At 63.0% G+C, this 81,438-nt stretch carries 80 protein-coding genes and 2 pseudogenes (1 of these 82 running past the window's edge); 52 read left to right on the top strand and 30 right to left on the bottom strand.

Annotated elements, in window-relative coordinates; all coding sequences use genetic code 11:
• Positions 1-175: 175 nt before the first annotated feature.
• A pseudogene (locus tag J2X15_RS13250) lies at positions 176-433 on the top strand (IS21 family transposase); the annotation flags it as partial.
• A gap of 436 nt (positions 434-869) precedes the next feature.
• Here J2X15_RS13250 and gyrB read toward each other — a convergent pair.
• The 3 genes from gyrB to dnaA all read right to left on the bottom strand — a co-directional run bounded on the left by gyrB (position 870) and on the right by dnaA (position 6,200).
• Positions 870-3,473, bottom strand: a complete 2,604-nt coding sequence (gene gyrB, locus J2X15_RS13245; protein ID WP_310343591.1) for a DNA topoisomerase (ATP-hydrolyzing) subunit B — start codon at positions 3,471-3,473, stop codon at positions 870-872.
• An 84-nt stretch (positions 3,474-3,557) separates the two neighbouring features.
• Positions 3,558-4,664 carry a DNA polymerase III subunit beta gene (gene dnaN / locus J2X15_RS13240; protein WP_310343590.1) on the bottom strand — a complete coding sequence of 369 codons (1,107 nt, stop codon included), beginning with the start codon at positions 4,662-4,664 and terminating at the stop codon, positions 3,558-3,560.
• Positions 4,665-4,787: 123 nt separating this feature from the next.
• Positions 4,788-6,200, bottom strand: coding sequence for a chromosomal replication initiator protein DnaA (dnaA, locus tag J2X15_RS13235; protein WP_310343588.1), 1,413 nt, complete (start codon positions 6,198-6,200; stop codon positions 4,788-4,790).
• Positions 6,201-6,462: 262 nt separating this feature from the next.
• Between dnaA and rpmH the strand changes: the two genes are divergently transcribed.
• From rpmH to J2X15_RS13205, 6 genes are all read left to right on the top strand, one after another.
• A complete protein-coding gene (gene rpmH / locus J2X15_RS13230; RefSeq protein WP_006299042.1) occupies positions 6,463-6,597 on the top strand; it encodes a 50S ribosomal protein L34 in 135 nt (44 codons plus the stop codon).
• Between the two features lie 75 nt (positions 6,598-6,672).
• The gene (locus J2X15_RS13225; protein ID WP_310343610.1) at positions 6,673-7,110 is read left to right on the top strand and encodes a ribonuclease P protein component; all 438 of its coding nucleotides are present in this window, start codon (positions 6,673-6,675) and stop codon (positions 7,108-7,110) included.
• Positions 7,107-7,379, top strand: a complete 273-nt coding sequence (yidD, locus tag J2X15_RS13220; RefSeq protein WP_310343586.1) for a membrane protein insertion efficiency factor YidD — start codon at positions 7,107-7,109, stop codon at positions 7,377-7,379. Before J2X15_RS13225 ends, yidD begins: the two co-directional genes overlap by 4 nt.
• A complete protein-coding gene (gene yidC, locus J2X15_RS13215; protein WP_310343585.1) occupies positions 7,376-9,070 on the top strand; it encodes a membrane protein insertase YidC in 1,695 nt (564 codons plus the stop codon). The genes yidD and yidC overlap by 4 nt, the downstream gene beginning before the upstream one ends.
• A gap of 45 nt (positions 9,071-9,115) precedes the next feature.
• Complete coding sequence (mnmE, locus tag J2X15_RS13210) at positions 9,116-10,498, top strand: tRNA uridine-5-carboxymethylaminomethyl(34) synthesis GTPase MnmE (RefSeq protein ID WP_310343583.1); 1,383 nt, start codon at positions 9,116-9,118, stop codon at positions 10,496-10,498.
• A gap of 43 nt (positions 10,499-10,541) precedes the next feature.
• A complete protein-coding gene (locus J2X15_RS13205; RefSeq protein ID WP_310343582.1) occupies positions 10,542-11,258 on the top strand; it encodes a hypothetical protein in 717 nt (238 codons plus the stop codon).
• A gap of 20 nt (positions 11,259-11,278) precedes the next feature.
• Here the strand turns inward: J2X15_RS13205 and J2X15_RS13200 are convergent, their stop codons facing one another.
• The gene (locus J2X15_RS13200; protein WP_310343581.1) at positions 11,279-11,833 is read right to left on the bottom strand and encodes an adenine phosphoribosyltransferase; all 555 of its coding nucleotides are present in this window, start codon (positions 11,831-11,833) and stop codon (positions 11,279-11,281) included.
• 72 nt (positions 11,834-11,905) lie between these two features.
• Entirely contained in the window at positions 11,906-13,891 is a 1,986-nt protein-coding gene (locus J2X15_RS13195) for a monovalent cation:proton antiporter-2 (CPA2) family protein (RefSeq protein ID WP_310343579.1), read from the bottom strand.
• A 44-nt stretch (positions 13,892-13,935) separates the two neighbouring features.
• Here J2X15_RS13195 and J2X15_RS13190 point away from each other — a divergent pair, with 44 nt between their 5' ends.
• Genes J2X15_RS13190 through J2X15_RS13175 form a run of 4 tightly spaced genes read left to right on the top strand, consistent with a single transcriptional unit; the run spans position 13,936 to position 16,888 of the window.
• Positions 13,936-14,937, top strand: a complete 1,002-nt coding sequence (locus J2X15_RS13190) for a KpsF/GutQ family sugar-phosphate isomerase (RefSeq protein WP_310343577.1) — start codon at positions 13,936-13,938, stop codon at positions 14,935-14,937.
• Entirely contained in the window at positions 14,937-15,482 is a 546-nt protein-coding gene (locus J2X15_RS13185; RefSeq protein WP_310343574.1) for a KdsC family phosphatase, read from the top strand. Before J2X15_RS13190 ends, J2X15_RS13185 begins: the two co-directional genes overlap by 1 nt.
• Entirely contained in the window at positions 15,479-16,090 is a 612-nt protein-coding gene (gene lptC, locus J2X15_RS13180; RefSeq protein ID WP_310343572.1) for an LPS export ABC transporter periplasmic protein LptC, read from the top strand. Before J2X15_RS13185 ends, lptC begins: the two co-directional genes overlap by 4 nt.
• Positions 16,091-16,111: 21 nt before the next feature.
• Positions 16,112-16,888, top strand: a complete 777-nt coding sequence (locus J2X15_RS13175; protein ID WP_310343571.1) for an SDR family oxidoreductase — start codon at positions 16,112-16,114, stop codon at positions 16,886-16,888.
• Between the two features lie 68 nt (positions 16,889-16,956).
• On the opposite strand, the gene J2X15_RS13170 is transcribed toward J2X15_RS13175, so the two are convergent.
• The 3 genes from J2X15_RS13170 to J2X15_RS13160 form a co-directional block, all read right to left on the bottom strand.
• Positions 16,957-17,409, bottom strand: coding sequence for an RNA recognition motif domain-containing protein (locus J2X15_RS13170; protein ID WP_310343569.1), 453 nt, complete (start codon positions 17,407-17,409; stop codon positions 16,957-16,959).
• A 165-nt stretch (positions 17,410-17,574) separates the two neighbouring features.
• The gene (locus tag J2X15_RS13165) at positions 17,575-17,808 is read right to left on the bottom strand and encodes a zf-HC2 domain-containing protein (RefSeq protein ID WP_310343566.1); all 234 of its coding nucleotides are present in this window, start codon (positions 17,806-17,808) and stop codon (positions 17,575-17,577) included.
• Entirely contained in the window at positions 17,805-18,374 is a 570-nt protein-coding gene (locus J2X15_RS13160) for a sigma-70 family RNA polymerase sigma factor (protein ID WP_310343565.1), read from the bottom strand. Before J2X15_RS13160 ends, J2X15_RS13165 begins: the two co-directional genes overlap by 4 nt.
• A gap of 224 nt (positions 18,375-18,598) precedes the next feature.
• On the opposite strand from J2X15_RS13160, the gene J2X15_RS13155 reads away from it, so the two are divergent.
• The 12 genes from J2X15_RS13155 (at position 18,599) to J2X15_RS13100 (ending at position 31,575) form a co-directional block, all read left to right on the top strand.
• Entirely contained in the window at positions 18,599-18,868 is a 270-nt protein-coding gene (locus J2X15_RS13155; protein ID WP_310343563.1) for a BufA1 family periplasmic bufferin-type metallophore, read from the top strand.
• A 29-nt stretch (positions 18,869-18,897) separates the two neighbouring features.
• Entirely contained in the window at positions 18,898-19,815 is a 918-nt protein-coding gene (gene bufB / locus J2X15_RS13150) for an MNIO family bufferin maturase (RefSeq protein WP_310343561.1), read from the top strand.
• Complete coding sequence (locus tag J2X15_RS13145; protein WP_310343559.1) at positions 19,812-20,609, top strand: HvfC/BufC family peptide modification chaperone; 798 nt, start codon at positions 19,812-19,814, stop codon at positions 20,607-20,609. The genes bufB and J2X15_RS13145 overlap by 4 nt, the downstream gene beginning before the upstream one ends.
• Positions 20,606-21,100, top strand: coding sequence for a DoxX family membrane protein (locus J2X15_RS13140; RefSeq protein WP_310343558.1), 495 nt, complete (start codon positions 20,606-20,608; stop codon positions 21,098-21,100). Before J2X15_RS13145 ends, J2X15_RS13140 begins: the two co-directional genes overlap by 4 nt.
• A 9-nt stretch (positions 21,101-21,109) precedes the next feature.
• Positions 21,110-23,269, top strand: a complete 2,160-nt coding sequence (locus J2X15_RS13135; protein ID WP_310343557.1) for a putative bifunctional diguanylate cyclase/phosphodiesterase — start codon at positions 21,110-21,112, stop codon at positions 23,267-23,269.
• Between the two features lie 535 nt (positions 23,270-23,804).
• The gene (gene metX, locus J2X15_RS13130; RefSeq protein ID WP_310343556.1) at positions 23,805-25,037 is read left to right on the top strand and encodes a homoserine O-succinyltransferase MetX; all 1,233 of its coding nucleotides are present in this window, start codon (positions 23,805-23,807) and stop codon (positions 25,035-25,037) included.
• Positions 25,034-25,615 carry a methionine biosynthesis protein MetW gene (gene metW, locus J2X15_RS13125; RefSeq protein ID WP_310343555.1) on the top strand — a complete coding sequence of 194 codons (582 nt, stop codon included), beginning with the start codon at positions 25,034-25,036 and terminating at the stop codon, positions 25,613-25,615. The genes metX and metW overlap by 4 nt, the downstream gene beginning before the upstream one ends.
• A 20-nt stretch (positions 25,616-25,635) precedes the next feature.
• Entirely contained in the window at positions 25,636-26,463 is an 828-nt protein-coding gene (otnI, locus tag J2X15_RS13120; RefSeq protein WP_310343554.1) for a 2-oxo-tetronate isomerase, read from the top strand.
• Positions 26,464-26,540: 77 nt separating this feature from the next.
• Complete coding sequence (locus J2X15_RS13115) at positions 26,541-28,001, top strand: M20/M25/M40 family metallo-hydrolase (RefSeq protein ID WP_310343552.1); 1,461 nt, start codon at positions 26,541-26,543, stop codon at positions 27,999-28,001.
• 16 nt (positions 28,002-28,017) lie between these two features.
• On the top strand, positions 28,018-28,860 hold the full coding sequence (locus J2X15_RS13110; protein WP_310343550.1) for an alpha/beta hydrolase: 843 nt from the start codon (positions 28,018-28,020) through the stop codon (positions 28,858-28,860).
• 31 nt (positions 28,861-28,891) lie between these two features.
• A complete protein-coding gene (locus tag J2X15_RS13105) occupies positions 28,892-30,985 on the top strand; it encodes a putative bifunctional diguanylate cyclase/phosphodiesterase (protein ID WP_310343548.1) in 2,094 nt (697 codons plus the stop codon).
• Entirely contained in the window at positions 30,982-31,575 is a 594-nt protein-coding gene (locus tag J2X15_RS13100) for a chalcone isomerase family protein (RefSeq protein ID WP_310343546.1), read from the top strand. The genes J2X15_RS13105 and J2X15_RS13100 overlap by 4 nt, the downstream gene beginning before the upstream one ends.
• Before the next feature lie 2 nt (positions 31,576-31,577).
• Here J2X15_RS13100 and J2X15_RS13095 read toward each other — a convergent pair whose 3' ends face one another.
• The 3 genes from J2X15_RS13095 to J2X15_RS13085 form a co-directional block, all read right to left on the bottom strand.
• Positions 31,578-32,750: an MFS transporter gene (locus J2X15_RS13095; RefSeq protein WP_310343545.1), complete on the bottom strand. Its 1,173-nt coding sequence runs from the start codon at positions 32,748-32,750 to the stop codon at positions 31,578-31,580.
• A gap of 25 nt (positions 32,751-32,775) precedes the next feature.
• Positions 32,776-33,501 carry a 16S rRNA (uracil(1498)-N(3))-methyltransferase gene (locus tag J2X15_RS13090; RefSeq protein ID WP_310343543.1) on the bottom strand — a complete coding sequence of 242 codons (726 nt, stop codon included), beginning with the start codon at positions 33,499-33,501 and terminating at the stop codon, positions 32,776-32,778.
• 81 nt (positions 33,502-33,582) lie between these two features.
• On the bottom strand, positions 33,583-34,740 hold the full coding sequence (locus J2X15_RS13085) for an aminoglycoside phosphotransferase family protein (RefSeq protein WP_310343541.1): 1,158 nt from the start codon (positions 34,738-34,740) through the stop codon (positions 33,583-33,585).
• A 100-nt stretch (positions 34,741-34,840) separates the two neighbouring features.
• On the opposite strand from J2X15_RS13085, the gene J2X15_RS13080 reads away from it, so the two are divergent.
• The 3 genes from J2X15_RS13080 (at position 34,841) to rsmA (ending at position 39,460) form a co-directional block, all read left to right on the top strand.
• Positions 34,841-37,246 (top strand): LPS-assembly protein LptD, encoded by a 2,406-nt coding sequence (locus J2X15_RS13080; protein WP_310343540.1) that lies wholly within the window; start codon positions 34,841-34,843, stop codon positions 37,244-37,246.
• Positions 37,247-37,251: 5 nt separating this feature from the next.
• Entirely contained in the window at positions 37,252-38,559 is a 1,308-nt protein-coding gene (locus J2X15_RS13075; RefSeq protein ID WP_310343539.1) for a peptidylprolyl isomerase, read from the top strand.
• 94 nt (positions 38,560-38,653) lie between these two features.
• Positions 38,654-39,460, top strand: coding sequence for a 16S rRNA (adenine(1518)-N(6)/adenine(1519)-N(6))-dimethyltransferase RsmA (gene rsmA, locus J2X15_RS13070; RefSeq protein ID WP_310343538.1), 807 nt, complete (start codon positions 38,654-38,656; stop codon positions 39,458-39,460).
• Here rsmA and J2X15_RS13065 read toward each other — a convergent pair.
• The 8 genes from J2X15_RS13065 to J2X15_RS13030 form a co-directional block, all read right to left on the bottom strand.
• Entirely contained in the window at positions 39,457-41,529 is a 2,073-nt protein-coding gene (locus tag J2X15_RS13065) for a PAS domain-containing sensor histidine kinase (protein WP_310343537.1), read from the bottom strand. The two genes, rsmA and J2X15_RS13065, sit on opposite strands and share 4 nt — an antisense overlap.
• Positions 41,530-41,643: 114 nt before the next feature.
• A complete protein-coding gene (locus J2X15_RS13060; RefSeq protein WP_310343535.1) occupies positions 41,644-41,784 on the bottom strand; it encodes a hypothetical protein in 141 nt (46 codons plus the stop codon).
• Positions 41,785-41,840: 56 nt separating this feature from the next.
• Positions 41,841-42,242: a barstar family protein gene (locus J2X15_RS13055; protein WP_310343533.1), complete on the bottom strand. Its 402-nt coding sequence runs from the start codon at positions 42,240-42,242 to the stop codon at positions 41,841-41,843.
• 34 nt (positions 42,243-42,276) lie between these two features.
• Positions 42,277-42,555: a guanyl-specific ribonuclease gene (locus J2X15_RS13050; protein ID WP_409034284.1), complete on the bottom strand. Its 279-nt coding sequence runs from the start codon at positions 42,553-42,555 to the stop codon at positions 42,277-42,279.
• Between the two features lie 264 nt (positions 42,556-42,819).
• Positions 42,820-45,180 (bottom strand): NADP-dependent malic enzyme, encoded by a 2,361-nt coding sequence (locus tag J2X15_RS13045; protein ID WP_310343529.1) that lies wholly within the window; start codon positions 45,178-45,180, stop codon positions 42,820-42,822.
• A gap of 148 nt (positions 45,181-45,328) precedes the next feature.
• A complete protein-coding gene (locus J2X15_RS13040; RefSeq protein ID WP_310343526.1) occupies positions 45,329-46,540 on the bottom strand; it encodes an FAD-dependent oxidoreductase in 1,212 nt (403 codons plus the stop codon).
• A gap of 47 nt (positions 46,541-46,587) precedes the next feature.
• Entirely contained in the window at positions 46,588-46,752 is a 165-nt protein-coding gene (locus tag J2X15_RS13035; RefSeq protein WP_310343524.1) for a rubredoxin, read from the bottom strand.
• Positions 46,753-46,846: 94 nt separating this feature from the next.
• Entirely contained in the window at positions 46,847-47,329 is a 483-nt protein-coding gene (locus J2X15_RS13030) for a rubrerythrin family protein (RefSeq protein ID WP_310343522.1), read from the bottom strand.
• A 199-nt stretch (positions 47,330-47,528) separates the two neighbouring features.
• On the opposite strand from J2X15_RS13030, the gene J2X15_RS13025 reads away from it, so the two are divergent.
• The gene (locus J2X15_RS13025; protein ID WP_310343520.1) at positions 47,529-48,734 is read left to right on the top strand and encodes a multidrug effflux MFS transporter; all 1,206 of its coding nucleotides are present in this window, start codon (positions 47,529-47,531) and stop codon (positions 48,732-48,734) included.
• The gene (gene ypfH / locus J2X15_RS13020; protein ID WP_310343518.1) at positions 48,727-49,395 is read left to right on the top strand and encodes an esterase; all 669 of its coding nucleotides are present in this window, start codon (positions 48,727-48,729) and stop codon (positions 49,393-49,395) included. Before J2X15_RS13025 ends, ypfH begins: the two co-directional genes overlap by 8 nt.
• Here the strand turns inward: ypfH and J2X15_RS13015 are convergent.
• Both J2X15_RS13015 and J2X15_RS13010 read right to left on the bottom strand, forming a co-directional pair.
• A complete protein-coding gene (locus J2X15_RS13015; RefSeq protein ID WP_310343517.1) occupies positions 49,392-49,775 on the bottom strand; it encodes a hypothetical protein in 384 nt (127 codons plus the stop codon). The two genes, ypfH and J2X15_RS13015, sit on opposite strands and share 4 nt — an antisense overlap.
• Position 49,776: 1 nt before the next feature.
• The gene (locus tag J2X15_RS13010) at positions 49,777-51,168 is read right to left on the bottom strand and encodes an aminopeptidase P N-terminal domain-containing protein (protein WP_310343515.1); all 1,392 of its coding nucleotides are present in this window, start codon (positions 51,166-51,168) and stop codon (positions 49,777-49,779) included.
• A gap of 190 nt (positions 51,169-51,358) precedes the next feature.
• Here J2X15_RS13010 and J2X15_RS13005 point away from each other — a divergent pair, with 190 nt between their 5' ends.
• Positions 51,359-51,820, top strand: coding sequence for a hypothetical protein (locus J2X15_RS13005; RefSeq protein ID WP_310343513.1), 462 nt, complete (start codon positions 51,359-51,361; stop codon positions 51,818-51,820).
• 9 nt (positions 51,821-51,829) lie between these two features.
• On the opposite strand, the gene J2X15_RS13000 is transcribed toward J2X15_RS13005, so the two are convergent.
• Positions 51,830-52,624, bottom strand: coding sequence for a nucleotidyltransferase family protein (locus J2X15_RS13000; RefSeq protein ID WP_310343511.1), 795 nt, complete (start codon positions 52,622-52,624; stop codon positions 51,830-51,832).
• A gap of 105 nt (positions 52,625-52,729) precedes the next feature.
• On the opposite strand from J2X15_RS13000, the gene J2X15_RS12995 reads away from it, so the two are divergent.
• The 11 genes from J2X15_RS12995 (at position 52,730) to J2X15_RS12945 (ending at position 65,251) form a co-directional block, all read left to right on the top strand.
• Entirely contained in the window at positions 52,730-52,933 is a 204-nt protein-coding gene (locus J2X15_RS12995; RefSeq protein ID WP_310343509.1) for a hypothetical protein, read from the top strand.
• Positions 52,934-53,001: 68 nt separating this feature from the next.
• The gene (locus tag J2X15_RS12990) at positions 53,002-54,039 is read left to right on the top strand and encodes an SPFH domain-containing protein (RefSeq protein WP_310343507.1); all 1,038 of its coding nucleotides are present in this window, start codon (positions 53,002-53,004) and stop codon (positions 54,037-54,039) included.
• Between the two features lie 110 nt (positions 54,040-54,149).
• Positions 54,150-55,679: a DUF4178 domain-containing protein gene (locus J2X15_RS12985; RefSeq protein ID WP_310343505.1), complete on the top strand. Its 1,530-nt coding sequence runs from the start codon at positions 54,150-54,152 to the stop codon at positions 55,677-55,679.
• 20 nt (positions 55,680-55,699) lie between these two features.
• Positions 55,700-55,918 carry a DUF350 domain-containing protein gene (locus tag J2X15_RS12980; protein WP_310343503.1) on the top strand — a complete coding sequence of 73 codons (219 nt, stop codon included), beginning with the start codon at positions 55,700-55,702 and terminating at the stop codon, positions 55,916-55,918.
• A complete protein-coding gene (locus J2X15_RS12975; protein ID WP_310343501.1) occupies positions 55,915-57,489 on the top strand; it encodes a polyamine aminopropyltransferase in 1,575 nt (524 codons plus the stop codon). Before J2X15_RS12980 ends, J2X15_RS12975 begins: the two co-directional genes overlap by 4 nt.
• Entirely contained in the window at positions 57,486-58,298 is an 813-nt protein-coding gene (locus J2X15_RS12970) for a CPBP family intramembrane glutamic endopeptidase (RefSeq protein ID WP_310343499.1), read from the top strand. Before J2X15_RS12975 ends, J2X15_RS12970 begins: the two co-directional genes overlap by 4 nt.
• On the top strand, positions 58,295-58,759 hold the full coding sequence (locus tag J2X15_RS12965; protein WP_310343497.1) for a thiol-disulfide oxidoreductase DCC family protein: 465 nt from the start codon (positions 58,295-58,297) through the stop codon (positions 58,757-58,759). Before J2X15_RS12970 ends, J2X15_RS12965 begins: the two co-directional genes overlap by 4 nt.
• On the top strand, positions 58,756-59,319 hold the full coding sequence (locus J2X15_RS12960; protein ID WP_310343495.1) for a DUF4166 domain-containing protein: 564 nt from the start codon (positions 58,756-58,758) through the stop codon (positions 59,317-59,319). Before J2X15_RS12965 ends, J2X15_RS12960 begins: the two co-directional genes overlap by 4 nt.
• Positions 59,316-60,941 (top strand): FAD-dependent oxidoreductase, encoded by a 1,626-nt coding sequence (locus J2X15_RS12955; RefSeq protein WP_310343493.1) that lies wholly within the window; start codon positions 59,316-59,318, stop codon positions 60,939-60,941. Before J2X15_RS12960 ends, J2X15_RS12955 begins: the two co-directional genes overlap by 4 nt.
• 71 nt (positions 60,942-61,012) lie before the next feature.
• Positions 61,013-63,286: a penicillin-binding protein 1A gene (locus tag J2X15_RS12950; protein WP_310343490.1), complete on the top strand. Its 2,274-nt coding sequence runs from the start codon at positions 61,013-61,015 to the stop codon at positions 63,284-63,286.
• Between the two features lie 132 nt (positions 63,287-63,418).
• The gene (locus J2X15_RS12945; RefSeq protein ID WP_310343488.1) at positions 63,419-65,251 is read left to right on the top strand and encodes a M48 family metallopeptidase; all 1,833 of its coding nucleotides are present in this window, start codon (positions 63,419-63,421) and stop codon (positions 65,249-65,251) included.
• Here J2X15_RS12945 and speD read toward each other — a convergent pair.
• Both speD and J2X15_RS12935 read right to left on the bottom strand, forming a co-directional pair.
• The gene (gene speD, locus J2X15_RS12940) at positions 65,235-65,639 is read right to left on the bottom strand and encodes an adenosylmethionine decarboxylase (RefSeq protein ID WP_310343486.1); all 405 of its coding nucleotides are present in this window, start codon (positions 65,637-65,639) and stop codon (positions 65,235-65,237) included. The genes J2X15_RS12945 and speD overlap by 17 nt on opposite strands.
• Positions 65,640-65,652: 13 nt before the next feature.
• Positions 65,653-66,774, bottom strand: a complete 1,122-nt coding sequence (locus J2X15_RS12935) for an NADH:flavin oxidoreductase/NADH oxidase (RefSeq protein ID WP_310343485.1) — start codon at positions 66,772-66,774, stop codon at positions 65,653-65,655.
• A gap of 133 nt (positions 66,775-66,907) precedes the next feature.
• Between J2X15_RS12935 and tkt the strand changes: the two genes are divergently transcribed.
• Positions 66,908-68,986, top strand: a complete 2,079-nt coding sequence (tkt, locus tag J2X15_RS12930; RefSeq protein ID WP_310343483.1) for a transketolase — start codon at positions 66,908-66,910, stop codon at positions 68,984-68,986.
• A gap of 47 nt (positions 68,987-69,033) precedes the next feature.
• On the top strand, positions 69,034-70,032 hold the full coding sequence (gene gap, locus J2X15_RS12925; RefSeq protein WP_310343481.1) for a type I glyceraldehyde-3-phosphate dehydrogenase: 999 nt from the start codon (positions 69,034-69,036) through the stop codon (positions 70,030-70,032).
• Positions 70,033-70,098: 66 nt separating this feature from the next.
• Here the strand turns inward: gap and J2X15_RS12920 are convergent, their stop codons facing one another.
• Positions 70,099-71,028 carry a LysR family transcriptional regulator gene (locus tag J2X15_RS12920; RefSeq protein WP_310343479.1) on the bottom strand — a complete coding sequence of 310 codons (930 nt, stop codon included), beginning with the start codon at positions 71,026-71,028 and terminating at the stop codon, positions 70,099-70,101.
• A gap of 126 nt (positions 71,029-71,154) precedes the next feature.
• Here J2X15_RS12920 and J2X15_RS12915 point away from each other — a divergent pair, with 126 nt between their 5' ends.
• Together J2X15_RS12915 and J2X15_RS12910 are read left to right on the top strand one after the other, a co-directional pair.
• Positions 71,155-71,907 (top strand): SDR family oxidoreductase, encoded by a 753-nt coding sequence (locus tag J2X15_RS12915; RefSeq protein ID WP_310343477.1) that lies wholly within the window; start codon positions 71,155-71,157, stop codon positions 71,905-71,907.
• A gap of 133 nt (positions 71,908-72,040) precedes the next feature.
• On the top strand, positions 72,041-72,715 hold the full coding sequence (locus J2X15_RS12910; protein WP_310343475.1) for a glutathione S-transferase family protein: 675 nt from the start codon (positions 72,041-72,043) through the stop codon (positions 72,713-72,715).
• Positions 72,716-72,807: 92 nt separating this feature from the next.
• Here J2X15_RS12910 and J2X15_RS12905 read toward each other — a convergent pair whose 3' ends face one another.
• Positions 72,808-73,173: a winged helix-turn-helix transcriptional regulator gene (locus tag J2X15_RS12905; protein WP_310343473.1), complete on the bottom strand. Its 366-nt coding sequence runs from the start codon at positions 73,171-73,173 to the stop codon at positions 72,808-72,810.
• Positions 73,174-73,329: 156 nt separating this feature from the next.
• Between J2X15_RS12905 and J2X15_RS12900 the strand changes: the two genes are divergently transcribed.
• A complete protein-coding gene (locus tag J2X15_RS12900; protein WP_116606677.1) occupies positions 73,330-73,839 on the top strand; it encodes a nuclear transport factor 2 family protein in 510 nt (169 codons plus the stop codon).
• A 153-nt stretch (positions 73,840-73,992) separates the two neighbouring features.
• On the opposite strand, the pseudogene J2X15_RS12895 reads toward J2X15_RS12900, so the two are convergent.
• Together J2X15_RS12895 and J2X15_RS12890 are read right to left on the bottom strand one after the other, a co-directional pair.
• A pseudogene (locus tag J2X15_RS12895) lies at positions 73,993-74,109 on the bottom strand (hypothetical protein); the annotation flags it as partial.
• Between the two features lie 141 nt (positions 74,110-74,250).
• Positions 74,251-74,955: a Crp/Fnr family transcriptional regulator gene (locus J2X15_RS12890; protein WP_310343608.1), complete on the bottom strand. Its 705-nt coding sequence runs from the start codon at positions 74,953-74,955 to the stop codon at positions 74,251-74,253.
• 115 nt (positions 74,956-75,070) lie between these two features.
• Here J2X15_RS12890 and J2X15_RS12885 point away from each other — a divergent pair, with 115 nt between their 5' ends.
• From J2X15_RS12885 to J2X15_RS12860, 6 genes are all read left to right on the top strand, one after another.
• On the top strand, positions 75,071-75,595 hold the full coding sequence (locus J2X15_RS12885; RefSeq protein ID WP_310343472.1) for an Mpo1 family 2-hydroxy fatty acid dioxygenase: 525 nt from the start codon (positions 75,071-75,073) through the stop codon (positions 75,593-75,595).
• Positions 75,592-76,446 carry a bile acid:sodium symporter family protein gene (locus tag J2X15_RS12880; RefSeq protein ID WP_310343470.1) on the top strand — a complete coding sequence of 285 codons (855 nt, stop codon included), beginning with the start codon at positions 75,592-75,594 and terminating at the stop codon, positions 76,444-76,446. Before J2X15_RS12885 ends, J2X15_RS12880 begins: the two co-directional genes overlap by 4 nt.
• Before the next feature lie 15 nt (positions 76,447-76,461).
• A complete protein-coding gene (locus tag J2X15_RS12875; RefSeq protein ID WP_310343469.1) occupies positions 76,462-77,088 on the top strand; it encodes a chalcone isomerase family protein in 627 nt (208 codons plus the stop codon).
• 65 nt (positions 77,089-77,153) lie between these two features.
• Positions 77,154-78,026 carry an EamA family transporter RarD gene (gene rarD / locus J2X15_RS12870; protein WP_310343468.1) on the top strand — a complete coding sequence of 291 codons (873 nt, stop codon included), beginning with the start codon at positions 77,154-77,156 and terminating at the stop codon, positions 78,024-78,026.
• 84 nt (positions 78,027-78,110) lie between these two features.
• Positions 78,111-78,317 carry a YgaP-like transmembrane domain gene (locus J2X15_RS12865; RefSeq protein WP_310343467.1) on the top strand — a complete coding sequence of 69 codons (207 nt, stop codon included), beginning with the start codon at positions 78,111-78,113 and terminating at the stop codon, positions 78,315-78,317.
• A gap of 24 nt (positions 78,318-78,341) precedes the next feature.
• Positions 78,342-78,860: an RNA polymerase sigma factor gene (locus J2X15_RS12860; protein ID WP_310343465.1), complete on the top strand. Its 519-nt coding sequence runs from the start codon at positions 78,342-78,344 to the stop codon at positions 78,858-78,860.
• Between the two features lie 74 nt (positions 78,861-78,934).
• Here the strand turns inward: J2X15_RS12860 and J2X15_RS12855 are convergent, their stop codons facing one another.
• Positions 78,935-80,425 (bottom strand): PglL family O-oligosaccharyltransferase, encoded by a 1,491-nt coding sequence (locus J2X15_RS12855; protein WP_310343463.1) that lies wholly within the window; start codon positions 80,423-80,425, stop codon positions 78,935-78,937.
• Between the two features lie 40 nt (positions 80,426-80,465).
• Here J2X15_RS12855 and J2X15_RS12850 point away from each other — a divergent pair, with 40 nt between their 5' ends.
• Positions 80,466-80,960 (top strand): MepB family protein, encoded by a 495-nt coding sequence (locus J2X15_RS12850; protein ID WP_310343462.1) that lies wholly within the window; start codon positions 80,466-80,468, stop codon positions 80,958-80,960.
• A 9-nt stretch (positions 80,961-80,969) separates the two neighbouring features.
• Here J2X15_RS12850 and pdxR read toward each other — a convergent pair whose 3' ends face one another.
• Positions 80,970-81,438: the end of a MocR-like pyridoxine biosynthesis transcription factor PdxR gene (gene pdxR, locus J2X15_RS12845; RefSeq protein WP_310343460.1), read on the bottom strand. Its footprint extends 983 nt past the window's final position; the window shows 469 of its 1,452 coding nt (coding positions 984-1,452); its start codon lies off the right edge, out of view; its stop codon occupies positions 80,970-80,972.

Genomic DNA, 81,438 nt, shown 5'->3' with positions numbered 1-81,438 from the left:
CATCAAGATATCCCTTGGCTCACGCAGTCCCATTGAATACCGGGAGAGCCTTGGATTTACAACATAAACCAGTCCAAGTTTTACGCTGCATCCCCACTTCGAGCAGATATTTCCAGCCAAATTTGATCCACGTTGGCCCTACCCTGCTAGTTTTTAAAGCAGGGGGAAATTAGGAGTGATAGACGTGGCGACATTGAATGTCATCAGGCGTTGGGCACTACGGGAACAAATGTCCATCCGCGAGATTTCCAGGCGTACAGGTCTGGCTCGCAACACCGTAAAGAAGTACCTCAGCTCAGAGGAAATTGAACCTGCCTACCCAAGGCGGGTTAGCTCAAAGAAGCTGGATTCCTATGCCGAAAAGCTGACTGGTTGGCTGGAACTAGAGGCAACAAAATCTCGGAAACAGCGGCGCAATTTGAAGCAGATCTACACACTTAAACGATCAAAAGACGGTCAATGTATCGCGTAAACGTCGACGAACACTTGTTGGGCTCACGCTGTCAAATGAAGGTGGCGTGTCGATTGGGCGAGAAGAAAAGCGAAGATTGCGCGCCACTTTCCACGCTTTCAGCGAAGGACGCCTTTCCATGGAAGAGGTTGGCCGGATGCGAGGTAAATTGGCCTATGCGTATGGTGTTGATCCTCAATTCGTACTAGATCTTTGCAAAAAGTACGGATTTACGCGCATCGGTGATATTGGAATTACTTGATGTAATTTCGTTCTGTCACGATAGATGCACGCGAAACAGGAGCAAAACTGAAAGCTCAAAAAGGTGTCAGCAATGCGGACGCCTTTTTTCACTAACTGTGTCAGCAGTTTTTCACTAACCTGGCACAGTTTTCACTAATCATGTCATCCGACAACGCTAAACGTCAATATTCCCCGCGCGCAGCGCGTTGGTTTCAATGAATTCCCGGCGCGGTTCCACTTCGTCGCCCATCAGCATGGTGAACACGCGGTCGGCTTCGATCGCGTCGTCGATCTGCACCTTGAGCAGGCGGCGCACCGTGGGGTCCATGGTGGTTTCCCACAGCTGTGCGGGGTTCATTTCGCCCAAGCCCTTGTAGCGCTGGCGGCTGGTGCCGTTCTCGGCCTGTGTGATCAGCCAAGCCATGGCTTCGCGGAAGTCGGAGACTTTCTCTTCCTTCTGGCGCTCACCCTCGCCGCGCATGACGCGTGCACCTTCACTCAATAAACCCTTGAAGGTGTTGGCGGCTTCGGCCAGCGCGGCGTAGTCGGCACCATGCACAAAGTCTTGTGTCAATACGCTGCTCTTCACGTTGCCGTGGTGGCGGCGGCTGATACGCAGGATGGGCTTGTCGGTGCGGGCGTCAAATTCGCCAGCCACTTCGGCATCGGGCAGCTTGGCTTGCAGCGCGGCGGCAGAGACTTCGGCATCGGCCACCGTGTCCAGGTTTAGCGCCACACCATCGGCCACCGAGCGCAGGGCTTCGGCGTCCATGAAGTTTTTCAGGCGTGCAATGACAGCCTGAGCCACTTGGTGTTTTCGCGCCAATTCAGACAGCGTGTCGCCGTTGATGGTGGTGCCGTTGGGGCCGCCGGTAAACACGGAAGCGTTGACCAATGCAATGCGCAGCAGGAAGCTGTCCAGGTCGGTGGGGCCTTGCAGGTACAGCTCTTCCTTGCCAGCCTTGACCTTGTACAGCGGTGGCTGCGCAATGTAGATGTGGCCGCGCTCGACCAACTCGGGCATCTGGCGGTAGAAGAAGGTCAGCAGCAGCGTGCGGATGTGGGCACCGTCAACGTCGGCATCGGTCATGATGATGATGCGGTGGTAGCGCAGCTTGGCGACGTTGAAGTCGTCATTGCCAGTGGAGCCACCGGCCTTGCCGATGCCGGTGCCCAGCGCGGTGATTAGCGTCAAAATTTCGTTGCTGGTCAGCAGCTTTTCGTAGCGCGCTTTTTCGACGTTCAAGATCTTGCCGCGCAGCGGCAGGATCGCCTGGAATTTGCGGTCGCGGCCCTGCTTGGCAGAGCCACCTGCGGAGTCGCCCTCCACGATGTAGATCTCACACATCGCCGGGTCTTTTTCCTGGCAGTCGGCCAGCTTGCCGGGCAGGCCCATGCCGTCCAGCACACCCTTGCGGCGTGTCATGTCGCGGGCCTTGCGCGCGGCTTCGCGGGCGCGGGCGGCTTCGATAATTTTGCCGACGATGATCTTGGCGTCGTTGGGGCGTTCTTGCAGGTAGTCGGCCAGCAGTTTGCTGACGATGTCTTCCACCGGGCCGCGCACTTCGCTCGATACGAGTTTGTCCTTGGTCTGGCTGGAGAACTTGGGTTCGGGCACCTTGACCGACAGCACGCAGCACAGGCCTTCGCGCATGTCGTCGCCCGTCACTTCAACCTTGGCCTTTTTGGCCAGCTCGGTGTCGTCGATGTACTTGTTGATCACACGGGTCATCGCGGCGCGCAGGCCGGTCAGGTGGGTGCCACCGTCACGTTGCGGGATGTTGTTGGTGAAGCACAGCACCTGCTCATTGAAGCCGCTGTTCCACTGCATGGCCACTTCCACACCGATGTTGGTGCCCTGGTCACTCTGGCGGTCACCCATGGCGTGGAAGATGTTGGGGTTCAACACCGACTTGCCCTTGTTGATGAAGTTCACAAAGCCCTGCACGCCACCGGCGCCGGAGAAGTCGTCTTCTTTGCCGCTGCGCTCGTCTTTCAAGCGAATCTTCACACCGTTGTTCAAGAAGCTGAGTTCGCGCAGGCGCTTGCTCAGAATTTCGTAGTGGAAATCGTTGTTCTCTTTGAAGATGTCGGTGTCGGGCAAAAAGTGCACCTCGGTGCCACGTTTTTCGGTGTCACCAATCACCTTCATGGGCGAGACTTCAATGCCGTTTTGTGTCTCGACGATGCGGTTTTGCACAAAACCTTTGCTGAATTCCATCACATGTACTTTGCCGTCGCGGCGAATCGTCAGGCGCAGCATTTTGGAGAGTGCATTCACACAAGACACACCCACGCCGTGCAGACCACCGGACACTTTGTAGCTGTTCTGGTTGAACTTGCCGCCCGCATGCAATTCGGTCAGCGCGATTTCTGCAGCTGAGCGCTTGGGTTCGTGTTTGTCGTCGAGTTTGATGCCGGTGGGAATGCCGCGGCCGTTGTCCACCACGCTGATGGAGTTGTCGGAGTGGATGGTGACCAGGATGTCATCGCAATGGCCGGCCAGCGATTCGTCGATGGAGTTGTCTACGACTTCGAACACCAGGTGGTGCAGACCGGTGCCGTCCGAAGTGTCACCGATGTACATGCCGGGGCGCTTGCGCACGGCTTCCAGGCCTTCCAGGATCTGGATGGAACCTTCGCCATAGGCCTCAGTCGCACCGGCCTGGTTGGTGTCAATGGTGGGCTGGAAGTTGGAACTGTCTGTGCCGGCATCGCCCGTATGGACGAGGCCATCGTTGTTTTCGGGGCTGGGAACAGACTTGTTTTCTTCGGTCATGGCTAACTTTCTCACGATTCTTTAATGACCAAACCCCCGAAGGCCGGGGGTTTGATTGTGCGGGCAGCTACTATTTTTGTAGCATCAAATTCTCATGGGCATCACGACGTACTTGAAGGTCGCGTTGTCGGGAATGGTGATCAGCGCCGAGCTGTTGCCGTCCGATAGCTCCACTTTCACCATGTCCTGGCTCATGTTGCTCAGGGCGTCGATCAGGTAGGTGACGTTGAAACCAATCTCGATGCTGTCGCCGCCGTAGTCGATGTCCAGCTCGTCCACGGCTTCTTCCTGCTCCGCGTTGTTGGACGCCACACGCAGGCTGCCAGGGTCGATGTTCAGGCGCACGCCCTTGAACTTGTCGCTGGTCAAAATCGCGGTGCGTTGCAATGTGGCCAACAGGGCAGTGCGGCCCAGCGTGATGCCGTTCTTGTGGTTCTTGGGGATGACGCGGTTGTAGTCAGGGAACTTGCCTTCGACCAGCTTGGTCACGAATTCCATGCCATCAAAAGTGAATTTGGCCTGGTTGTTGGCAAATTGCATCTCGATCGCGCCTTCGGCGTCGGAGAGCAGGCGTTGCAGCTCGATCACGGTCTTGCGCGGCAAGATCACTTCCTGCTTGGGCACTTCCACGTCCAGCGTGGCGGAGGCAAATGCCAGGCGGTGGCCGTCGGTCGCCACCAGGCTGAGCTGCTTGCCTTCTGCGACAAACAAAATGCCGTTCAGGTAGTAGCGAATGTCGTGGACCGCCATGGCGAAGGACACCTGGCTCAGCAGGTCCTTCAGGGTCTTTTGGGGCACGCTGAAGACGGGGCCAAAGCTGGCGCTTTCTTGCACCAGCGGGAAGTCTTCGGCTTGCATGGTCTGCAGCGTGAACTTGCTCTTGCCGCCCTTGAGGATGATCTTGCTCTGGCTGGACTCCAGCGACACGGTCTGGTCACCAGGCATGGTGCGCAAGATGTCAATGAGCTTGCGTGCACCGATGGTGGTGGTGAAGTTACCGGTGTCGCCACCCAATTCGGCCGTGGTGCGGATCTGGATTTCCAGATCACTGGTGGTCAGCTGGATGGACGTGCCCGTTTTGCGGAGCAACACATTGGCCAGGATAGGCAGCGTATGGCGGCGCTCGACAATACCGGCCACGGACTGGAGAACCGATAGAACCTTGTCTTGCGTTGCCTTCAATACGATCATGTCAACCTCTTTTTGAAACTCAGCCATGGATGCCATGCCAAAAAAGCACGGCATTTACGAACAATCCCACCATTTTCACCTTTTTTCACAGTGACTCGCCGTGGGCAGGCACATGTTTTTGTATCAACCCTTCAGGGTTTGCTCCAGTACGTGGAGCTGCTGGTTCAGCTCCGTCAGCTGCTGGCGCTCTCCCCCAATTTTCCGAACCGCATGCAGTACGGTGGTGTGGTCGCGCCCGCCAAACAGCTCGCCAATCTCGGGCAGGCTCTTTTGGGTCAGTTCCTTGGCCAGGTACATGGCAATCTGGCGCGGCCGGGCAATGCTGGCGGGCCGCTTCTTGGAATACATGTCCGCGACCTTGATCTTGTAATAGTCGGCCACGGTCTTCTGGATGTTTTCCACAGAAATCTGCCGGTTCTGGATGGACAGCAGATCGCGCAGCGCTTCGCGGGCCAGCTGGATGGAGATTTCCTTCTGGTTGAAGCGCGAATAGGCCAGGATCTTGCGCAACGCGCCCTCAAGCTCGCGCACGTTGGAGCGCACGTTCTTGGCAACAAAAAACGCCACTTCTTCTGGCATTTCCGAGCCCTCGGCGCGCGCCTTGTTGATCAGAATTGCCACCCGCATTTCCAGCTCGGGCGGCTCAATGGCCACCGTCAGGCCCGAGTCAAATCGAGAGACCAAGCGCTCATGGATGTCAGTCAGGCCCTTGGGGTAGGTGTCGCTGGTCATCACAATGTGCGACTTTTTGGCCAGCAAGGCTTCAAAGGCGTTGAAGAACTCTTCTTGGGTGCGGTCTTTGTTGGCAAAGAACTGCACATCGTCAATCAGCAACAAATCCAGGGAGTGGTAACGCTCCTTGAATTCGTCAAAAGTTTTGCGCTGGTAGGCCTTAACCACATCCGAGACAAACTGTTCTGCATGGATGTAGAGAACTTTGGCCCCCTGCTTGTCTGCCAGCAGCCGGTTGCCCACCGCGTGCATCAGGTGGGTCTTACCCAAACCCACGCCGCCATAAATGAAAAGCGGGTTGTACAAATGCCCCGGCATGGTGGCCACATGCATGGCCGCAGCGCGTGCCATACGGTTGGCCGTGCCCTCCACGAGGCTCTCAAAAGTCAGCAAACTGTTGAGCCGATTTTTGGGCCCACCCGCCATGCGGTCTTCACCCACATAGGCTTCCTCGACCACCACCGCTGGCTCCGCTGTGCGAGGAGTGAAGGTTGATTTAACAGGGGCTTCTCGCGGAGTAATCGCTAACTCAACCTGAACCGATTGACCGTATAGCTTCTCCAGCAAGCCCGCGATGCGGTTGCTGTATTGCGCGCGCACCCAGTCCAGTTTGAAGCGGTTGGCGACAAAGATGGTGACCTTGGAAATGTCGTCCTGCACCTGTGCGGTGAGAGGCTTGATCCAGGTGTTGAACTGCTGCTCGGGCAACTCCTGCGCGAGCTGATCGACGCAGCTCTGCCACAGGCTCTGGCCTAGTTCGAGGCCGCTGGAGTCGGAAGAAGAGTGGGAGTGTCCCTGGGTCATTAGGTAGTCAGCTTCTGTGGATAGTTATTGTTTGCTGCGGGCTGGATTGTAATTTATCAAACCTTTATCCACATTTTTTGTGGACAAGTGAAAAGTTCCAGCGTTGCACACTGTATGCGGCCTAAGGTGTTGCCGGGATTCAGAAAATTTGCCATAATCGCGGGTTCCCCTGATTGTGTTCGGGGCGATTAGACCGACATCCGGGCCTTGCTCTCCTTGTGGAGTGGGTACGGATACCCACTGAGCCTGTTAGGAATTTCACATGAAACGCACGTACCAACCCTCCAAAATCCGCCGCGCACGTACCCACGGTTTTCTGGTTCGCATGAAGACACGCGGTGGCCGCGCCGTGATCAACGCACGTCGCGCCAAGGGCCGCAAGCGTCTGGCTGTCTAATCTGCGCGAATTCTGCAATCCAGGGCTGAACAGCTTTTGGACATTGCACATTCGCAAGGTGCTGGCAAGGCCGCAGTGCGACGTCTTCAGACGCGCGCGCAGTTCCAGGCAGCGTTGGGTGGGACTACTGTTTCCAAAACAGCCCATTTCGCGCTCCATTGCTGCCCAGTGACGCCCCCTTCTTCCGCCGTATCCCCGGATTCGGTATTCCCGGTTGCCTCCGTGTGGCTGGGGGGAATGGTGCCCAAGCGCTGGGCTAAACGTGCTGTGACCCGTAACGCCATCAAACGTCAAATCTACAGTGTTGGCGCCGAGTTCGCTCCGGCGCTGCAGGCGCGTGCGCATCTGGTGCGCCTTCGCGCTGGATTCGACCGTGCGGAGTACGTCAGCGCCACGTCGACCGCTCTCAAAAAAGCCGTTCGCCTTGAACTGCTGCAGCTGTTTACACGCATTGCTCCCCCAGTCTCGGTTCTGGTCCCATCTGCTGTTGGGTCTGCAGAGGTGTTGCCGTGATGCGGGCGCTGCTGGTGGGCGTCGTCAAGGCTTACCGCTTGCTGCTGAGCCCCTGGCTGGGTTCGGCCTGCCGGTTTGAGCCCACTTGCTCGGCCTATGCCCTGGCGTCGTTGCAGACCCATGGTGCGGCCGCGGGCTCCTATCTCACGGTGGCGCGTCTGGCGCGCTGCCACCCCTGGTGCGAGGGTGGTCATGACCCTGTGCCCGTGCAACGTCCCCGGCTTTTTGGCCGTCTGATTCCTCCTTCTTCTGAAAAGAAACCTTCATGAACGATATTCGCCGCACCATTTTGTGGGTGATCTTTGGTTTTTCCATGGTGTTGCTCTGGGACCAATGGCAAGTGCATAACGGCAAGAAGGCAACCTTCTTCCCCAGCCCGGTGCAGCAAAAGGCGGCAGTAGCGGATGGCGCCAAGCCAGTCGTACCGGTGGCTGCTGCCTCTGCAGGTACCGCCGCACCCGTGGCACCTGCAGCAGAGCCCGGGACACCCAAGGAGCGGTTTGAGGTGAGCACCGATGTGCTCAAGCTGACCCTGGATACCGAAGGTGGCACGTTGGTGCGTTCCGAGTTGCTGAAGTACGCGGAAACGGGTGACAAGTCCAAAAACATCGTGTTGCTGGATGACAGCAAGGACCGTGTGTACCGCGCCCAGACCGGCGTGGTGGCAAGTGAAGCTGGCGGTGCATTCCCCACGCACAAAACGGTGATGTCGGTGTCCGGTCCGCGCGTGCTGGCCGAAGGCGAAAACGAAATCTCGATCAAGTTCACTTCGCCCGATGTGGGTGGCATCAAGCTGGTTAAGACCTACACCCTGCGCCGCGGTGCCTATGACATTGCTGTGAAGCATGAGTTGGTGAATACTTCCAGCGTGGCCATTTCGCCCCAGCTCTACCTGCAGCTGGAGCGCGACGGCACCAGCCCTCCCGGCGGTTCATCGTTCTATTCCACCTTCACCGGTCCCGCGGTCTATACCGAAGCCAAGAAATTTCAGAAGGTGGATTTCTCGGACATCAAAAAGGACAAGGCCGACTTTGAAAAGACCAGCAGCAATGGCTATATCGCCATGGTGCAGCATTACTTTGCCAGCGCCTGGCTGTTGCCCGATGGTGTGAAGCGCAATCTGTCCATGACGCCCGTGACGTTGGACTCTCCCGTGGCCGACTGCTGCTACCGTGTGGTGATGGTTTCTCCGGTTGAGTCGATTGCGCCCGGCGCCAGCAAGACCGTGGACGCGAAGCTCTTCGTGGGCCCGCTGGAAGAAAAAATGCTGGAGTCGCTGGCTCCCGGCATGGAGTTGCTCAAGGACTATGGCCGTCTGACCATTCTGGCCAAGCCGCTGTACTGGTTGCTGGACAAGCTGCACAGCTTCATCCAGAACTGGGGCTGGTCCATCGTGGCGCTGGTGCTGTTGCTCAAGATCGCGTTTTACTGGCTCAACGCCAAGGCCTACTCCAGCATGGCCAAGATGAAGGCGATCAACCCCAAGATCATGGAAATGCGCGAGCGTCTGAAGGACAGCCCGCAGCAAATGCAGCAGGAAATGATGAAGATTTACCGGGAAGAAAAGGTCAACCCGCTGGGTGGTTGCTTCCCCATCGTGGTCCAGATCCCGGTGTTCATTGCGCTCTACACCGTGTTGCTGTCCACCATCGAAATGCGCGACGCACCCTGGATTTTCTGGATCCATGACCTGTCGTCCAAAGACCCGATGTACATCCTGCCGGTCCTGATGACCATGACCACCTTGCTGCAGACTGCGCTGAACCCCGCGCCACCAGACCCCATGCAAGCCAAGATGATGTGGATCATGCCGCTGGCCTTCAGCGTGATGTTCTTTGCCTTCCCGGCTGGGTTGGTGCTGTACTGGATCACCAACAACATCTTGTCTATCGCGCAGCAGTGGATCATCAACACCCGCATGGGTGTGCCGCCACAGTTCAACCTGCCCAAGTTCAAGTAACCCCGCAAGGGCCGCACTCAGCGGCCCTTCTTCATGGAGCCTGCGATGCTTCCCCGTCACAACGATCCGATACTGGCCATTGCCACCGCCCCAGGGCGTGGCTCGGTCGGGATCGTGCGTGTCAGCGGTAAGAATCTCGTAGCATTCATCGCGGCCTTGTTGGGGCGTGATCTCAAGCCGCGTGAAGCGACCTACCTGCCTTTTAACGACGCCGAAGGCCAGCCAATTGACCAAGGTCTGGCGCTGTTCTTCCCCAACCCGCACTCGTTCACCGGCGAAGACGTGCTGGAACTGCAAGCCCACGGAGGTCCAGTGGTGTTGCAGCTGCTGCTGGCACGTTGCCTCGAAGTCGCCGCACAGGTTTTGCCTGGCTTGCGTTTGGCAGAGCCCGGTGAGTTTTCGGAGCGGGCGTTCCTGAACAACAAGCTTGATCTGGCGCAGGCCGAGGCGATTGCTGACCTGATCGACGCCAGCACCGAGGCCGCGGCGCGCAGTGCCACCCAGTCGTTGTCGGGGGCTTTTTCCAAAGAAGTCGCCACGCTGCGCGATGCGCTGATCCACCTGCGCATGCTGGTCGAGGCGACGCTGGATTTTCCCGAAGAAGAGATCGACTTCCTGCAAAAGGCCGATGCCCTGGGGCAACTGCAGCGTTTGCAGGCAGCCTTGCAGCAGGTGCTGCAACGGGCCTCGCAGGGTGCACTGCTGCGCGAGGGCATCCAGGTGGTGATTGCCGGGCAGCCCAATGCGGGCAAGTCGTCGCTGCTCAATGCGCTGGCGGGGGCGGAGCTGGCCATCGTCACCCCGATAGCCGGGACCACCCGAGACAAGGTACAAGAAACTATCCAGATCGAGGGCGTGCCCATCCACATCGTGGACACCGCCGGTTTGCGCGCCAGTGACGACACGGTGGAGAAAATGGGCATTGAACGCGCCTGGCAGGCCATAGAGGGTGCCGATGCGGTGTTGTTCTTACACGATCTCACGCGCAGTAGCGCTATCGAATATATAGCTGCTGACGCAGAGATTGCGGGGGCTTTGGCCCAAAAACTTGCCAAAAATATTCCCGTCATCGATATCTGGAACAAGGCGGACGCGGTGACCACAGGCGAATTGCAGGACGGTGTGGTGCTGTCGGCCAAAACCGGACAGGGTTTGGAGGCCTTGCGCCGCCGCCTGCTAGACGCCGCAGGCTGGCAGCCGCCTGCCGGCGGCATGTTCATCGCGCGACAACGCCACCTGCATGCCTTGCAGCAGGTAGACCTGCATTTGGTGGAGGCATGGACCCACCTGAGCGCAGGTGCCGGGACGCTGGACTTGCTGGCCGAAGAGCTGCGCTTGGGCCAAAACGCCTTGAATACCATCACTGGCGAATTCAGTTCTGACGACTTGCTGGGCGTGATCTTTTCCAAGTTTTGTATTGGCAAATAGCTGCACTACACTCGGCAAGTCGTCGAATCCGAAAGCAATAAGAATGTCCCTGTTTGGCTGGTTCTCCAGAAAACCGCATGAGCAAGCGCCCGCGCCCGAAAGCTCCGGTCTCGGCCATGTAGATGCGACCGTGCCTTACCTACCGGGCGGCAAAGGCCGTATAAAAGCGCCCGTGTCCGTGCCAGGGAGTGCGGTCAACCGAAAGAGCGAGCGTCTGGAGCGCCGCGAGTTGCTGTACACCGTGGTGCGTGAGTCCATGACCCGCGCAGGACTGCTTTCCACCAGCTACAAGTTCAAGGTGCTCTCGCTGGATTCACGCGGGCGCCAGTACCTGATCATGATGGACATGGCGCGCCAGAATGTGGGCGACGCGGCTCGCTTGGCCGAAATGGAAAGCCACATCGCAAAAATTGCCAAAACCCGCCACGACATTCTGGTCACTGCGGTGTACTGGCGCGTCAATGAGCATGTGACGGCCGGTCTGGCACGCAGTGCCCCCGCACCAGCGCCAGTTCCTAGGGGCGCCGTCGTGGGAGCGCCATTAGCGCCAATGGCACCGCGCTTTGAACCCTTGCAGGCCGACGAAGTGGCCGCATTCAAGCAGGCTTTGGCATCGATTCCCGCGCCTGCCGCCTTGTCGGCTCCGGGAGAAATTGTGCGTTCGGGCCGCCGCAATCCTGCGCCGCCCAGCTTTCAGGACACTGAGCTGGACGACCGCCAGTCGCCTCTGAGCGGTACCCAATACGGCGACCTGAACTAAGCCCCGCGTGGGGCCGCAGGTCAGTGGCCTGCGAAGTCCAGCAGGGTGAACAGTGCCAGGCCTGATTCCTTCAGGCGGGCGGAGCCACCCAGTTCGGGCAAGTCCACAATCGCCGCGCCCTCCATGACGTGGGCGCCCAAGCGTTCCAACAGCTTCTTGCCGGCCATCATGGTGCCACCAGTGGCAATCAGATCGTCAATCAGCAACACACGGTCGCCCGCCTTCACCGCATCGGTGTGCAGCTCCACCGTGGCACTGCCGTATTCCAGTTCGTAGGTTTCTTCCACCGTGGTGAAGGGCAGTTTGCCCTTTTTGCGGATCGGCACAAAACCAATATTGAGTTCGTAGGCCACCACCGCACCCAGAATAAAGCCGCGCGCATCCAGCCCCGCCACCACGTCCGGGCGCATGCTGGGGTCCATGTAGCGGTGCACAAACGCATCGATAAGCACACGGAACACCTTGGCGTCCTGCAGCAAGGGCGTGATGTCGCGGAACTGCACGCCGGGCGCTGGCCAATCGGGCACGGTGCGGATGTGGTCGCGGAGGTATTGGTTGACGCTGAGGTGTTGCATGGAGGCGAGGCGGTAGGGCACACGTGGGTGCGGGGCAGGCGCTATTGTGCCTGCAGAGTGTGCCGATGGGGCTTATCCTTTGAGTAGCTTTTGCTCTGCCACGGCCAGCGCCCCGGCTTTGCCGGACAGCACCAGGGTGTCGCCGCCTTCCAGCAGCATGCCCTCATCGGTCGCCGCCGGTTTGCCATCAGCACGGCGTAGGCTTACCAGACGAATTCCCAGTGCCAGCAAATCAAAGTCTGCCAGGGCCTTACCGCTGGCCTTGGAGCCCAGTGGCAGGTTCAGAGTCACCAGGCGTTCGTGCTGCAACTCGTCCACCGAATCGTCATCGGCCCCGTGAAAGAAGCCACGCAAGAGGTTGTAGCGCGCGTCGCGCTGGTCCTGCACGATTCGGATCACGCGCCGCATGGGGACGCCCACCAGCGCCAGCGCGTGGCTGGCCAGCATCAGTGAGCCCTCAATGGCTTCGGGCACCACTTCCGTCGCGCCCGCGGCCTGCAGCTTTTCCAGGCTATGGTCATCTTGGGTGCGCACAATCACCGGTACTTGTGGCGCATGCGCGCGGGTGTTGCCCAGCACCTTGAGGGCGCCGCCCTCGTCCAGGTAGGTGATAACCACCGCACTGGCGCGCGCCAAGCCGGCAGCCATCAGGGCTTGCAGCCGAGCAGCGTCGCCAAACACCACGGAGTGGCCGGCTGCGGCGGCTTGCCGCACGCGGTCCGGGTCCAGGTCCAGCGCCATGTAGGGGATGCCTTCGGCTTCCAGCATGCGCCCCAGGTTTTGCCCACAACGTCCATAGCCGCAAATGATGACGTGGCGGTTGGCATTGATGGACTTGCGCGCAATGGTGGTCATCTGCAAAGACTGTTGCAGCCACTCGCTGCTCACCAGTTTCAGCACGATGCGGTTGGTGTACATCAGGATGAAGGGCGTGGCCAACATCGACAGCACCATGCTGGCCAGGATAGGGTTCAGCAGGCTGGGGGGTATCAGCGAGTTTTCCTGCGCCAGTGTCAGCAGCACAAAGCCAAACTCACCGGCCTGCGCCAGGTACAGGCCGGTGCGCAGGGCCACGCCCGAGGTGGCCCCCAACGCTTTGGCGAGACCAGCCACCAGTGCCGCCTTGAACACGGTGGGAACGACCACCAGCAGCAACACCAGCGGCCAGCGCTCCAGCACCAGCCGCCAGTCCAGCAGCATGCCGATGCTGATGAAAAACAACCCCAGAAGCACGTCGTGAAAGGGCCGTATGTCGGTTTCCACCTGGTGCTTGTATTCGGTCTCGGAAATCAGCATGCCAGCGATGAAGGCGCCCAGCGCCAAGCTCAGCCCTGCCAGTTCCGTGAGCCAGGCCAGCCCCAGGGCAATGAACAGCAGGTTCAGCATGAACAGCTCATCGCTTTTGCGGCGGGCCACCAAAGTGAGCCAACGCCGCATCACATGCTGTCCGCCCACAAGCAATACAGTAACTAACACCACGGCCTTGAAACCTGCCACGATCAGTGATTCAAACAGGCGCTCTCCCGATGCTCCCAGCGCCGGAATCAACACCAGCAAGGGCACCACCGCCAAATCCTGGAACAGCAGCACGCCCATCACGCGCTTGCCATGCTCAGACTCCAGCTCCAACCGCTCCACCATGAGCTTGACCACAATCGCCGTGCTGCTCATGGCCAGCGCGCTGGAGAGCGCCAGCGCGGTTTGCCACTCCATGGCCCAGAACTGAGGTAGCACTAGGGCTAGGCTCAGCGTGGCTCCGGTGGTCAGCACGATGGTCACTGCTACTTGCAGCAGGCCTAATCCAAACACATGCTGGCGCATGGCCCGCAGGCGCGGCAGGTTGAATTCCAGTCCGATCACAAACATCAGAAACACCACGCCGAACTCGCCCAGATGCCGCACGGCTTCGGAGTTCTTGGACAGGGCCAGCGCGTTGGGGCCAATCACCACGCCCACTACCAGATACCCCAACATGGGAGGGAGTTTCAGCGAGCGGCAAGCCACCACCCCCAGCACGGCGGCCAGCAAGTAGATGAGCGTGATTTCCAATGCGGTCATGGTGCCATACTAGCAAGAGAAGTGTCGGTCTATAAAATGCGCGCATGACAGCACACGCACACCCTGGCGACGCCTCGCGCGCCGACCGCGCATTGGCACTGGCCAGAGAAACATTTGACATTGAATCGGCCGCTGTGCTGGGTCTCAAAGACCGTGTTGGCGAGGCCTTTGCGCGTACCGTTGAATTGGTACTGGGCCTGCAAGGCCGCGTGGTGGTGATGGGCATGGGCAAGAGTGGCCATGTGGGGCGAAAGATTGCTGCCACTTTGGCGTCTACCGGAACCCCCGCCATGTTTGTGCACCCCGGCGAGGCCAGCCACGGTGACTTGGGTATGGTGACGCAGACGGACCTGGTGCTCATGATCTCTAACAGTGGTGAATCGCAAGAAATGGCCGCCATCCTGCCCGTACTCAAGCGTCTGGGCGTGCCCTTGGTGGCCATGACGGGCAACGGCAGCAGCACCATGGCACAGCACGCAGACCTGTGGATTGACTCTGCGGTGGCCAAAGAAGCCTGCCCCCTGAACCTGGCCCCCACGGCCAGTACCACGGCACAACTGGCCATGGGCGACGCCCTGGCTGTAGCTCTGCTGGATGCCCGGGGGTTTCGCGCCGAGGACTTCGCCCGTTCCCACCCCGGTGGCGCGCTGGGCCGCAAACTGCTGACGCTGGTGAGCGATGTGATGCGCATCGGTGATGCGGTGCCCAAGGTGGCGCCGACTGCCACGTTCAGCGAGTTGATGCGGGAGATGAGCGCCAAGGGGCTGGGTGCCACCTCGGTGGTGGACGTGCAAGGCCAGGTGCTGGGCATCTTCACCGATGGCGACTTGCGCCGCTGGGTGGAGCAGGGTGTAGACCTGCGCGCCAAGACCGCCCAAGAGGTGATGCATGCGTCGCCATGCACCATCAGCATCCATGCCCTGGCGGTGGATGCGGCTGACCTCATGGAGGCGCGGCGCATCACCAGTGTGTTGGTGCTGGACGATACGGGCACGCTGTGCGGCGCACTCAATAGCAACGACCTGATGCGGGCCAAGGTGATCTGATGCAACCGCATATTCAATTCCCACCTCCGTTGCTGCTGCAAGCCCAAGGCATCAAAGTAGTGTTTCTGGACGTGGACGGTGTGTTGACCGACGGTGGCTTGTACTTCTCGGATGCCGGGGAGACGATCAAGCGCTTCAACACCCTGGATGGTCACGGCCTGAAGCTGTTGCAAAAGGCAGGCATCACGCCTGCGGTCATTACGGGCCGTGACTCCCAACCGCTGCGCGTGCGTCTGAAGGCCCTGGGCGTTGAGCACGCGCATTTCGGCACCGAGGACAAACGCCCTGCGGCCGAACAAACCCTGCAGGCACTGGGCCTGGATTGGACACAGGCGGCGGCTATGGGCGACGACTGGCCCGACCTGCCCATGATGCGTCGCGCTGCATTTGCCTGCGCGCCAGCCAACGCCCATATCGAGATAACGGCCATGGCCCACTACGTCACCCGGGCCGAGGGTGGCCACGGTGCAGTGCGTGAGCTGTGTGATTTGCTGATGGTGGCCAGCGGCCGCTACGCCAGCCTGTTGGAAGCCTACACCCAGTGAACCGTTTTCTCTACGATGCCTGGGACCGGGCGCTCCTGTACCTGCCCATTGCCATCATGGGCGTGTTGGCGTTGGGAACCTACTGGTTGGTGCGCAGCACGCCGGTGCAAGACGTGGCCCAGGCTGAGCGCGTGCGTGGCCATGAGCCCGACTACTTCATGCATGGCTTCTCCATCAAGACCTTTGACACCGCCGGCCACATGCGCTCCGAAGTGCAGGGCGATGTGGCACGCCACTACCCGGACACCCAGTGGTTGGAGATCGATGGGATTCGCATACGCTCCTTTGATGCCCAGGGTCGCCTGACCACGGCCACGGCATTGCGCGGGCTGACCAATGAGGGTGGCTCCGAGGTGCAATTGATTGGCAATGCGGTCGTGGTGCGCGAGGCGGATGCGACGGCCGCAAAAACTACGCCCCGCATGGAATACCGCGGCGAATTTCTGCACGCCTTTATGGACACCGAGCAGGTCAAATCCCACAAGCCGGTGGAGTTGCTGCGTGGCAAAGACCGCTTCACGGCCGACGCCATGGAGTTTGACAATGTGGACCAGGTCATGCAGCTGCGTGGCCGCGTGCGCGGCACGCTGGTGCCAGAAAACAAATAGTCCCTGCACCGAAAGGCGTCCATGTCCAAACTGATTTTCATCACGGGCGCTTCAAGCGGCATCGGACAGGCCCTGGCCTGGCGGTTCTACCAGTCAGGCTATGCACTGGCCCTGGTAGCCCGGCGCACGCAGGACATGCAGGCCTGGGCCGAGGCCCAGCGGTTGGAGCCTGCGCGGTTCCGCATCTACGGTGCGGATGTGGCGGATGCGGACAGCATCGTGGCAGCAGGCCAGAGCTGCTTGCGTGAGCAGGGCGTGCCCGATGTGGTGATTGCCAATGCGGGCATCAGCATTGGCATGGACACCGCGGTGCGTGGGGACCTGGAGGTGATGGCGCGCACGTTTGCCACCAACAACCTGGGGTTGGCTGCCACGTTCCACCCGTTTGTGCGGGCGATGGAGCAACGCGGCAGCGGCGCGCTGGTGGGCATTGGCAGTGTGGCCGGTATCCGCGGGCTGCCAGGCCATGGTGCGTATTGCGCAAGCAAGGCTGCTGTTATCAGCTACTGCGAGTCGCTGCGCGGGGAGTTGCGCACCAGCGGCGTGAAGGTGGTGACGATCTGTCCGGGTTATATCGATACGCCGTTGACCCAGGCCAATCGGTATTCGATGCCGTTCTTGATGAAACCGGAAGTATTTGCCGACAAGGCCTTTGCCACCATTGTGGCGGGTGCATCCTACCGGGTGATTCCCTGGCAAATGGGTTGGGTGGCCAAGCTCATGCGCTGCCTGCCGAATGCGTTGTATGACAAAGCGCTTGCCGGGCGCCCGCGCAAGCGCCGCGTGGACGAAGCCTGACCCAGTGAGCAGGCAATAAAAAAGGGACCTGAAGGTCCCTTTTGTTTGAGCTGCAAGCAGTTCAGTGCTTAGTAGCTGCTACGGCCACCGCCGTAACCACCACCGCCGCCACCGCCGGAACGGCCACCGCCACCACCGTAGCCGCCGCCACCGGAGCGGTCACCGCCGCCACCGTAGCCGCCACCACCGGAACGGCCGCCACCAGCGCCGCCGCCGTAGCCGCCGCCACCGCCAGCACCACCGCCGAAGCCGCCGGAGCGGGGAGGACGGGGTTCCATAGGACGGGCTTCGTTCACCACGAGGCCACGGCCACCGAATTGTTGACCGTTCATGGCGTTGATAGCGGCTTGCGCTTCAGCGTCGCTGCCCATTTCCACAAAGCCGAAACCCTTGGAGCGACCGGTGTCGCGTTCCATCATGACTTTGGCGCTGGAAACGGAACCGTGTGCTGCAAAAGCTTGTTGCAGGTCTTCGTCACGGAAAGAATAAGGCAGGTTGCCTACGTAAAGTTTGTTGCCCATGAAAGGACTCCTCTAAATAACTCAAAACGCGATGGAGTCCTTAACCGCAATCAACAAACCAATGAAGACTTAAAGCAGACGCGAAACTGACTAATCACCGCAAACTTGCACCGTCGTATTTACGGCAATGCAAGACCATTATGCGCCTGTTTTCAAAAAAGCAAGCTAATTTTTGAACTTTTCTGGGGAAACCCCGTTGGAATCGTCGTTTTCGGCGTAATTGCGCCATTGGCGCAGACCATTGCGCATGGCCAGCATCTGCCGCTCGAACTTGGGGCAGGCGCCACAGGCCATCAAATGCAGGCGCAGTGCGAGCCTGTCGGCCAGGCCCAGGGCGCGGTCTTCCCGGCCCACCATCAGGGCGGCTGCTTCGCGGCATGTTCTTCTGAGCGGCATCATGGGGTGAGGGCCTTCGCAAACCAGTTCATTTCAAGGCATTCGCGCAAACGCAGGCGGGCGCGGTGCAGTTGGACGTAGAGGTTGGTCGGCGTGAGCTGGAGTTCCTTACAAATTTCCTCGCTGGACAGCTCCAACCATTCGCGCATCAGAAACAACCGGCCTTGGCCCGCGGGCAGCTTGGTGGTGCAGGCTTCCAGCACTTCAAAGAACTGGCGGCTGGTCAGCTGCTGCTCGGGATTGCCCCATTCGGCCGGTGCTTGGGCGAAATGGCCGTCGGCCTGGAAGGCGATGTAGTCCATCGGGTCGCTCTCACCATCTTCCCCGGTGTCCAGCCCTCCCACTTCGCGGCTGTGGTGGCGCAGCGCGTCGATGACCTTGTGCTTGAGGATGCCTACCAGCCAGGTCTTGAGTTGCGAGCGGTTGCCAAAAGCCTGGGGCTTGGCCAGGGCGGCCAGCACGGTCTCCGAGACCGCATCCTCGGCCCAGGCGTCGTTGCGCAGCTGCAGCCGCGCGAACTTGAGCAGGTAGTCGCGCAGTTCGACGATTTGGTGTTCAAAGCTTGGCATGGTGGATGGCGATGTGGGGCTGCGCGCAGTGTACGTTTTCGCCATGGGACGCAGCGTGCAAAAACGCGGGAAAACCCTTGCGCTGCAAATTTTTTGCGGCCGTAATGTAAGAAACACACCCGGCCACAGACTAAACGTCAACCAGTGCAATGGTGCCGATGTGCACAGGCAAGTCCTGGTTGATGTGTCACCTGTTTCTACTTTATTCACTTAGGAGTTTCCAAATGAACCAACGCGCAATGCTCGCTGCCACTGCAGCCACCCTGATGACTCTGGCTTTGGCCTCTGCCCCCGTGGCTGCCCAGGAAAAAGAAAAATGCTTTGGCATCGCCAAGGCTGGCCAAAACGACTGCGCGAACCTGTCGGGTAGCCATTCCTGCGCAGGTCAGGCCAAGGTCGACATGAGCAAGGACGACTGGAAGTACGTGGCCAAGGGCACGTGCAAGGACATGAAGGGCCTGTCCATGGACGACGCCAAGAAGATGAAGAGCTAATTCGTAATAGCGTTTCTGTGCTCGCCACCATGCTGTCCTCCGCGGCGCCCATGCCTCTAGCCACCGATGCGGTGGTGGGCCTGGGGTGGCGGCACCCTCATTACGCGGAGCTGCTACAGCGGCAGCCCGCATTGGATTTCCTTGAAGTCCATTCCGAGAATTTCTTTGGCCAGGGCGGTGCCGCGCTGGCCGTGCTGGAGCAGGGCCGCGCGCTCTACCCCATCAGCCTGCATGGCGTGGGCCTGTCATTGGGTTCGGCCGTGGGGCTGGACCCCTGGCACCTGGATCAGTTGGCCGCACTCGTGCAGCGCATAGACCCGGCGCGCGTCAGCGACCATGCGAGCTTTGCCCGCGGGGTGTTCAACGGCCACACGGTGCATGCGTCCGACCTGCTGCCCATTCCCTTCACCACCGAAGCGCTAGACCTGCTGTGCGGCCATGTGCACCAAGTGCAAGACCGCTTGCAGCGCCGCTTCATGGTGGAAAACCTCTCGGCTTACTTGCGCTGGAATACGCCCGCCGATGCGGCCTGGAGCGAAACCGAATTTCTGGTCACGCTGGCCCGTCGTACAGGCTGTCTGCTGCTGGTGGATGTGAACAACATTTATGTGAATGCCCTGAACGCACAGCGCGAGGGGCTGGTGACCGACCCGATGCAGGCCTGCCGTGACTGGCTGGATGCGATACCTGCCGAGGTGGTGGGCGAGCTGCATTTGGCCGGGCACTGCCATGTGTCGGATGCGCATGGGGAGATCGTCATCGACGACCATGGCAGCCGCGTCTGCCCCGAGGTCTGGGCGCTGTACGCCCATGCCGTGGCGCGTTTTGGCTGCGTGCCCACGCTCATCGAGTGGGACACCGATGTGCCCGCGCTGGACGTGCTGTTGGACGAGGCCCAGCACGCTCGCGCCGTCTGCGCCAGTGTCTTTGAGTCGGTGGCCGCATGAGCACGCTGGCCGCACAACAGCAGGCGCTGGTGGAGGCCTTGTTTGCTTGGCCTGCCGAAGATGCTATGAAAAAAGTAGCTGCTCGCGCAATAGATACGGGGGCTAGAGGCCAAAAAGCTTATCAATCCAACGGCCACCAGCTGGCAGGCCGGGCTTTGCAAGGCGCCTACCCGTTGCTGGCCCAACTGCTGGGTGACGACAGTTTTGGTGACCTGGCCCGTGCGCTGTGGCACGCCCAGCCGCCACAGTGTGGAGACTTGGCCCAGTGGGGTGATGCACTGCCCGACTTCGTGCAGGCCAGTGGGCAACTGGCCGATGAGCCGTATTTAGCCGATGTGGCCCGCGTGGAATGGGCATTGCACGTGGCCGCCACGGCGTCCGACCAGACACCGGACTTGTCTACCTTGGCACTGCTGACATCTGAAGACCCTGCCACCCTGCAGCTGACCCTGGCCCCGGGCTGCCGCGTGCTGCGCAGCCCCTGGCCCGTGGCCAGCATTGTGGGTGCCCATCTGGAGCACAGCCCCAGCCTGGCCGAGGCCGGTGCGCAAATCCGCGACCGTGTGGCCCAAGACACCGTGGTGTGGCGCCAGGGCCTGCGCTCGTGTGCTCGTGCCGCGCTGGCGGGTGAAGCCGATGCGCTGGCGGTGTTGCTGGCCGCTGGCACGCTGGGACAGGCGTTGGATGCCGCGCCCACGTTAGATGTGGGCGCCTGGCTGCCGCTGGCGGTGCAAACCGGTTTGTTGCTCTCGGTGGTGCAGATACCGCCTTCTTCTCTTTCGCTCGACCCATGAAACCTACGCCCATGCCGCAGCCCCTGTTGCACTCGCCCTCCCTCATCACCCGTGGTCTGTTGGCCTGGGGCTGGCTGGAACGCGGCCTAGTGGCGCTGCAGCCGTTGGCCGCCTTGCTGGCCCGCCTGTATGTAGCCCAGGTGTTTTTTGCCTCGGGCCTGACCAAGCTGCGCGATTGGGACATCACGCTAGCGTTGTTCATGGACGAGTACAAGGTGCCGCTGTTGCCACCCGCGCTGGCCGCCGCCATGGGTACTACCGGCGAGCTGGCCCTGCCAGTGCTGCTGGTGCTGGGCTTGGGTGGGCGCTTCGCCGCGCTGGGTCTGAGTGTGGTGAACGCTGTGGCCGTGGTGTCGCTGGCCGAGGTGGCGCCGGCGGCGCTGCAGCAGCACATCACCTGGGGCGTGCTGCTGGCCGCACTGGCGCTGTTTGGCCCGGGCAACTGGGCACTGGGCCCCTGGCTGCGCGACTGGTGGCTGCGCAGGGGTTAACCTTCTGCCATGGCGCCTGACCCTCTCTCCTCCGCAATCCCCACGGGTCTGGCCCGGCTCTGGCCCAAGCGCATCGCCTGGCGTCTGACCCTGGGGCTGGGGGCGCTGGTGCTCATGGTGTTGCTGGCGCTGGTGCAAACCGCATGGCAGTTGCGCCTGGTGTCTGACGTGACGCAACGCTTTGCGACCGGCGACATGCAGCGGTTGCTGCGCGTGCAGGCGCTCTCACTACAGACGGAAGGCGTGGGAAGCGCCTTGGTGCGGCTGGTGCACGCGCCGCGCGCCGACCGCGTGAAGGAATACGCCGATGTGGATGCGCGCAACCGCAGCATTGACGGCATCATCGAATCGCTGTCGGACGAGCTCAAAGACCCCGAACAAGAAGCCACCTTGCGCCGCTTGGTAGCCTGCCGTGCGATGTATGCGCAGGCCTTCATTGCCACGGTGGATGAGATCGAGGGCGACAACATGCAGGCCGCGGCCCGGGCCTTGAACGACCAGGTGAACCCCGCACTCACCGCCATGTTGCGTGAATCCGGCACGCTGCTGCAACGCGAGCGCCAGCGTGTGGAGGCGCAGCTCAGTGATGCGCGCGTGCTGTTCGGGCGCGTGGCCATGTGGGTGGGCCTGTTGTCGCTGCTGGCCATCGCACTGGCCACCTATCTGGCTTGGCGCACCACGCGCAGCGTGGTAGCACCGCTGGCCCGGCTGGAGCGGGCCGCGCACCACATTGCCCAGGGCGACTACGCCCACCAGGTGCAAACCACCGGCACTGAAGAAATTGACCGTGTGGGCCAGGCGCTGAACACCATGTCCGACGCGGTGTCCCAGCGGGAGCAGCAAATCGTGCGCCTTGCCTACCAGGACAGCCTGACCGGCCTGCCCAACCGCACGGCCCTGCTTAACCCCCAGCATCCAGGGCCCGAGGGCGCCAATACCTTGGTGCTGGTGGACCTGGCGCGTTTGAAAATCATCAACGAAACCCTGGGCTACACCACGGGCGACACGCTGATCAAAGAGCTGGGCGTGCGCGCCAGCCTGGTGCTGGGCGCTGCGGCCCGGCGCGGGCTGATCGGGCCTCAGTGGGTGGTGGCGCGGCTGTCGGGTGGCACGTTTGCCGCGGCCTTTCAGGCGGACCAGCGCAGTGCCGTCGAGCAATTGCACGCAGATTTGGATGAGGCCACCACCGCGTCTGTGGCCTGCAGCGGCCACAGCGTGGACCTGAGCCTGAGCTGCGGCTTTGCCGATACCACCGACACCGGCAACGGGACTGTGGGCGCGCTGCTACGCAACGCCGAGGTGGCCTTGCACAGTGCCAAGCGCGCAGCCCTCAGCCACGCCTGGTACAGCGCCGCGCAAGAGGCTGCACGGTTGGACCACCTGGGGCTGGTGTCCGACCTGCGCGCGGCGGTGGCGCAGTCGCAGCTGCAAATGTGGCTGCAACCCAAGTTTTCTTTGGCGGGCACGGGCCAGCCCGTGGGCGCCGAAGCACTGGTGCGCTGGATACACCCGCAGCGCGGTTTTGTGTCACCGGCGGAATTTGTGCCGTTTGCCGAGCAGACCGGCTACATCACCATGGTGACCGACTGGATGCTGGACCAAGCCTTGCAGACGCTGCAGGCCTGGCAGACCACGCACCCGGCGCTCAGCATTGCCGTCAACGTGAGTACGCGGGATTTGCAGGATGCCGGTTTTGCCCAACGCGTGGGCCAGAAGGTGGCGCGCAGCGGCATCAACCCACAGCGCCTGCGGCTGGAGATTACTGAGAGTGGCTTGATGGAAGACGCGCAGAAGAGCGTGGAGCTGCTGCACGCGCTGCGTGCCGTGGGCATTCCACTGTCGATTGACGACTTTGGCACCGGCTACTCCTCACTGGCGTATTTGCAAAAGCTGCCGGTCAGCGAGCTGAAGATCGACCGCAGCTTTATCGACGGCATCGACAAGGCACCCCGCACGCAAAAGCTGGTCAAGGCCATGATCGAAATGGGCCATGGCATGGACCTGTTTGTCACCGCCGAAGGCGTGGAGACCGAGGCCGAACGCAGCACCATCGCCCAACTGGGTTGCGATGTGATGCAGGGCTACCTGGGTAGCCGGCCTCTGTACGGGGCGCAGCTGCAGGCCTGGCTGGACAGTGTGACTGAGGCACCCGCGTTGAGTGCAAAATAGACCTCTAGCCCCCGTATTCATTGCGCAACGTGCTCTCAAATAGAGAGCAATCGCGATGACTTTGATGGAAGGAAATTGAGTCAGTCGGAAGTACGGTTCCAAGTCGTTGATTTGTGTGATTTTTTTGCGTCTTATCTTCACCGAAGCCCAGATTGGGCGGGCGTTGTTTGCAGCATGTGTGGTTGCACGATGTGCAGCCCAAAGTCTTGGTGCAGGACTGGTACAAAACAGACCAGACCCGTCGCATTGTCCGTTCCGCGGTTGCCGAAGTGTTAGACCGCGAGCTTCCCGTAGAAAGCTACGACCGAGGACTATTCCAGTCAACGTGCGACAACGTGTTTCACCTGGTGTTGGACTACGCAGCGCAGGGTAAAAAATGGGCGGTGTAGCGTCACAAAGAGGAGGCTTGCTATACTTTGGGCTCACAGCGCCAATTTGCTCCAGCTTGCGGGCGCTTAATAAATTCAGCTAAACACGGACCCGCCATTAGGCATTGCAACCCGGCCCGCGTTTAGCGTTGCCGGGTTTTGTTTTTATGCTGATCGCCACGCCCCAGTCCATGCGCTTCGATGCCCCTTTGCCTATGCAAAGCGGTGCGTTGCTGCATGGCTATTCCCTGAGTTACGAGACCTACGGCACGCTGAACGCCGACAAGTCCAACGCGGTGCTGGTGTGCCATGCGCTCAATGCCTCGCACCATGTGGCGGGCGTGTATGCGGGCCAGGACAAAAGCGAGGGCTGGTGGGACAACATGATCGGCCCCGGCAAGTCGGTGGACACCAACCGCTTCTTTGTCATTGGCGTGAACAACCTGGGCTCCTGCTTTGGCTCCACTGGCCCCATGCACACCGACCCCCATACGGGCAAGGTGTATGGCGCGGATTTTCCGGTGGTGACGGTGGAAGACTGGGTTACCGCGCAGGCCCGATTGCTGGACGCACTCGGCATTCGAACGCTGGCCGCGGTGCTGGGTGGCAGCCTGGGTGGCATGCAGGCCCTGAGCTGGACGCTGCAGTACCCCGATCGCGTGCAGCACGCCGTGGTGGTGGCCAGTGCGCCAAACCTGACGGCCGAAAACATCGCCTTCAACGAGGTGGCGCGCCGCGCCATCGTGACTGACCCCGACTTCCATGGGGGGCACTTCTATGAGCACGGCGTGATCCCCAAACGCGGCTTGCGCATTGCCCGCATGATCGGCCACATCACGTATTTGAGCGACGACGTGATGAACGAAAAGTTTGGCCGCCAGCTCAAGGAAACCTTGCTGGACCACGCATCGGGCTACAAGTATTCGACGCAGGACGTGGAGTTCCAGATCGAGAGCTACCTGCGCTACCAGGGCGACAAGTTTGCCGAGTACTTTGACGCCAATACCTACCTGCTGATCACCCGCGCGCTGGACTACTTTGACCCGGCCCGCGCCTTTGGCGGCGACCTGAGCCAGGCGCTGGCGCGCGCTACTTGTAAGTTCCTGCTGGTGAGCTTCACCACCGACTGGCGTTTCAGCCCCAAGCGCAGCCGGGAGATCGTCAAGGCGCTGCTCGACAACAAGCGGGATGTCAGCTATGCCGAGATCGACGCGCCGCATGGTCATGATGCCTTTTTGCTCGATGACCCCCGCTATACGGGCGTGGTCAGCTCCTATTTCAATAGCATCGCACGTGCACTGGAGGTGTTTCCGCCGCCGGGCCGCCCCAAGGCGGAAAGCACCCCCTCGGGGGGCAGCGCAGTACGCGTAGCGACCAGCCTGGGGGCTCTATCAGCATGACCGACCTGAACACCCTGCACGCGATTGCCAGCCTGGTGCCCCAGGGTGCCCGTGTGCTGGACCTGGGCTGTGGCGACGGCGCCTTGCTCGACCACCTGCAGCGCCACCGTGCCTGCACCGGCTACGGCGTGGAGCTGGACGACGCGAATGTGCTGGCTTGCGTGCAGCGCGGCGTGAACGTGCTGCAGCTGAACCTGGACCAGGGCCTGACCATGTTCGAAGACGCGAGCTTTGACGTGGTGCTGCAGATCGACACGCTGCAGCACCTGCGCAACGCTGAGACCATGCTCAAGGAAACGGCCCGCGTGGGCCGCGTGGGCATCGTGGCCTTCCCCAACTTTGCGCACTGGCCCAACCGCCTGAGCATTCTGCAAGGCCGCATGCCGGTGACCCGGCGCCTGCCCTACCAGTGGTACGACACGCCCAACATCCGCGTGGGCACCCACGCGGACTTGGCCGAGCTGGCCCAGCGCAATGGCCTGCGCGTGCTCGACAGCTTTGGCCTGCAGGATGGCCGCACCGTGCGCTTTGCGCCCAACCTGCGCGCCGGTACCTCGGTCTACAAGCTGGCCCGCTAACGCTTCCGGCCCTACCGCCCATGCCCCGCTTCGCCGCCAACCTGAGTTTTCTGTACACCGAGCATCCATTTCTGGAGCGCTTTGCAGCGGCCGCGGCGGATGGTTTTGCAGGCGTGGAGTTTTTGTTTCCCTATGCCTGGGCGCCCGAGGCGCTGGCGGCCCCGCTGCAGGCGGCAGGCTTGCAGCAGGTGCTGTTCAACGCGCCGCCTGCGGGCAGCGACGCCGCGTCCATGGCCAGCGCCTGGGACCGGGGCGAGCGCGGCACCGCTTGCCTGCCGGGGCGCGAGGCTGAATTCCAAGCGGGTATCACCACCGCGCTGCGCTATGCCGCCGTGCTGCAGTGCCCGCGCATCCATGTGATGGCGGGGCTGGTGCCGCAGGCTGCGGACCGGGCTGTCCTGCACGCCACCTATGTGCGCAATTTGCGCTGGGCAGCCGAGCAGGCGCAGCAGCAGGGATGCACGCTGCTGATTGAACCCATCAACCCGCGCGACATGCCGGGTTATTTTTTGGTCCACCAGGCCCAGGCCCATGCCGTGGTGGCCGAGGTAGGCTCGCCCCACCTGCAGGTGCAGATGGACCTGTACCACTGCCAGGTGACTGAGGGTGATGTGGCCAGCAAGCTGCGCCAGTACTTGCCCACGGGCGCGGTAGGCCATATCCAGATTGCCGGTGTGCCCGAGCGCCAGGAGCCCTCGCAAGGCGAGCTGCACTACCCCTACCTGTTGGCCTTGGTGGACGAACTGGGCTTCGACGGTTGGGTGGGTTGCGAATACCGCCCCCGGTTGGGCGCGCAGCCGGGTGGCACCCAGGCCGGGTTGGGCTGGCGCGACACGCCCCTGCGCTGAGGGTTTGCCACAGCCAGATTGGGGTTGGCGCATGGCATGATGGCGAACCACCCACTCTGTTGTTTCAGGAGTTCACCATGAACGCCCGCGTACCGTCTGCTGCCCTGAATGCACCCCAAGCCCTGGAGCATGTCAGCCAAGCCTGGGACCGTGACATCGTTCACCGTCTGGAAGACTACATCCGCATCCCCGCCAAATCGCCCATGTTTGATGCCGACTGGGCCAGCGGCGGCCATATCGAAACCGTGGTGCGCACCACCGCCCAGTGGATTGAGGCGCAGAAGGTACCCGGCCTGACCCTTGAAGTGGTGCGGCTGGAAGGCCGCACCCCCGTGTTGTTTTTTGAAGTGGCGGCCAGCGCCAGTACCTCCACCCAGACCGTGCTGATGTACGGCCACCTGGACAAGCAACCCGAGTTTTCCGGCTGGCGCAATGACTTGGGCCCCTGGACCCCCAAATACGAAGACGGGAAGCTCTATGGCCGGGGTGGTGCCGACGATGGCTATGCCGCCTACGCCGCCATTGCCGCGCTGCAGGCCCTCAAAAGCCAGAACATGCCCCACCCGCGCGTGGTCGGTCTGATCGAGACCTGCGAGGAAAGCGGCTCCTACGACCTGCTGCCCTATATCGACATCCTGAAAGCACGGCTGGGCGATGTGGGGCTGGTGGTGTGCCTGGATTCGGGTGCCGGCAACTACGACCAGCTGTGGTTGACCAACAGCCTGCGCGGCATGGCCAGCGGTGTGCTCAAGGTGGAAATCCTCACTGAAGGTATCCACTCGGGTGATGCCAGCGGCCTGGTGCCATCGAGCTTTCGCATCATGCGCCAGGTGCTTGACCGGCTGGAAGACAGCAAGACCGGCCGCCTGCTGCCCGCCAGCTTCCACTGCGAAGTGCCTGCCGCCCGCTTGCAGCAGGCCCAGGCCACCGCGGCCATCTTGGGTGACGAGCTGTTCAAGCGCTTTCCCTGGGCCCACTACGACTGCGGTGGTGCCACCACCTTTGCGCTGCCCACCACCACCGACCCGCTGGAGGCGTTGCTCAAGCGCACCTGGCAGCCCACGCTCAGCGTGACCGGGGCGGACGGTCTGCCCGAATTGAAGAATGCCGGCAATGTGCTGCGCCCCTACACCGCCTTCAAGCTCAGCCTGCGCCTGCCGCCCTTGGTGGAGGCCGACTCCGCCGTGCAGGAACTCAAGGCCTTGCTGGAAGACAACGCGCCCTACCAGGCCCGGGTCACCTTTGAAGGCGCCGCTAGCGCCACCGGCTGGAATGCACCCGACACCGCACCCTGGTTGGATGCGGCGTTGGACGAGGCGTCGCAGGCCCATTTTGGTGCGCCCTGTGGCCACATCGGGCAGGGCGGAACCATCCCGCTGATGAACATGCTGTCCAAGGGTTTCCCCAAGGCGCAGATGATGGTCTGCGGTGTGCTGGGCCCGAAGAGCAATGCCCACGGCCCCAATGAATTCCTGCATGTGCCCTATGCCAAGAAGCTCACCGCCGCCGTGGCCCAGGTGATTTCCCGTTTTCCCTGACCCTCTCCATCTCCCCATGAGTTCTGAAACCACCCTCACCACCTTTGTGGCCAGCGATGGCGATAACGTGGTCATTCAAGACTGGCCGCTGGAGCCCGGCGTGGCCGCGCGTGGCACGGTCGTCATCGTGCATGGCCTGGGCGAACATGCGGGCCGCTACGACCATGTGGCGCGCCAGCTCAACGCCTGGGGCTTTGCCGCCCGTGGCTACGACCAGTGTGGCCATGGCGAGTCAGGGGGTCTTCCCGGCAGCCTGCCCAATGACACCCGCCTGCTGGACGACCTGGCCGACATCGTCGACAGCACCCGCGCTCGCATGGTGCCCGGCACACCGTTGATTCTGCTGGGCCACAGCATGGGGGGGCTGGTGGCGGGGCGCTTTGTGTCGCTGGGCATACGCCCGGTGGACGCCTTGGTCATGTCATCGCCCGCGCTGAACCCTGGTCTGAATGCCTTCCAGAAGCTGCTGGTGGCGGTGTTGCCCCAGCTGGTGCCCAACCTGCGCGTGGGCAATGGCCTGAACGCCAGCTACATCTCGCACGACCCGGCCGTGGTGGCCGCGTACAAGACCGACAAGCTGGTGCACGACCGCATTTCCGCGCGCCTGGCCCGCTTCATTGCCACGGCGGGTCCTGCCACCGTGGCCCTGGCTCCGAAATGGACAGTGCCCACACTGCTGATGTATGCGGGGTCCGACCGCCTGGTCAACCCCCAGGGCAGCCGCGACTTTGCCGCCGCTGCACCCGCAGCGCTGGTCACCACCAAGGGCTTTGATGGTCTGTACCACGAAATATTCAACGAGCTGGATGCCACTGAGGTGTTTGACACCCTGCACCAGTGGCTGGTGCAGCGGTTTTGAGCCCGGCATCAGCCTTGCTTAACGTGTTTCTTTGAAAGCCCTTTTACCGCCTATGCAGCGCTTCCCCCTGAGCTTCGCCAATTTGCGTGCCCGCTGGCGCGCCGGCTTGCCGCTGCGGTACACCATGATGCTGGTGGTTGTGCTTGGCGTGAGCCTGCCAGCCGTGCTGCTGCTGACGCTGGAGCAGGAGCTGGCCGAGAAATCCCAAAAAGCCCTGTTGGCGCAGAGCGAGTCTGCGCTCATGAAGATCGGCAGTGTGTCGATTGCCGAGCCCATGTGGGTGGTGGACCGCGTGGCGCTGGATGCCGCCGCCGTGCGCCTGCTGGAGAGCCCGCAGGTGGTGGCGGTGCGCATTGAAGACGGTTTGGCCAACACGCCTGAGCTGGAGCGGGTGCGGCCCGAGTTTGCGCGTTCCCTGCACGACGATGCCCAAGCGGGCCGCCTGACACGGCGTGTGCAGAAGGTGATGCGATCCGGTGAAGAGCTGGGCACACTGGTGGTGTGGTTTGACGCGTCCTATGGTCAGGGCCTGTTGCAGGCCCGGCGCAGCCAGATGCTGTCGCTGGTGGCTCTGCAGGTGCTGGCGATTTTGGCGGTGCTGATGCCGGTGCTGGTGTCGCGCGTGCTCAAACCGATTGAACGCCTGAAAGAGCAGGCTACGGCCTTGCTGGACCACGACCACACCGATGCCCATGGCAACCGCTTTGTCTGGCGCCGCCAGGACGAGCTGGGTCTCTTGGGCCGCCACCTGAGCCTGGTGCAGAGTGAGTTGCGCGAGCTGTTCGGCCAGTTGGGTGCCAAAAACGCCCAGCTGCAGCAGATGGCGTTTTACGACCAGCTCACCGGCCTGCCCAACCGCGCGCTGTTCATTGACCTGGTGCAGCGCGAGATGTTGCAGGCCCACCGCAGCCAACAGCAGTTCGGCATTTTCTTCATCGACCTGGACCGCTTCAAGGCGGTCAACGATTCCATGGGCCACGCGGCCGGCGACGAGCTGCTGATCGAGGTGGCGCGCCGCCTGCGCGATACGCTGCGCGAGGTGGACGTGGTATGCCGCCAAAGCGGCGACGAATTCTTGGTGATGGTGCGCGACATCGACCACTGGGAATCCCTGGGTGAGATGGCCGAGCGCATCCTGCGTGTGGTGGAGGAGCCGGTGCAACTGGCCAACACCACGGTGCGCGTGTCAGCCAGCATCGGTATTGCGCTGTTCCCCGAAGATGCCCAGGACTTTGAAACCCTGGTCAAACATGCCGACGTGGCGGTCTACCAGGCCAAGACCCTGGGCCGCGCGCGCTACAGTTTCTTCCACTCCGAACTCAACTTCCGTCTGCAGGCCAGCCTGGAGTTGGAGCAACAGCTGGCCCACGCCATTGCGCACGGCGAACTGGTGCTGCATTACCAGCCGCAGGTGGACGCGATGAGCGGGGCCGTGGTGGCGGTGGAAGCACTGGTGCGCTGGCAGCACCCCACGCGTGGCCTGCTGTTTCCGGGTCAGTTCATCGGTTTGGCCGAAGAGTCCGGCAAGATCGCCGAGATGGGCGTGTGGACGCTGCGCGAGGCCTGCCGCCAGTTGGCGGACTGGAAGGCGCGCGGCATTCGGGTTGGCAATATGGCGGTCAATGTGTCGGCACTGGAATTTCGCGACCACCGCCTGCTCGACAGCCTGCAGGCTGCACTGGCCGCCAGCGGCATTGCGCCCAGCGAGCTGGAGATCGAGATCACCGAGAGCGTGCTGATGGCCGAGACCGAGACCAGCCAGCGCATCATCGAGCGGCTGCGTCAGCTTGGTGTCGGGATTGCCATTGATGATTTCGGTACCGGCTATTCCTCGCTGGCCTACCTCAAGCGGCTGCGGCCCAACCAGCTCAAGATCGACCAGTCCTTCGTCAACGACGCGGACACCGACAGCGACTCGCGCGCCATTGTGCGCGGCGTGGTCGGCCTGGCCAATGCGCTGGGCCTGAGCGTGGTGGCCGAGGGCGTGGAGACCATAGAGCAGCAGGCCTTTCTGCAAGAAAGCGGCTGCCACACGCTGCAGGGCTACTACATCGCGCGACCCCTGGCGGTGGAGGCCCTGGAGGCCTGGATGGCTGAACGACACAACAAGGAGACAGCGGTATGAACTCCCTTCAATGGCGGATGCGGCGCGCGGTGATGGCGCTGGCGATCGTGGGGGCCTTCAGTGGCCTGCACGGCGCGTGGGCCAACACGGTGTCCAGTGTGTTCCCGCCCACGCAGGTGGTACAGGGCAGCACGCTGGCCATCAACGGCATGGGCACGCGCTACAAAGCCATCTTCCGCGTCTACGACATGGCGATGTACACGCCCAGCAAGGTCACCACGCCCGAGGCGCTGCTGGCCCTGCCCGGCCCCAAGCGCCTGAGCTTTGTGGCGCTGCGTGAGGTGCCGGGCACCGATCTGGGCCTGGCCTTCATCAAGGGGCTGACCAGCAATTCATCGCCGGAGCTAGTGCAAAAGCACACGGCGTCCAGCACCCGTTTGATCGAGATTTTCTCGGGCAAGGCCAAGCTGGTGGCTGGCGACACGTTTGCCATGGAATATGTGCCGGGCAAGGGCACCACCTTCTACATCCAGGGCCAGGCTCAAGGTGCGCCTGTGGGGGATACCGAGTTTTTCAACATGGTGCTGCGCATCTGGGTGGGCCCGGTGCCCGCCGACTTCAAACTGAAGGACGCTCTGCTGGCCCAGTAAACCTAGCCGGCGCGGGCGCTGCGCTGGCGTGCCGCCAGCCACAGCAGTGCTGCGGCGGTGAGCAGCACGGGCGGTAGCGAGCCCAGGTTCAGCCAAGTCCAGCCTCCGGTAACGACCAGGGCGCCTGACGCCAGCGAGGTCAGTGCCATGACCGCAAACACACCGAAGTTGATGGCCGCCTGGGCCCGGTCTTTTTCCTCGGGTCGGTAGGCTGCCAGCGACAGCGTGGTGCTGCCTGTGAACAGGAAGTTCCAACCCACGCCCAGCGTAAACAGCGCGAGGGTGAACTGGTGGAGTTCTACCCCGCTGAGCGCGATGGCGATGCACAGCAGGTTCAGCAACACACCCAGGCCCATGATGGGCAGTGTGCCAAAGCGTTTGATCAGATGGCCGGTGAAGAAGCCCGGTGCGAACATGCCGATCACATGCCACTCCAGCACAAACGCTGCGTCGTCAAAGCCCAGGCCACACTGTTGCATGGCCAGTGGGGTGGCGGCCATCAGCAGGTTCATCACACCGAAGCCCAAGGCCGCACTCATGCAGCTCACCAGAAACACCGGCTGGCTCAGGATCTCCCCCAGCGGCCTTCCCTGTGCGGTGTGCGCGGTAGGCGGCTGGTGTGGTGGGAATCGCACCCAGGCCATGAGCAGCATGGCCAGCAGTGCCACACCGGCCAGCACCACATAGGCGCCAGCAAACGGCACCTCCAGGAGTGTGCGGGTGCGCGCTGCAAGGTTGGGGCCAGCTACGGCGCCTATCAGGCCCCCGGCCAGCACCAGCGACACGGCTTTTTCGCGGAACGCGGGCAGCGCCAGTTCGGCCGCCGCAAAGCGGTAGAGCTGGCCGTTGGCGCTGTAGTAGCCTGCCACCACGGTGGCCGCCACCAGCCACCAGAACTGCTTTTCGACCACCGCCCAGGCGCCCAACAGCGCGGAGACCACGGCCACCGCCAGCCCAATCTGGAACGAGATGTGCCGACCGTAACGCGACTGTGTGCGCGCCACCAGCGGCGTGGCCAGCGCGCCGCCCACGACATAGCCCATCACCGGCAGCGTGGCCATCCAGCCATAGGGCGCCAGCGCCAGGCCGACCAACCCGTTGATGGCGATAAAGGTCACGTTGTTGGTCAGGAACAGTCCCTGGCACAGGGCCAGCAGCCAGAGGTTGCGGTTCATGGGGGGCGCCCGCAGGCGTGGTGGGTTAAGGCAGAAGTGCCAGGGTGGTGAGCGCGGCCAGCGCCGCCGTTTCCGCGCGCAGCACGCGCGGGCCCAGCGACACCGGGGCGAAGCCTTGGGCCAGTGCCAGGTCTTCTTCGGCGGGGCCCAAGCCCCCTTCGGGACCAGAGAGGAACACGGCCTCTTGCGTGGGCGTCTTGGCGTGCAGGGCAACGCTGCCTTCGCGCAGCGACAGCAGCAGGCGCTGGCCATCTCCCGCAACCGCAGGCAAGGTTTTGAGCCACTGGGCCAGGGTGAGCATGGGGTGCACCGTGGGCACGCGGTTGCCGCCGCACTGCTCGCAGGCCGAGACGGCCACGCTTTGCCAGTGCGCCACTTTCTTCTCGGCGCGCTCGCCGGCCAAGCGCAGCACGCTGCGCTCGGTCATCAGGGGCTGGATGCTGGTCACGCCGAGTTCGGTGGCTTTTTCCACCAGCCAGTCCATGCGGTCGTTGGCGGGCATGCCCACGGCCAGGTGCACACGGCGGGCCGGCTCACGTGCGGTGGCGTGCGGGGCACCCACCTGCACCTGCACGTCGCTGCGGCCCATGCGGGTGACGGTGGCGTCAAACTCTGCGGTGCTCTCGCCGTTGAACAGCGTGATCGGGTCACCCGGTTGCAGGCGCAGCACCTGCACGTGCCGTGCCGCGCCGGCGGGCAGTTCCAGCAGTGCGTCGGTCACCAGGGGCGTGGGGCAGTAAAAGCGGGGCATGGCGGCAGGTAATTTGCTATTGAATCAGGAGCTGCTCGCGCAATATCGACGGGGGCTAGAGGTCAATTTGATTTAAGAACTCTAGGAGCGACCGAAAGCAAAGACATTCGGTGCCTCAATGCCCTCAATGTTCTCCACCAGACGCAGCAGCGGCTTGAGTTGCATGTAGCGGTTGCAGGTGCTGCGGATGTAATGGATGAAACGGGGTGTGTCGGCCAGGTACTTGGGCTTGCCGTCGCGCAGGGTCAGGCGGGCAAAGATGCCGGCAATTTTCAGATGGCGCTGCAGGCCCATCCACTCCACGCCACGGTAAAACTCGCCAAAGTCGTCGCCCACGGGCAAGCCGGCTTTGCGCGCTTTCTCCCAGTAGCGGATGGTCACGTCCAGGCAGAAGTTTTCTTCCCAGGTGAGAAACGCGTCGCGCATCAGGCTGGCGATGTCGTAGGTGATGGGGCCGTAGACCGCGTCCTGGAAATCGAGCACGCCCAGCGTGGTGGCGTCCAGCTTGGGTGGCAGACCGGTGGTGGGGACCATCAGGTTGCGTGGCATGAAGTCGCGGTGCACGTAGACGCTGGGCCAGGAGAGGTTGTTCTGGATCAGCAGCGCAAAGCTGTCGTCCAGCACTTTGCGCTGGGCCGCGTCCAGCGTCACCTGGCGGTGTGCGGCTATGTACCACTGCGGGAACAGCTCCAGTTCGCGCAGCAGCAGCGCGTGGTCGTAGGGCGGTAGCACGTTGGGTTGGGAGGCCAGTTGCCACTGCACGAGCGTGTCTACCGCGCCGAGGTACAGGTCCAGCGGAGGTTCGCTCAGGGCCTGGCCGGTGGTGCTGTAGGTGGGGTTCAGGTCACCGCGTGCGTCCATCAGCTGCATCATGGTCAGCGCACCCAGGTCGGTCAGCAGCATGAAGCCGTGCGGCGCATCCCAAGCCAACACCTCGGGGGCGCGCAGGCCGGCGTCCCGCAGCAGCCGCGCAATGTCCACAAAGGGCTGGCTGTTTTCCTTGTCGGGTGGCGCGTCCATGATGACCAGGGTGCCGCTGGGGCCCTGCACGCGGAAGTAGCGGCGAAAGCTGGCATCGGCCGAGGCCAGACCCAGGGTGCTGGTGTCCAGCCCGTGCGAGGCCTGCACGCTGGCAAACCAGGCATTGAACTGCGCCAGGCGCGCCGGGTCGGTCCAGTGGATGTCGGTAGGGGCGGGCACGGCGGGGGAATGCGGGGAAAGGGAGGGGCTTGGGCTCATGGATAATCCATTCTACAAAGCCCCATGGTCGCGCCCCTGTGCGCACGGTCCTGGTTGGCTGCCTTGTTCGACCTGATTTGCTGACCCTGCACCCCGCCCCATGCGTTTTCCCCCGCGCGACCTGACTCGCAGGCCGCCCCACTGCCCGCCACCCCTGACCCGCCTCGTGGCTTTGGTGGCGTTGGCGTGCGTGCAGATGGCGGTGCAGGCGCAAGAGGCTGCTCCCGCGGGCGAGTCGGTCGAGAACGCACCTGCGACCCTGTTGCCCACCCAGCGCTTGCAGGAGTCGTTGTCACCCGCCCAGCGCGAATCTGCCCCCATGTTTTTGCTGGGTGAACGCATTTCTGGCCGCCCGGACCTGGAAACCGTGGTCGAAGGCCAGGCCGAGCTGCGCAAGCCTGGCACGGTGATCAAGGCCGACCGGCTGGAGTACAACGCCCCCGACGACCAGGCCAAAGCCACAGGCAATGTGCGCATCAACCGCGGTGGCAATGTGTTTGAAGGGCCGCAGCTGGAGCTCAAGCTCGAAGCCTTTGAAGGCTTTTTCCTGCAGCCGCGCTACCAGTTTTTGCAGGGCGACGCCCACGGCGACGCCAGCCGCGCCGATTTTGTGGACGCCAGTACCACCGTGGTGCACGACGCCACCTACACCACCTGCCGGCGCAAGCCTGGCCCAGGTTGGATGCCCGACTGGGTGCTGAAGGCGGCCAACATCACGTTTGATAGCGACGAAGACGTGGGCATCGCGCACGGTGCCTACCTGAACTTCAAAGGCGTGCCCATCCTGCCCGTGCCGGCCATCAGCTTTCCGTTGAGTGACAAGCGCAAGTCCGGCCTGTTGCCGCCCACGGTTGGGTTTGACAACGTCAATGGCGCCGAGCTCAGCGTGCCCTATTACTGGAACATTGCGCCCAACCGCGATGCCACCCTGACCCCTACGGTGATGGCCGCGCGTGGCGCCGACCTGGGTGCCGAGTTCCGCTACCTGGAGCCCACCTACGCGGGCGTGCTGCGCGCGAACTACATGCCCAGCGACAAACTGCGCAGCGCGGACCGCTGGGGTGCCACCGTGAACCAGACCGGCACGTACGACACGGGCCTGCAAGGTATTGGCAATGTGTCTTACCTACTGAACCTGAACCGCGTCAGCGATGACAACTACTGGCGCGACTTCACGCGCTCCAGCGGTTCGCTGACCCAGCGCCTGCTGCCCAATAACGCGTCGGTCGGCTGGACCGAGGGCCCCGTGGCGCTGACCGCCAGCGTGCTGCAGTGGCAAACCCTGCAGGACCCCACGGCGCCGATTGTTCCACCCTATGACCGAGTGCCCCAGCTCACAGCGCGCTATACGCAAACCAACCAAGGTGGTTTTGACTGGTCGCTAGAGGGGGATTTCACCCAGTTCCAGGCCGACCGCAGCCTGACCCTGCAGCCCAACGCGCAGCGTGTCTATGGCCTGGCCCAGGTGAGCCGGCCCTGGGTGGGTGCAGCAGGCTTCGTGGTGCCCAAGCTGCAGCTGCACACCGCGGCCTACCAGTTTGACAACCCGATTGCCAATGGCAACCGGTCCGCCGACAGCACGGTGCCCACCTTCAGCCTGGACGCGGGCCTGGTGTTTGAGCGCGACGCCAGCTACTTCGGCCGTGCGCTGGTGCAAACCCTGGAGCCGCGCGCGTTCTATGTGCGCACGCCGTACCACAACCAAAGCCTGCTGCCCAACTACGACACGGCGGCCAACGATTTCAACTTCGCCAGCATCTACACCGAGAACGCCTTTGGTGGCCACGACAAGATCTCCGACAACAACCTGCTGACCCTGGGCGTGACCACCCGCCTGCTGGATGCGGATACCGGCGTGCAGCTGGCACGTTTTGGTGTGGCCCAGCGTTTCCGGTTTGAAGAACAGCAGGTCACACTGACGCCGTCCACGGCCACCGCCCAACCGGGTTTCAGCGATGTGCTGTTCGGCGCCGCCGTGAATGTGAACGAACGCTGGGCGCTGGACTCCACGGTGCAGTACAACCCGCGCACCGACAAGTCGGAGCGTTCCACCATCGGCACCCGCTACAGCCCGAGCAACTACCGCGTGGTCAACCTGGCGTATCGCTTTCAGCGTGATGTGAGTGAACAGGTGGATGTGAGCTGGCAGTGGCCGCTCAACGACCTGTGGGGCGACCGTGGCCAGGACTTGGGCGCCGGGCGTGGCATGGGCGAGGGCCGCTACTACGCCGTGGGCCGCATGAACTACAGCATGGACGAGCGCCGCTTGGTCGACACCCTGTTGGGCGTCGAGTACGATGCGGGCTGCTGGCTGGCGCGGGTGGTGGTGGGCCGGGTGCAGACCAGCACATCCTCGGCCACCGAGAGCATCAAATTCGAGCTGGAGTTTGTCGGCTTTACCCGACTGGGCGTAAGCCCATTGCAAACCCTGAAATCCAATATTTCACGCTACCAGAACTTGCGAGAAGTGGGCGGCACCAACAGCCGCTTCAGTAACTACGATTGAACACCATGAAATTTCGCGTCTGGGCCTGGGCCCTGGTCTGTCTGTGCAGCATGGCGGTGTCGCCATTGCAGGCACAAACCCCGCAACCGCTGGACTACATCGTGGCGGTGGTCAACTCTGACCCCATCACCAACCAAGAGGTGCAGCTGGAGGTCAAGCGCGTGGCGCTGCAGCTGGCCCAACAGGGCAAGCCCGCACCAGTGCCCGCCGAATTGCGCCGACTGGTGCTGGAGCGCATGATCAACGACCGCGCCCAGCTGCAGCTCGCGCGCGAAACCGGCATCCGCATCGACACCCCTGCGATTGACCGCGCCGAGCAAGCCGTGGCCAGCCAGAACCAGGTGGACGTGGCTGGCTTGTACGAGCGCTTGGCCAAGGACGGCGTGTCGGTGGCCACCTTCCGCGATGGCCTGCGTGACCAGCTCATGCTTAACCGCCTGCATGAACGCGATGTGGAGGCCACCATCAAGGTGTCCGACGTGGACGTGGACCGTGCCATGCTGGAGCAACAGGCCGCCAATACCGACCCCTTTACCTTTGACATCAACCTGGCGCAGATTTTGGTGGCGGTGCCCGAAAAGGCCTCGCCCGAACAAGCGGCAGCCCTTTTTGTGCAGGCGCAGAAGCTGCTGGAGCGCATTCGCGGTGGTGAAGACTTCGATCGCCTGGTGAAAGAGGTGTCGGCAGCCGATCGCAGCAATGGCGGCCAGTTGGGCCTGCGCCGTGCCGATCGCTATCCGCCCTCTTTCGTGCTGGCCACGCAAAAGCTCAAGGTCGGTGAGGTGTCTGACATCGTGCGCTCCGGTGCGGGTTTCCACATCCTCAAGGTGGTGGAGAAGCGCCCCCCTAGCCGCCTGGTGCAAACCATCACCCAGAGCCGGGCTCGCCACATTTTGCTGCGGGTCACCCCCCAGCTGCCACCGGCCAAGGCCGTGGCGCAGCTGGCTGAGGTGCGCGCGCGTATCGTCGCTGGCAAGACAGATTTCGCTACTGAGGCGCGCAAGCTGTCCCAAGACTCGACCGCGGAGCAGGGCGGTGACCTGGGCTGGGCCTCGCCCGGCATGTTTGTGCCCGAGTTTGAGGAGGCCATGGACCGCCTGACCGAGAGCCAGATAAGCCCTCCGCTGATTTCGCGTTTCGGTGTTCACCTGATCCAGCTCATGGAGCGTCGCAAAGTTGAGTTGAGCCCGCAGCAGGTGCGCGAATCGGTGCGCAACCAACTGCGTCGCAGTCGCTACGACGAGGCCTATACCACCTGGGCGCAGGACATACGCGCTCGCGCATTCGTCGAGATGCGCGAAGCTCCACAGTGATGACCCCCACGCTCCGCACTTCGTGTCGTACGCTGCCCCCCAAGGGGGCTCTCGCGCCTTGGGGCGGCCCTGCGGCGCTCACGCGAGGACGCGTATGACCCAACACATCGCCCGCAAGCGCTTCGGCCAGCACTTCCTGTCCGACGGGGGCATCATCGATGCCATCGTGCGGGCGATCGACCCCAAGCCGGGCGATCCCATGGTGGAAATCGGTCCCGGCCTGGCGGCGCTGACACAGCCGCTGGTGGAGCGCTTGGGACACCTCACCGTCATCGAGCTGGACCGCGACCTGGCCAAACGCCTGCGCAGCCACGGGCAGCTCACGGTGATCGAGTCTGATGTGCTAAATGTGGACTTTGCCCGCATAGACATTGCGCCAGCAGCTACTAAAACCATAGCGAATGCAGATGCTGCGCCGGTGGTGCGTCCCAAGCTGCGCGTGGTGGGCAATCTGCCGTACAACATTTCTACGCCCATCTTGTTCCATCTGCTGGGCCATGTGGACTGCATTGAAGACCAGCACTTTATGCTGCAAAAAGAGGTGATCGACCGCATGGTGGCGCAGCCCGACACCTCAGACTTCAGCCGCCTGAGCGTGATGCTGCAGTGGCGCTATGCCATGGAAGACGTACTGTTTGTGCCGCCCGAGAGTTTCGATCCGCCCCCGCGCGTGGACAGTGCGGTGGTACGCATGGTGCCACTGGCCCACCCCCCGGCGATCAACCAGGCCCTGTTTTCCGAGATGGTGCAGGTCGCGTTCAGCCAGCGCCGCAAGCTGCTGCGCCACACGCTGGGCCGTTGGCTCGATGAGAGGGGCTTTGTCGGCACCTTTGATGTGCAGCGTCGTGCCCAGGAAGTGCCGGTGGACGAGTACCTGGGTCTGGTCCAGCAGCTGGGCTAGCCGTCGCTGATGGGCGCGGCCGTCGCGTCCAGTCGCTCTGGGGCCGTGATGGGCAAGGTCATGCTGAAAGTGGCGCCCGCGCCAGGCCGGCTGTGCACCTCGATGCGCCCGCCCAGCACACTGCCCACCAGGTTGTGCACGATGTGCAGGCCCAAGCCCGAGCCGCCCTGGCCCAGACGTGTGGTGAAGAAGGGGTCAAACACCCGGTGCAAGTCCTCGCTCTGGATACCGTGTCCGCTGTCACGCACCTCAATCACCACATGCTGGCTGTCTTTGGCCCAAGCCTGCACCTCAATCTTGCCTTCTTCTCCGGGTTCAAAGCCGTGCAGCACAGCGTTGTTGATCAGGTTGGTCAGCACCTGGCCCAGCGGGCCGGGGTAGCTGTCCATGGTCAGCGCCTCATCAATCCGGGTGCTGACGGTGCAGGCCGTCTTGCGGATTGCCGGGTTCAGCGTGACCAGAATTTCACCCACCACCGCGGCCAGGTCAAACTTGCGCCGCTGTGAGCTGGTCTGGTCTACTGCGACTTGTTTGAAGCTGGCCACCAGCGCAGCGGAGCGGCCCAGGTTGCGCACCATGATGTCCGAGGCCAACTGCATGTCGTCCAGAAAACCCTGCAGGTCCGACTTGCGCAGTCCGGTGGCAGCCAGATGGCGGAAGTCGCGGATGCGGTGTTCCAGCGAACTGGCTACGGTCAGCCCGTTGCCAATGGGCGTGTTGAGTTCATGCGCCACGCCGGCCACCAACGCACCCAAGGCGGCCAGTTTTTCCGATTGGACCAGGTGATTCTTCGCCACTTTCAGGGTGTCCAGCGTCTCTGACAGTTCCTGGTTGGCGCCTTGCAGTTCGGCGGTGCGCCGCGCCACGCGGGCTTCCAGCTGCGTGTTGAGCTCCAAAATGCCTTGCTGTGCGCGTCGCCGCTCGGTGATGTCAAAGTAGGTGAACAGCACCATGGTGCGGTCCATTTCCTCAAACAGCCGGGTGGACAGCGAGATCCAGCGCAGCTCGCCGTCGTGGCGTCGCATCTGTACCTCCACGTCGGTAAAGGCCGTGCCTGCCGCAGTCATGCCCATCAAGCGTGCGCGGTCCTCGGGATTTACCCAGATGCCCAGTGTCAGGCCGGACTTGCCTTGGTCGTGTACCGGGTCGAACCCGAAGGCATCGAACCACGCGAGATTCCATTGCGTGGTCTGGAAATCGTTCTGTGTGCTGGAGTAGCACATGGGCAGCGGCGACTGTTCAAACAAACGGGAAAAGCGCGACTCACTCTGCTGCAGGGCGCGTGCAGCGCGGCGTTCATCCGTCACGTCGCGCAGCAGGGCAATGAGGTAGCGCTCACCGCGCGACTCGAAGGAAGCGGCGTTGACCAGGGCCTCGCGTACCTGGCCGTCCCGTGCATTCAGGGCCATGGGGTAGTCGCTGACCGCCCCCTCCGTGCGCAGCAGACGCGTCAGGTCGCGCCGCTTCTCGGGTTCGGCCCATATGTGCAGTTCGGTGGAGGTCTTGCCGATCGCATCGTCATGGCGGATGCCGGTGATGCGCTCGAAGGCGGCATTCACCTCCACGTACTTGCCGTCGTCCATGCGTGAGATGGACATGAAATCCGGTGTGAGCCGAAACGCGGCCTTGAATTGCTCGTACACCACGTTGTGCTCGGTGATGTCCCGTGCGATCCACACGGCGTGCGAGTTAGCGGTGCCGTCCAGCGCAATCAGTGCGCAGTTGACCATGCAGTCGCGCAGCGAACCATCGCGCCGGCGCAGAGTGACCAGGTGGTTGCGGGCCGAGCCGTTCTGCAGCATTTCGGCGATCAGTGCGGTGCGTTGTGCGGGCTGGGCCCAGACGTTGAAGTCCGCCATGCGGCGCCCCAGCACCTCGTCGCGCTGGTAGCCGCTGATGGTTTCGAACCCCGTGTTGACCTCGGCAATGGTGCTGTCGTCCAGCCGGGTGATGACGATCCACTCCGCGCTGGTGTTGAACACCCGGGAGAACTTGTCCTCTCCATCGGACAGGGCGGCCAGAAGCCGGCGCTTGAGTGCCTTGGGTAAAAGCCTTGCCAAGATGCCCATGCCAACAAGTGTCTCTTTGTTTGCCGCAATAGTACAGCGTGCAAAAAAAAGCCTGTCACGGGGACAGGCTTGGTTTTGGGCGGGTACATCGCCTGGCAGAGTGGAAGTTGCTGCTTACGCGGCCGCCAACCAGTACCCTGCGTTGAAGGGGCTGCTCATGCGCAGCGCCAGGGGAGAGACATCCAACAACTTGTCGGTGGGCATCTTCTCGCCGGTTTCGGTAGTCAATTCGACGCCGACCACCTCGGTGGACACGGCTTCGCTGCTTGCCTCGTTCGCCCGTTCTGCTTGGCTGGTGTGTGCAGAACGGGCTACAGAAAAGAATAGAAGCATCTGAACGGTATCTTCCGGTCTCCCCAGTAGTCGGCGGTGTCGCGGAAGATGTCCAGCAGCTGCTCACGCGCTTCCTTGTCGAACTTCACGTTCGCAGGGATGTGCTCCAGCACGGCGATGAAGCCAGGCTGTGGGCCCGACTTGTGCACCGGGTCGGTCATGCTGTCGTACAGCGCGTCAAAATTCTTGCTGACGGTGGCGGGCAGCATGAATTGCTGCCCGATCATGTCCAGCACATCCTGCTTGGTCTGCGCGTTAGCGAGGTTGGCGTACAGAAAGTGGTGTCCCAAGCCCTGAGCGGCTTCCTGCAGATCCGACACGCGGAACGCGCGGATTGATTGAACGATGTTCGTTCTCACAGTTCGAAGTGGCGTATCCATCCCCGATTCTCTTTCTCAAAGTACAAAATTCAATTCAGGGCACGATCTTGCGAAAACTCGCATAGTGATCGGCCGTGTAGTAACAGGCATCTGGCACAGTGGCTGGGCCACCGCACACAATTCGTCGTGCTCCCCGGTCCGAAGATTCCGGTGTGTTCACGGTGTATTCCCGGTAGTAGCCGCGCTTTTGCAAGGGCAGCAAACGCTCCCGATTGCCGAAGACCACGCCATCTTTGGCGTAGGGAAAAGGACCGCCTTGCCGGACCAGCGCATAGGTTGCACGGGCGGGGGCTGGAAGGCTGCCCACTTCCACGGAGGGAGTCGCCAACGGCCAAGGCACGTCTTTGGCGAAGGTGAGGTCTGCAGACACTGCTGCAACCAAAACCAAGCCAGTAAGTACTAACTTGAATACACCCTTGCGCACCCTGAATCCTTGTGTGACTACGCGGGTAAACCCGGAAAAGCAAGTGCGTAGTGTCGTGGATTCGGTACAAAAAAGCAAGGCCTTGCTCAAGAAATGAGCAAGGCCCGCAGGGTCTTTACAAAGTAAAGTGTGCGCTAACTGTTACAAAATCCCTCAACGCGTTGCGTTTGCGTCCGCCACGGTCAGCGCCGTCATGTTCACGATGCGGCGCACCGTGGTGCTGGCAGTCAGCACATGCACGGGCTTGGCCGCACCCAGCAGCACGGGTCCAATGGCAATGTTGCCACCAGCGGCAGTTTTGAGCAGGTTGTAGGCAATGTTGGCGGCGTCGATGTTGGGCAAGACCAGCAGGTTGGCGTCCCCGTGCAATGTGCTGTTGGGCATGAGTGCCTTGCGGGCGGCACCGTCCAGCGCCACGTCACCGTGCATCTCACCATCTACTTCCAGCCAAGGAGCCTGCTCGCGCAGCAGCTCCAGGGTGCGGCGCATTTTGACGGCGCTGGGCTCGTTGCTGCTGCCGAAGTTGGAGTGGCTCAGCAAGGCGGCCTTGGGTTTGAAGCCGAAACGCATCATCTCTTCGGCCGCCATGACGGTGATTTCGCAGAGTTCTTCGGCGGACGGGTCGTAGTTGACGTGGGTGTCCACCAAAAACACCTGGCGATTGGGCAGCATCAAGCCATTCATGCAGGCGTAAATCTGTACGTCCTGCGGGGTACTCGGACTGCCGCCATGGCGCTTGCCGATGACCTGGTCGATGTAATGCAGGTGTGTCGCGGTGGTGCCCCAAGTGCCGCAGATCAAGCCATCTACGTCACCCTTGTGCAGTAGCATGGAGCCGATCAGGGTCAGGCGGCGGCGCATTTCGATCTTGGCAACCTGCGCGGTCACCCCCTTACGCTCCGTCATCTGGTGGTAGGTTTGCCAGAAGTCGCGGTAGCGGTGGTCCTGCTCGACGTTGACCACGTTGTAGTCCACGCCTTCCTTGAGGCGCAGGCCGAATTTCTCCACGCGCTCGGCAATGACCTTGGGGCGGCCGATCAGCGTGGGCAGGGCCAGGCCCTCGTCCACCACGATTTGGGCGGCGCGCAGCACGCGTTCTTCTTCACCCTCGGCGTAGGCCACGCGCTTTTTGAGCGCCTTCTTGGCCGCTGTGAAGATGGGCTTCATGGTGGTGCCGGAGGCGTAGACAAAGCTTTGCAGCTTCTCGCGGTAGGCATCCATGTCCTGGATGGGGCGCAGCGCCACGCCGCTGTCGGCCGCGGCCTGGGCGACGGCCGGGGCGATCTTCATCATCAGGCGCGGGTCGAACGGCTTGGGGATCAGGTACTCGGGGCCAAAGGCCAGCTGCTCGCCCACATAGGCCGCAGCCACCACTTCGCTCTGCTCGGCCTGGGCCAGCTCGGCAATGGCGTGCACCGCGGCAATCTCCATTTCCAGCGTGATGGTGGAAGCACCCGCATCCAGCGCACCGCGGAAGATGTAGGGGAAGCACAGGACGTTGTTGACCTGGTTAGGGTAGTCGGTACGGCCGGTAGCCATGATGGCGTCGTCGCGCACGGCCTTCACCTCTTCCGGCAGGATTTCGGGCGTGGGGTTGGCCAGCGCGAAGATCAGCGGCTTGGCGGCCATGGAGGCCACCATGTCGGGCTTGAGCACGCCACCGGCGGACAGGCCCAAGAAAATGTCGGCACCGGCAATCACTTCGCGAAGCGTGCGCGCATCGGTCTTCTGGGCGAACTGGGCCTTGTCCTCGTCCATCAGCTCGGTGCGGCCCGCGTAAACCACGCCGGCCAGGTCCGTCACATAGATGTTTTCACGCGGAATGCCCAGCTTGACCAAGAGACCCAGGCAGGCCAGCGCGGCGGCACCGGCGCCCGAGGTCACCAGCTTGACGTTCTTGGGGTCTTTGCCAACCACCTTGAGGCCGTTGAGCATGGCCGCACCCACGCAAATGGCGGTGCCGTGCTGGTCGTCATGGAAGACCGGAATCTTCATGCGCTCACGCAGCTTGCGCTCGACGTAAAAACAGTCTGGCGCCTTAATGTCCTCGAGGTTGATGCCGCCGAATGTAGGCTCCAGCGACGCGATGATGTCGACCAGCTTGTCCAGGTCGTGCTTCTCGTCGATCTCCAGATCGAACACATCAATGCCGGCGAACTTCTTGAACAGCACGCCTTTGCCTTCCATGACTGGCTTGGAGGCCAACGGGCCAATGTCACCCAGCCCCAGCACGGCGGTGCCGTTGGTGATGACGGCGACCAGATTGCCGCGGCTGGTGTACTTGAAGGCGTTGTTCGGGTCTTTGACGATTTCTTCGCAGGGGGCGGCCACGCCGGGTGAGTAGGCCAGCGCCAGGTCATGCTGGTTGATCAGCTGCTTGGTCGCACAGATGGCGATCTTGCCGGGGGTGGGGAACTCGTGGTACTCCAGCGCGGCCTGGCGCAGTTGCGCTTTCTTTTCGGCCGAATTGGAAACGGGGGGATGGGGGACGAGGGGCGCGGGTTGCTGGGGCATTAGGGATCCTCTGCGGCGAGGGGTTCTAGCAAACTCGCATGTCCCCCGGCTCGGTCATGGGCTTTGGATTGTAGACCTCGTCCGCGGACGCTTGGTTGCAGAGGAGGCAAACTTTATGCGAATAAAGAATGGGGTTATTCGGGGTGGTTTAGGGTTGGGTCGCCTTGCTTTGCTCCATACGGCGGGCCGTGCTTTTGCCTGTCAGCACGAAGCCGCGCTGGGTGCCCTCACCATCGGTGAACTGCCAAATACCTTCGCCGTCACCCGCTTTCCACGCGCCCGCCAGGGCCGGGTGCGCAGCGGCCACCACGATGGGAAGCGCGGGCGTTTTGATGCTGACCGGCATCAGCGGGAACACCAGCGCGGTAGGCGTGCCCGCCAGCGTGGCAGCTAAGGCCTTGGCCGCGTTCATGATGGGCATCACATAGGGCAGGGGACGCTGGCCGGCCGAGGCGTACTGCGCGCAGTCGCCCAGTGCGTAGACGCCGAGAGCTGAGGTTTGCAGCATGTCGTCCACCACAATGCCGCGCTCGCAGACCAAGCCCGCGGCGGCGGCCAGTGCGGTGTCGGCGCGCAGGCCAATGGCGCTGAGCACCATGTGGGCGGATACGACGCCGCCATCGGCCAGTTGCACGGTGAGTCCGCTGTCCGTGCCGTCCACAGCGGTCACCGTGGTGCCAAAGTGCCAGACCACACCCAGTGCCTCCAGGGCCGTCCTGAGTTGGTCGCCCGCTTCGGCTGGCAGCAGCAGCGAGAGCGGACGCGGGCCGGGGTCCACCACATGCACCGTGGCACCGGTGTGCACCAGGTCGTTGGCAAACTCGCAGCCAATCAGGCCCGCACCCATGATGAGCACGGTCTTGGGCGCTGCGGGCTCCGCGGCGCTGGGGTCCACCCCCAGGGCTTGGTGGAAGGCGCCGAAGTCGTCCAGATTGTTGATGGACTTCACCTGATCCGCGCCTGTGCCGCCCACGGGAATGCGGATGGGCTGGGCACCCGTGGCCAGCACCAGGCGGCTGTAGTGCAGGGTCTGCGTTTGGCCGCCGTGGCCCAGCACCACGCTGCGCGCTGCTGTGTCCAGCGACTCTACGCGGTGCTGGGCTAGCAGCGTCACATTCAGGGTCTCCACCATCTTGGCCGCAGGTGTGCTCACCAGCTGGGCCGGTGTGCGCTTCTGGGCGTAGGCGTTAGACAGTGTGGGCTTGGCGTAGAAGTCGCCGCTGTCGGCAGTAACCAGCACCACGGGCGTGGTGGTGTCCAGCTTGCGGAACTCGCGCACCGTGGTCCAGCCGGCCAGGCCCGCGCCGATGATGAGAATGGGTTCGGAAGGTGCGGGTTGGGATGCGGTCAGGTCACTCATGCGGCGGGCTCAGGGGCGTTCAGGTGGAAGGAAGCAGCGAGTCTAGATCAGAGCGTCACCATCTCGAAGTCGGCCTTGGCCACGCCGCAGTCCGGGCATTCCCAGCTGTCGGGCACGCTGGCCCAGGCGGTGCCGGGGGCAATGCCGTCTTCGGGGCGGCCAGCGGCCTCGTCGTACACAAAGCCGCAAACGATGCAAATATAGGTGTTCATGGGGATTCTTGGTTCAGTTATGGGTGAAATCAGGCGCTAGCCCGCGCAAAATATGCGCGAGCAGCTATCAAATTCATAGTAGTGATGAAAGAGCTTAGGCACTCAGGCTGGCCAGTTGGGCCTTGTAATGGGCTGCGTGGCGCTCTTCCACACGGGCCAGGGCGGCAAAGCGCTTTTGGGCTTTTTCCAGCGTGGCCTTGAATTGTGCCGCGTGCACCTTGCTCTCCTCGATCTGCTCGTCCATCTCGGCCACGGCGGCGGCATTGCCCTCGGCCTCAGCCGTGGCGCGGAAGCCGGGGTACATCTCGGTGTACTCGTAGGTCTCGCCGTCGATGGCAATCTGCAGCGCCTTGGCCGGTGTCATGCTGGCCTTGGGGTAGAGCAGGTCCAGGTGGCCGAAGGCATGCATGACTTCCTGGTCGGCGGTTTCCTCAAAGGCGCGGGCCGTGGCCTCGTCGCCCATCTCGCGCGACAGCTTGGCAAAGTAGCGGTACTTGATGTGGGCCATGGACTCGCCGGCAAAGGCGGCTTCCAGGTTGGCGAAGGTCTTGATCTCGGGGCGGGCGGTGGTGGACATGGTGCTCTCTCCTTGGGTGGCGGGTGCTACAGAAACCATTTCTGCAGCCATGGACGCAATGGTAAGGAGGGTGGCTCATGAAAGCCAATCGACTTTTACTAATTCATTGATAGAGACTATTACAGAAGACCAACCAGGCCTTCGCCCAGTACCCCTAGGCCTCCGCAGGTTGGGGCCTCGGGGGTATTCTTCCGCCCCTATGAAAACTTCCTTCTTCGGCACCGCCCTGGTGCTTGGCCTGCTGTCGGCCATCGGTCCCTTCGCCATCGACATGTACCTGCCCGCTCTGCCCTCTATCGGGCAGAGCCTGGGCGCCTCCATGGGGGCGGTGCAGGCCAGCCTCATGGCTTTCTTCATTGCGCTGGGCATTGGCCAAATCATTTACGGCCCGGTGTCCGACATGGTGGGCCGCAAGGCGCCGCTGTACTTTGGCCTGGTGCTGTTTGCCGTGGCTAGCGTGGGCTGTGCGTTGGCACCCGATATCCATACCCTGGTGGTGCTGCGCTTTATCCAGGGTTTGGGCGCTTGCGCCGGCATGGTGGTGCCGCGCGCCGTGGTGCGCGACCTGCACACCGGCCATGATGCGGCGCGCCTGATGTCGCTGCTGATGCTGGTGTTCAGCGTGTCGCCCATCCTGGCGCCGCTGGCCGGCAGCGTGCTCATCGAGACCGTGGGCTGGCGCAGCGTCTTCTGGGCCGTGACCGTGGCCGCCGTATTGGGCCTGATCCTGCTGGCCACCAGCCTGCCCGAAACCCGCCCGGCCGAAGAACGCGTGAACAGCAGCGTGGGCAGCGCCCTGGCGGCCTACGGCGTGCTGTTGCGCGACAAGCATTTTCTGGGGCTGGTGTTCATTGGTGCCTTTGGCATCTCCAGCTTTTTTGCCTACCTTGCCAATTCATCCTTCGTGCTGATTGACCACTACGGTTTGACACCACGCCAGTACAGCATTGCGTTTGCGGCCAATGCGGCGTCCTTCATCGGCATCTCGCAGTTCACGGGCAAGCTCAGCGCCAAGTTTGGGCTGGTGCGTCTGGTGAAGTTTGCCGTGGTGGGCTACGCCGCCATGATGACGCTGCTGCTGGCAGTCAACCTCGCGGGTGTCGAGCGGCTGGACGTGATGATTGCCATGATGTTCATCGGCTATGGCTTTCTGGGGCTGGTGGTGCCGACCACGGCCGTGCTGGCGCTGGAGGAGCATGGCGAGATTGCCGGTACGGCCTCGGCGCTCATGGGCACCCTGCAGTTCGTGACGGGCGCCGTCGTGATGGCGGTAACCGGTGTGCTTGCCGATGGCACAGCCCGCCCCATGATTGCCGGCATTGCCGGGTCGGCTATCGTGGCGTTTGTGTTCGCGCGCATCACCTTGCGCGGCCACGGCCATAGCAAGGAGGCCCAGCATGCCTGACATCGTCGTTCAACAACCCGCAGGCCCTGCCAAGCAGCTGTTTCTGCTGAACCATGGCGTGGGCGCCACGCCCCAGGGCCTGGTGCCGCTGGGCCAGCAGTTGGCGGCGGCCTTCCCCGAGGCACTCATTGTCAGCATCCAGGCGCCCCACGCGTCGGACTTTGGCCAGGGTTACCAATGGTTTTCGGTGCGTGAGATCACCGAAGAGAACCGCCCCGCCCGCGTAGCCGAGGCCATGCCTGAGTTTGTAAAAATGGTGGAGCACTGGCAAGTCCAAAGCGGTGTTGCAGCCGAGGCCACGGCGCTGGTGGGCTTTTCGCAGGGCGCCATCATGTCGCTGGAAGCCACGCAGCTGGAACAGCATATTGCGGGTCGGGTCGTTGCTCTGTCAGGCCGTTTTGCCCAGCTGCCGAAGCTGCCCCATGCCCACACCACGCTGCACATGGTGCATGGCAAGAGCGACGCGGTCATGCACTACGGCTACACCGTGTCGGCCGCCGAACACCTGATCAGCCTGGGCGCGGACGTGACGGCCGACGTGATTCCCTTCCTGGGCCACGAAATCACTGCCGAGGTGGTGGAGACCGTGGTGGAGCGCCTGCTGGGTCACCTGCCCAAACGCCACTGGGAAGAAGTGCACCGCGCCGCCGAGGGTGACTAAATCGTTCCTCGACGCACGGTGGCGTCCAGAAACTCCAGCCCCCGCACAGGCGGGCCATCCCCTGCCGATCGGCCCTGTGGCAGTTCACCACTCATGAACACCTTGATGATGGCCGCGCGCACCTCTTGCGGCTCCAGCAGTTCCACGTACGAGCCATTCACGCGCAGGTAGTCGCCCGTCTCCGAGATGGCCAACAGGCCATATTCCAGCCCCCAGCGCACGATGCCAATCACCACCTGGTGATTTTTGGCAATGACAAAGGCCTTCACCGCGTTGCGGCGCAAGGACACGGTCAGCTTGGGGCGCTCCAGACGTAGCGACAGGGGTGCTCGCTGCGCCGCTGGCGCAGGGGGCCTTGCCGTGAACTTGCGGGTGACCATGTCAACCGCGCATCAGTGCTTCGATCGCATCCGGCTCCACCGGCACGCCGCGGCTGATGAGCTCGCAGCCCGTGTCGGTGACGATGGCGTCGTCTTCGATGCGGATGCCGATGTTGTGGAACTGCGCCGGCACGCCGTCAGCCGGACGTACATAGATGCCGGGCTCAATCGTCAGCACCATGCCGCTGCGCAGAATGCGCGCGGGGCGGTTGACGATGGTGTCGCCGCTCAGCGCGTCCTTGCGCACGCTGCCCTGGCCCAGTTCGGCGGGTTCGGTGTAGCTGCCGCAGTCGTGCACATCCATGCCCAGCCAGTGGCCGGTGCGGTGCATATAAAACTGGAAGTAAGCGCGGCTCTCGATCACATCGTCCAGGCTGCCCACCTTGTTCTTGTTGAGCAGGCCCAGGTCCAGCATGCCCTGCGCCAGCACCTTGACCGTCGCCTCATGCGGGTCGGTAAAGCGAGCACCCGCCTTGGTCGCGTCAACCGCGGCAATCTGTGAGGCCAGCACCAGGTCATAGAGCGCGCGCTGCGGGCCGCTGAACTTGCCGTTGGCCGGGAAGGTGCGGGTGATGTCGCTGGCATAACCGTCCAGTTCGCAGCCCGCGTCAATCAGCACCAGTTCGCCATCGCGCACGGCACCTGCGTCGGCGCGGTAGTGCAGCACACAGGCATTGGCGCCCGCGGCGACGATGGAGCCGTAGGCGGGGTACTGCGAGCCGTGGTGGCGGAACTCGTGCAGCAGCTCGGCGTCTAGGTGGTATTCGCGCACGTCTTTGCCTTCGCGCAGCATGCGGGCCGAGAGTTGCATGGCGCGGATGTGGGCGCCTGCGCTGATCTGCGCGGCGCGGCGCATGGTGTCTTGCTCGTAGGTGTCCTTCACCAGGCGCATCTCGTCTAGCGGGCCGCAGAGGTCGCGCACTTGTTCGGGTGTCAGTGCGCCGTAGCGCACGCGGGCGCGCAAGCCGCTGAGCCAGCCGTCCACCCGGGTTTCCAGACCCTTGTGCGTGGCAAACGGATACCACACGGCGTCGGCGCCATCCAGCAGTGCGGGCATGCGCTGGTCCAGCTCGTCCACAGAGTAGGCAGCGTCCACACCCAACAGTTCCGGCGCAGCATCGGGGCCGACGCGAAAGCCGTCCCAAATCTCGCGTTCCAGGTCTTTGGGTTGGCAAAACAGCGTGGTCTTGCCGTCCCCGGTGATGACCAGCCAGGCCTTGGGCTCGGTAAAGCCGCTCAGGTAATAAAAGTAGCTGTCGTGGCGGAACAGGAAGTCTGCGTCGCGGTTGCGCTGCTGCTCGGGGGCGGTGGGCAGCACGGCCACGCCGTGCTTGCCAATGCGGGCGGCCAGCGTGGCGCGGCGGGCGGCGTAGTTGGCGGTAAGTTGGGTCATGGGTCCAGTGTAAAGCCCTGCTGGCTGGGCTGCCACAGGGATCGGGGTTGTTGCCGGGGCGGTGGGCAAAAGTAGCGATTTTTGATACCACGGGTGGCGTCTGCCGACCTGCGCAGAAAAGCCACAGAACTTGGACCGCCCTCCTTGCACACTGCGCCCACAGGCATGTGCCTGTGCCACTTGGAGTGTTATGCGAGTCTTTTTCCTTCGGGCTGTGGTGTCACGCGGCCTGGTCTCCCTGGCCGCGCTGGGCAGTGCGGCCATTCTGACCGGCTGCTATGTGGTGCCGCTGAACCAGGCACCCGGCTATGTCGGAACCGTGCCAGTGCCGATAACGGCTGCGCCGGGGCCCATCACCTTCCCCGCTCGCCTATACCCCGCCAACGACCTGGCACGGGGTTATGGCATGGTCAGCGCCATCGTGACCAACGACTTGAACGGGCGCGGCACCTTCAACACGGTGATCGACGGCGAAAGCTTCTCCGGCGAGGCGACCCGCAACAGCACCTCCGCACGCGATGGCATTGCCAATGGCGCAGGCAATCGAGGCAGCTACCTGCAGTGCACCTACAAGATGAACAATGCCACCCTGGGTACCGGTACCTGCCGCCTGTCCAACGGCGCCCTGTTCACCATGCATGTGGGCAATTAGACGGTGTGCTCAGGCGTTGAGTTCGGCCAGCCGTTGGGGCGTACCCACGTCCGTCCAGCGGCCGGTGTACAGCTCGGCGCTGACCTGCTTCTGCGCCATGGCCTTGCGCAGCAGCGGTGCCAGCGGCGCTTTGATGCCCTGCGGATTACCTGCCGGAATGTCGCACCAGGGCGGCGCAAACAGGGCATGGTGGAACAGCGCGAAGGTGCTGTAGGTGTAGCGCTGGGCGGTGCTGTCGGCTGGCGGGTCGGTGCACAGGCCGATGCCGTGGGCGTCCACCTGTTCCAGCCCAAAGTCGCCCTTGCGGTGGTGTGTGGGGTTGGGCACCAGCCACAGGTGGGCCAGCTTGCCGCTGGCGGCGAAGCGATCCACCGCGGCCTGGCTGAAGACAAAGTCAGGTGCAAACACATCGCCCGCCATGGACCAGAACACGGGTGCCAACTGCGGTAGCGCACGGGCAATGCCGCCTGCGGTCTCCAGTGCACCGCCAAAGTCGCGCCCTTCGTGCGAGTAGTGCAGTGCCATGGGGGTAGAGGAATGCTCTGTTTTTGATAGCTGCTCGCGCAATGTTGACGGGGGCTGGGTGCTGATTCGGCTTCCAAAGTGCCCCTCGATCTGCTCCCCCAGCCAGGCCGTGTTGATGACGGCCTGGCCAAAGCCACCCTGGGCCAGCGCCTCCAGGTGGTATTGCATGAGGGGCTTGCCCTGCACTTCCAGCAGCGGTTTGGGGCAGGTGTCGGTCAGCGGGCGCATGCGCTCGCCGCGGCCAGCGGCCAGCACGATGGCGGGGGAGAGGGAGGACATGGGCGCTGAGCATAGCCCAGGCGGCGTAGGCGTGTGGTACAAACCGCCCCATAGAAAAAACAGCGGGGCCACAGGGCACTTGCGAACCAACACAGGGAGGACTTTATGGGTAGTCAACGTATCCAGGTGATCTTTGGGCTGATCATCGTCGCGATCGGTATTTACACCTTCATCAAGCGCGAGGTGCGTTTTTCCTGGTGGTCGCGCGATGATGGTGACGGCCCTGAATCGGAATTCACCGGCTTCATGGCCCAGCTGATCGGTGCCGGCCAGGTAGCGATTGGCATCACCACCATCTATTACGCCTGAATACTGGGCTTGGGTCTGCCACACCGGGCCGCTATCATCTTCACCACCTTCAACCGCAGGAGCACACCATGGGACTGATGGACTTCATCAAGAAACAGTTTATTGACGTCATTCAATGGACTGAAGAGGACGACGGTACGCTGGCCTGGCGCTTCCCTATGGCGGGCATGGAAATCCAGAACGGCGGCACGCTCATCGTGCGCGAATCGCAGGTCGCTGTGTTCGTCAACGAAGGCAAGGTGGCCGATGTGTTCGGCCCCGGCACGCACACGCTCACCACGCAAACGCTGCCGGTGCTGACCTACCTGAAGAACTGGGACAAGCTGTTCGAGTCTCCCTTCAAGAGCGATGTGTACTTCTTCAGCACGCGCCAGCAGATCGACCAGAAGTGGGGCACGCCCCAGCCCATCACCATCCGGGACGCCGACTTTGGCGCGGTGCGACTGCGCGCCTTTGGCAACTACAACTTCCGCATTGCCGACCCCAAGCTCTTCCACACTGAGATCTCGGGCACGCGCGAGAGTTACACCACGGCCGACATCGACGGCCAGCTGCGTGGTCTGGTGCTGCAGAACATCAGCAACGCGGTGGCTGGTAGTGGCATCGCGTTTTTGGACCTGGCAGCCAACCAGCTGAGTTTTGCGCAGGCGCTGGTGCGCCAACTGGCGCCCGAGTTCGAGAAGATCGGCCTGAAGCTTGAAGGCATGACGGTGCAAAACGTCTCCTTGCCCGAAGAGCTGCAGAAGATTCTGGACCAGAAAATCGGCATGGGCATGGTCGGCAACGACATGGGCAAGTTCATGCAGTACCAGACGGCGCAGGCCATCCCCAAGTTTGCCGAGGGCGCGGGTTCTGGCGGCGGCATTGCGGGCGATGCCATGGGCCTGGGGGCTGGTGTGGCGTTGGGCCAGGTGTTGGCGCAGAACTTGGCCAGCGGTTTGCAGGGCAATGCGGCGCCCGCCGCTGCCGCGGCGCAAGTGGCGGGTGTGAAGCCTGAGGATGTGATGGCTACGCTGGAGAAGCTGGGCGATCTGAAATCCAAGGGCATCCTGACGCAGGAAGAGTTTGATGCCAAGAAGGCGGAACTGCTGAAGAAGCTGGTGTAGTTATCGGCGAAGAGTCTGGGTGACCGAGCGTTCTGCTGCGTGTCCCCCGCCCTTCGGGCCCCTCCTTTACCTCCGCATAACGCTCGGTCACCCAGACTCCTCTTCACGCCTTGGCACTCGAAACTAGCAACACCCAACGCGCCTACCGGGCTCCGTGTCCGGGGTGTGGCGCACCTGTCAGCTTTCTGAGTGCGCAGAGCACGCATGCGGTCTGCGCGTTTTGCCAGAGTACGGTGGTGCGCAATGGCGACGTGTTGCAGCGCATCGGCAAGATGGCCGAGCTGTTTGACGACCACAGCCCGCTGCAGCTGCAGGCCAGTGGCACTTGGAATGGCCAGAGCTTCACGCTGCTGGGCCGGCTGCAATACAAATACGGCGAAGGTACCTGGACCGAGTGGCATGCGGTGCTGGGCGACGGCAGCAGCGCGTACCTGAGCGAAGACAACGGTGCCTACGTCTTTACCACGGCGCAGGCCGTGCAGCGCGAGATGCCGCCGGCCGAGCGCTTCCGCGTGGGGGCCACCACGGCCATCAATGGCAAGTCGTTCACTGTCGCCTCCAACCAATCGGTTGCGCTGATTGCGGCCCAAGGTGAGCTACCGCGCTTGCCTGAGCTGGGCACCAGCTTTGCGATGGTGGAGCTGCGCAGCCAGGCGGTGGACGCCAAGGGCGTGGGCGAGGTGCTCAGCGTGGACTACAGCAGCCAGCCGCCCAGCGTGAGCATGGGCAAATCGGTGCTGCTGGAGGACCTGAAGCTCACGGGCCTGAAAGACGAATCGGCCAAGGACGAAAAGGGTCGGCAGTTTGCCTGCCCCAACTGCGGTGCCACGCTGACCGTGAAGCTGGCCGGCAGCCAGAGCATGAGCTGCGGCTCGTGCAATAGCATCATTGACCTGTCACAGGGCATAGGTGGCGAGCTTAAGCACGCGATCCAGGACGAACCCGTGCAGCCGCTGATCCCGCTGGGTACCACGGGCATGCTGCAGGGGGCACAGTGGCAAGTGGTGGGGTTTCAGCACCGCATGGGCACCGACCCCAGCGACCCCGACGAACACTTTGGCTGGGAAGAGTACCTGCTGTACAACGCCAAGCGTGGCTTCATCTTCTTGGTGGATTCCACCGAGGGTTGGAGCGTGGTGCGCCCTGCAACCGGAGCACCGGTGGTGAGTGACAACCGGCAAAGCGCCACCTATCTGGGCACCCGCTACCAGCTCAAGGAGAGTTACACCGCACGCACCAACTACGTGGTGGGCGAGTTCTACTGGCAGGTGCGGCGTGACCAGGTGACGGAAAACCGCGACTACAGCAGCGGCAAAAACCTGCTGTCACTGGAACAAACGCCCAACGAGCTGACTTGGTCGGTGGGCAACACCATCGACAGTGCGACGGTGGCTATGGCCTTCAAGTTGAAGGACAAACAAGACCTGCTCAGGCGCACGGACGTGGGGCCGCTGGTATCCACCAACAACCCCTTGATGCGTCAGGAGTTCTGGGTCTTTATCGTGGTGGTGCTGATCTTCCTGGCGATGACACGCTGCTCACCCGACTGCGACCCGAATGTGGAGAACTGCTCCAGCAGCAGTTACCGCACCTCGGGCGGTTCGTTTGGCGGATTCTCGTCGGGCGGTGGGCACAAATAGATGTTGGAATTTTCAAGGAGATGACCATGGATTGGTTGAAACCGGATGTGGTGTTGGGCTCGGTGCTGTATGCGGTGATGGGGGTGCTGATTTTCTGGATCAGCTTCCTCATCATTGACAAGATCACGCCCTATAACCTGTGGCTCGAGATTGTGGAAAAGCAGAACAAGGCGCTGGCCCTGGTGGTGGCGGCCATGTCACTGGGCATCTGCATCATCGTGGCGGCAGCCATCCATTGAAGACTGAGGTCTTGGAGCCGCAGGCGCAGCACCCCGGGCCGCGCCCGGTGGAGGTGGCGCTGCTCGCCTCGGTGTTTGTGGTGGCGGCCTGCGGGCTGGTGTACGAGCTGGCCGCTGGTGCGCTGGCCTCGTACCTGCTGGGCGATTCGGTGCTGCAGTTCAGCACCGTCATCGGGGCCTACCTGTTTGCCATGGGCATTGGCTCCTACCTGTCGCGCTTCTTCGAGCGGCAGCTCAGCGCCCACTTCTTGCGCATAGAACTGATGGTGGCCCTTGCCGGTGGTGCGCTACCAGCTATTCTTTTTGTAGCGCATGCCCTTTTGCCGGGTTCCTTTCGCTTCGTGCTCTACGCCATGGTGCTGTTGGTGGGCATTCTGGTGGGGCTGGAGATTCCGCTGGTCATGCGCATCCTCAAGCGCAATGTGGCGCTCAAGGATCTGGTCTCGCAGGTGCTGACCTTTGACTACCTGGGTGCGCTGGTGGTGTCGGTGGCGTTTCCGCTGCTGCTGGTGCCCAAGCTGGGGCTGGTGCGCACCGGGCTGTTGTTTGGGCTGCTGAATGCGGTGGTGGCGCTGTGGGCGCTGTGGCTGTTCCGCCATGAACTGCGCCGCTTTGCGGCCCACGCCTGGGCCTGCGCGGCCACGCTCGCCCTGCTGGGTGCGGGCATGGTGGTGGCCGACCACATCACTACCTGGGCCGAGGACAAGCTCTACCAGGACAAGGCCGTCATCGCGCAGACCACGCCCTACCAGCGCATCGTGGTGACCTACGCGCCTGGCGAGGGCCGCATGGGCTATCGCCTCTTCCTCAACGGCAACCTGCAGTTCGCCCAGCGCGACGAATACCGCTACCACGAGGCCCTGGTGCACCCCGCCATGGCCGCGTTCTCGGCCACCGGCGCGTCACCCAAGAAGGTGGCCGTGTTGGGCGGCGGCGATGGCATGGCCGTGCGCGAGATCCTCAAGTACCCCGGCGTAGAGAGCGTCACGCTGGTGGAGCTGGACCCGGCCATGACCACCCTGTTCACCCAGACGCCGGAGCTGGCCGTGCTCAACAGCGAGTCGCTGCGCTCGCCCAAGGTCAAGGTCATCAACACCGATGCCTTCACCTGGCTCCAGGGCACCGAAGAAGTGTTCGATGTCATCGTGGTCGACTTCCCCGACCCCACCAACTTCTCGGTCGGCAAGCTGTTTACCAACGCCTTCTACGCCTTGCTGGACAAGCACTTGGCAGCCTCCGGCTACGCGGTGGTACAGACCACCTCGCCGCTGATTGCGCGCAAGAGTTTCTGGACCGTGGTTACCACCATCGAATCCGTCGGTCTGACCGCCACGCCGTATCACGCGCATGTGCCCAGCTTTGGTGAATGGGGATTTGTGCTGGCCAGCCGTCGCCCTTGGCGCATGCCCACTTCGCTGCCCGCAGGCCTGCGCTTTCTGAACGTGCCCAGCCTGCCGCTGCTGTTCGACTTTCCGCAAGACATGGGCCGCGTGCCCACCGAGGTGAACAGGCTGTCCAACCAGGTGCTGGTGACGACGTATGAAGAGGAATGGGGCAGGGTGGCGAAGTGAAACCAGCGCGCGAAAAAAAAGCCAACTTCCCCAGCGGGGTAGAGGCTTTCTTCCTGTTTGTAGCCCTGTTCGTGTTGGAGTATGTGCTGGGCCTGGCCCTGTACGATGCGCGCCACGTGCTGGGTCTGCACTCCTCCCAACTGATGGTGATGGTGGTGCTCCTGGGCAATGGGCTGCTGCTCAGCGGCATCCTGCACTTCAAAAGCATGGGCTACCGCGAACTGTTGCACCCCAGCGCGACTTCCCCCTGGGCCACGGCCGTCTTCCTCATCCCCCTGGTGCTCTTGCTGGTGCCCAGCTTGCTGCTGGTGTTCTGGAGCGTGACGGAGCTGGTGGTGGCCTGGTTTCCCATGTCACGCGCCGAAGAGGCGATGTTTGCCAGCATGGACGGGCTGGACTTGGCGACCGTGCTGGCGATTTGTGTGCTGGCGCCAGTCGTGGAGGAGATGCTGTTCCGGGGCGTCATCCTGCGCAGCTTTTTGCAGCAGTACGACCGGCGTCAGGCCATTTGGGGTTCAGCGCTGTTGTTCGGGGTGGCCCATCTCAATATCTACCAGTTTGTGGTGGCCGTGGGCATGGGGCTGCTGCTTGGCTGGCTGTACGAGCGCAGCCGCTCCCTGATCCCCTGCATGGCTCTGCATGCCGCCTACAACACGGGCACCGTGGCGTTGTCCGCCACCCTGGGTGAAGGCGCTACATCACCGGTCGTGTCCGTGTCCGCGCCTGCTGCGGCCTGGGGCGCAGCCTTGGCGGCTGCCCTGCTCGCTAGCTGGGGCCTTCGGCGCTTGCTGGGCAAGGCGGCGGTATGACGGGGCATGCCTACAGCTACCGCAGCGATGCCCGCGTACCCCGTTTTGCGGATGACAAGCCACTCATCGTGTTCGATGGCCATTGCGTGCTGTGCTCGGGTTGGGCCAACTTTGTTATCAAGCACGACCGACGTCGCGTGTACCGCCTGCTGGCTGCCCAAACCCCTTTGGGGCAAGCCCTGTATGCCCACTATGGCCTGGGGGGCGACGATTACCAGAGCAACCTGCTGATCGCCTCGGGCCAGGTTTTCATCAAATCGGAAGGCAGCATCCGCATGGCGGAAGGTCTGGGCTGGCCTTGGCGTGCCGTCGGGGTGTTGCGTGCGCTGCCCCTGCCGTGGCGCGATGCGCTGTACAGCTGGGTGGCACGCAACCGCATCCGCTGGTTTGGCCGCCAGGAAGTCTGCTACTTGCCGGATCCCAAGGACGCGGACCGCTTTGTGGTGGGAGACGGTTCGTGAACCTGCGGGACGACGCCTCCGCCAGCCTGTTCCAGCGCCTGCTGGGCAACGCATTTGCACAGCTGGCGCCAGCCGTGCAGCGCGGGCACCAGCCCGGCGAAGTTTTGCTCATGTCGGGCCAGGCCTCGGTGCGGCGCGGGTCCGGGCTGCTGGCGCGTGCGCTGTGCCGCGTCATCGGCTTTCCTGCGGCGGGCGATGCTGTGCCGGTCAGTGTGCACATGCAAACACAGGGCGCCGGGGAGCGCTGGCAGCGGCGCTTTGGCGCGCAGCGGTTCGAGAGCCACTTCAGCCTGGGCCAGGGCCCACAGCAGGGGTTGCTGGTGGAGCAGTTCGGCCCGCTGCGGTTTCACATTTCTCTAGCGGTGGTGGACGGGGCCTTGCTGTGGGCGGTGCGCAGCGGCGCTTTGTGGATCATTCCGTTGCCTGCCCTGCTGCTCCCCAGCGGAGACAGCCGCGAATATGAGTCCGAGGGGCGCTTCCACTTCGATGTGGAGATTGCCCACCCGCTGGCAGGGCTTCTCGTGCAGTACCGCGGCTGGCTGGAGCCTGCTGCTCTGTGAAACGCCGCCATTTCCTCGCCGCCGCGGCGCCCCTGCCCTTGCTCGGCTGTGCACCATCGGCTTCCGACATGCGCCATATCACCGGCGGCTTTACCGGTATCCAAGTGGAGCGCGGCCACCAACTGCGCGACACCACCGCTTGGCCGACGCCCACCGTCACCCACCGCACCCACACCGTCATCGCTGGTGGCGGTGTGGCCGGCCTGGCCGCGGCGCGCGCCCTGCACTTGCGCGGACAAGACGACTTTGCGCTGCTGGAGCTGGAAGACGGCGCGGGTGGCAATGCGCGCGGTGGCGCGGTCGGCGGCATCGCCTGCCCGCTGGGTGCGCACTACCTACCGCTGCCCAGCGACGACGCGCCCGAAGTGCAAGACCTGCTGGAAGAACTGGGGCTGCGCCAGCGCGTGGCCGGGCGCTGGCAGTACGACGAGCGCCACCTCTGCCACAGCCCCCAGGAGCGCTTGTTTTTCAACGGCACCTGGCAGGACGGCCTGCTGCCCGTGCAGGGCGTGGGCGAGTCCACGCTGGTGCAGTACCGCAGGTTCTCGGCGTTGGTGGAGCAGGCACGCAACGCAGCCAAGTGGACCATTCCAATACAAAACAGGCCTCTGGCCCCCGTGAAACGTGCGCTAGCAGCTATGACTTTCATAGCATATCTGGAGCAAAACGGTCTGACCGACCCGCACCTGCGCTGGTACCTGGACTACTGCTGCCGCGACGACTACGGCGCGGGCATTGCCACGGTGTCTGCCTGGGCCGGCATCCACTACTTCGCCAGCCGTCACGGCTTCCACGCGCCGGGTGCCGAGTCCGCCGAGCGCGAAGGCCTGCTGACTTGGCCCGAGGGCAATGCCTGGCTCACGCGCCGCCTGGCCGCGCCCCTGGGCGAGCGCCTGCGCACGGGCTGTGTGGTGCTGCGCGTGGCACAGGGCCGGCACGGCGTGGAGGTGGACGCCTTCAACACCGCGACGCAGCAGGTAGAACGCTGGCAGGCGCAGCAGGCCATCGTGGCGCTGCCGATTTTTGTGGCGGCGCGCGTGGTGGAAGGCGCACCCGACTTTTTGCGCCAAGCCGCACAGCGCGTGGTCTACGCGCCCTGGCTGGTGGCCAACATCCATATCCGCGAACCGCTGCGGGATCGGCCCGGCCCGGCGCCAAGCTGGGACAACGTGATTTACACCGAGGCCGGTGGCGGACTGGGCTACGTGGATGCCATGCACCAGAGCCTGCACCCCGTGCCCGGTGCCACGGTGCTGACCCACTACCGCGCGCTGGGTGATGTGGCGGGTGGACCCAGCGCCGGGCGCAAGCAGCTGCTGGAGCAGCCGTGGACCCATTGGCGCGACACCATCCTGGCCGAACTGGCCACCGCCCACCCCGACCTGCCCGCCAAAGCCACGCGCATGGAGCTGACCCGCTACGGCCATGCCATGGCCATCCCGGTGCCATCGGTTGCAGGTCAAATTGGCTTCCAGCCCTCGTCAGATGTGCGCAAACAGCTATCAAAAAAAGAGCAATTTACGCTCGCCCAAGGCCGCCTGCGGTTTGCCCACAGCGACTGGGCGGGCTACTCCATCTTTGAAGAGGCCTTCACGCTGGGGCACGTGGCCGGTCAGGCCTAGGCAGGCGGCTGTTCATAATGCGCGCTCACCCTTTCATCTCTATGCCAACCATTCCCTGGGGCCCTTGGCCCATGCGTCTTCTCAAAATCAGCCTGGTACTGGGCGTGCTGGCGGTGGCGTTTTTGCTGTCGGCCATCGCCTTCTTGTACCCGCAGCTGCCCGATACCTCCTCGCTGTCCAACTACCAGCCCAAGCAGCCGCTGCGTGTGCTCACGGCCGATGGCGTGGAGATTGGCGGCTTTGGCGCCGAGAAGCGGGTGTACCAGCGCATTGACCAGATTCCTGCGCTGATGAAAGACAGCCTGCTGGCGGTGGAAGACTCGCGCTTTTACTCGCACCACGGGTTGGACCCGGTGGGCATGGCACGCGCGGCGCTGGCCATCGTGACGGGCGGGCGCATGCAGGGCGCCTCCACCATCACGCAGCAGGTGGCGCGTACGTTCTTTCTGAGCCGCTCGCGCACGGTGGAGCGCAAACTCAAGGAGGCCATGCTGGCCTTCAAGATTGAATCGCAGCTCAGCAAGGACCAGATCCTGGAGCTCTACATGAACCAGATTTATCTGGGTTCACGTTCCTACGGCTTTGAGGCCGCGGCGCAAACCTACTTTGGCAAAACCCTGTCGGCGCTTACGCCAGCCGAGTGCGCCATGCTGGCGGGCTTGCCGCAAAACCCCTATTTCGCCAACCCTATCCACAACCTGGAGCGGGCGCGGGCGCGGCAGTTGGTGGCCCTGGGTCGCATGCGCTCGCAAGGTGTGATTGACGGTGGGCAGTATGCCGAGGCGCTGCTGGAAAAATTGGTGGTGCGCAAGCTCAATGACGTGGAGGTGCATGCCGAGTACGTGGCCGAGATGGTGCGCCAGCAGGTGTACGCCCAGTTTGGTGAACTCAGCTACACCACGGGCCTGAACGTCACCACCACCCTGCGCTCTACGGAGCAACAGGCCGCGTACAAGGCCCTGCGCCGTACGCTGGTGGAGCACTCGCTGCGCCAGGCGTGGCGCGGCCCCGAAGGCTTTGAGGCCCTGGCCCCGGCACTCAAGGACGATGACCCCGCCGTGGCCCAGGCCCTGGCCGACTTTGACGACGACGATGACCTGCGCCTGGCCATCGTCACACGCGCCACCCCGAAGGCGGTGACCGTGGTGTTGGCCTCGGGCGAGGTGTTGCAGATCGACGGCGCAGGCCTGCGCGCCGCGCAAAGCGGCCTGGCCGACTCCGCCTCCAACAAGGTGAAGGTGCGCCGTGGTGCGGTGGTGCGTGTGGTGCAACAGGGCAAGACCTGGGCGCTGGTGCAGTGGCCCGAAACCGAGGGCGCCTTCGTGGCGCTGGACCCGCTCAATGGCGAGGTGCGTGCGTTGGTGGGGGGCTTTGACTTTCACCGCAACCAGTTCAACCATGTGACCCAGGGCTGGCGCCAGCCCGGTTCCAGCTACAAGCCTTTCATCTATTCCGGCGCCATCGAAAACGGTGTGCAGCCCGACACCCTGGTCAATGACGCGCCACTGGAAAACGTGGGCGACTGGGCACCGGAAAACGACGATGGCAGCACCGACGGCCCCATCACCCTGCGAACCGCACTGGCCCGCTCCAAAAACCTGGTGTCCATCCGGCTCATGCAGTTTCTCTCGCCCCAGGGCGCGCGGGACTGGACCAGCCGTTTCGGTTTCGATGTGGAACGCCAGCCCGCTGATCTCACGCAGGCCCTGGGTACGGGTTCGACCAACCCGCTGCAACTGGCCGGTGCCTACGCCGTGCTGGCCAACGGCGGCTTCCGTGTGGCGCCGCAGTTTGTCAAGACCATCACCCGTGCCAATGGTGAAGTGGTGTTCGAGGCCCCGACGCAGGCGTTGAATGAGTCCTTGCGCACCGTGCCGCAGCGCAACACCTTCCTCGTCTCCAGCCTGCTGCAGGATGTCACGCGCGTGGGCACTGCTGCCCGTGCCCAGGCCACGCTGAAACGCCCCGACCTGTATGGCAAAACCGGTACCACCAACGATGTGGTGGACGCGTGGTTCGCGGGTTACCAGCCCAGCCTGGTGGCCGTGGCCTGGGTGGGCTACGACACACCGCGCAGCCTGGGCTCGCGCGCGTCGGGTTCCGCATTGGCGCTGCCCGCGTGGATCGAGTTCATGGCTACGGCCCTCAAGGGTGTGCCCGTGCAGGAGGTGCAGCCGCCCGCCGGGGTGGAGCGCATCGATGGTGACTGGCGCTACAGCGAATGGGCTTTCGGTGGCTTCGTGCGCACCCTGGGCATGGACGCGCAGACCATCAGCCCGTCCCTGGCCGTGCACCCCACGCTGGAGTCCAGCCTGGCACCGCCTTGGGCGCCTGTGGTGCACTGAGAATTTCGGACCAGCGGCTGTGGCTGGCCGTTAAGCGTGTGCAGGGCGAACCTGCCAGCCCCCTAGAATTTACGCGGGAGGCTGCACGACAGGGTGTGGCTGGATACAACACAGATAAACAGGCCTGCATCCATGAATCCAGACAACGCACTGCGCAGCCAGCTGCTCAAGGTCCTTTGCTTTGCGGCACTGGCGCTTTTTCTCATCCCCGCGCTGACCTACGGCTTCGTCCGTTACGCCGCCCACCAGGACGATGTGGCCTTCCAGCGTTCAGTGGAAGAACGTGTCTACGCGGACACCACGGCCTCCAGTGAGGAGAAGGAAGCGCATATCGCCTTCTACCGCCAGCGACCGCCCTCCACCATCTGCGACAACCGCGAGCCCGATGCGCAGCGCTACCGAGAGGCCGTCTGCGAGCCGTTTGGCGAGGTCTGGCAGTTCCATCTGGTGCGCCAGGTCGCGGGCTGGACCCTGGTGGCTGGGGTGGTTGTCTTGCTCGCGATTGCAGCACTGGGCGCGCTGGCGTTTGGAAACCGCAAGCTGCAGTACGGCAGCTTTGTGGTGGGCTGGCGCCTGATGATGCTGGCCAGTGCGGCTGCGGTGGTGGTGCAGGGTGCCGCGTTGGTGTGGCTGTCGTTCTGGGTGACCGCGTTTTTCTTCCACAAGTACTACCTCAAGCTGATCCTCATTGCCGGCGTGCTGGCGCTGGGTGCGGTGTGGGTGGTGGTCATGAAAATTTTCCAGCGCGTGGCGCTGAACAACACGGTGGAGGGTGAGGTGGTGACCGAGTCCGACGCCCCCTTGCTGTGGCGCCGCATCCGCCACATGGCGGCGCGCCTGAAGACGGCGCCACCCGACCACATCGTGGCCGGCATAGACACCAATTTCTTTGTGACTGAAACCCCGCTCACCGTAGGCCAAAAGACCTTGCAGGGACGCAGCTTGTTCGTCAGCATTCCGCTGCTGCGCGTGCTGAGCCTGCAAGAGGCTGACGCGGTGCTGGGCCACGAACTGGCGCACTTCCGCGGCGGCGACACGCGCAACAGTGCGCGGCTAGGCCCCAAGCTGCAGCAGTACGACCACTACATGCACGGCCTGGGCGAAGGCGGTCTGGCGTTCGTGGTGGTGCCATTTATGCAGCTCTACCGCATGGTGTTCCAGCTCGCGCTGTCGCGCGACAGCCGGGCGCGCGAGTTCAAGGCCGACCGCATGGCCGCCAAGCTAGTGTCGCCGCAGGGCATCGTGCAGTCGCTCATCAAGATTGCGGCCTACGACCATTACCGCTCCAACACCGAACGCACGCTGTTTGAAAGCGACCGCAAACTCGACGGTGCGCTGGGCATTGGGCAGGCCGTGGCGCAGGGCCTGCACCCGTATGCGGCATCGGACGATTTCTTTGACGACATGCGCACGGCCCACGTGCCTCACCCGTTTGACAGCCACCCGCCCATCGCCCAGCGCATGCGCCATGTGGGCCACGTTGTGCTGCCGGACAACTACGGCGCCATCGTGCGCGAAACGCCCACCACCACCTGGGCCGATGAGATCCTGACGGCCGCGGACATTGAGCGGCGCCTGTGGGCGCAGTACGAGGCCCAGTTTGCCCAGAACCATGAGCAGACCCTGGCCTACCGCTATGAGCCGGCCAACGACGAAGAGCGCCAACTGGTGCTCAAGTACTTTCCGCCGGTGGTGTTTGCGCTCAAGAACCAGGCGTCCATCGAGATCAACTACAGCGGCATTGCGCCTTCAGGAGAGGACGTGCTGCCCTGGGACAGCGTCAAGTCCCTGCAGTACAAGGAGAGCAGTTTTGGCGACAGCCTCATCGTCACCCTGCATGAAAAAGGCCTGATAGGCGCCAAGACCACCAAGCTCAAATTGGCGGGCCTGGGCAAACAAAAAGACGCGTTCAATGCCGCCGTCAGCCACTATTGGCGCCGCCACCAGATCATGCGGGCGCAGTAGCTTGCGGGGGCTGCGGCAGCGTGCCGCGTTGCAACTGGTGCTGCTCGACATGCTTCGCATCAAACAGCTGCATCAGCGTGGCCAGCAGGGCATACGCCTTGGCCGAGTGGTCGCTGCCCATGTTGCAGACATACACATCCAGCGTCACCGCGCGTTGCTCGGGCCAGGTGTGCACGCACAGGTGCGACTCGGCCAGCAGCACCGTAGCGGTCACGCCGCCAGGGCCCTGGTCTGTGGCGGGGAAGGCGTGCGTCGCCTGGGACACGGCTTGCAGCCCGGCCGCTTGCACGGCGCGCACGCAGAAGTCGACCAGTGGCCCGGCCTCGGTTAGCCAGTCCATCGCACAGCGGCAGCCATGCAGGTCGGCGGTGAGGTGAAGTCCTTGCATGGTGAGGGCACGCTCAGCGGGTGCCTACGGCCACCTTGCCGAACACGGCCTGGGCCTCTCGAGGCAGGCTGCGCCAATACACCGGGTTGGCCTGCACCACGCCACCCAGCGCGGCCGCGGCTTGCCAGCCCCAGCGGGGCTGGTACAAAAAGGCACGCGCCAGGCCCACCAGGTCGGCCTCGCCGCTTTGCAAAATGGCCTCGGCCTGGTGCGGATCGGTGATCAGGCCCACGGCAATGGTCAAGAGGCCACTGGTCTCGCGGATCTGCCGCGCAAAGTCCACCTGGTAGTTGGGCCCCAGAGCGATTTTTTGCTGCGGCGACACGCCGCCGCTGGACACATGGATGAAGTCGCAACCCAGGGCCTTCAGGCGCTTGGCAAACTCGGCGCTCTGGTGGACGTCCCATGCACCTTCCACCCAGTCTGTGGCCGAGAGACGCAGGCCCAGCACGCCGTCATAGACCGCGCGCACCGCAGCAAACACCTCCAGCGGAAAGCGGATACGGTTCTCGAAATTGCCACCGTAAGCGTCATGGCGCTGGTTGGCAATGGGTGATAGAAATTCGTGCAGCAGGTAGCCATGGGCGCTATGGATTTCAATGGCTTCAATGCCCATACGGTCGGCACGACGTGCGGCGTCGACAAAGCCTTGCTTGATGCGTTCCATGCCGGTCGCGTTCAGCTCGGTGGGCGGGGCTTCGCCTGGCAGTTGCGGCAGTGCCGACGGGCCAAAGGTCTCCCAGCCGCCGTCTTCGGGTGCCATCAGCTGGCCGCCTTCCCATGGAATATGGCTGGAGGCCTTGCGCCCTGCGTGCGCGAGCTGGATGCATACCGGCACCTGGGGTGCCAGTTTGCGTGCACGCGCCAGCTTGTCGGCCAGCGCGGCTTCGGTGCGGTCGTCCCACAGGCCCAGGCAGGCCGAGGTGATGCGGCCTTCGGGCAGCACACCGGTGGCCTCGATGGTGAACAGGCCGGCACCGCTGTTGAGCAAGTTGGCCCAGTGCATCAGGTGCCAGTCGGTGGCTTCACCGTTGACGGACTGGTACTGGCACATGGGTGCGATGACGATGCGGTTGGGCAGGGTGAGGCCACCACGGGGCGATGGTAGGGTCAGGGGAGTGAAAAGCAGGCTCATGCACAAAAGCATAGCCCAAGGATCAAAGGCGGTGCGGTACCGCCGTGTAACGTCCCCTCGGCGCGGCCCGGTAAAATCGGGGGAGTTTCACCCTTCCCACCGTTTTTCAACCTTACCCCGGAGTTGCCCCCGCATGGCCCCCACCCCCAATACCAAAGACATGGCGAATGCCATCCGCGCACTTGCCATGGACGCCGTCCAACAAGCCAACTCGGGTCACCCCGGCGCCCCCATGGGCATGGCAGACATGGCCGTAGCGTTGTGGGGCGAGCACCTGAGCCACAACCCGACCAACCCTGGCTGGTTGAACCGTGACCGCTTCATCCTGTCCAACGGCCACGGCTCCATGCTGATCTATGCGCTGCTGCACCTGACCGGCTACAAGCTGCCGATTGCAGAGCTGAAGAACTTCCGCCAGTTGCACAGCAAGACCCCGGGTCATCCGGAGTTTGGCTATACCGCCGGTGTGGAAACCACCACCGGCCCGCTGGGCCAGGGCATCACCAATGCCGTGGGCTTTGCCCTGGCTGAAAAGTTGCTGGCCAAAGAGTTCAACCGCGAAGGCCATGCCATCGTGGACCACCACACCTATGTGTTCATGGGTGACGGTTGCCTGATGGAAGGCATCAGCCACGAAGCCGCCGCATTGGCCGGCGCCTGGAAGCTGGGCAAGCTGATTGCGCTGTACGACGACAACGGCATCTCCATCGACGGCCAGGTCGCGCCCTGGTTCATCGACAACACCGCCCAGCGTTTTGTTGCCTATGGCTGGAACGTCATCGGCCCGGTGGACGGCCACGATGCTGCCGCTGTGTCTGCTGCCATTGCGCAGGCCAAGGCCGGCACGGACAACCGCCCCACGCTGATCATCAGCAAGACCCACATCGGCAAGGGCAGCCCCAACCGTGCCAACACCTCCAAGGCCCACGGCGAACCCCTGGGCGCCGAAGAAATCAAGCTCACACGCGAAGCCATCGGCTGGAGCCATGCGCCCTTCGTCATCCCCAAAGAGGTGTATGCCGACTGGGACGCCAAGGAAAAAGGCAAGGCCGCAGAGGCCGCCTGGAACGACAAGTTCGCCGCCTACAAAGCAGCCTTCCCCGAGCTGGCCAAGGAACTGCTGCGCCGCATGAAGGGCGACCTGCCCAAGGGATTTGTGCAGACCGCGGTGGACACCGTGATTGCTGCCCACCAAAAGGGCGAAACCGTGGCCAGCCGCAAGGCCAGCCAGCTGGCGCTGGAGTCCTTCACCGCCGCTTTGCCTGAGCTGCTGGGCGGCTCGGCTGATTTGACCGGATCCAACCTCACCAACACCAAGAGCACGCCCAACCTGCGCTTTGACGCGCTGACCGGCGCCGTGGTGACCAACGAAGCCGGCCAGGGCGGCCGCCACATCAACTACGGTGTGCGCGAATTCGGCATGGCCGCCATCATGAACGGCGTCGCCCTGCACGGTGGTTTCATCCCCTACGGCGGTACCTTCCTGACCTTCAGCGACTACAGCCGCAACGCCATCCGCATGGCCGCACTGATGAAGCTGCGTGTGGTGCACGTGTTCACGCACGACTCCATCGGTCTGGGCGAAGACGGCCCCACCCACCAGTCCATTGAGCACGCCGCCAGCCTGCGTCTGATTCCCAACCTGGACGTGTGGCGCCCTGCCGATACGGCAGAAACCGCCGTGGCATGGACCGTGGCTCTGCAAAACAAGGCCAAACCCACCGCACTGCTGCTGAGCCGCCAGAACATTGCCTATATTGCCAAAACAGACTCCGCCGATGCACCCGATGCCTCCGGTCTGGACGCCATCAGCAAGGGCGCCTATGTGCTGTCCGAGCCTTCGGACGTGGGCCTTAAGAAGAAGACCCAGGCCGTGATCATTGCCACCGGTTCCGAAGTGCAACTGGCCATCGCCGCCCAAAAGCTGCTGGCAGAGCGCAAGATTGCGGTGCGCGTGGTCTCCATGCCTTCCACCACCACGTTTGACCTGCAAAGCAGCGAATACAAGTCTGCGGTTCTGCCCGCCGGCCTGCCGCGCGTGGCGGTTGAAATGGGCTCCACCGGTGGCTGGTGGAAGTACGGCACCGCGGCCGTGGTGGGCTTGGACACCTATGGTGAATCCGCTCCCGCGCCCGTGCTGTTCAAGCACTTCGGCTTTACCGCCGAGAACGTTGCGGACACCGTACAGACGGCGCTGACCCGCAAGGCGTAAACAGGCATCTGGTTTTTGGTTCGACATTTTTTTGAAGAGAGAAGCACATGACTATCAAGATTGGTATCAACGGTTTTGGCCGCATCGGCCGCATGGTGTTCCGCGCCGCCATCCAGAACTTCAACGACGTGGAAATCGTCGGCATCAACGACTTGCTGGAGCCTGACTACCTCGCCTATATGCTGCAGTACGACAGCGTGCACGGCCGCTTCAAGGGTGACGTGTCCATCGACAACGGCGCCCTCATCGTCAACGGCAAGAAGATCCGCCTGACGCAAGAGCGTGACCCTGCCAACCTGAAGTGGTCCGACGTCGGTGCCGACATCGTGGTCGAATCCACCGGCCTGTTCCTGACCAAGGAAACCGCGCAAAAGCACATCGACGCTGGCGCCAAGAAGGTCATCCTGTCGGCGCCTTCCAAGGACGACACCCCCATGTTCGTTTACGGCGTGAACCACACCACCTACAAGGGTGAGGCCATCATCTCCAACGCTTCGTGCACCACCAACTGCCTGGCCCCTCTGGCCAAGGTGATCCACGACAAGTTCGGTATCAAGCGCGGCCTGATGACTACCGTGCACGCCACCACTGCCACCCAGAAGACGGTGGACGGCCCTTCCAACAAAGACTGGCGCGGTGGCCGCGGCATTCTGGAAAACATCATTCCTTCCAGCACTGGTGCTGCCAAGGCCGTGGGTGTGGTGATTCCTGAGCTGAACAAGAAGCTCACCGGCATGTCCTTCCGCGTGCCGACCAGCGATGTGTCCGTGGTTGACCTGACCGTGGAACTGAACACCTCCGCCACATTGGCCGAGATCAATGCCGAGTTGAAGGCGCAATCCGAAGGCGCACTCAAGGGCGTGCTGGGTTACACCGAAGACAAAGTGGTGGCCACCGACTTCCGCGGTGACAGCCGCACCTCCATCTACGACGCCGAAGCCTCCATCGCCCTGGACGGCACCTTCGTCAAGCTGGTGAGCTGGTACGACAACGAATGGGGTTACTCCAACAAGGTGTTGGAAATGGCTCGCGTAGTCGCCAAGTAAGCACCGCTGCGGACTGGGCTGCTCTACGCCGAGGCCTGCCTCGGGCGGGCCTCCATTGCAATAGATTTATTGCAATGGAGGTAATCCGTTGCGAGCGTTGAGTGCCGGAACCTTTGAAAATGCTTCGGCGATGAAATCCATGAAGACGATGGCCCGCTTCGGAAGAAGTCTGTTCGCTACATAAATGATTTGTATAGGCACAGGCGGGGCACCATATTCCGTCAGCAGCAATTGCAAATTTCCGTTCTTCAGCCCTTCCTCAAACAGCCATTCCGGGCCAAGTGCGATCCCCAGCCCCGCATTGACAGATTGGCGTGCGGCCTCAGGTGAGTTGACCCGAAGCCTGCCAGAGACGGGAACATCGGTATCCCGGAAACGCCATGTGGCACCAGTCGACAGCAAGGTGTAGACCACGCAATCGTGCTCGCGCAGATCATCGGGCGTGCTGGGGACTCCGCGTTGGGCCAGGTACCCCTTGCTGGCAACGCACACGCGCTCGAACAAACCGATGCGCCGCGCGCGCAGTGCGCTGTCTTCCAAATGCCCGATCCGAATCGCGAGCTCAGCGCCCTCATCGACCAGATTCACATAGCGGTCATTGATCTGGAGGTCCAGCGACAACCCTGGATAGCGCCCCAGGAAGGCAGGCACATGCGGCAACACGAATGTATGGGCCAGTGCCGTCGGACAAGCGACGCGCAGCAATCCGGAGGGGTTGACGTTCTCCCTGAACGACGACTCTGATTCGTCCACGGCGTCAAGAATTCGCCGGGCTTCCGCGTAGTAGCGTTCCCCCTCAGGTGTGAGGGCAAGCTTGCGCGTCGACCGGTGCAGCAACCTGGTTTGCAGATGATCTTCCAGTGCCGCCACATGGCGACTGACGTTCGGCTGCCCTAAACCCAAGTCGCGGCCCGCAGCGGAGAAACTGCCCGTCTCCACAGCACGAGCGAAGCATGTCATCAACAAAAAACGATCCACGTGAAGCCCTTTATTCATGCAATTGGCGCATGAAATGTATTCATAAATACCATCTTATGCAATTTCCACTATGAGTGGATAGTTCTCCCCTTGGCAGGTCAGCCAAGGTTGGTTGACCCCCGAATCATCTACAGGAGAACTTTTATGTCCCGCTTGCAAGGCAAACGTACTCTCATCACCGGCGGCACCAGCGGCATTGGCCTGGAAACGGCCAAACAGTTCCTTGCCGAAGGCGCACGCGTCATCGTCACCGGCGTCAATCCGGATTCCATCGCAAAGGCCCAGGCGGAGCTGGGTAGCGAGGTCCTGGTGCTGCGTGCAGACTCAGCCAGTGTGGCCGCGCAGAAGGCGTTGGCGCAAGCCGTCCAGACGCACTATGGCCAGCTCGACATCGCCTTTCTCAACGCCGGCGTCTCCGTCTGGTTGCCGATCGAAGCGTGGACGGAGGAAATGTTTGATCGCTCGTTCGACATCAACGTCAAGGGGCCTTACTTCCTGATCCAAGCACTGTTGCCTGTTTTCGCGAACCCCGCATCGGTGGTGCTCAATACGTCGGTCAGCGCGCACGTCGGCGCGGCGAATTCGTCGGTCTATGCCGCGACCAAGGCCGCGTTTCTAAACATGTCGAAGACGCTTTCGAGCGAACTGCTCGGACGCGGTATCCGTGTCAACGCCGTCAGCCCTGGCCCGGTTGAAACGCCGCTGTACGACAAGATGGGCATTCCTGACGCCTATCGCGATCAGCTCAACAAGGACATCGCCGCAACCATTCCGTTCGGCCGCTTCGGCACGCCGGAGGAAGTAGCCAAGGCGGTGCTGTACCTCGCTTCCGACGAGTCCCGATGGACGGTCGGCTCCGAAATCATCGTTGACGGTGGTCGCACTCTTAACGGCTGATTGCAGACGGCACCTTCTGCCAGCCTTTGAGCTATCGCCCTCGGCAGGATTTCACGAAGCCACACGGGTAAATCAGCCGCGATGCGCCCGCCCCACATGCGTGGGGGGCTTCCTGTTTACAAGGAGCATTCCGATGCCACAAACGCAATTGACACTCGTCAGCCACCCTCTATGCCCGTTCGTTCAACGGGCGGCGATCGTCCTTCTGGAAAAGGGCGTGCCCTTCGACAGGATCGACGTCGATCTCGCGGCCAAGCCGAACTGGTTTTTGGCGCTTTCGCCGACCGGCAAGGTGCCATTGCTCAAGGTAAGCCAGGCGGATGGGTCGGACGCCGTTCTCTTCGAAAGCATGGTGATCTGCGAATATCTCGAGGAATCTCAGGCCGGCGCAGGGCTGTATCCCGTCGATGCGCTGTCCCGTGCCCGGCAGCGGGGCTGGATCGAGTTCGGCACGGCGACCCTCGCCGAGGCCTGGCAGTTCCTCAACGCCAAGGATCGCCTGACCGCAGATGCAAAGCAGGCGGCGTTCCAGGGCAGGCTCCAGCAACTGGAGACGGTGCTCGTGGAAGGGCCTTATTTCGGCGGTTCTGCCTTCGGCATGGTCGACGCAGTGTTCGCGCCCCTCTTCCGCTATTTCGACATCCTCGATCCGACGGTATCGCAGCCGATCTTCGAGAACCTTCCCCGTGTCACAGCGTGGCGGATGGCGCTGGCGAGACGACAAAGCGTCGCCGCCGCGGTGGCAGGAGACTATGCCCAGCGCTTCCAGCAGCACCTTCGTCAGCATCAGGCGCTCCTCGCGCGCTGATTCGTGATTTTCTGCAGTCGAAGGATTAATCGGTCGCCGCCCTGACCCCTCAGACCGGCAGGGGCTTGACCTGCACCTCCATAAACCGGGGTTTATGGCGCCGCCTTGGCTTTGAGGAGACGCGGAATATTGCCTTCGATCCAGTCGGTCAGCAGGCGCACCTTCTCGGCGGCTTCGCGCCCCAGCGGAGTGAGGCTGTATTCCACGTGCGGCGGCACGACCTCCAAAGCGATGCGATTGACCAGGCCATCGCCCTCCAGGCACTGGAGCGTCTGGACCAGCATGCGCTCGCTCACGCCATTGACCTTGCGCCGCAGCTCGCCAAAACGCAGCGTGCCCGACTCCAGCGCGATCAGCACCAACACGCCCCAGCGGCTGGTGATGTGCTGCAGCACCTCCCGCGAGGGGCAGGCGGCAACCAGCACATCGCCCCGCTGGAACTTGGCGGCAATTCCCATGTTTAACTCCTTGAGAACACAGCTTGGATTGTAGATACGCGCTCTGCGCTAGCACTTACTATTTTGTCTGTACTTGCAAAAAGTAAGTGATATGCCTACATTCAATCCCACCCGGGCGGCTCTACTGCCCGGTCCCAGAAACCTGAAAGGACTTGAATGAAGACATCCCTACTGGCTGGCATGCTGGCCGCCGCCTGCGCGCTGCCGGCCCTGGCCCAGGAGGCCGTGCGCAGCGCGGCCAACGCCGACGCACTGTTTACCAGCCCCGACCCCAAGCTGCACGCCAACAAGCAGGTGGCCTACCACATCGTCAAGGACTTGCTGGAAGCCAACCACTGGGAACTGGCCGAGCGCTACATCGACAAGGACTACATCCAGCACAACCCCAACGCGCGCAATGGACGGGATGCCGTGGTGTATTTCTTCACCCAGATACTCAAGGTTCAGCCCACGCCGATTCCAGACAAACTGGGCCTGCCGGTCGCCGAGGTCATGGCCGAGGGCGATCTGGTGACGGTGGTCTACCCCCGCCGGGTGATCGACCCCAAACACCCCAACGGCAGCTACAGCACAGCCTGGTTCGACACATGGCGCATCAAGGATGGCAAGGCTGTCGAGCACTGGGACCCGGCGCTCATGAACGAAGCGCCCAAGCTGTCCAACTGAGGACGCAGCATCTGACCCGTCCTGCGATAGGTTGACACCTGTAGTTGCAGGATGTTTTGGCCTAAGGCGCTCAGCCAAAGACGCCCGATGAGGTTCATCGGGCGTTTTCAATTGAAGTGGATTTCGACGCTGGCTTACGCAACAGCACCCGTTTTATCCATGCCCATTTACGGATCGGAATTGCTGAGGCGTCACTCCTGAGATGCGCCGAAAGAATTTACTGAAATGCGTGGCCTCTTTGAAGCCGAGAGCTTTGGCTCGGCGTCCAAGCGTCCAGGCGGCCGTGGCGGAAAACTATGGCACCCGGTTCTGCAAGCATTTGCGAGAAAAGGACGCACTTTTGGCACTGCATAGACCGACCATGCAGTTGGTCCGTCATCAAAAATAGTTAGATGCAGGGTTTTCGATTTTCTACTGGCACAGCGCACGCAGCCCGGCCAAGTCCAGGATCTCCAGCTCACCGCGCTGGATGCGCAAAATGTGGCGGCCCTTGAGGTCGTTGAGGATCTGGTTGGTGGTTTGGCGCGACACCCCAATCATCAGCGCCAGCTCTTCCTGCGTCACGGCCAGCACACGCTGGGTGCTGCCGTCTTCGGTGCGCTGGCCGTAGCCCTGGGCCATGCCCACCAGGCGGCGGGCCAGGCGCAGCGGGGCGCTCAGCACGGTTTGCTCTTCCATGCTCACAAAGGCCATGCGCAGCTTGTCGGCCATCAGCACGGCCAGGTGGCGCCAGTACGCGGGGTGGGCTTGCAGCCAAGCCAGCAGCTCTTCGTGCGGCACCTGCAGCAGCGTGCAGGGTTCCGCCGCATGGGCGTGGTGGGTGCGGGCCGAGCCATCAAACACCGAGATTTCGCCAAACCACTGTGGCGGCGTCAGCATCACCAGCAGGGCCTCGCGCGCGTCATTGCGCACGCCGCTTTGGCCCGAGATGCGGATGGCGCCGGACACCAGGGCATACAGGCCGCAGGGCGGGCTGTCGCGCAGAAACAGTGCGTCGCCCGTTTGCAGCGTGCGCAGCTTGGCCATCTGCAGCAGGGCTTGGGCAAACTCGGCAGGGAGCTGGGTGAACCAGCGCCCGGAGTTCAGCACCGGCAGATAACGGGACAGGTCGGTCATGGAGGGCATGGGCCTAGTGGTTTGTACGGATGACGCGCCTTGTGTCGGCTACCCGACAGACGCAGGGCTGAGGCTAGGCGGATCATGGCGCTTCGTCAATAAGAAGGAGACCCGCATGAAAACCCTGACCGACCACCTCACGCAGTACGCGGCCTACCACCAGAACCCGCGCAACGTCGCCACCCACTTTGTGGGCATTCCCCTGATCGTGCTCGCCGTCACCATCCTGCTGGCCCGCCCCAGCTGGATGCTGGGCGGTGTGGCCATCACGCCGGCCGTGGTGCTGGCGGTGCTCTCTGTGGTCTTTTACCTGCGGCTGGACCTGCGCTTTGGACTGGTCATGGCGGCGCAGATGGCGATTAGCCTCTGGCTTAGCCAGTGGTTTGCCGCGCAGTCCACCACCGTGTGGCTGGTCTCGGGCATTGGCCTGTTTGTGGTGGGCTGGGCCATCCAGTTTCTGGGCCATTACTACGAGGGTAAAAAGCCCGCCTTTGTGGATGACCTGGTGGGCCTGCTGGTGGGGCCGCTGTTCCTGACCGCCGAAGTGGCGTTCTACCTGCACCTGCGCCTGGACGTGAAGGCCGAGATGGACCGTCGCCTCGGTGTGGCACCCGCCCATGCTGCGGGTGCCACCGCATGAGTTTCACCGCGCTATTGCCCACGCTGCTGTTGATCGCACTGGCCCTGGTCATGTTTGGCTTGGGGCTGTCGTTGTCGGTGGACGATTTCCGGCGCCTGCGCGAGCACCCGCGTTCGGTACTGCTCGCACTTGCATTGCAGATGTTCCTGCTGCCCGGCGCGGCCTACCTGCTGATCCGCGTGATGGGTGTGGAGCCGGTGTTTGCCGTGGGCTTGATGTTGTTGGCGGCCTCGCCCGGCGGGGTATCGGCCAACCTGTTCAGCCATTTGTTTGGTGGCAATGTGGCCATGAACATTTCGCTCACCGCCATCAACACCGTGCTCTCCATCGTCAGCCTGCCGCTGATTGCCAACTGGGCCATTGCGGCCTTTGTGCAGTCGGGCCAGGTGGTGCCGCTGCAATTTGGCAAGGTGTTTGAGGTGGTGGGCGTCATCCTGGTTCCGGTGGGCATCGGCATGCTGGTCAGCAGCCGGCAACCCGGGTTTGCGCAACGCATGGGCCAGCCCATGAAGGTGTTCAGCGCGCTGGTGCTGGCAGCGTTCTCGGTGATTGCCATTGTCAAGGAATGGTCGGCGCTCAGTGCCTCGTTTGCCAGCCTGGGCCCGCTGGTGCTGGCCTTCAACCTCATCAGCCTGCTGTGTGGCTACTACCTGTCGCGCTGGGCCGGGTTGAACAAGGCCATGGCCACGGCGGTGAGCTTCGAGATTGGCATCCACAACTCCACGTTGGCTATCTTTATCGCACTGTCGGTGCTGGGCAATTTGCAGCTTGCACTACCTGCCGCCATTTACTCGGTGAGCATGTACCTCACTGCGACCGCGTTTGGTGTTTTGGTGCTGCGGCGACCGTAATTCAGGAACATCACCATGTTGAATTCCCTATGTCTGCAAAGGCTTGCCTTGCTGGTCTTCAGTGGCAGTCTGTTCGTACTTCCGGTGTCCGGCCGCGCGCAGAACGCTGCCCAAGGCAGTGGGCTGGCAACGGTTACTGTGGAAGGGGTCGCATTTGAGAAAGAAATTCAGCTCGCTGGCACCACCCTCAAGCTCAATGGTGCCGGTATCCGCACCAAGTTCGTCTTCAAGATTTATGCGGCCGGTCTCTACCTGCAAGGACCGGTGAGCACATCTGCGGACGTCTACGCTGCCAAGGGCCCCAAACGGTTGAAAGTGAGTTTTGTACGTGAAACCGACGCCACTACGCTGGGCAAAACGATGTCGCAGGTGATGAGTGACAACCTTCCACGGGAGCAATTTGGCAAGTGCATTCCTGGCATCGCGAAGCTCGGCGAGTTGTTCGCTGAGAAGAAAAAAATGGCCGTCGGGGAATCGTTCACTGTTGACGACATACCCGGCAAAGGCACCGTGGTCAGCATCAACAACAAAGTCGCTGCCGAAATCGGCGAGCCCGAGTTTTTCAACTGTCTGATGTACAACTACTTCGGCGACCGGCCCGCCGATGCCAAGCTCAAAGCGGGTCTCTTGGGAGGCAGCTAAAGAGGGCACACAGTCGGGTTAAGCTCGTTGCCTCGCGCCACAAGCGCTGCCACAGAGCTCAACGCATGCAATCCGGTGTGATTTTTGCGGCCCTGGCCTACACGGCCTGGGGCCTGTTCCCCATTTTTTTCAAACAGCTGGCCTCGGTCAACGCCTTCGAGGTGGTCATGCACCGCACCGTCTGGTCGCTGGTGTTCCTGTTGGGTGTGCTGACCGTGCGCAGGCACTGGGACTGGCTAGGCGCGGTGCTGCGTAGCCCGCGCGTGCTGGGGGCGTTTGCGCTGTCGGCCGTGCTGCTCGCGGCCAACTGGTCCACCTATGTGTGGGCGGTGCAAAACGCCCATGTGCTGGACGCCAGCCTGGGCTATTTCATTCTGCCGTTGGTCAATGTGGCGCTGGGCTTCGTGTTCCTGCACGAGCGCCCGCGCCCCGGTCAGTGGCTGGCCGTGGCAGTCGCGGCGGCTGGGGTGTTGTGGCTCACCGTGCAGGCCGGGCGCGTGCCTTGGGTGGCGCTGGTGCTGGCCCTTACCTTTGGCTTCTACGGCCTGCTGCGCAAGGTGGGCGCCCTGGGTGCGCTGGAGGGGCTGACGCTGGAAACCCTGGTGCTGAGCCCCGTGGCCGCCGGGCTGTTGGCCTGGTGGTCCTGGCAGGGCCAGGGTGCCCTGGTGCAGGGCAATGCCACCACACTGGGCTGGCTGCTGCTGGCTGGGCCGCTCACCGCCGTGCCGTTGCTGCTGTTTGCCGCGGGGGCGCGGCGCGTCAGCATGTCCACCATGGGCATCCTGCAGTACATCTCGCCCAGTCTGCAGTTGCTGCTGGGCGTGTGGTTGTATGGCGAGGTCTTTGCATCGGCCCGTGTCCTGGGCTTTTGCCTGATTTGGGCGGCGCTGGGGGTGTATGGCCTGGAAGGCTGGTGGAACAGCCGCCAGCAAAAATAGTTGCAACACCGCGAATCCAAACCCTTGCAGCCCGCCTCTTAGGAGGTGGGAATGTTCCCAAACCCTGAATCAAAGGAAACTGCAATGTCTGCCTGGTATGTCAAAAATGTCCCCATCGGGGAGCGCGTGGTGCGGGTCGTGGTGGGATTGGGAGGTGCCGTGGCTGCCGTGCTGCTGGTGCCTGGTGTCATGGGCTGGGTGGCGGGTGCCAGCGTGGCTGGCTTGGCGCTGACCGGCCTGGTGGGGTTCTGCCCCATGTGCGCCATGGTGGGCCGTAAGCCCGTGGGCTGAGGTGCTGGCGTCGTGAGCAATGCCATGGCCTCCCCTGCGAGCCAGCAGGTGCTGGTGTCGGCGCATGCCGGTGACCCCGGCGCGCTGGACACGCTGCTGCGGGTGTGCCGGCCCGACGTGCGGCGCTATGCCCAGCGCCACTGCCTGGTTAGCGATGTGGACGACGCGGTTCAGGAAGCGCTGATGGTGCTGTCGCGCAAGCTGCACTCGGTGCGCACGCTGGCGGCGTTCTCGGGCTGGCTGTTCCAGGTGGTCAAGCGCGAATGCCGCCGCCTGGGCCGCCTTGCCATTGCCTACGACCCCTGGGACGAGGCCGCGGTGGCCGCCTGGGCCGCGCGCCACAGTGATGACGCGCTGCGCATGGACCTGGTGAGCGCGCTGCAGTCGCTGCCGCCGCAGTACCTGGAAGTGATTTTGCTACGCGACTTTGAAGAGCTGTCGATTGCCGAAATCGCGGCCCAGCTGGGCCTGACGGCTGCCGCAACCAAGAGTCGGCTGCACCGCGCCCGCACGCTGACACGGGAGTATTTGCTGGCAGATTAAGAGTCAAAAAGGCCTCTAGCCCCCGTGGAATGTGCGCGAGCAGCTACTAAATCAGTAGCAATTTTCTAAGCCCGTCAGAACTCGTTGGGGTACACGGCCAGCGCCTGGGCGCGGATGCGCTGGGTGATGGCGTTCTCATGGCCCAGCATGCGGGCGCTCTCCAGCAGGGCGGCAATCACCTTGGGTTCGGGCGAGAAGCGCAGTGTCTCCAGCGCGCCCGCGTACAGCGCAGCTGCGTTCTCCGGCGTGGGCGGCGTGGTGGTCACTTCGGCAAACAGCACCTCGTTGCGGAACAGCCAGGAGCCGCGTACCTTCTCCAGTGTGTCCTCGCGGTAGGCCTCGGCGCGCAGCGTGGGGGGCAAAAAAAGTTGGCTGACCCGTGCATAGTCCCAGCCGGCGTAGGCCAGCAGGGGCAACGCGCAAGCGGCCAGTGCGGTCACCGTGGCGGCACGCATGGGGTGCGCTGGCGCCGGTGCACGGCGCGTGGCCCACAGCAACCACAGGCACAGGCCGACGGCCAATTGGAAGGGGCCGTACCACAGCGGATACTCCAGCAGACTGTGCAGTCCGATGATGGCCAGACCGGCCCAGGCCAACTGCCGTGCGGTTTGTGTCTCGCGCCAGGGCTTGGCCCAAGCCACGGCGCCCAGCACGGCCGCACACAGCAGCACCGCTGCAGGCAGACCCAGCTCTACGGCCAGGTGCAGGGGCAGGTTGTGCGCGTTGTCCAGAATCTCGCAAAAACGATCGCCCGGGTAGGGGTGGATGAAGTGCGCAAACTTCAGCCCGCCCCAGCCCCAACCCAGCCAGGGCTTCTGGGCGATCAGCTCAACGACATTGCGCCACAGCACCGTGCGGTCCGCACAGCCCGAGTTTTCCTGAAACCGCTCCAGCACGCCCAGGCTGGGGCCGTCACCCAGATGGCCGGATGACGCGGAGATGTTGGGCAGCAGCAGCGCAGCCGTGAGGTACAGGCCCAGCGCCAGCGCGCTCCAGCGCAGCGTGGCGCGCTGGCCATTGCGCTCCCACAGCAGGCTTAAGGCCACGATGAGCACCCACTGCAGCGCCCCGGTGCGTGAGCCACTGGCCGCGTTGCCCAGCGCCAGCCATACCAGCGCCAGCGCAATGGCACCCAGGCGCAGCCGCCGGTGGCCTGCCCCTGCATGCTCCCCCGCTAGGTACAGCAGGGCCAGCAACCCCAGCGAGGTAAGCGAGGCAAACTGGTTGCGCTGGCGCAGGTTGGCGTAGGCTTGGCCCAGGTCGGCTGCGTTGATCCAAGGCGCCGTGCGCACATCGGCCAGGCCGAAATACTGCAGCAGCCCGGCCACGGCACTGAGCAGCGCCGCCAGCAGCCAGGCGCCTGCTACGGCGTGGGCCAGGGCTCTGGCCGAAGGCTGCCCCCAGGCGCCGCAGCACAGCAACACCGCAGCACACAGCCCTGACAACAGTGTTTGCACCATGGCCGGGTTGGGCCCCCAGGTGAAGGGATTGATCCACGGCAGCACGGTGGACAGGCCCACCAGCAGCGCCCACGGAGTGAGGGCGGTGCGGTGCGCAGAGGGCATGGATGGGAACGGGAGCATCCATCTATTGTCCAATGGCGCCATGCACCCTGAACTGTTACTCGCCCACACCCTCCTCTACCACCCCCTGGGTTGGCAGTGCAGCCCCCCACAGCCCGAGGCCGAGAGTGCCGACTACGGTGCCTACGCGCTGCAAGTGGCAGGCCTGCGCGTGCGCTTTCGCGCCGCCAAAATCACACCCACCAAAGTCGGTCAGTTCGTCACGCTGTGGCAGCGCGTGGGCAAGGGCCCTATCCAGCCCTTTGACATGGCCGATCCGGTGGACTGCTGCGTGGTCAGCGTGCGCCGTGGGGCGCAGGTGGGGCAGTTTGTGTTCCCCATGGCGGTGCTGCGCCAGCAGGGGGTGGTGTCGGTGAACGGCCAGGGTGGCAAGCGCGCCCTGCGGGTCTACCCGCCTTGGGACACCACCACCAGCCGCCAGGCGGAAAAAACCCAGCAGTGGCAGCAGGACTGCTTTGTGGACCTGTCGGGTGCTGCGGTCGATCTGGCGCGTGCCCGGCGCCTGTATGGCTTGTAGCCGCGGGGTCTAGCGCCCCCCGCGCACCACGGCCGCCAGTGTGGCCACCAGCGCCTCCATGGTTTCGGCAGGCACCTGCGCATAGCCCAGCAGAAAGCCGCGCCAGGGCTGGTGCCGTGCGCCCACCGCATGCAGGCTCAGCGCAGGCGCCATGATGCCGCGCTGCATCAGCCGCGCGCTCATCGCCTCATCGTCTGCTTGGGGGTCGTGCAGGCGCAGCGCCAGGTGCATGCCGGCCGAGCCGCCATGCACCGTGGCTACATCCCCCAGCTGCTGCAGCGCGGCCACCAGGGCATCGCGCCGCTGCCGGTACAGGCGCCGCATGCGCCGCAGGTGCAGGCTGAAATGGCCGCTGCGCATGAACTCGGCCAGGGCCAGCTGGTCCGCCGTGCGCCCGCGTGGGGCTGCGCGCGCCAGCAGGGCCGTCAGCGGTTCGGCCAATGCGGCGGGCACCACCACAAAGCCCACACGCAGCGCG

The sequence above is a fragment of the Rhodoferax saidenbachensis genome (genome assembly GCF_031457975.1).
GTDB classification, from domain to species: Bacteria; Pseudomonadota; Gammaproteobacteria; order Burkholderiales; family Burkholderiaceae_C; genus Allorhodoferax; species Allorhodoferax saidenbachensis_A.
This window is presented reverse-complemented; position numbering and strand designations above follow the sequence as displayed.

What these genes read in the sequence shown, in the direction of transcription:
- J2X15_RS13000 (WP_310343511.1), bottom strand. Translation starts at nt 52,624, where the DNA reads ATGTCCTCCCTCTCCCCCGCCATCGTGCTGGCCGCTGGCCGCGGCGAG.
- dnaN (WP_310343590.1), bottom strand. Translation starts at nt 4,664, where the DNA reads ATGATCGTATTGAAGGCAACGCAAGACAAGGTTCTATCGGTTCTCCAG.
- J2X15_RS13025 (WP_310343520.1), top strand. Translation starts at nt 47,529, where the DNA reads ATGAAAACTTCCTTCTTCGGCACCGCCCTGGTGCTTGGCCTGCTGTCG.
- J2X15_RS13110 (WP_310343550.1), top strand. Translation starts at nt 28,018, where the DNA reads ATGAGTTCTGAAACCACCCTCACCACCTTTGTGGCCAGCGATGGCGAT.
- J2X15_RS12905 (WP_310343473.1), bottom strand. Translation starts at nt 73,173, where the DNA reads ATGGGAATTGCCGCCAAGTTCCAGCGGGGCGATGTGCTGGTTGCCGCC.
- J2X15_RS13115 (WP_310343552.1), top strand. Translation starts at nt 26,541, where the DNA reads ATGAACGCCCGCGTACCGTCTGCTGCCCTGAATGCACCCCAAGCCCTG.
- ypfH (WP_310343518.1), top strand. Translation starts at nt 48,727, where the DNA reads ATGCCTGACATCGTCGTTCAACAACCCGCAGGCCCTGCCAAGCAGCTG.
- J2X15_RS13045 (WP_310343529.1), bottom strand. Translation starts at nt 45,180, where the DNA reads ATGCCCCAGCAACCCGCGCCCCTCGTCCCCCATCCCCCCGTTTCCAAT.
- J2X15_RS13065 (WP_310343537.1), bottom strand. Translation starts at nt 41,529, where the DNA reads ATGGGCATCTTGGCAAGGCTTTTACCCAAGGCACTCAAGCGCCGGCTT.
- rarD (WP_310343468.1), top strand. Translation starts at nt 77,154, where the DNA reads ATGCAATCCGGTGTGATTTTTGCGGCCCTGGCCTACACGGCCTGGGGC.
- J2X15_RS12995 (WP_310343509.1), top strand. Translation starts at nt 52,730, where the DNA reads ATGGGTAGTCAACGTATCCAGGTGATCTTTGGGCTGATCATCGTCGCG.
- J2X15_RS12865 (WP_310343467.1), top strand. Translation starts at nt 78,111, where the DNA reads ATGTCTGCCTGGTATGTCAAAAATGTCCCCATCGGGGAGCGCGTGGTG.
- J2X15_RS12980 (WP_310343503.1), top strand. Translation starts at nt 55,700, where the DNA reads ATGACCATGGATTGGTTGAAACCGGATGTGGTGTTGGGCTCGGTGCTG.
- J2X15_RS12945 (WP_310343488.1), top strand. Translation starts at nt 63,419, where the DNA reads ATGAATCCAGACAACGCACTGCGCAGCCAGCTGCTCAAGGTCCTTTGC.
- J2X15_RS13005 (WP_310343513.1), top strand. Translation starts at nt 51,359, where the DNA reads ATGCGAGTCTTTTTCCTTCGGGCTGTGGTGTCACGCGGCCTGGTCTCC.
- J2X15_RS12990 (WP_310343507.1), top strand. Translation starts at nt 53,002, where the DNA reads ATGGGACTGATGGACTTCATCAAGAAACAGTTTATTGACGTCATTCAA.
- J2X15_RS13015 (WP_310343517.1), bottom strand. Translation starts at nt 49,775, where the DNA reads ATGGTCACCCGCAAGTTCACGGCAAGGCCCCCTGCGCCAGCGGCGCAG.
- rsmA (WP_310343538.1), top strand. Translation starts at nt 38,654, where the DNA reads ATGACCCAACACATCGCCCGCAAGCGCTTCGGCCAGCACTTCCTGTCC.
- J2X15_RS13175 (WP_310343571.1), top strand. Translation starts at nt 16,112, where the DNA reads ATGTCCAAACTGATTTTCATCACGGGCGCTTCAAGCGGCATCGGACAG.
- yidC (WP_310343585.1), top strand. Translation starts at nt 7,376, where the DNA reads ATGAACGATATTCGCCGCACCATTTTGTGGGTGATCTTTGGTTTTTCC.
- gap (WP_310343481.1), top strand. Translation starts at nt 69,034, where the DNA reads ATGACTATCAAGATTGGTATCAACGGTTTTGGCCGCATCGGCCGCATG.
- J2X15_RS13095 (WP_310343545.1), bottom strand. Translation starts at nt 32,750, where the DNA reads ATGAACCGCAACCTCTGGCTGCTGGCCCTGTGCCAGGGACTGTTCCTG.
- J2X15_RS13055 (WP_310343533.1), bottom strand. Translation starts at nt 42,242, where the DNA reads ATGGATACGCCACTTCGAACTGTGAGAACGAACATCGTTCAATCAATC.
- J2X15_RS13170 (WP_310343569.1), bottom strand. Translation starts at nt 17,409, where the DNA reads ATGGGCAACAAACTTTACGTAGGCAACCTGCCTTATTCTTTCCGTGAC.
- J2X15_RS12875 (WP_310343469.1), top strand. Translation starts at nt 76,462, where the DNA reads ATGTTGAATTCCCTATGTCTGCAAAGGCTTGCCTTGCTGGTCTTCAGT.
- J2X15_RS13035 (WP_310343524.1), bottom strand. Translation starts at nt 46,752, where the DNA reads ATGAACACCTATATTTGCATCGTTTGCGGCTTTGTGTACGACGAGGCC.
- J2X15_RS13010 (WP_310343515.1), bottom strand. Translation starts at nt 51,168, where the DNA reads ATGACCCAACTTACCGCCAACTACGCCGCCCGCCGCGCCACGCTGGCC.
- J2X15_RS12965 (WP_310343497.1), top strand. Translation starts at nt 58,295, where the DNA reads ATGACGGGGCATGCCTACAGCTACCGCAGCGATGCCCGCGTACCCCGT.
- rpmH (WP_006299042.1), top strand. Translation starts at nt 6,463, where the DNA reads ATGAAACGCACGTACCAACCCTCCAAAATCCGCCGCGCACGTACCCAC.
- J2X15_RS12915 (WP_310343477.1), top strand. Translation starts at nt 71,155, where the DNA reads ATGTCCCGCTTGCAAGGCAAACGTACTCTCATCACCGGCGGCACCAGC.
- metW (WP_310343555.1), top strand. Translation starts at nt 25,034, where the DNA reads ATGACCGACCTGAACACCCTGCACGCGATTGCCAGCCTGGTGCCCCAG.
- J2X15_RS12900 (WP_116606677.1), top strand. Translation starts at nt 73,330, where the DNA reads ATGAAGACATCCCTACTGGCTGGCATGCTGGCCGCCGCCTGCGCGCTG.
- J2X15_RS13135 (WP_310343557.1), top strand. Translation starts at nt 21,110, where the DNA reads ATGGCGCCTGACCCTCTCTCCTCCGCAATCCCCACGGGTCTGGCCCGG.
- J2X15_RS13085 (WP_310343541.1), bottom strand. Translation starts at nt 34,740, where the DNA reads ATGAGCCCAAGCCCCTCCCTTTCCCCGCATTCCCCCGCCGTGCCCGCC.
- J2X15_RS13190 (WP_310343577.1), top strand. Translation starts at nt 13,936, where the DNA reads ATGACAGCACACGCACACCCTGGCGACGCCTCGCGCGCCGACCGCGCA.
- J2X15_RS12890 (WP_310343608.1), bottom strand. Translation starts at nt 74,955, where the DNA reads ATGACCGACCTGTCCCGTTATCTGCCGGTGCTGAACTCCGGGCGCTGG.
- J2X15_RS12910 (WP_310343475.1), top strand. Translation starts at nt 72,041, where the DNA reads ATGCCACAAACGCAATTGACACTCGTCAGCCACCCTCTATGCCCGTTC.
- J2X15_RS13030 (WP_310343522.1), bottom strand. Translation starts at nt 47,329, where the DNA reads ATGTCCACCACCGCCCGCCCCGAGATCAAGACCTTCGCCAACCTGGAA.
- J2X15_RS12950 (WP_310343490.1), top strand. Translation starts at nt 61,013, where the DNA reads ATGCGTCTTCTCAAAATCAGCCTGGTACTGGGCGTGCTGGCGGTGGCG.
- otnI (WP_310343554.1), top strand. Translation starts at nt 25,636, where the DNA reads ATGCCCCGCTTCGCCGCCAACCTGAGTTTTCTGTACACCGAGCATCCA.
- J2X15_RS12850 (WP_310343462.1), top strand. Translation starts at nt 80,466, where the DNA reads ATGCACCCTGAACTGTTACTCGCCCACACCCTCCTCTACCACCCCCTG.
- J2X15_RS13205 (WP_310343582.1), top strand. Translation starts at nt 10,542, where the DNA reads ATGTCCCTGTTTGGCTGGTTCTCCAGAAAACCGCATGAGCAAGCGCCC.
- J2X15_RS13100 (WP_310343546.1), top strand. Translation starts at nt 30,982, where the DNA reads ATGAACTCCCTTCAATGGCGGATGCGGCGCGCGGTGATGGCGCTGGCG.
- J2X15_RS13200 (WP_310343581.1), bottom strand. Translation starts at nt 11,833, where the DNA reads ATGCAACACCTCAGCGTCAACCAATACCTCCGCGACCACATCCGCACC.
- J2X15_RS12935 (WP_310343485.1), bottom strand. Translation starts at nt 66,774, where the DNA reads ATGAGCCTGCTTTTCACTCCCCTGACCCTACCATCGCCCCGTGGTGGC.
- J2X15_RS13165 (WP_310343566.1), bottom strand. Translation starts at nt 17,808, where the DNA reads ATGATGCCGCTCAGAAGAACATGCCGCGAAGCAGCCGCCCTGATGGTG.
- metX (WP_310343556.1), top strand. Translation starts at nt 23,805, where the DNA reads ATGCTGATCGCCACGCCCCAGTCCATGCGCTTCGATGCCCCTTTGCCT.
- J2X15_RS12920 (WP_310343479.1), bottom strand. Translation starts at nt 71,028, where the DNA reads ATGAATAAAGGGCTTCACGTGGATCGTTTTTTGTTGATGACATGCTTC.
- J2X15_RS13195 (WP_310343579.1), bottom strand. Translation starts at nt 13,891, where the DNA reads ATGACCGCATTGGAAATCACGCTCATCTACTTGCTGGCCGCCGTGCTG.
- dnaA (WP_310343588.1), bottom strand. Translation starts at nt 6,200, where the DNA reads ATGACCCAGGGACACTCCCACTCTTCTTCCGACTCCAGCGGCCTCGAA.
- gyrB (WP_310343591.1), bottom strand. Translation starts at nt 3,473, where the DNA reads ATGACCGAAGAAAACAAGTCTGTTCCCAGCCCCGAAAACAACGATGGC.
- bufB (WP_310343561.1), top strand. Translation starts at nt 18,898, where the DNA reads ATGCTGTCCTCCGCGGCGCCCATGCCTCTAGCCACCGATGCGGTGGTG.
- J2X15_RS12855 (WP_310343463.1), bottom strand. Translation starts at nt 80,425, where the DNA reads ATGCCCTCTGCGCACCGCACCGCCCTCACTCCGTGGGCGCTGCTGGTG.
- J2X15_RS13155 (WP_310343563.1), top strand. Translation starts at nt 18,599, where the DNA reads ATGAACCAACGCGCAATGCTCGCTGCCACTGCAGCCACCCTGATGACT.
- J2X15_RS13090 (WP_310343543.1), bottom strand. Translation starts at nt 33,501, where the DNA reads ATGCCCCGCTTTTACTGCCCCACGCCCCTGGTGACCGACGCACTGCTG.
- J2X15_RS12860 (WP_310343465.1), top strand. Translation starts at nt 78,342, where the DNA reads ATGGCCTCCCCTGCGAGCCAGCAGGTGCTGGTGTCGGCGCATGCCGGT.
- J2X15_RS13080 (WP_310343540.1), top strand. Translation starts at nt 34,841, where the DNA reads ATGCGTTTTCCCCCGCGCGACCTGACTCGCAGGCCGCCCCACTGCCCG.
- J2X15_RS13145 (WP_310343559.1), top strand. Translation starts at nt 19,812, where the DNA reads ATGAGCACGCTGGCCGCACAACAGCAGGCGCTGGTGGAGGCCTTGTTT.
- J2X15_RS12880 (WP_310343470.1), top strand. Translation starts at nt 75,592, where the DNA reads ATGAGTTTCACCGCGCTATTGCCCACGCTGCTGTTGATCGCACTGGCC.
- mnmE (WP_310343583.1), top strand. Translation starts at nt 9,116, where the DNA reads ATGCTTCCCCGTCACAACGATCCGATACTGGCCATTGCCACCGCCCCA.
- J2X15_RS13185 (WP_310343574.1), top strand. Translation starts at nt 14,937, where the DNA reads ATGCAACCGCATATTCAATTCCCACCTCCGTTGCTGCTGCAAGCCCAA.
- J2X15_RS12885 (WP_310343472.1), top strand. Translation starts at nt 75,071, where the DNA reads ATGAAAACCCTGACCGACCACCTCACGCAGTACGCGGCCTACCACCAG.
- J2X15_RS13160 (WP_310343565.1), bottom strand. Translation starts at nt 18,374, where the DNA reads ATGCCAAGCTTTGAACACCAAATCGTCGAACTGCGCGACTACCTGCTC.
- tkt (WP_310343483.1), top strand. Translation starts at nt 66,908, where the DNA reads ATGGCCCCCACCCCCAATACCAAAGACATGGCGAATGCCATCCGCGCA.
- J2X15_RS13040 (WP_310343526.1), bottom strand. Translation starts at nt 46,540, where the DNA reads ATGAGTGACCTGACCGCATCCCAACCCGCACCTTCCGAACCCATTCTC.
- J2X15_RS13075 (WP_310343539.1), top strand. Translation starts at nt 37,252, where the DNA reads ATGAAATTTCGCGTCTGGGCCTGGGCCCTGGTCTGTCTGTGCAGCATG.
- speD (WP_310343486.1), bottom strand. Translation starts at nt 65,639, where the DNA reads ATGCAAGGACTTCACCTCACCGCCGACCTGCATGGCTGCCGCTGTGCG.
- J2X15_RS13140 (WP_310343558.1), top strand. Translation starts at nt 20,606, where the DNA reads ATGAAACCTACGCCCATGCCGCAGCCCCTGTTGCACTCGCCCTCCCTC.